The organism is Methylobacterium sp. NPDC097929 (assembly GCF_049543375.1).
In the GTDB taxonomy this organism is placed as follows: domain Bacteria; phylum Pseudomonadota; class Alphaproteobacteria; order Rhizobiales; family Beijerinckiaceae; genus Methylobacterium.
This window is the reverse complement of the sequence record NZ_JBMVEP010000011.1, coordinates 1-110,185: the sequence shown is the minus strand read 5'-3', so window position 1 is coordinate 110,185 and position 110,185 is coordinate 1. Positions and strand designations below refer to the sequence as shown.

The 110,185-nt window shown below is 68.7% G+C and carries 106 protein-coding genes and 5 pseudogenes; 56 read left to right on the top strand and 55 right to left on the bottom strand.

Features of this window, described 5'->3' with window-relative positions:
- Positions 1-191: 191 nt before the first annotated feature.
- The 4 genes and pseudogenes from thrS to ACPCJR_RS21110 form a co-directional block, all read right to left on the bottom strand.
- A complete protein-coding gene (gene thrS, locus ACPCJR_RS21125; RefSeq protein WP_391514793.1) occupies positions 192-2,219 on the bottom strand; it encodes a threonine--tRNA ligase in 2,028 nt (675 codons plus the stop codon).
- Between the two features lie 332 nt (positions 2,220-2,551).
- Positions 2,552-3,313 carry a hypothetical protein gene (locus ACPCJR_RS21120; RefSeq protein ID WP_391514792.1) on the bottom strand — a complete coding sequence of 254 codons (762 nt, stop codon included), beginning with the start codon at positions 3,311-3,313 and terminating at the stop codon, positions 2,552-2,554.
- Positions 3,310-4,226: pseudogene (locus tag ACPCJR_RS21115) on the bottom strand (ROK family protein). The gene ACPCJR_RS21120 and the pseudogene ACPCJR_RS21115 overlap by 4 nt, the downstream one beginning before the upstream one ends.
- A gap of 7 nt (positions 4,227-4,233) precedes the next feature.
- Positions 4,234-5,622 (bottom strand): dicarboxylate/amino acid:cation symporter, encoded by a 1,389-nt coding sequence (locus ACPCJR_RS21110; protein WP_391514791.1) that lies wholly within the window; start codon positions 5,620-5,622, stop codon positions 4,234-4,236.
- A gap of 527 nt (positions 5,623-6,149) precedes the next feature.
- Between ACPCJR_RS21110 and ileS the strand changes: the two genes are divergently transcribed.
- The 5 genes from ileS (at position 6,150) to ACPCJR_RS21085 (ending at position 13,389) form a co-directional block, all read left to right on the top strand.
- Positions 6,150-9,131: an isoleucine--tRNA ligase gene (gene ileS / locus ACPCJR_RS21105; RefSeq protein ID WP_391514790.1), complete on the top strand. Its 2,982-nt coding sequence runs from the start codon at positions 6,150-6,152 to the stop codon at positions 9,129-9,131.
- Positions 9,128-9,643: a signal peptidase II gene (gene lspA, locus ACPCJR_RS21100; protein WP_391514788.1), complete on the top strand. Its 516-nt coding sequence runs from the start codon at positions 9,128-9,130 to the stop codon at positions 9,641-9,643. Before ileS ends, lspA begins: the two co-directional genes overlap by 4 nt.
- A gap of 140 nt (positions 9,644-9,783) precedes the next feature.
- On the top strand, positions 9,784-10,473 hold the full coding sequence (locus tag ACPCJR_RS21095; RefSeq protein ID WP_391514786.1) for a hypothetical protein: 690 nt from the start codon (positions 9,784-9,786) through the stop codon (positions 10,471-10,473).
- A 194-nt stretch (positions 10,474-10,667) separates the two neighbouring features.
- The gene (locus tag ACPCJR_RS21090; RefSeq protein WP_391514785.1) at positions 10,668-12,047 is read left to right on the top strand and encodes a M16 family metallopeptidase; all 1,380 of its coding nucleotides are present in this window, start codon (positions 10,668-10,670) and stop codon (positions 12,045-12,047) included.
- Between the two features lie 64 nt (positions 12,048-12,111).
- A complete protein-coding gene (locus tag ACPCJR_RS21085; protein ID WP_391514783.1) occupies positions 12,112-13,389 on the top strand; it encodes a M16 family metallopeptidase in 1,278 nt (425 codons plus the stop codon).
- A gap of 276 nt (positions 13,390-13,665) precedes the next feature.
- On the opposite strand, the gene ACPCJR_RS21080 is transcribed toward ACPCJR_RS21085, so the two are convergent.
- The 3 genes from ACPCJR_RS21080 to ACPCJR_RS21070 form a co-directional block, all read right to left on the bottom strand.
- Positions 13,666-14,433: a Bax inhibitor-1/YccA family protein gene (locus ACPCJR_RS21080; RefSeq protein ID WP_110351355.1), complete on the bottom strand. Its 768-nt coding sequence runs from the start codon at positions 14,431-14,433 to the stop codon at positions 13,666-13,668.
- A 217-nt stretch (positions 14,434-14,650) separates the two neighbouring features.
- Positions 14,651-17,239, bottom strand: a complete 2,589-nt coding sequence (locus ACPCJR_RS21075) for an ABC transporter permease (RefSeq protein ID WP_391514780.1) — start codon at positions 17,237-17,239, stop codon at positions 14,651-14,653.
- 173 nt (positions 17,240-17,412) lie between these two features.
- Positions 17,413-17,724, bottom strand: coding sequence for a metalloregulator ArsR/SmtB family transcription factor (locus ACPCJR_RS21070; RefSeq protein WP_110351357.1), 312 nt, complete (start codon positions 17,722-17,724; stop codon positions 17,413-17,415).
- Positions 17,725-17,820: 96 nt separating this feature from the next.
- On the opposite strand from ACPCJR_RS21070, the gene ACPCJR_RS21065 reads away from it, so the two are divergent.
- On the top strand, positions 17,821-18,729 hold the full coding sequence (locus ACPCJR_RS21065; protein WP_391514778.1) for an acyl-CoA desaturase: 909 nt from the start codon (positions 17,821-17,823) through the stop codon (positions 18,727-18,729).
- A 95-nt stretch (positions 18,730-18,824) separates the two neighbouring features.
- On the opposite strand, the gene ACPCJR_RS21060 is transcribed toward ACPCJR_RS21065, so the two are convergent.
- The gene (locus tag ACPCJR_RS21060; protein WP_391514776.1) at positions 18,825-20,282 is read right to left on the bottom strand and encodes a sensor histidine kinase; all 1,458 of its coding nucleotides are present in this window, start codon (positions 20,280-20,282) and stop codon (positions 18,825-18,827) included.
- Between the two features lie 199 nt (positions 20,283-20,481).
- Between ACPCJR_RS21060 and ACPCJR_RS21055 the strand changes: the two genes are divergently transcribed.
- The 7 genes from ACPCJR_RS21055 (at position 20,482) to ACPCJR_RS21025 (ending at position 26,204) form a co-directional block, all read left to right on the top strand.
- Positions 20,482-21,231 (top strand): pyridoxine 5'-phosphate synthase, encoded by a 750-nt coding sequence (locus tag ACPCJR_RS21055; RefSeq protein ID WP_391514774.1) that lies wholly within the window; start codon positions 20,482-20,484, stop codon positions 21,229-21,231.
- Positions 21,228-21,638: a holo-ACP synthase gene (gene acpS / locus ACPCJR_RS21050; RefSeq protein WP_391514772.1), complete on the top strand. Its 411-nt coding sequence runs from the start codon at positions 21,228-21,230 to the stop codon at positions 21,636-21,638. Before ACPCJR_RS21055 ends, acpS begins: the two co-directional genes overlap by 4 nt.
- Before the next feature lie 128 nt (positions 21,639-21,766).
- A complete protein-coding gene (lepB, locus tag ACPCJR_RS21045; protein WP_391514770.1) occupies positions 21,767-22,573 on the top strand; it encodes a signal peptidase I in 807 nt (268 codons plus the stop codon).
- A 61-nt stretch (positions 22,574-22,634) separates the two neighbouring features.
- Positions 22,635-23,405, top strand: a complete 771-nt coding sequence (rnc, locus tag ACPCJR_RS21040; RefSeq protein WP_391514769.1) for a ribonuclease III — start codon at positions 22,635-22,637, stop codon at positions 23,403-23,405.
- Positions 23,406-23,410: 5 nt separating this feature from the next.
- Entirely contained in the window at positions 23,411-24,355 is a 945-nt protein-coding gene (gene era, locus ACPCJR_RS21035) for a GTPase Era (RefSeq protein ID WP_391514767.1), read from the top strand.
- Between the two features lie 194 nt (positions 24,356-24,549).
- On the top strand, positions 24,550-25,476 hold the full coding sequence (locus ACPCJR_RS21030) for a class I SAM-dependent methyltransferase (protein WP_391514765.1): 927 nt from the start codon (positions 24,550-24,552) through the stop codon (positions 25,474-25,476).
- Positions 25,473-26,204 (top strand): pseudouridine synthase, encoded by a 732-nt coding sequence (locus ACPCJR_RS21025; protein ID WP_391514763.1) that lies wholly within the window; start codon positions 25,473-25,475, stop codon positions 26,202-26,204. The genes ACPCJR_RS21030 and ACPCJR_RS21025 overlap by 4 nt, the downstream gene beginning before the upstream one ends.
- Here the strand turns inward: ACPCJR_RS21025 and ACPCJR_RS21020 are convergent, their stop codons facing one another.
- On the bottom strand, positions 26,205-26,792 hold the full coding sequence (locus ACPCJR_RS21020) for a hypothetical protein (protein ID WP_391514762.1): 588 nt from the start codon (positions 26,790-26,792) through the stop codon (positions 26,205-26,207).
- A gap of 67 nt (positions 26,793-26,859) precedes the next feature.
- Between ACPCJR_RS21020 and ACPCJR_RS21015 the strand changes: the two genes are divergently transcribed.
- On the top strand, positions 26,860-27,222 hold the full coding sequence (locus ACPCJR_RS21015; protein WP_391514760.1) for a hypothetical protein: 363 nt from the start codon (positions 26,860-26,862) through the stop codon (positions 27,220-27,222).
- 121 nt (positions 27,223-27,343) lie between these two features.
- On the opposite strand, the gene ACPCJR_RS21010 is transcribed toward ACPCJR_RS21015, so the two are convergent.
- Positions 27,344-28,057 carry a Pr6Pr family membrane protein gene (locus ACPCJR_RS21010; protein ID WP_391514759.1) on the bottom strand — a complete coding sequence of 238 codons (714 nt, stop codon included), beginning with the start codon at positions 28,055-28,057 and terminating at the stop codon, positions 27,344-27,346.
- Positions 28,058-28,080: 23 nt separating this feature from the next.
- Between ACPCJR_RS21010 and ACPCJR_RS21005 the strand changes: the two genes are divergently transcribed.
- Positions 28,081-28,872 carry a hypothetical protein gene (locus tag ACPCJR_RS21005; RefSeq protein ID WP_391514757.1) on the top strand — a complete coding sequence of 264 codons (792 nt, stop codon included), beginning with the start codon at positions 28,081-28,083 and terminating at the stop codon, positions 28,870-28,872.
- A gap of 186 nt (positions 28,873-29,058) precedes the next feature.
- Entirely contained in the window at positions 29,059-29,358 is a 300-nt protein-coding gene (locus ACPCJR_RS21000) for a hypothetical protein (RefSeq protein ID WP_391514756.1), read from the top strand.
- A 12-nt stretch (positions 29,359-29,370) separates the two neighbouring features.
- Here ACPCJR_RS21000 and ACPCJR_RS20995 read toward each other — a convergent pair whose 3' ends face one another.
- From ACPCJR_RS20995 to ACPCJR_RS20980, 4 genes are all read right to left on the bottom strand, one after another.
- A complete protein-coding gene (locus ACPCJR_RS20995) occupies positions 29,371-30,945 on the bottom strand; it encodes a UdgX family uracil-DNA binding protein (protein WP_391514754.1) in 1,575 nt (524 codons plus the stop codon).
- Positions 30,945-32,156: a putative DNA modification/repair radical SAM protein gene (locus ACPCJR_RS20990; RefSeq protein WP_391514878.1), complete on the bottom strand. Its 1,212-nt coding sequence runs from the start codon at positions 32,154-32,156 to the stop codon at positions 30,945-30,947. The genes ACPCJR_RS20995 and ACPCJR_RS20990 overlap by 1 nt, the downstream gene beginning before the upstream one ends.
- A gap of 232 nt (positions 32,157-32,388) precedes the next feature.
- A complete protein-coding gene (locus ACPCJR_RS20985) occupies positions 32,389-32,820 on the bottom strand; it encodes an OsmC family protein (protein WP_391514752.1) in 432 nt (143 codons plus the stop codon).
- 84 nt (positions 32,821-32,904) lie between these two features.
- Positions 32,905-33,507 (bottom strand): RecX family transcriptional regulator, encoded by a 603-nt coding sequence (locus ACPCJR_RS20980; RefSeq protein WP_391514750.1) that lies wholly within the window; start codon positions 33,505-33,507, stop codon positions 32,905-32,907.
- 95 nt (positions 33,508-33,602) lie between these two features.
- On the opposite strand from ACPCJR_RS20980, the gene ACPCJR_RS20975 reads away from it, so the two are divergent.
- Positions 33,603-35,012, top strand: coding sequence for a TAXI family TRAP transporter solute-binding subunit (locus tag ACPCJR_RS20975; RefSeq protein WP_391514749.1), 1,410 nt, complete (start codon positions 33,603-33,605; stop codon positions 35,010-35,012).
- 1 nt (position 35,013) lies between these two features.
- On the opposite strand, the gene gorA is transcribed toward ACPCJR_RS20975, so the two are convergent.
- The 5 genes from gorA to ACPCJR_RS20950 form a co-directional block, all read right to left on the bottom strand.
- Positions 35,014-36,414 (bottom strand): glutathione-disulfide reductase, encoded by a 1,401-nt coding sequence (gene gorA / locus ACPCJR_RS20970; RefSeq protein WP_391514747.1) that lies wholly within the window; start codon positions 36,412-36,414, stop codon positions 35,014-35,016.
- Positions 36,411-37,559 carry an O-antigen ligase family protein gene (locus tag ACPCJR_RS20965; protein ID WP_391514877.1) on the bottom strand — a complete coding sequence of 383 codons (1,149 nt, stop codon included), beginning with the start codon at positions 37,557-37,559 and terminating at the stop codon, positions 36,411-36,413. The genes gorA and ACPCJR_RS20965 overlap by 4 nt, the downstream gene beginning before the upstream one ends.
- 71 nt (positions 37,560-37,630) lie before the next feature.
- A complete protein-coding gene (locus ACPCJR_RS20960) occupies positions 37,631-38,209 on the bottom strand; it encodes a DUF2059 domain-containing protein (protein WP_391514746.1) in 579 nt (192 codons plus the stop codon).
- A gap of 41 nt (positions 38,210-38,250) precedes the next feature.
- Positions 38,251-38,961: a ribose-5-phosphate isomerase RpiA gene (rpiA, locus tag ACPCJR_RS20955; RefSeq protein WP_391514745.1), complete on the bottom strand. Its 711-nt coding sequence runs from the start codon at positions 38,959-38,961 to the stop codon at positions 38,251-38,253.
- Positions 38,962-39,123: 162 nt separating this feature from the next.
- A complete protein-coding gene (locus ACPCJR_RS20950) occupies positions 39,124-39,630 on the bottom strand; it encodes a hypothetical protein (RefSeq protein WP_391514743.1) in 507 nt (168 codons plus the stop codon).
- A 216-nt stretch (positions 39,631-39,846) separates the two neighbouring features.
- Between ACPCJR_RS20950 and gph the strand changes: the two genes are divergently transcribed.
- The 3 genes from gph to ACPCJR_RS20935 all read left to right on the top strand — a co-directional run bounded on the left by gph (position 39,847) and on the right by ACPCJR_RS20935 (position 42,355).
- Positions 39,847-40,575, top strand: coding sequence for a phosphoglycolate phosphatase (gph, locus tag ACPCJR_RS20945; RefSeq protein ID WP_391514741.1), 729 nt, complete (start codon positions 39,847-39,849; stop codon positions 40,573-40,575).
- A gap of 103 nt (positions 40,576-40,678) precedes the next feature.
- Positions 40,679-41,344 carry a hypothetical protein gene (locus ACPCJR_RS20940; RefSeq protein WP_391514739.1) on the top strand — a complete coding sequence of 222 codons (666 nt, stop codon included), beginning with the start codon at positions 40,679-40,681 and terminating at the stop codon, positions 41,342-41,344.
- Between the two features lie 18 nt (positions 41,345-41,362).
- Positions 41,363-42,355, top strand: coding sequence for a DUF4424 family protein (locus ACPCJR_RS20935; protein WP_391514737.1), 993 nt, complete (start codon positions 41,363-41,365; stop codon positions 42,353-42,355).
- 39 nt (positions 42,356-42,394) lie between these two features.
- Here ACPCJR_RS20935 and ACPCJR_RS20930 read toward each other — a convergent pair whose 3' ends face one another.
- Positions 42,395-43,648: an argininosuccinate synthase gene (locus ACPCJR_RS20930; RefSeq protein WP_391514735.1), complete on the bottom strand. Its 1,254-nt coding sequence runs from the start codon at positions 43,646-43,648 to the stop codon at positions 42,395-42,397.
- A gap of 198 nt (positions 43,649-43,846) precedes the next feature.
- Between ACPCJR_RS20930 and ACPCJR_RS20925 the strand changes: the two genes are divergently transcribed.
- Positions 43,847-44,473 carry a 2-hydroxychromene-2-carboxylate isomerase gene (locus ACPCJR_RS20925; RefSeq protein ID WP_391514733.1) on the top strand — a complete coding sequence of 209 codons (627 nt, stop codon included), beginning with the start codon at positions 43,847-43,849 and terminating at the stop codon, positions 44,471-44,473.
- 82 nt (positions 44,474-44,555) lie between these two features.
- On the opposite strand, the gene ACPCJR_RS20920 is transcribed toward ACPCJR_RS20925, so the two are convergent.
- Positions 44,556-46,505 carry a putative bifunctional diguanylate cyclase/phosphodiesterase gene (locus ACPCJR_RS20920; protein ID WP_391514731.1) on the bottom strand — a complete coding sequence of 650 codons (1,950 nt, stop codon included), beginning with the start codon at positions 46,503-46,505 and terminating at the stop codon, positions 44,556-44,558.
- Positions 46,506-46,757: 252 nt separating this feature from the next.
- Positions 46,758-48,089 (bottom strand): MFS transporter, encoded by a 1,332-nt coding sequence (locus tag ACPCJR_RS20915; protein WP_391514730.1) that lies wholly within the window; start codon positions 48,087-48,089, stop codon positions 46,758-46,760.
- 281 nt (positions 48,090-48,370) lie between these two features.
- Here ACPCJR_RS20915 and ACPCJR_RS20910 point away from each other — a divergent pair, with 281 nt between their 5' ends.
- Positions 48,371-49,129, top strand: coding sequence for a hypothetical protein (locus ACPCJR_RS20910; RefSeq protein ID WP_391514728.1), 759 nt, complete (start codon positions 48,371-48,373; stop codon positions 49,127-49,129).
- A gap of 396 nt (positions 49,130-49,525) precedes the next feature.
- Here the strand turns inward: ACPCJR_RS20910 and ACPCJR_RS20905 are convergent, their stop codons facing one another.
- Positions 49,526-49,783: a helix-turn-helix domain-containing protein gene (locus ACPCJR_RS20905; protein WP_183434856.1), complete on the bottom strand. Its 258-nt coding sequence runs from the start codon at positions 49,781-49,783 to the stop codon at positions 49,526-49,528.
- A 113-nt stretch (positions 49,784-49,896) separates the two neighbouring features.
- On the opposite strand from ACPCJR_RS20905, the gene ACPCJR_RS20900 reads away from it, so the two are divergent.
- Both ACPCJR_RS20900 and ACPCJR_RS20895 read left to right on the top strand, forming a co-directional pair.
- Positions 49,897-50,874 carry an IS1595 family transposase gene (locus ACPCJR_RS20900; protein ID WP_391514724.1) on the top strand — a complete coding sequence of 326 codons (978 nt, stop codon included), beginning with the start codon at positions 49,897-49,899 and terminating at the stop codon, positions 50,872-50,874.
- Positions 50,874-51,308, top strand: coding sequence for a hypothetical protein (locus tag ACPCJR_RS20895; protein WP_391514723.1), 435 nt, complete (start codon positions 50,874-50,876; stop codon positions 51,306-51,308). The genes ACPCJR_RS20900 and ACPCJR_RS20895 overlap by 1 nt, the downstream gene beginning before the upstream one ends.
- Here ACPCJR_RS20895 and ACPCJR_RS20890 read toward each other — a convergent pair.
- Together ACPCJR_RS20890 and ACPCJR_RS20885 are read right to left on the bottom strand one after the other, a co-directional pair.
- On the bottom strand, positions 51,283-51,759 hold the full coding sequence (locus tag ACPCJR_RS20890) for a DUF6941 family protein (RefSeq protein WP_391514721.1): 477 nt from the start codon (positions 51,757-51,759) through the stop codon (positions 51,283-51,285). The genes ACPCJR_RS20895 and ACPCJR_RS20890 overlap by 26 nt on opposite strands.
- A gap of 2 nt (positions 51,760-51,761) precedes the next feature.
- Positions 51,762-52,175 (bottom strand): hypothetical protein, encoded by a 414-nt coding sequence (locus ACPCJR_RS20885; RefSeq protein ID WP_391514720.1) that lies wholly within the window; start codon positions 52,173-52,175, stop codon positions 51,762-51,764.
- 769 nt (positions 52,176-52,944) lie between these two features.
- Between ACPCJR_RS20885 and rlmH the strand changes: the two genes are divergently transcribed.
- From rlmH to ACPCJR_RS20845, 8 genes are all read left to right on the top strand, one after another.
- Positions 52,945-53,442 (top strand): 23S rRNA (pseudouridine(1915)-N(3))-methyltransferase RlmH, encoded by a 498-nt coding sequence (gene rlmH, locus ACPCJR_RS20880; RefSeq protein ID WP_391514718.1) that lies wholly within the window; start codon positions 52,945-52,947, stop codon positions 53,440-53,442.
- Complete coding sequence (locus ACPCJR_RS20875) at positions 53,439-54,839, top strand: murein hydrolase activator EnvC family protein (protein WP_391514716.1); 1,401 nt, start codon at positions 53,439-53,441, stop codon at positions 54,837-54,839. Before rlmH ends, ACPCJR_RS20875 begins: the two co-directional genes overlap by 4 nt.
- A complete protein-coding gene (locus ACPCJR_RS20870; RefSeq protein ID WP_110351382.1) occupies positions 54,839-56,161 on the top strand; it encodes a S41 family peptidase in 1,323 nt (440 codons plus the stop codon). Before ACPCJR_RS20875 ends, ACPCJR_RS20870 begins: the two co-directional genes overlap by 1 nt.
- A gap of 154 nt (positions 56,162-56,315) precedes the next feature.
- Entirely contained in the window at positions 56,316-57,509 is a 1,194-nt protein-coding gene (locus tag ACPCJR_RS20865; protein ID WP_391514714.1) for a divergent polysaccharide deacetylase family protein, read from the top strand.
- A gap of 164 nt (positions 57,510-57,673) precedes the next feature.
- Positions 57,674-59,362: a methyl-accepting chemotaxis protein gene (locus ACPCJR_RS20860; RefSeq protein ID WP_391514712.1), complete on the top strand. Its 1,689-nt coding sequence runs from the start codon at positions 57,674-57,676 to the stop codon at positions 59,360-59,362.
- A 140-nt stretch (positions 59,363-59,502) separates the two neighbouring features.
- On the top strand, positions 59,503-60,090 hold the full coding sequence (locus ACPCJR_RS20855) for an RNA pyrophosphohydrolase (RefSeq protein WP_391514711.1): 588 nt from the start codon (positions 59,503-59,505) through the stop codon (positions 60,088-60,090).
- Between the two features lie 27 nt (positions 60,091-60,117).
- Positions 60,118-60,750: a DUF2939 domain-containing protein gene (locus tag ACPCJR_RS20850; RefSeq protein ID WP_391514709.1), complete on the top strand. Its 633-nt coding sequence runs from the start codon at positions 60,118-60,120 to the stop codon at positions 60,748-60,750.
- Between the two features lie 95 nt (positions 60,751-60,845).
- Positions 60,846-62,759 carry a potassium transporter Kup gene (locus tag ACPCJR_RS20845; RefSeq protein WP_391514707.1) on the top strand — a complete coding sequence of 638 codons (1,914 nt, stop codon included), beginning with the start codon at positions 60,846-60,848 and terminating at the stop codon, positions 62,757-62,759.
- 192 nt (positions 62,760-62,951) lie between these two features.
- Here ACPCJR_RS20845 and ACPCJR_RS20840 read toward each other — a convergent pair whose 3' ends face one another.
- Both ACPCJR_RS20840 and ACPCJR_RS20835 read right to left on the bottom strand, forming a co-directional pair.
- A complete protein-coding gene (locus ACPCJR_RS20840) occupies positions 62,952-64,565 on the bottom strand; it encodes a DUF2336 domain-containing protein (RefSeq protein WP_391514705.1) in 1,614 nt (537 codons plus the stop codon).
- The gene (locus ACPCJR_RS20835) at positions 64,562-65,704 is read right to left on the bottom strand and encodes a transglycosylase SLT domain-containing protein (RefSeq protein WP_391514703.1); all 1,143 of its coding nucleotides are present in this window, start codon (positions 65,702-65,704) and stop codon (positions 64,562-64,564) included. The genes ACPCJR_RS20840 and ACPCJR_RS20835 overlap by 4 nt, the downstream gene beginning before the upstream one ends.
- 74 nt (positions 65,705-65,778) lie before the next feature.
- On the opposite strand from ACPCJR_RS20835, the gene ACPCJR_RS20830 reads away from it, so the two are divergent.
- Positions 65,779-66,390, top strand: a complete 612-nt coding sequence (locus ACPCJR_RS20830; protein WP_391514702.1) for an aldolase — start codon at positions 65,779-65,781, stop codon at positions 66,388-66,390.
- Between the two features lie 9 nt (positions 66,391-66,399).
- Here the strand turns inward: ACPCJR_RS20830 and ACPCJR_RS20825 are convergent, their stop codons facing one another.
- A complete protein-coding gene (locus tag ACPCJR_RS20825) occupies positions 66,400-67,194 on the bottom strand; it encodes an MOSC domain-containing protein (RefSeq protein WP_391514700.1) in 795 nt (264 codons plus the stop codon).
- A gap of 133 nt (positions 67,195-67,327) precedes the next feature.
- On the opposite strand from ACPCJR_RS20825, the gene ACPCJR_RS20820 reads away from it, so the two are divergent.
- Positions 67,328-68,107, top strand: coding sequence for an MOSC domain-containing protein (locus ACPCJR_RS20820; RefSeq protein ID WP_391514698.1), 780 nt, complete (start codon positions 67,328-67,330; stop codon positions 68,105-68,107).
- Between the two features lie 7 nt (positions 68,108-68,114).
- Here the strand turns inward: ACPCJR_RS20820 and ACPCJR_RS20815 are convergent, their stop codons facing one another.
- On the bottom strand, positions 68,115-68,339 hold the full coding sequence (locus ACPCJR_RS20815; protein ID WP_391514697.1) for a hypothetical protein: 225 nt from the start codon (positions 68,337-68,339) through the stop codon (positions 68,115-68,117).
- Positions 68,340-68,705: 366 nt separating this feature from the next.
- Here ACPCJR_RS20815 and argB point away from each other — a divergent pair, with 366 nt between their 5' ends.
- The 3 genes from argB (at position 68,706) to ACPCJR_RS20800 (ending at position 70,920) form a co-directional block, all read left to right on the top strand.
- Positions 68,706-69,602 carry an acetylglutamate kinase gene (gene argB, locus ACPCJR_RS20810; RefSeq protein ID WP_110351393.1) on the top strand — a complete coding sequence of 299 codons (897 nt, stop codon included), beginning with the start codon at positions 68,706-68,708 and terminating at the stop codon, positions 69,600-69,602.
- 89 nt (positions 69,603-69,691) lie between these two features.
- Positions 69,692-70,438, top strand: coding sequence for a pyrimidine 5'-nucleotidase (locus tag ACPCJR_RS20805; protein ID WP_391514695.1), 747 nt, complete (start codon positions 69,692-69,694; stop codon positions 70,436-70,438).
- A gap of 98 nt (positions 70,439-70,536) precedes the next feature.
- Entirely contained in the window at positions 70,537-70,920 is a 384-nt protein-coding gene (locus ACPCJR_RS20800) for a metallopeptidase family protein (RefSeq protein WP_391514875.1), read from the top strand.
- A gap of 77 nt (positions 70,921-70,997) precedes the next feature.
- On the opposite strand, the gene ACPCJR_RS20795 is transcribed toward ACPCJR_RS20800, so the two are convergent.
- The 6 genes from ACPCJR_RS20795 to ACPCJR_RS20770 all read right to left on the bottom strand — a co-directional run bounded on the left by ACPCJR_RS20795 (position 70,998) and on the right by ACPCJR_RS20770 (position 75,648).
- Complete coding sequence (locus ACPCJR_RS20795) at positions 70,998-71,159, bottom strand: hypothetical protein (RefSeq protein WP_391514693.1); 162 nt, start codon at positions 71,157-71,159, stop codon at positions 70,998-71,000.
- Between the two features lie 564 nt (positions 71,160-71,723).
- Complete coding sequence (locus tag ACPCJR_RS20790; RefSeq protein WP_391514692.1) at positions 71,724-72,956, bottom strand: peptide ABC transporter permease; 1,233 nt, start codon at positions 72,954-72,956, stop codon at positions 71,724-71,726.
- A 128-nt stretch (positions 72,957-73,084) separates the two neighbouring features.
- Positions 73,085-73,615, bottom strand: a complete 531-nt coding sequence (locus tag ACPCJR_RS20785) for a DUF2937 family protein (RefSeq protein WP_391514690.1) — start codon at positions 73,613-73,615, stop codon at positions 73,085-73,087.
- Between the two features lie 68 nt (positions 73,616-73,683).
- A complete protein-coding gene (locus ACPCJR_RS20780) occupies positions 73,684-73,944 on the bottom strand; it encodes a hypothetical protein (protein ID WP_391514689.1) in 261 nt (86 codons plus the stop codon).
- A 5-nt stretch (positions 73,945-73,949) separates the two neighbouring features.
- Positions 73,950-74,957, bottom strand: a complete 1,008-nt coding sequence (locus ACPCJR_RS20775) for a WD40 repeat domain-containing protein (RefSeq protein ID WP_391514687.1) — start codon at positions 74,955-74,957, stop codon at positions 73,950-73,952.
- Between the two features lie 16 nt (positions 74,958-74,973).
- The gene (locus tag ACPCJR_RS20770; RefSeq protein WP_391514685.1) at positions 74,974-75,648 is read right to left on the bottom strand and encodes a YoaK family protein; all 675 of its coding nucleotides are present in this window, start codon (positions 75,646-75,648) and stop codon (positions 74,974-74,976) included.
- 180 nt (positions 75,649-75,828) lie between these two features.
- Here ACPCJR_RS20770 and ACPCJR_RS20765 point away from each other — a divergent pair, with 180 nt between their 5' ends.
- Both ACPCJR_RS20765 and ACPCJR_RS20760 read left to right on the top strand, forming a co-directional pair.
- Positions 75,829-76,248 (top strand): response regulator, encoded by a 420-nt coding sequence (locus ACPCJR_RS20765; protein WP_110351400.1) that lies wholly within the window; start codon positions 75,829-75,831, stop codon positions 76,246-76,248.
- A gap of 34 nt (positions 76,249-76,282) precedes the next feature.
- Positions 76,283-76,642, top strand: coding sequence for a photosystem reaction center subunit H (locus ACPCJR_RS20760; RefSeq protein WP_110351401.1), 360 nt, complete (start codon positions 76,283-76,285; stop codon positions 76,640-76,642).
- 213 nt (positions 76,643-76,855) lie between these two features.
- On the opposite strand, the gene bioD is transcribed toward ACPCJR_RS20760, so the two are convergent.
- The 6 genes from bioD to ACPCJR_RS20730 all read right to left on the bottom strand — a co-directional run bounded on the left by bioD (position 76,856) and on the right by ACPCJR_RS20730 (position 80,792).
- Positions 76,856-77,536: a dethiobiotin synthase gene (gene bioD, locus ACPCJR_RS20755; RefSeq protein WP_391514683.1), complete on the bottom strand. Its 681-nt coding sequence runs from the start codon at positions 77,534-77,536 to the stop codon at positions 76,856-76,858.
- 160 nt (positions 77,537-77,696) lie between these two features.
- The gene (locus tag ACPCJR_RS20750; protein WP_391514682.1) at positions 77,697-78,470 is read right to left on the bottom strand and encodes a ferredoxin--NADP reductase; all 774 of its coding nucleotides are present in this window, start codon (positions 78,468-78,470) and stop codon (positions 77,697-77,699) included.
- A gap of 184 nt (positions 78,471-78,654) precedes the next feature.
- Positions 78,655-79,587, bottom strand: coding sequence for a ring-cleaving dioxygenase (locus ACPCJR_RS20745; RefSeq protein ID WP_391514680.1), 933 nt, complete (start codon positions 79,585-79,587; stop codon positions 78,655-78,657).
- 110 nt (positions 79,588-79,697) lie between these two features.
- Positions 79,698-80,024 (bottom strand): membrane protein insertion efficiency factor YidD, encoded by a 327-nt coding sequence (yidD, locus tag ACPCJR_RS20740; RefSeq protein WP_391514678.1) that lies wholly within the window; start codon positions 80,022-80,024, stop codon positions 79,698-79,700.
- A gap of 6 nt (positions 80,025-80,030) precedes the next feature.
- The gene (locus tag ACPCJR_RS20735; RefSeq protein ID WP_391514676.1) at positions 80,031-80,507 is read right to left on the bottom strand and encodes an iron-sulfur cluster assembly scaffold protein; all 477 of its coding nucleotides are present in this window, start codon (positions 80,505-80,507) and stop codon (positions 80,031-80,033) included.
- A 12-nt stretch (positions 80,508-80,519) separates the two neighbouring features.
- Positions 80,520-80,792, bottom strand: coding sequence for a hypothetical protein (locus tag ACPCJR_RS20730; protein WP_391514884.1), 273 nt, complete (start codon positions 80,790-80,792; stop codon positions 80,520-80,522).
- On the opposite strand from ACPCJR_RS20730, the gene folE reads away from it, so the two are divergent.
- The 3 genes from folE to ACPCJR_RS20715 are packed head-to-tail and all read left to right on the top strand — an operon-like array spanning position 80,731 to position 83,049.
- Complete coding sequence (gene folE, locus ACPCJR_RS20725) at positions 80,731-81,552, top strand: GTP cyclohydrolase I FolE (RefSeq protein ID WP_391514674.1); 822 nt, start codon at positions 80,731-80,733, stop codon at positions 81,550-81,552. The genes ACPCJR_RS20730 and folE overlap by 62 nt on opposite strands.
- Positions 81,553-81,571: 19 nt before the next feature.
- The gene (gene hisI / locus ACPCJR_RS20720) at positions 81,572-81,994 is read left to right on the top strand and encodes a phosphoribosyl-AMP cyclohydrolase (RefSeq protein ID WP_391514672.1); all 423 of its coding nucleotides are present in this window, start codon (positions 81,572-81,574) and stop codon (positions 81,992-81,994) included.
- Complete coding sequence (locus ACPCJR_RS20715; RefSeq protein WP_391514670.1) at positions 81,991-83,049, top strand: patatin-like phospholipase family protein; 1,059 nt, start codon at positions 81,991-81,993, stop codon at positions 83,047-83,049. The genes hisI and ACPCJR_RS20715 overlap by 4 nt, the downstream gene beginning before the upstream one ends.
- A 27-nt stretch (positions 83,050-83,076) precedes the next feature.
- On the opposite strand, the gene ACPCJR_RS20710 is transcribed toward ACPCJR_RS20715, so the two are convergent.
- From ACPCJR_RS20710 to ACPCJR_RS20700, 3 genes are all read right to left on the bottom strand, one after another.
- A complete protein-coding gene (locus tag ACPCJR_RS20710) occupies positions 83,077-83,508 on the bottom strand; it encodes a CBS domain-containing protein (RefSeq protein WP_110351411.1) in 432 nt (143 codons plus the stop codon).
- Between the two features lie 232 nt (positions 83,509-83,740).
- Positions 83,741-84,625, bottom strand: coding sequence for a transporter (locus ACPCJR_RS20705; protein WP_391514668.1), 885 nt, complete (start codon positions 84,623-84,625; stop codon positions 83,741-83,743).
- Positions 84,626-84,784: 159 nt separating this feature from the next.
- Positions 84,785-85,609 carry a rhomboid family intramembrane serine protease gene (locus ACPCJR_RS20700; protein ID WP_391514666.1) on the bottom strand — a complete coding sequence of 275 codons (825 nt, stop codon included), beginning with the start codon at positions 85,607-85,609 and terminating at the stop codon, positions 84,785-84,787.
- Positions 85,610-85,857: 248 nt separating this feature from the next.
- On the opposite strand from ACPCJR_RS20700, the gene ACPCJR_RS20695 reads away from it, so the two are divergent.
- The 6 genes from ACPCJR_RS20695 (at position 85,858) to ACPCJR_RS20670 (ending at position 91,998) form a co-directional block, all read left to right on the top strand.
- Entirely contained in the window at positions 85,858-86,481 is a 624-nt protein-coding gene (locus tag ACPCJR_RS20695; protein WP_391514665.1) for a PAS domain-containing protein, read from the top strand.
- Between the two features lie 126 nt (positions 86,482-86,607).
- A complete protein-coding gene (locus tag ACPCJR_RS20690) occupies positions 86,608-87,234 on the top strand; it encodes a PilZ domain-containing protein (protein WP_391514664.1) in 627 nt (208 codons plus the stop codon).
- A 651-nt stretch (positions 87,235-87,885) separates the two neighbouring features.
- Positions 87,886-88,527 (top strand): transglutaminase-like cysteine peptidase, encoded by a 642-nt coding sequence (locus tag ACPCJR_RS20685; RefSeq protein ID WP_391514662.1) that lies wholly within the window; start codon positions 87,886-87,888, stop codon positions 88,525-88,527.
- 305 nt (positions 88,528-88,832) lie between these two features.
- Positions 88,833-89,534, top strand: coding sequence for a transglutaminase-like cysteine peptidase (locus tag ACPCJR_RS20680; RefSeq protein WP_391514660.1), 702 nt, complete (start codon positions 88,833-88,835; stop codon positions 89,532-89,534).
- Positions 89,535-89,691: 157 nt separating this feature from the next.
- Positions 89,692-90,801, top strand: coding sequence for an ATP-binding protein (locus ACPCJR_RS20675; RefSeq protein ID WP_391514658.1), 1,110 nt, complete (start codon positions 89,692-89,694; stop codon positions 90,799-90,801).
- Between the two features lie 216 nt (positions 90,802-91,017).
- Positions 91,018-91,998: a Tim44 domain-containing protein gene (locus ACPCJR_RS20670; protein WP_391514656.1), complete on the top strand. Its 981-nt coding sequence runs from the start codon at positions 91,018-91,020 to the stop codon at positions 91,996-91,998.
- A 216-nt stretch (positions 91,999-92,214) separates the two neighbouring features.
- Here ACPCJR_RS20670 and ACPCJR_RS20665 read toward each other — a convergent pair whose 3' ends face one another.
- The 5 genes from ACPCJR_RS20665 to ACPCJR_RS20645 all read right to left on the bottom strand — a co-directional run bounded on the left by ACPCJR_RS20665 (position 92,215) and on the right by ACPCJR_RS20645 (position 95,837).
- Positions 92,215-92,421, bottom strand: coding sequence for a Trm112 family protein (locus tag ACPCJR_RS20665; protein WP_391514654.1), 207 nt, complete (start codon positions 92,419-92,421; stop codon positions 92,215-92,217).
- A 58-nt stretch (positions 92,422-92,479) separates the two neighbouring features.
- The gene (locus tag ACPCJR_RS20660) at positions 92,480-93,148 is read right to left on the bottom strand and encodes an LON peptidase substrate-binding domain-containing protein (RefSeq protein ID WP_391514652.1); all 669 of its coding nucleotides are present in this window, start codon (positions 93,146-93,148) and stop codon (positions 92,480-92,482) included.
- Between the two features lie 79 nt (positions 93,149-93,227).
- The gene (locus tag ACPCJR_RS20655) at positions 93,228-94,139 is read right to left on the bottom strand and encodes a tetratricopeptide repeat protein (RefSeq protein WP_391514650.1); all 912 of its coding nucleotides are present in this window, start codon (positions 94,137-94,139) and stop codon (positions 93,228-93,230) included.
- Positions 94,140-94,257: 118 nt separating this feature from the next.
- A complete protein-coding gene (locus ACPCJR_RS20650) occupies positions 94,258-94,773 on the bottom strand; it encodes a hypothetical protein (RefSeq protein WP_391514648.1) in 516 nt (171 codons plus the stop codon).
- Between the two features lie 71 nt (positions 94,774-94,844).
- Positions 94,845-95,837: a glutathione S-transferase family protein gene (locus ACPCJR_RS20645; RefSeq protein ID WP_391514647.1), complete on the bottom strand. Its 993-nt coding sequence runs from the start codon at positions 95,835-95,837 to the stop codon at positions 94,845-94,847.
- 180 nt (positions 95,838-96,017) lie between these two features.
- Here ACPCJR_RS20645 and ACPCJR_RS20640 point away from each other — a divergent pair, with 180 nt between their 5' ends.
- Positions 96,018-97,136, top strand: coding sequence for an NADH:flavin oxidoreductase/NADH oxidase (locus ACPCJR_RS20640; RefSeq protein ID WP_391514645.1), 1,119 nt, complete (start codon positions 96,018-96,020; stop codon positions 97,134-97,136).
- 3 nt (positions 97,137-97,139) lie between these two features.
- On the opposite strand, the gene ACPCJR_RS20635 is transcribed toward ACPCJR_RS20640, so the two are convergent.
- Positions 97,140-97,901 carry a phosphodiester glycosidase family protein gene (locus tag ACPCJR_RS20635; RefSeq protein ID WP_391514643.1) on the bottom strand — a complete coding sequence of 254 codons (762 nt, stop codon included), beginning with the start codon at positions 97,899-97,901 and terminating at the stop codon, positions 97,140-97,142.
- Positions 97,902-98,131: 230 nt separating this feature from the next.
- Between ACPCJR_RS20635 and ACPCJR_RS20630 the strand changes: the two genes are divergently transcribed.
- A complete protein-coding gene (locus ACPCJR_RS20630; RefSeq protein ID WP_391514641.1) occupies positions 98,132-98,668 on the top strand; it encodes a hypothetical protein in 537 nt (178 codons plus the stop codon).
- Between the two features lie 186 nt (positions 98,669-98,854).
- On the opposite strand, the gene ACPCJR_RS20625 is transcribed toward ACPCJR_RS20630, so the two are convergent.
- The gene (locus tag ACPCJR_RS20625) at positions 98,855-99,259 is read right to left on the bottom strand and encodes a DUF4174 domain-containing protein (protein ID WP_391514639.1); all 405 of its coding nucleotides are present in this window, start codon (positions 99,257-99,259) and stop codon (positions 98,855-98,857) included.
- Positions 99,260-99,349: 90 nt separating this feature from the next.
- On the opposite strand from ACPCJR_RS20625, the gene ACPCJR_RS20620 reads away from it, so the two are divergent.
- Positions 99,350-100,366 (top strand): NADP-dependent oxidoreductase, encoded by a 1,017-nt coding sequence (locus ACPCJR_RS20620; protein ID WP_391514637.1) that lies wholly within the window; start codon positions 99,350-99,352, stop codon positions 100,364-100,366.
- Positions 100,367-100,567: 201 nt separating this feature from the next.
- Entirely contained in the window at positions 100,568-101,125 is a 558-nt protein-coding gene (ssb, locus tag ACPCJR_RS20615; protein ID WP_391514635.1) for a single-stranded DNA-binding protein, read from the top strand.
- A gap of 348 nt (positions 101,126-101,473) precedes the next feature.
- On the opposite strand, the gene ACPCJR_RS20610 is transcribed toward ssb, so the two are convergent.
- The 3 genes from ACPCJR_RS20610 to ACPCJR_RS20600 form a co-directional block, all read right to left on the bottom strand.
- Positions 101,474-101,845 (bottom strand): hypothetical protein, encoded by a 372-nt coding sequence (locus ACPCJR_RS20610; RefSeq protein ID WP_423452011.1) that lies wholly within the window; start codon positions 101,843-101,845, stop codon positions 101,474-101,476.
- A gap of 147 nt (positions 101,846-101,992) precedes the next feature.
- Positions 101,993-106,591: a glycosyltransferase 61 family protein gene (locus tag ACPCJR_RS20605; protein ID WP_391514631.1), complete on the bottom strand. Its 4,599-nt coding sequence runs from the start codon at positions 106,589-106,591 to the stop codon at positions 101,993-101,995.
- Between the two features lie 49 nt (positions 106,592-106,640).
- The gene (locus tag ACPCJR_RS20600; RefSeq protein ID WP_391514630.1) at positions 106,641-107,780 is read right to left on the bottom strand and encodes a DegT/DnrJ/EryC1/StrS family aminotransferase; all 1,140 of its coding nucleotides are present in this window, start codon (positions 107,778-107,780) and stop codon (positions 106,641-106,643) included.
- Between the two features lie 188 nt (positions 107,781-107,968).
- Here ACPCJR_RS20600 and ACPCJR_RS20595 point away from each other — a divergent pair.
- From ACPCJR_RS20595 to ACPCJR_RS20580, 4 genes and pseudogenes are all read left to right on the top strand, one after another.
- Positions 107,969-108,167: pseudogene (locus ACPCJR_RS20595) on the top strand (IS3 family transposase); the annotation flags it as partial.
- An 89-nt stretch (positions 108,168-108,256) separates the two neighbouring features.
- A pseudogene (locus ACPCJR_RS20590) lies at positions 108,257-108,555 on the top strand (transposase); the annotation flags it as partial.
- A 48-nt stretch (positions 108,556-108,603) separates the two neighbouring features.
- On the top strand, positions 108,604-108,765 hold the full coding sequence (gene tnpB / locus ACPCJR_RS20585; protein WP_391514874.1) for an IS66 family insertion sequence element accessory protein TnpB: 162 nt from the start codon (positions 108,604-108,606) through the stop codon (positions 108,763-108,765).
- A gap of 174 nt (positions 108,766-108,939) precedes the next feature.
- Positions 108,940-109,176, top strand: a pseudogene (locus tag ACPCJR_RS20580) (IS66 family transposase); the annotation flags it as partial.
- 3 nt (positions 109,177-109,179) lie between these two features.
- Here the strand turns inward: ACPCJR_RS20580 and ACPCJR_RS20575 are convergent.
- Positions 109,180-110,102 (bottom strand): annotated as a pseudogene (locus ACPCJR_RS20575) (transposase); the annotation flags it as partial.
- Positions 110,103-110,185: the final 83 nt, after the last annotated feature.

Below are 110,185 nucleotides of genomic sequence, written 5' to 3'. Positions count from 1 at the left end.
GTCTCTTCCGTCGTCCTTGCGAGGCTCAGCGAAAGCAATCGGGGGCTCCGCGCTGTCCGGACAGGTCGCGCTCTGGGTCGCTTCGGCTCCGCCTCGCGATGACGCCGCGGGGCGAGGACCGAGGCGATCAAACGGAGACGATATCAGTCTGCGGCGAGGGGGGCCACCGAAGCGGCGGCCGCCGCAGCGCCCTACGGCGCCGGAACCTCGACGTGATGCCCGTCGAGCACCGCGTCGGTGCTCGGGAGGCTCTCGGCCGCGGCCTCCGCCCTGCGGCGGTCCGGGGAGGTCGCCTCTTCGACGAAGGCCGCGAGCGCCGCATCGAGCGTCATCGTGGTGGTCTTCTGGCTTCCCATGCGGCGCACCGAGACCGTGCGCTCCTCCGCCTCGCGGCGACCGAGCGCCAGCAGCACCGGCACCTTGGCCAGCGCGTGCTCGCGGACCTTGTAGTTGATCTTTTCGTTGCGCAGGTCGGCCTCGACCCGGAGCCCGGCGCGCTCCAGGACGCGGACGACCTCGCGGGCGTAAGGGTCGGCGTCGCTGGTGATCGTCGCCACCACCACCTGCACCGGCGCGATCCAGAGCGGGAAGCGGCCGGCGAAATGCTCGATCAGGATGCCGGTGAAGCGCTCCATCGAGCCGCAGATGGCGCGGTGGATCATCACCGGCGGCTTCTTCTGGCTGTCGGCGTCGACGTAGCTCGCGTCGAACCGCTCCGGCAGGTTGAAGTCCACCTGCGTCGTGCCGCACTGCCAGTCGCGGCCGATGGCGTCGCGCAGCACGTACTCGAACTTCGGCCCGTAGAACGCGCCCTCCCCGGGATTGACCGCGGTCTTGATCCGGCCCGCCGACTGCTCCTCGATCTGGGCCAGCACCCGCGTCATCACCGCTTCGGCGTGATCCCAGAGAGCGTCGGAGCCGACGCGCTTCTCGGGCCGCGTCGAGAGCTTCACCAGGATCTGGTCGAAGCCGAAATCCGCGTAGGTCGAGAGGATCAGGTCGTTGATCTTCAGGCACTCGGCGGCGAGCTGGTCCTCGGTGCAGAAGATGTGCGCGTCGTCCTGGGTGAAGCCGCGCACCCGCATCAGGCCGTGCATCGCCCCGGACGGCTCGTAGCGGTGGACGACGCCGAACTCGGCCATGCGCAGGGGCAGGTCGCGATACGACTTCAGCCCGTGCTTGAAGATCTGCACGTGGCCGGGGCAGTTCATCGGCTTCAGGGCGAACCAGCGCTTGTCCTCGGCCTCCTCGCCGGCGGATTGGGCCGCGAACATGTTCTCGCGGTACCAGCCCCAGTGGCCGGAGGTCTCCCACAGCGACTTGTCGAGGATCTGCGGCGCGTTCACCTCGGCGTAGTCGCCCTTCAGGCGGCGGCGCATGTAGGCGATCAGCTCCTGGAAGATCGTCCAGCCCTTGGCGTGCCAGAACACGACGCCCGGCCCCTCCTCCTGGAAGTGGAAGAGGTCCATCTCCTTGCCCAGGCGCCGGTGATCGCGGCGCTCGGCCTCCTCCAGCCGGTGCAGGTAGGCGTCGAGGTCTCCTTGAGAGGCCCAGGCCGTGCCGTAGATGCGCGTCAGCATCGGGTTGTTGGAATCGCCCCGCCAATAGGCACCTGCAACCTTCATCAGCTTGAAGGCCGCGCCGACCTTGCCCGTCGAGGTCATGTGCGGGCCGCGGCAGAGGTCGAACCAGTCGCCCTGGCGGTAGATCTTCAGATCCTCGCCGGCGGGAATCGCATCGACCAGCTCGACCTTGTAGCGCTCGCCCTTCTCGGCGTAGAGCGCCTTCACGTCGTCGCGCTTCCAGACTTCCTTGGTGAAGGGCGCGTCGCGCGCGATGATCTCGCGCATCTTCGCCTCGATCTTCGGGAAGTCCTCGGGCGTGAACGGCTCGGCTCGAGCGAAGTCGTAGTAGAAGCCGTTCTCGATGACGGGCCCGATCGTCACCTGCGTGCCGGGCCAGAGCGCCTGCACGGCTTCCGCCAGTACGTGGGCGCAGTCGTGGCGGATCAGTTCGAGGGCGCGCGGATCGTCGCGCGCGATGAACTCGATGGCGGCGTCCCGTTCGATCGTGTCGTCGAGGTCGCAGACCGTGCCGTCGAGCGCCATGGCGACCGTGCGCTTGGCGAGCGACTTGGCGATGCCCTCCACCACGGTCCGGCCGGTCACCGCGGCGTCGAACGCGCGGGTGTTGCCGTCGGGGAAGGTCAGGATGGGCATGATGGGACCGTGTTTTTCGTAGGCTGCGCCCCGCGAAAGGGGGACGGCGGGTTTTCGGGAGGCGGGCGGGTGAAGTCAATGAGTCAATGCTGACTTACTTGCCGAGCGAAGCGGCAGCCCTCGAAGCCTGTTTGCTCGCGTGCATTTGGCATCCGCACCGCTCCTCATGCTGAGGTGCCGCGGAAGCGGCCTCGAAGCACGCCGCAACGCCTGTCCCGGCAGACGTGTCCGATGGGATCGACCGTTCCGGGGTGCTTCGAGGCCGAGCTTGCGCTCGGCGCCTCAGCATGAGGAGCGGAACGCTTGCAAAACCGCCGACCCGAACGGAGCCGTCACAGATCGTCCGGCCCCCAGCCGAGGCACGACGCGATCGCCCGCGCCTCGGCGTCGTCGAGGAACAGCACCAGCCCCGCCCCGCCATCGGCGGCGCCTCGGAACCGGCGCGTCTCGCCCGCCGGCCGGCTCGCGTCGAGCCGTTCGAGCAGGCTCCAGTCGAAGTTCTTGTCGGCGGGGAAGGTCAGCGGCGGAATCGGCGGCTCGGTGTCGAACGCGACGCGGAAGCCGTGCCCGTAGGGCCCGAGTCCCGGCACGCGGGCGACGGTGACGCCGCGGCCGGTCCAGACCCCGGCGAGAGCGATCAGCCGGGCGAACAGCGCGCGATAGGCCTCCTCGTCGGCGCCGTCGTAGCAGTGATCCTCGAAGATCGCTGCGTTGGCGAATTCGTCCTCGATCGCGTCGGCGAGGGCGCGATAGCTCCACAGGATGTCGATCGACAGCGCGTCCGAGCCGTGCTCGGTCAGCGGCAGGGTCTCGTTGCCGTCGCCGACCGCGAATTCGGGATGCTCCGCCATCGCTCGCGCGACCGCGCGCCGGTCCATCCCTTCGTAATTCCCCCCAAGCCGGAGGCCGGCCGCGATCAAGCCGTTCAGGGCCGCCTCGACGGCATCGATCTCCGCCTCGCTGCGCCGTCGCGGCGGCTGCGGTTCCGGCTCCCAGGCCGGCATGGGCGGCTGCGGCGGGCTCGGCTCCCAGGTCGGCGAGGCTGGCGGGGACGGGCGTTCCTGCCCGAACAGGCGGCGGAGCCAGCCGATCATTCCGTGTTCCCCCAGAGCCACGCCGCCCCGCGCACGCCGGAGGCGTCGCCGTGCCGGCTTGCCCGCACCGGCGTGTCGAAGGCGTCGGAGAAGACGTGAGGCGCGATCGCCTCCGGCAGGGCGGCGACGAGGCTCTCGACGCGCGAGAGGCCGCCGCCGAGCACGATCACGTCGGGGTCGAGGATGTTGACCACGTGGGCGATGCTCCGCCCCAGACGGTCGAGGTAGCGCGCGAGGCTGGCGCGCGCGCCTCGCCCGAGAGCGCGGCGGCGACGATCGCCTCACCCGTCCGGGTCTCGCCGGTGCTGCGACGGAAATCGGCGGCGAGGCCGGGGCCGGAGAGCCAGGTCTCGATGCAGCCGTGGCGTCCGCAATAGCAGGCCGGGCCCGGGCGCTCGTCGTCCTGCGGCCAGGGAAGCGGATTGTGCCCCCATTCCCCGGCGATGGCGTTGCGCCCCGCGAGCGCGCGGCCCTCGACCGCGATGCCGGAGCCGACGCCGGTGCCCAGGATCACCGCCCAGACGATCCCGGCGCCCGCCCCCGCCCCGTCGACGGCCTCGGAGACGGCGAGGCAGTTGGCGTCGTTCTCGACCCGGACCGGCCGGTTCAGGCGGGCCGCGAGATCCCGCGCGAAGGGCTTGCCGTTGAGCCAGACGGAGTTGGCGTTCTTGATCAGGCCTGTGGTGCGGGAGACCGCCCCCGGCATGCCGACGCCGACGCTCGCGCCGCCCGTGCCGGCCTCCGCCTCCAGGGCGGCGACCAGATCGGCGACCGCAGCGAGCGTGCCGCCGTAATCGCCCCGCGGCGTCGGGACACGCCCTTCCGCGCGGGTCGCCCCTTCCGAATCGAGCGCGACCCCGGCGATCTTGGTGCCGCCGAGGTCGATCCCGATCCGCAGTCTTTCGAGAGCCAAGGCGGGCTTACTGCGCCGCCACGGCCTTCGGAGCGGTGGGGGGCACGTCTTCGCCCGGAGCTTCCGGCGCCTCGTCCGAGATCTCGGTGCCGATCGAGACCGGATGCGCCATCACCTCGGCGAGCTTCTTCTTGTCGAGTTCGCCCTCCCAGCGGGACACGACGATCGTGGCGACGCCGTTGCCGATGAGGTTGGTGAGCGCGCGGCACTCCGACATGAACTTGTCGACGCCGAGCACCAGGGTCATCGCCGCCACCGGGACAGGGTTGCCGGGGATGGCGGCCAGCGTCGCGGCCAGCGTGATGAAGCCGGCGCCGGTGACGCCCGAGGCGCCCTTCGAGGTCAGCATCGCGACGATGAAGATCGTCGCGTACTGGCTGATCGAGAGGTCCGCCCCCACCGCCTGCGCCAGGAACAGGGTGGTGAGCGTCATGTAGATGTTGGTGCCGTCGAGGTTGAACGAGTAGCCCGTCGGGATCACGAGGCCGACGACCGAATCCGAGGCGCCGAGGCGCTTCATCTTGGTCATCATGTGCGGCAGCACGGTCTCGGAGGAGGAGGTGCCGAGCACGATCAGCAGCTCGTCCTTGATGTAGGCGAGGAACTTGATGATCGAGAAGCCGGCGAAGGCCGCGATACCGCCGAGCACGACGAAGATGAACAGCAGCGAGGTGGTGTAGAAGGTGCCGACGAGCCAGGCGAGGTCGATGACTTTGCCGATGCCGTACTGGCCCACCGTGAAGGCCATGGCGCCGAAGGCGCCGAGGGGGGCGAGCTTCACCACGAGGCCGATGATGCGGAAGAACACCTGCCCGGCGGCGTCGATACCGTGGGTGATGCTCTCGCCCTTCTTACCCATGCCGGTGAGCACGACGCCGGTCAGGATCGAGATCAGCAGGACTTGCAGCAGGTCGCCGGTGGCGAAGGCGTCGAAGAAGCTCTTGGGGATGATCGCCAGGAGGTGCGCGACCGTCGAATCCGCCGCCGCCTTGCTGGCATAGCCCTCGACCGCCTTGGCATCGAGCTTCGACACGTCGGCGCCGAAGCCCGCGCCCGGCTGGACCACCTCGCCGACAATGATGCCGATGAGGAGCGCGAGGGAGGAGACGACTTCGAAATAGATCAGGGCCTTGAGGCCGACGCGGCCGACCTTCTTCAGGTCGCCGATCGAGGCGATGCCGTGCACGATCGTGCAGAAGATGATCGGCGCGATCAGCATCTTGATCAGCGCAATGAAGGCGTCGCCCATCCATTTGAACGACTTGCCCCATTCCGGGCTGAGCCAGCCGAGCAGGACGCCCAGCACGATGGCGATCAGAACCTGGATGTAGAGCACCCGGTACCATGGGACGTGCGCGCCGTGCGCGCCCGCATCGTGCGTTGCGGAATGGGCCATGTTTCCTCACCGATACCGTGTCGCGCGGCCTCGCCCGGGCGGCTTTGGGCGGACGCTAGTCTCTTTGATTTCTGTGCTCAATCGCACACCGGTAGTCAGCGCGGCGTTTGTAACCAATGACGCCTTTGCGGCACCGCCCGACCCTGCTGCCCATCGCGGGCGTCGTGTCGGCCGGGCTGATGGCAAGGACGCGGGGCCGGCGCAAGCCTCCAGCGGTCCAATGCCACAGGCCTTGTTGAGGATTAAATGTTTGAATCGGACGTGCGGGCGTGCGCGCAGGCGATTGCGGACGTCCCAGGCTGCCCTGGCTCCACACGCCTTCCGGCCCTTCGCGTGAGGCCTTCCCCTTGGCCGGAGAGCGCTCTAGAAGCACGGCATGTTCGGCTACATCCTCAGCGCGACGCGAATTACGGGCCCGGCTTCCGCGTAAGGCGCCGCCACTGCGGCCGCCCCGGATGCCGGGTGACGATCCTCCGCCCGTCCCTTCCGCCCGCCTCCGCGCGACGAGAATCCTGCCGAACCCCGCCATGAGCGACCAGACCAACGCCGCGCCCGCGGCCGCCCGCGACTATTCGCGAACCCTCTTCCTGCCGAAAACCGACTTCCCCATGCGGGCGGGGCTGCCGACCCGCGAGCCGCTGCTGTTGGAGCGCTGGGCGGGGATCGACCTCTACGGAAGGATCCGCGCCGCCGCGAAGGGCCGCCCGCGCTTCGTGCTGCATGACGGCCCGCCCTACGCCAACGGCAACATCCATATCGGCCACGCGCTCAACAAGATCCTGAAGGACGTGGTGGTGCGCTCGCAGGGCGCCCTCGGCCGCGACGCGAATTACGTGCCGGGCTGGGATTGTCACGGCCTGCCGATCGAGTGGAAGATCGAGGAGCAGTACCGCGCCAAGGGCAAGAACAAGGACGAGGTGCCGGTGCTGGAATTCCGCCAGCAATGCCGCGCCTTCGCCGCGGACTGGCTGACCATCCAGCGCGAGGAGTTCAAGCGCCTCGGCGTCACCGGCGACTGGGACCATCCCTACTCGACCATGGCCTACCCGGCCGAGGCGCGCATCGCTTCCGAGTTGATGAAGTTCGCCGCCTCCGGCCAGCTCTACCGGGGCTCCAAGCCGGTGATGTGGTCGGTGGTGGAGAAGACCGCGCTGGCCGAGGCCGAGGTCGAGTACGAGGAGCATGTCAGCGACACGGTGTTCGTGGCGTTCCCGATCCGCGAAGGGGCTCCGGCCGAACTGGCGGATGCCCGCGTCGTGATCTGGACGACCACGCCCTGGACGCTGCCGGCCAACCGCGCCGTCGCCTACTCGAAGCGCGTCGCCTACGGGCTCTACCGCGTCACGGAAGCGGCCGAGGACAACTGGGCAAAGGTAGGCGACGCCTATCTGCTGGCCGACGCGCTCGCCGAGGGCGTGTTCAAGGCCGCCCGCGTCGAAGCGTTCGAGCGCGTGGCCGATGTGCCGGCGGCGTCCTTGGCCGGGCTCACCCTGTCGCATCCGCTCAGCACCTTCGATCCCGGCTACGGCTTTGCGGTGCCGATGCTGGAGGGCGAGCACGTCACCGACGAGGCCGGCACCGGCTTCGTCCACACCGCGCCGAGCCACGGCCGCGAAGACTTCGAGGTCTGGATGGCCAATGGCCGCCGCCTCGGGCAAGCCGGGATCGACACCCGCATCCCCTACACCGTGGATGCCGACGGCCGGCTGACGGGTGAGGCGCCGGGCTTCACCGGACGCTTCGTCTTCACCGCCAAGGGCGAGAAGGGCGACGCCAACAAGGCGGTCATCGCCGCGCTGACCGAGGTTGGCGCGCTGGTCGCCCGCGGGGTGTTGCGCCACCAGTACCCGCATTCCTGGCGCTCGAAGAAGCCGGTCCTGTTCCGCAACACGCCGCAATGGTTCATCGCCATGGACCGGCCGGTGGATTCGCTCGGAAACCGGACCCTTCGCGAGACGGCGCTCCACGCCATCGAAGAAACGCAGTGGGTTCCGCCGCAGGGCAAGAACCGCATCAACGGCATGGTGGCGGGCCGGCCCGACTGGGTGGTCTCGCGCCAGCGCGCCTGGGGCGTGCCGATCACCGTCTTCGTCGAGCGCGAGACCGGCAAGGTCCTGCGCGACGAAGCGGTCAACGCCCGCATCGCCGAAGCCTTCGCCCAAGAGGGCGCCGATGCGTGGTTCGCCGATGGTGCGAACGAACGCTTCCTCGCCCCCGAACACGATCCGGCGCAGTACGAAAGAGTGACGGACGTGCTCGACGTGTGGTTCGATTCCGGATCGACCCACGCCTTCGTGCTCGACGATCCTGAGGCCTTCCCCGGTCTCGCCGGCATCCGCCGCGCGGTCGATGGCGGACCGGACACGGTGATGTATCTGGAGGGCTCCGACCAGCATCGCGGCTGGTTCCAGTCCTCGCTGCTCGAATCCTGCGGCACGCGCGGTCACGCGCCCTACGACGTGGTGCTCACCCACGGCTTCGTCCTCGACGCCAAGGGCGAGAAGATGTCGAAGTCGCGCGGCAACGTCGTCGCGCCGCAGAACGTCATCAAGGAATCGGGTGCCGACATCCTCCGCCTCTGGGTCGCGGCGGCCGATTATTCCGACGATCTGCGCATCGGGCCGGAGATCGTGAAGACCTTCGCCGAGACCTACCGCAAGCTGCGCAATTCGCTCCGCTGGATGCTGGGCTCGCTTGCCCACCGGGTTCCAGGCGACGACGTGCCGTTCACCGAGATGCCGGAGCTGGAGCGCTTCATCCTGCACCGTCTGGCGCAGCTCGACGGCGAGATCCGCGAGGCCTACGCGGCCTTCGACACCAAGCGGATCGTGGCCCTGCTCAACGGCTTCATGACCGGCGACCTCTCGGCCTTCTACTTCGACGTGCGAAAGGACGCGCTCTACTGCGATCCGATCTCCTCGGTGACGCGCCGCGCCGCCCTGCAGGTGATCGACGAGGCTTTCCGCCGGGTGGTGATCTGGCTCGCCCCCGTGCTGGCCTTCACGGCCGAGGAGGCTTGGCTCGACCGCTACCCCTCGGAGGACGGTTCGGTGCATCTCCAGACCCTGCCGGAGACGCCCGCCGCGTGGCGCGACGATGCGCTCGCGGCCCGCTGGCAGAAGATCCGCAAGGTCCGCCGGGTCGTGACCGGCGCCCTGGAGATCGAGCGCGCGGCCAAGCGCATCGGCGCCAGCCTGGAGGCGGCCCCGACCGTCTACGTGTCGGATGCCGACCTGCTCGGCGCCCTCGACGGCGTGGACTTTGCCGACATCTGCATCACCTCGGCCATCACCGTGCGCGCCGGCGAAGGGCCGGCCGAGGCCTTCCGTCTCGACGACGTGAAGGGCGTGGCCGTGGTGCCGGAGCGCGCCGCGGGCAGCAAATGCGCCCGCTCCTGGCGGGTGACGCCCGAGGTCGGCAGCGATCCGGACTATCCCGAGGTGACGCCGCGCGACGCGCGGGCCCTGCGGGAATGGGATGCGGCGCATCCGGGTGCGGGGACGGCGTGAGCCCCGCCCGCTCCGGCCTCCTCGCCGCGCTCACCACCCTGCTGCTCGACCAAGCCTCCAAGCTCTGGCTCTATTTCGGCACCGATCTCGTGATGACGCAGCCCTGGCGGCTGGCGCCCTTCGCGGATTTCGTCGTCGTCTGGAACCGGGGTGTGTCCTACGGCCTGTTCCAGCAGGAGGGCGGGCTCGGGCGCTGGATCCTCGTCGCCGTCTCCCTCGTCGCCGCGGTCGGGCTGTCCGTCTGGATGGTCCGGGCCGGCTCGCGGCTGCTGGCCGTGGCGCTCGGGCTCATCGTCGGCGGCGCTTTGGGCAACGCCATCGACCGGGCGGCCTACGGCGCGGTGTTCGACTTCGTCCACCTGCATGCCGGGCGCTGGTCCTGGTACGTGTTCAACGTGGCGGATGCGGCCATCGTCGCCGGCGTCGTCGGCCTGATCCTCGACAGCCTGCGCCCGGCCGGGCGCCCGCCGCAGACGCAAGCCCCCGGCGACGAGGGCCGTCCCCAGGCTTGAGCGCGCGAGCGGCGCGCCCCGCGTCAAGGCGCCATACCTTCGCCCGAAACCCGGCTCACCTCGGTATCAAAGGGCTCGTCACGCGACTCACACCCGGATCACCGGGGTAAGGGCTGGCCCGAAGCCTTGGGGATATCGGCATGAGCGGGCGACGCAGCTTCACTCGGGCTCTCGGATCGATCCGGGGGGCGGCCCTGTGTGCCGCCCTCCTCGCGGGCTCCGCCGGAGCGGCCCGGGCCGAGGGCGAGTTCATGCGCGACACGCTGAGCAATCTCGGCCTGATCGAGCCGGACCGTCCCGCCATCACCTATCGCGAGCGCGCGCCGCTCGCCATGCCGCCCAAGCTCGGCGGCAAGGAAGACCTCACCGCCGGCCTGCCCGTGCCCCGCAGCCGGCAGGCCGATCCGGCTTGGCCGAAGGATCCCGAAGTGGTGCAGCGCGAGCGCGCCGCCATCGAGGCGAAGAAGCCGATCGTGCGCGGCGCCCAGGGGCGCATGAACGACAACAACGAGACCCTCTCGGTCTACGAGATGGATGCCGGCCGCCGCGCCGGCGCGGGCGCCCTCAGCGGGCCGGCCAACGCCCCCGGCGAGGGCGATACCCGCACCTCGACCTGGTTGAACCCGTTCGAACTGCTCAAGGGCAAGTCGGAGACGGTCGAGCCGACCCTGGTCGAGCCGGACCGCGATGCGCTCACCGATCCGCCCACCGGCTACCGCAAGGCGCCCGTCAAGGTGGCCAAGCCCCAGGGCGGTCCGGTCGGCGGACCGATCAGCGATCGGGACGAAGCCGATCCGCGTGCCTATATGAGGAATCCGTCGGGCCGCTGAGAGCGTCGATCCCGCCGGGTCCCAGATCCTCCCGACGGGGCCGACGATGGGATGAAGCGTCGGGACGGTCCGCGACCGTGCGGACAGGTCGCGCGGTACGGGATTTGCGCCCGGCACGGTTTCCCGGAACAATGCCGGGACTTTTGGGACGGACAGCGCGGTGGGCGGAAGAGCCCCCGCATAAGGACAGCAGGATGCACCTCTACCGGAAGGCCATCGCGCCCGTGGGACCGCAGCGAGGCCTCAATCACGCCGGCCGCGTGGATGCCGCCCCGTTCGGGCGCTCCGAGGCCGGCGGCCCGGAGGTCTCCGCCTTCGTGCTCGACAACGGCCTCGACGTGGTGGTGGTGCCCGATCATCGCGCGCCCGTGGCCACCCACATGATCTGGTATCGCAACGGCTCCGCCGACGATCCGATCGGTCAGTCCGGCATCGCCCACTTCCTCGAGCACCTGATGTTCAAGGGGACGGAGCGGCACCCGGCCGGCGCCTTCTCGAAGGCGGTCTCGTCGCTGGGCGGCCAGGAGAACGCCTTCACGAGCTTCGACTACACCGCCTATTTCCAGCGGGTCGCCCGCGACCACCTCTCGACGATGATGTCCTTCGAGGCGGACCGCATGAGCGGCCTCGTCCTCGACGACGCCGTGGTGGCGCCCGAGCGCGACGTGGTGCTGGAGGAGCGCCGCATGCGGGTCGAGACCGACCCCTCGGCGCAGCTCTCCGAGGCCATGGCCGCCTCGCTCTTCGTGCACCATCCCTACGGCATCCCGATCATCGGCTGGATGCACGAGATCGAGGAGCTGAACCGCACCCACGCCATCGACTATTACAAGCGCTTCTACACCCCCGAGAACGCGATCCTCGTGGTGGCCGGCGACGTGACGCCCGACGAGGTGCGCCGGCTCGCCGAGGACACCTACGGGAAGGTCGCGCCGCAGGGCGCCCGGCCGCTGCGGGTGCGCCCGCGCGAGCCGGAGCCGCGGGCGATGCGCCGCATCGCGGTGGCCGACCCGAAGGTCGAGCAGCCGACCCTGCAGCGCCTCTACCTCACCCCCTCCTGCATGACCGCCCGCGACGGCGAGAGCCACGCGCTCGAACTGCTCGCCGAGGTGATCGGCGGCGGCGCCACCTCGTTCCTCTACCGCAAGCTGGTGCTGGAGATGGGCGTCGCGGTGAATGCCGGCGCCTGGTACATGGGCTCGGCCATCGACGACACGCGGTTCGCCGTCTACGCCGTGCCGGCCGAGGGCGTGCCCCTGGAAGCCCTGGAGGAGCACGTCGATCGCGTGCTGCGCCGCGCCCCCGAGGCGCTCGACCCGGAGGCGATCGAGCGGGCCAAGACCCGACTCGTGGCCGAGACGGTCTACTCCTCCGACTCGCAATCGTCGCTCGCCCGCATCTACGGTTCGGCGCTCGCCATCGGCGAGACGGTCGAGGAGGTCACCCGCTGGCCGATCGAGATCGAGGCGGTGACCCGCGACCGGCTCGTCGCGGTCGCCGCCCGCTACCTCGTGCCGGCCCGCTCCGTCACCGGCTACCTGACCAAGCCGCGGGACGCCGACGTCGCCGCCTGACACTCGATTCTTCGCGCCGCCCGAAGCGGCGCCGTTTGCGAAAAGTCGCTTTGAGGAACTTCCGATGAATCTCGCCGAGACCGGCACCACGAGCTCGCCGACCCAGGCGCTGCCGCTCGCGGCCGCCCCCGGTATCGAGGCTTGGCACGTCGCCTCGCCGGTGGTGCCGATGATCGCGCTCTCGTTCGCCTTCGAGGGCGGCGCGGCGCAGGACGCGGAGGGCAAGGCGGGCACCGCGCAGATGATGGCGCGCCTGCTCGACGAAGGCGCGGGCGCGCTCGATTCCGACGCCTTCCAGGAGGCGCTCGCCGCCCGCGCGATCGAGCTGAGCTTCCACACCAGCCCCGATTCCATCGGCGGCTCGCTCAAGACCCTGACGAAGCACGCCGACGAGGCGATCCGCCTGCTCGGCCTCGCGCTGGCCGAGCCGCGCTTCGACCCGCCGGCCATCGAGCGCGTGCGCGCGCAGATGATCGCGAGCCTGCGCTACCAGCAGAACGATCCCGGGGTGATGGCCTCCCGCCGCTACTTCCGCGAAGCCTTCCCCGGCCACGCCTACGGGCGTCCCTCGGCGGGCACGATCGAGACGGTGTCGGCGATCACCCGCGACGACCTCGTGGCGATGCATCGCGCCCTGATCGGCCGCGGCGGCCTGAAGGTGGCGGCCGTGGGTGCCTTCGAAGAGGAGGCGATCACCGGGATGATCGCGCGGGCCTTCGGCGGCCTGCCCGAGGCGGGGCCGCTGAAGCCGGTGCCGCCGACCGCCATCAAGGAGCTCGGCCAGCGCATCGTCGTCGATCTCGACGTGCCGCAATCGGTGATCCGCTTCGGCATGCCGGGCGTGGCCTGGCGCGACCCGGACTTCATCCCGGCCTACGTCCTGAACCACATCCTCGGCGGCGGCGCCTTCACCTCGCGCCTGTTCCAGGAAGTGCGCGAGAAGCGCGGGCTGGCCTATTCGGTCGGCACCTCGCTGACCTCGCACCGCGCCGTGGCGATGACCTGGGGCTACACCGCCACCAAGAACGAGCGCGTGGTCGAGGCCCTCGACGTGATCGGCGAGGAGATCCACCGCCTCATCACCGACGGTCCCTCCGACGAGGAGCTGCAGAAGGCCAAGGACTACCTCACCGGCTCCTACGCGCTCGGCTTCGACACCTCGACCAAGATCGCCAACCAGCTGGTGCAGATCGCCTTCGAGGGCCTCGGCATGGACTACATCGCCCGCCGCAACGATCTCGTGGCGAGCGTGTCCCAGGCCGATATCCGGCGGGCCGGAGCGCGGACGCTCGGCGACGGCCGGATGCTGGTCGTCGCCGCGGGGCGCCCGACGGGGCTCTGATCGGACTTTTTCCCACCGCGCTTCGTACGGATACGATGTCCGTTCGTTAGCCCTGGTGTCCCATCGTCATCGCGAACGTGAGCGCAGTGATGACGGGGGTTGGTCGACTTCGATGCGATCAAACGGGGACGCGATGAACGAGCCGGCCTGCAGGAATGCAGTGCCGGCTTTTTCGTGCCTCGCTTTGATCGTTGGAGCCGAATGCCATCCGGACACGAAAAAGCCCCGGCCTTTCGGCCGGGGCTCCTCGGTTTCAGGCCCTGTCGACTGGGCTGCTTAGCGGCGGTCGCCCAGCAGCTGCATCAGGAACTGGAACATGTTGATGAAGTCCAGGTACAGCGTCAGGGCGCCGTTGATGGACATCTTGGCAGCACCCTCGGCGTCGAGGCCGCTGTAGAGGAACATCTCCTTGAGCTTCTGCGTGTCGTAGGCGGTCAGGCCGGCGAAGATCAGCACGCCGAGCACCGAGATCGCGAACTGCAGCGCGGAGGAAGCCAGGAAGAGGTTCACCAGCGACGCGATGATGATGCCGATCAGGCCCATGATCAGGAACGAGCCCATGCCCGACAGGCTACGCTTGGTCGTGTAGCCGTAGAGGCTCAGCGCTCCGAAGGTCGCCGCCGTGATGAAGAACACCCGCACCACGCTGGCACCCGTGAACACGAGCATCAGCGAGGACATCGAGGCGCCCATCACCGCCGCGAAGGCCCAGAACATCGTGCGCGCGGACGAGGCCGACATGCGGTCCATCCGGAACGAGAACACGAAGATGAAGGCCAGCGGCGCCAGCATCAGCACCCACTTGAACGGGCTGGCGTACAGGAACTGACCGGTCGGCGTCAGGAGCGGCCTGGAGCCCTGATAGCCGGCGACGGCGATCGCGTTGAGGCCGAGCGCGACGAGACCCGAGATCCCGAGGCCGACCACCATGTTGTTGTAGACGCCCAGCATGAAGCTGCGCAGGCCCTGGTCGACTTCGACCTGAGAGCCGGCGTACCCCTGCGGCTGGGCGCCGTAGCGGAACGGGCTGTTGTCGAATGCCATGAAAGTTTCCCTTGGAACCTCTCGGCGTGGGCTTGTGTCGAGGTCCACGCATGCCCCTGGCGCGTCAAACGCGCCTCACGGCCGAATATGTTCGCTGAAACTGCCATAAACAAGTGGGCCTTGACCTAAGGGCCACGTTTTCAAGCCACCCGGATGCCGAAGATTTTGATGATTTTTTGGGGATGAAAATCGACCTCAAAACGTGAAGAGCATTCTGTCAGAACTGGCGCAGATAGGAAGCCGGCTTCTGTCCGAGGATGCGCCAGGTGCCGGCGAGGCCGACCACCACCGCGAACACGACCGCGAAGGCCGCCACCGCCAGCGCTCCGGCAGGATCGGGTGAGAAATCGAGGCGCATGACCCGGGAGACGATCACCCAGGCCGCGAGCGAGCCGGCGACGATGCCGAACAAGGCGGTGGCGAATCCGAGCGCGCCGTATTCGAGGGCGTAGGCCGCCAGCAGCCGCGCCCGCGTGGCGCCGAGCACCTTCAGCACCACCGCGTCGTAGAGCCGGGCCCGGTGGCCGGCGGCGAGCGCCCCGGCGAGCACGAGCAGGCTCGCGACCACCGCCACGACGCTGGCGCCGCGGATCGCCAGGACGAGCTTGTGGACGAGGTCGTTGACCGCCTCCAGCGCGTCCTTCACCCGCACGCTGGTGACCGAGGGGAAGGCCTTGGCCGCGTCGCGCACCACTTCGGCCTCCAGCTTCGGATCGGGTCCGTTGGGCAGCGTCAGCGTGGCCAGATCTGCGTGCGGCGCGCCGCGGAAGGTGCCCGGCGAGAACACCATGACGAAGTTGATGCCGAGCGAGCGCCACTCGATCTTGCGCAGGTTGGCGATGCGGGCCGAGATCGAGCGCCCGAGCACGTTGACGGTGACCGTGCTGCCGACCTTGAGGCCGAGCCCGCGCGCCAGCTCGACATCGAACGAGACCAGCGGCTGGCGGCCCTCCTCCGCGCTCCACCACGCGCCCTCGACGATCTTCGATCCGTCCGGCGGCGTCTCGGCGTAGGTGATGCCCCGGTCGCCGTCGAGCACCCAGGCGGCGTCCTCCGGCGGCTTGATCTGCCCGGCCGGCACGCCGTCCAGCGCGGTGATGCGGCCGCGCATCATCGGCACGCGCTCGATCTTGGCGTCGGGGGCGTGCGCGCCGAGGAAGGCCGAGAAGGCGTCGGCGTCCCGCGAGGGCACGTCGAGGAAGAACAGGCTCGGGGCGCGATCGGGCAGGGAGCTTTCCAGGGCGCGGGTGATGTTGGCGTCGATCGCGCTCAGGGTCACCAGCAGCGTGGTGCCGAGGCCGAGCGAGAGCACCACCGCGGGCGTCAGCGCGCCCGGACGGTGGAGGTTGGCCAGCGCCATGCGCGGCACCATCGCCTTCGGCCGCTTGAGGCGGGCGGCCAGCGCCATCAGCCCCGACGCGATGAGCCGCAGGCCGCCGAAGGCCAGGGCGGCGGCGGCCATGAAGATCAGCGCCACCTTCCGGTCGAAGGCGGTGAAGAGGGCGAGGCCCGCCAGCGCCAGCAGCGCCCCGGCGAGCACGGCGAGGTAGCGCCAGCGCGGCCGGCGCCCGGAGGGATCGACCGTGTCGCGGAACAGACCCGCCACCGGCACGTCGTGGGCGCGGCCGAGCGGCAGGATCGCGAAGGCCAGCGCCGTCAGCAGGCCGTAGGCGGCGGCGAGCGCGAGCCGGGCCGGCGCGATCTCGGGATTGAGCGGCAGGGGAAGCTGGTCGCGCAGCACGGCATCGAGCAGGAACGGCAGGCCCGCGCCGACGGCGAGGCCGAGCACGGTGCTGAGGGCCGCGATCAGCATGACCTGGATCAGGTAGAGCACGACCACCTGCGAGCCCGGCGCGCCGACGCTCTTGAGGGTGGCGATGGAATCCTGCTTGCCGTCCACGAAGGCGCGCACGGCGTTGGCGACGCCGACGCCGCCGACGATGAGCGCGGTGAGCCCCACCAGCGTCAGGAACTGGGTGAAGCGCTCGATGCCCTTGGCGAAGCGCGGGTCGGCGTTGTCGCGCGAGCGCATCTCGAAGCCGGCCTCGGGCAGGGCCTTCTGGACCGCCGCGGTGACGGCGGCGAGACGCGCGTCGTCGGCGCCGGGCAGTTGCAGGCGGTAGCTGAAGCGGTTCAGGCTTCCCGGCTGGATCAGCCCGGTGGCGCGCAGGGCGTCCAGCGAGACGAGCAGGCGCGGCCCGAAGCCGATGCCGGAGCCGATCCGGTCGGGCTCGGAGACGAGAGCCGCACGGATCTCGACGGGAAAGCCGCCCAGCGTCACCCGGTCGCCGGGCTTCAGCCCGAGCCGGGTCAGCAGGGCCGGGTCCGCCACCGCGCCGAAGATCCCGCCCCGCTCGGCGATCAGGTCCTGCACCGGGGCTTGCGGCTCGGTCTCGGCCGCGCCGACCGCGGGGTAGGAGCCGTCGACGGCCTTCAGCTCGACGAGCGCCGCTCCGCCGTCGCCCGCCACCGCCATGGCGCGCAGGCTCGCGACCTCGGAGACGGGCGCCTGCCCGTCGAGCACGGCCCGCTCGGCCGGCGTCGCCTCGCGGTTGATCAGGCTGTAGGTGATGTCGCCGCCGAGAATCCGCCGCCCCTCGCGCCCGAGCCCGCCGGAGAGCGAGGCGGCGATGGAGGTGACGCCGCTGATCGCCGCGACCCCGAGCGCGATGCAGGCGATGAACACCCGGAAGCCCGAGAGCCCCCCGCGCAATTCGCGAAAGGCAAGCCGGAGCGTGAGCGGCAGACGGGAGGCCGGGACCGGCCGGGAGGGCGGGGAATCCGCCCCGGGGAGCGTGCCGTGCATGTGCGCTCGTTCTTCTCGTCGCCGACCGGGTCGGCCCGGCTCAATCTGGGCATTGGCGCCCCTACCGCAACGGTCCGCACCGCCGCACGAGGCTTCAGCCGTCGCATCCCCGGGCGTTCGGCGCGAAATCGCCACCGGACTCCGTGCGGGACCGGCGGCCGCCGCGGCACGGTTCAGGTCTTGGAGCGGCGGGCGCGGGCGGCGCTCTCGCGCCGGAGCGGGCGGCCGATGGGGCAGGCTTCCTGCACGAAGCCGTTGAGGGTGTTCACGAGGCTCTCCGGCACCTGCCGGTAGAACACGAACTGGCCGCGCTTCTCGCTGGTGACGAGCCCGGCGGCCTCCAGCACCGAGAGGTGCTGCGAGATGGAGGCGCGGGTCATGTCGAAGCGCGCGGCGATATCCCCCGCGCTCATCTCGCCGTGGGCGAGGATGGCGAGGATGCGCCGCCGGGCGGCGGAGGCGAGAGCTTCGAAGATGCGCTGCATGATGGGCCGAACGAGATGTAGCGAAGGCGCGGGCGCTTGACCATCCGGCGTTTCGGTATTTAGGTTATTGCCTAAATACCGAAACGGAGGCGTCCCGTGACCAACCCAGTGAGCTGCCTATCGACGGAACGGGTGATCGCGGGGCCGGCCGTCTCGGCGACCGAGGGGCGCGTGAGGTGGGCGCCGGCCCGCTCTCTCTGGATCGGCGGGATGACGCTGGCGGCCCTCGGCCTGGGACCGGTCTTCGTCACGCCGGGCGCGGTGCTCCTGTTCCTCGCCACCAGCGCGGTGACGCTCTGCCTCGGCCACTCGATCGGCCTGCACCGGCTCCTGATCCACCGCAGCTTCGAAGCGCCGCTCTGGCTCGAACGGCTGCTGGTCTGGCTCGGCACCCTGGTCGGGATGGCGGGGCCGCTCGGAATGGTCCGGCTGCACGACATGCGCGACTGGGCACAGCGGCAGGCGGCCTGCCACGATCTGCATGCGCACCGGGCCCCGCCCCTGAAGGATGCGTGGTGGCAGATGCATTGCCGGCTGGAACTGGACCGCCCGCCGCGCTTCCTCCCCGAGGCGCGGCTGCGGGACGATCCCTTCCTGCGCTGGCTGGAGGCGACCTGGATGCTGCAGCAGGTGCCGCTCGGCGTCGCGTTCTTCCTCGTCGGCGGGATGCCGTGGCTGGTCTGGGGCGTCGCGGTGCGGGTCGCGGTCTCGGTGACGGGGCACTGGCTGGTCGGGCACGTCACGCATCGCAGCGGTCCCCAGGGCTGGGCGATCGACGGGGTCGCGGTGCAGGGGCACGACCTGCCGGCGGCGGCGCTCATCACCTTCGGCGAGGCGTGGCACGGCAACCATCACGCTTGGCCGGGCTCGGCACGGCTCGGCGTCGAGCCGGGGCAGGCCGATCCGGGTTGGTGGGTGCTGACAGGCCTGCGGCGGCTGGGATGGGTCTGGAACCTGCGCGAGCCGGAGGATCTGGCCCCGCGCGCGGGGCTGCGGCGGGTGTGAGCCCGCGCGCCGCCTGAGCGAAGCCCGAATCCGCCATTCCGAAACGACCGATCGGATTCGCTATGAAACGGCGACCGTCGGCGGGAGCCCGTCGATCAGGTGCCCGGCAAGAGCACGCCGTTCCCGTGCGGTGCGGGTGCCGGCAGGGTCAGGGGAAGCTCGATCGTCACCCGCGTGCCGACATCCTCCTCGCTCTCGAGGGCGATCTGTCCGCCCAGCGTCGAGACCACGAGATTGTAGACGATGTGCAGGCCGAGCCCGGTGCTACCCTTGTCCCGTCCGGTGGTGAAGAACGGGTCGAAGATGCGCGGGAGGTTCTCCCGCGGCACGCCCGTCCCGTCGTCCTGGACGACGATCCTGACCCCCGCCTCGCCGAGTTGCGTCACGTCGATGGCGAGCCGCCCCGCGCGTCCCTCGGGAAAGGCGTGGATCATGGCGTTGAGCGCGAGGTTGCTGACGACCTGCGCCAGAGCCCCCGGATGCGAGTCGAGGACGATGCCGTCGGCGCAAGCGAGCCGGACCTCGTGCCCCTTGCGCCGCATGACCGGCTCGAGCGTGCTCAGCAATTCGGCGAACCACGGCCGGAGTTCGAAGCGGCGGCGGTCCTCCGTCGCCTGATCGACCGCGACCTGTTTGAAGTTGTGAACGAGGTCGGCGGCGCGCTGCAAGTTGGCGACGATCAGGGTCGCGCCCTCGCCGAGCCGATCGACGCTCTGCGTCAGTTGCGAACGGCGGATCTGCCCCGAGGCGGCGCTGCGGCGCAGCTGCGCGAGGGTGTGGTCGAACGCGGTCGAGGTCGTCAGCGCCAGTCCGATGGGGGTGTTGATCTCGTGCGCGACGCCCGCCACGAGCTGGCCCAGGGCGGCGACCTTCTCGGCCTGGACCAGATGCGCCTGGGCGGAGCGCAGGTCCGACAAGGCCTTCTCCGAGCGCTCCTTCTCCGCCTGCAGCGCCTGGGCCGTCCGGAATTGCCGCCGCGCGCGGAATTCGCGCGCGGCCACCCCGTAGAGCGAGAGCGCGTAGGCCGCGCCGATCTCGGCATTGTTCACCAGGGCCAAGCCGGGATTCTCGTGCGTCGCGATCGTCTCGAACAGGGCAAAGCAGGTCCAGGTCAGGACGGCGAACACGGCGAACGAGGTCACCCGCAGGGGCAGGAGCGTCGAGACGAACAGGATCACGATGATCAGGCCCGCAGCGCCGTGATCGAAGCTCGGCCTCAGGAAGACGTAGATCAGGCTGAGCACGCAGCCCGGGACGACGCAGTAGACGAGATAGATCTGCTCCGCGAAAGGCCGGGCGCCCGGCCGCGTGAGCAGGAGGGTCGCCGGCAGCAGGACCAGGAGGGCGACCGCGAGCCGGAGCGCGGTGGCCACGGCCCAGGCGTCCGGGCTCAGAATCCAGTCCATGGCCGAGAAGGAGCAGTAGACGAAGGCGCCCAGCACCATCGCGGCCTGCGTGCGGCCGAGATCGTGAAGCGTGAAGCTCCGGACGAAGGAGCGTTCCTCGTCCGGGTCGTCGAAGCGAAGGCCGAGCTGAATCAGCAGCTTGTGCATCGCGCGAACGCTACACGCCGAGACGGATTCGGGCGATGTGAAACGCGCGCTTCCACCCCGCTCTCCACGCCTCTCGCGCTCCGGCCGGCCCGGACCCGTCTCCGGACCCGTCTCAGGACCCGTCTCAGGACCCTTCCAAGCTCCCGCGACAGCCGCTACACCGTCGGCCCTCCACTCGGCGAAGGATCGGAAGCAAGCCGTGTCGTCCATGCGCCTGGGCGTGAACATCGATCACGTCGCCACCGTCCGCAACGCCCGCGGCGGGCTCTCGCCCGATCCCGTGCGCGCCGCCCGCGAGGCCGTGGCGGCGGGCGCCGACGGCATCACCGCGCACCTGCGCGAGGACCGCCGCCACATCCGCGACGCCGACATCGCGGCGCTCCGGGAGCTGCCGGTGCCGCTCAATCTGGAGATGGCGGCGACCGACGAGATGGTCGCCATCGCGCTCGCCACCCGGCCGCATGCCGCCTGCCTCGTGCCGGAGAAGCGCGAGGAGCGCACCACCGAGGGCGGCCTCGACATCGTCACGGGCCGCGCGCATCTGGCGCCGCGCATCGCCACCCTGGCGGAGGCCGGCATCCGCGTCTCGCTGTTCGTCGAGCCCGACGAGGCGGTGATGGAGGCAGCAAAGGCCCTCGGCGCGCCCGTGGTGGAGCTGCACACCGGCTCCTATTGCGAGGCGGTGATCGAGGGCGATCCGGCCCGGGTCGCGCACGAGCTCGACCGGATCGTGCGCGCGGCTGCCCACGGGGCCGGGCTCGGCCTGGAGATCCATGCCGGTCACGGCCTCACCGTCGAGAGCGTCGGGCCGGTGGCGGCGCTGCCGCAGATCCGCGAACTCAATATCGGCCACGCTCTGATCGCCGAGGCGATCTTCGTCGGCCTGCGGCAGGCGGTGCACGACATGCGCGCGGCCATGGACCGGGCCCGGCGGCAGGCCGAACCATGATCCTCGGGATCGGCACCGACCTCTGCGACATCCGCCGCATCGAGTCCTCGCTGGAGCGATTCGGCGAGCGCTTCACCCACCGCGTCTTCACGGACGGGGAACGGGCCAAATGCGACCGGCGCGCCGCCCGGGCCCCGTCCTACGCCCGGCGATTCGCCGCCAAGGAGGCCTGCGCCAAGGCACTCGGCACCGGCATCGGCCAGGGCGTGTTCTGGCGGGACATGGAGGTGGTCAACCTGCCCGGCGGCCGACCCACCCTACAGCTGAGCGGAGGTGCGCGGGAGCACCTGGCACGCATGGTCCCGGCGGGACACGAGGCCCGCCTCCACATCACGCTGACGGACGAACCCCCTCTGGCGCAGGCCTTCGTGATCATCGAGGCCGTGCCGGTTTCAAAGGCAGCATAGGTTTAAGCCGGCTCATCCTCCGCGTTGCGGGCGGGCCCGGCTTAGTCTAGACCCGCCGCCCAGCAGGACAGCCCACCAGCCAACAGGAAGCGGCTGCCGAGACGGCGGGGCCGGAGGCTGCATCACTCATGGATACGGGGCACGCGCGCGTGGATCGCGAGGGCAAGACGGAGATCCGGCCAGTCGAGCCCGGGACCTGGGCCAGCATCCGGGAAACCGTGAAGGTCGGCGTCCAGGCGCTGCTGATCGCACTGGTGGTGCGCACGCTGCTGTTTCAGCCGTTCAACATTCCGTCGGGATCGCTGATCCCCACCCTGCTGATCGGCGACTACCTGTTCGTCTCGAAATACACCTACGGCTACTCGAAATATTCGCTGCCCCTCTCCGAGTACCTGCCCTTCCAAGCGAAGGGCCGGGTCTGGGCCGCCGAGCCGAAGCGCGGCGACATCGCCGTGTTCAAGCTGCCGAAGGACAACGCGACCGATTACATCAAGCGCGTGATCGGCTTGCCCGGCGACAAGATCCAGGTGGTCGAGGGCGTGCTCAACATCAACGGCAAGCCGGTCAAGCGCGAGCGCATCGCCGATTACGAGACCCTGGACGCCTTCGACCAGACCGTGAAGGTCGCGCAGTACAACGAGACCTTGCCGGGCGGCGTCACGCACCGGGTGATCGAGCGCGACGGCGACCGCGGCTTCTGGGACAACACCGAGGTCTACACGGTGCCCGCGGGCCACTACTTCATGATGGGCGACAACCGCGACAACTCAACCGATTCGCGCGATCTGGCCAGCGTCGGCTACGTGCCCTTCGAGAACTTCGTCGGCCGCGCCGAGATGATCTTCTTCTCGATCGACGAGCGCACCCCCGCCTGGCAGATCTGGCGCTGGCCGGCGGATGTTCGCTGGAGCCGCATCTTCTCGACGATCCACTGATCCTGACGACGGACGTGTCGGCGACAGGACGATCCGCCGCCGCCCCGTGGGGCGGTCGGCGATGAGCGAGGACGGCGAAGGCGCCGGGCGCTCCAGCCGTGCCCGGCGCGCGCACCGTCCCCGGCCGAGCCTCGACGTACTGGAGGCGCGCATCGGCCACAGCTTTGCCGATCCGGCCCTTCTGCCCCTGGCGCTGACCCATGTGAGCAAGGCCGGCGCCTCGGGCCGCGTCGGCAGCTACCAGCGGCTGGAATTCCTGGGCGACCGCGTGCTCGGGCTCGCGGTCGCCGAGACGCTCTACCGGGCCATGCCGGGCGCGGAAGAGGGTGAGCTCTCCCGCCGGCTCGCCGGCCTCGTGCGGCGCGAGACCTGCGCGGCGGTGGCCGAGAGCTGGGAGGTCGGGCCCCATCTCAATCTCGGCCCCGGCGAGATCCAGACCGGCGGGCGGCGCAACCAGACCATCCTGGCCGATGTCTGCGAGGCGATCCTCGGCGCGGTCTTCCTCGATGCCGGCTACGAGGCGACGCGCGCGATCGTGCAGCGCGCCTTCCGCCCCGGCGAGGAAACCGCCGCGCCGCGCGGGCGCGACGCGAAATCGGCCTTGCAGGAATGGGCGATGGCGCGCAGCCTCGCGATCCCGCTCTACGAGGTGGTGGAGCGCTCGGGCCCCGATCACGCCCCGGTCTTCCGGATCGCGGTGCGGGTCGAGGGCATCGAGCCGGGCTACGGCGAGGGTGCCTCGAAGCGGGTGGCCGAGCAGGAAGCGGCGCGCGCCGTGCTGGCCCGCGAGGGCATCGGCGGAACGCAGGGACAGGATGGATCGATTGGTTGAGTCACATGGCTGAACACGAGGACGGCGAGGGCGGCGCCCCACAGGAAGCACGCGAGGAGACGCGCGCGGGCTTCGTCGCGCTCATCGGCGTGCCGAATGCGGGCAAGTCGACCCTCCTGAACGCGCTCGTCGGCGCCAAGGTCTCGATCGTCTCGCGCAAGGTGCAGACGACCCGGGCGCTGGTGCGCGGCATCGTCATGGAGGACGCGGCGCAGGTGGTGCTGGTGGACACGCCCGGCATCTTCGCCCCCAAGCGCCGCCTCGACCGGGCGATGGTGCATTCCGCCTGGAGCGGCGCCTCGGATGCCGACGCGGTCTGCCTGCTGGTCGATGCCCGAAAAGGGGCCGACGAGGAAGTCGAGACGATCCTGCGCCGCCTGCCGGACGTGAAGCGGCCCAAGATCCTGATCCTCAACAAGATCGACCTCATCGCCCGCGAGCGCCTGCTCGAACTCGTGGCCAAGCTCAACGCCGCGGTGCCGTTCGAGGACACCTTCCTGATCTCGGCCTTGAAGGGCGATGGCATCGCCGACCTGCGCAAGGCGCTGGCCCGGCGGATGCCGCCCGGCCCCTGGCTCTACCCGGAGGATCAGATCTCCGATGCGCCGCTGCGGATGCTGGCCGCCGAGATCACCCGGGAGAAGATCTACGACCGGCTGCACGAGGAGCTGCCCTACCGCTCCACCGTCGAGACCGATCAGTGGCAGGTGCGGCCCGACGGCTCCGTGCGCATCGAGCAGACGATCTTCGTCGAGCGCGAGAGCCAGCGCTCGATCGTGCTGGGCAAGGGCGGCCAGACCATCAAGGCGATCGGCCAGGCGGCCCGCATCGAGATCGCTGAAGCCGCCGAGTCCAAGGTGCACCTGTTCCTGCACGTGAAGGTGCGCGAGAACTGGGCCGACGATCCCGCCCGCTACCGCGAGATGGGCCTCGAATTCCCGACCGGCTGACCTCTCTTTCTCGCCATCCAATCCCCGACCTCATCCTGAGGTGCCGACGCGAAGCGACGGCCTCGAAGGGTCCTCCAGATCCCGCGCGGTTGCTGGAACACCCTTCGAGGCCCGCTCACGCGGGCGCCTCAGGATGAGGATCAGGATGGGATGAACCCCTTGCGGCGACGGCCACAGCCTGAACACCTAGCCCCATGCCCCACACCGTTCCCGATCTGCGGGCCGTCCTCTACGGCCTTCCGCCGGCCGATCTCGCCGCTGTGCCCGAGGGCGCCGCCCAGGTCTCGCCGCTGATCCCCGGCTCGGCGCGGCTGGAGGATGCGGCCGAGGCGAGCCTGGAGGCCGCCGTGCTGCTGGCGCCGCCGGGCACGATGGAGCGGCGCTACGCCCTGGCCCTGGCGATCCGCGCCCTGCGGCCCGGGGCTCGGCTCGTAGCCCTGGCCCCGAAGGACAAGGGCGGCTCGCGGCTCGCCAAGGAACTGCGCGGCTTCGGCCTCGCGGTGAGCGACGAGGCGCGCCGCCACCACCGCATCTGCACGGCCACGCGGCCCGAAGCGCCCCAGGGCATCGAGCCCGCGATCTCGGGGGGCGCGCCGCGCCACATCGACAACCTCGCCCTCTGCACCCAGCCCGGCATCTTCTCCTGGGACCGGCTCGATCCGGGCAGCGCCCTGCTGCTGCGCCACCTGCCGACCCTGTCGGGACGCGGGGCCGATCTCGGCTGCGGCCTCGGCATCCTGGCGCGCGCGGTGCTGAAATCCGAGAAGGTCGCGGCGCTGGCGCTGGTCGACATCGACCGCCGCGCCATCGAGATGGCCCGGCGCAATGTCGACGAGGCGCGGGCCAGCGTCCACTGGGCCGACCTGCGCGGGTCAGAGCCGGCCCTGTCGGGCCTCGACTTCGTCGTCACCAACCCGCCCTTCCACGACGGCGGCGCGGAGGATCAGGCCCTGGGCCGCACCTTCATCGCCCGCGCGGCCGCCGCCCTGCGGCCGGGCGGGACGCTGCTCCTCGTGGCCAACGCCCATCTGCCCTACGAGGCGCCCCTGCGCGCGGCCTTCCGCACCGTCACGCCGACCGCCGCGGAAGGGGGCTACAAGCTGTTCGAGGCGCGCAAGTGAAGGCGCTCCGTCTCGACCGGCTTCTGGCCAATCTCGGCTACGGCTCGCGCCGCGAGGTCGAGGGGCTGGCCCGGGCCGGCCTCGTGCGCCTCGACGGGCAGAGCCTGCGCGACGCCTCGCAGCGCATCCCCCTCGATCCCGATCTGCCGGGGCGGATGACGGTGCAGGGAGAGGCGCTCGACCCGCTGCCGGGCGTCTGCCTGATGCTGCACAAGCCGCTCGGCGTCACCTGCTCCCACAAGGAGGCGGGACCGCTGGTCTACGGGCTGCTGCCCGAGCGCTGGCGGCGGCGCGATCCGGCGCTCTCGACCGTCGGACGCCTCGACAAGGAGACCTCGGGCCTCCTGCTCATGACCGACGACGGCGCCCTGCTGCACCGGATCATCTCGCCCAAGGCCAAGGTGTCCAAGCGCTACCGGGTGACCCTGGCCCGCCCGCTCCAGGGCGACGAGGCGGCGATCCTGGCCTCCGGCGAGCTGATGCTGGAGGGCGAGGACCGGCCGCTCCTGCCCGTCGGGATGGAGACCGAGGACGCGACCCGCTGCACGGTGACGCTGCACGAGGGCCGCTACCATCAGGTCCGGCGCATGTTCGCCGCCCTGGGCAACCACGTCGACGCGCTCCACCGCGACCGGGTCGGCGGCCTTGCTCTGCCGGCGGATCTGGAGGCGGGCGGTGTTCGGGTGCTCGGGCCGGGCGAGATCGCGACGGTGTTCGCCGCCGGCTGATCAGGGCGCGCGGCATTCCATGGCGGCCGTCGCCTCGACCACGCTGAGGGCTCGGCGCCGAACCTCCAGGGAGACTTTCGGACTGTCGGCGACGGCCGCCGCCTCGCGTCTCAGCCTCGCGTCGCAGGCGCAGGAGCTGTATCCGCTCGTCTCGTAACAGGCATCGTGGCGCATGCAGGCCGCGTCGAGAGCATCGGTCGCGGGCAGCCCCTCCCCGCGCTGGCCCTTCCCGCAATAATTCCCGTGGAACAGATCCCGGCCGGCGAGGACGTTGCCGAGGTCGCCGCGCGGCGGTGCCGGCGCCTCGGCCTGCCCGCTCGGGTTGAGATCGTTGGCGGGGCCTCCCGCTCTCGATCCCGACCCGCGCAGGGCCTTCGGGATGCCGGAGCTTCCCCCGGGCTCGTTCAGCGCTTCGCCCGCACGGGTGTTCGGCTCGGACAGGTCCGGCAGCGGGGGCGGCGGCCCCGGACGCGGCTCATCCGCCTCGCTCGTCGCGGCCGGCGGCTCCTCCACGACGCTCTGCGCCGACAGAGCCTGCGGATGGGCCAGAAAGATCAACCCGAGCAGCAGGGCGGGCAAGGGTTTCATCGTGTCCCCTCTGAAATGCGGACCGATCAACCTTGAGCTTGGACTTTTCGTTCCCGAAGCGCCGCCCGTGACGACGCCTCCGGCGGCGGGCTTCACCGCGGCACGCAGATCGGATGCAACGGTTGAAGACCGGACGACGTTCTGGCCTTCGACCCGGATCGACCGGGCCTTTTGGGAGCAGATCATGCTGGTACGTTTTGGGCTGGGCGCCGTGCTGACCGTGATGGCCGGGAGTGCCGCGTTCGCCGCTCCCATGTCGGACGAGGACAAGGCGGTCCTCCAGCAGCAATGCGCCGGTGATTTCACGACCTTCTGCGCCGGCCTTCCGCCGGAGGACGGGCCCGAGACGCAGGCCTGCTTCCAGAAGAACATGTCGCAGCTGTCTCCCGGCTGCCAGAGCGCGATCAAGGCCTACAAGAAGAAGGGCTGACGACAGGGGCGAGAGGCGGCTCCCGACGCGCGTCCGATCGACGGTCGGCGGGATCCGATCCCTGCCGACCGGGCCTGCCGGTCCCTCCGCTCAGCGCGTGCGGCGCGCCGCCGATCGCCCGCTACGAGCGGGCCGCGCGGCGGCGGGCTCCCACGGCCAGCAGGCGATCGAGAGCCACCATCGCCCAGCCGACCGCGAGGAAGGCCACCGCGATCGCGCCGGCATAGGCCGCGACGGGTCCCCAGCCGATCTTGCCCACGTCGAGGAACGGGTAGGGATAGCGCGCATCGTAGGCGCCCCGGATCAGGGTGTAGCCGAGATAGGCGAGCGGGTAGGCGGCGAAGAGCAGCGGGTCGCGCGGCGAGAGGCGGCCCTTCGGCACTAGGGCGAGCCAGAACAGCGGCACCAGCACCGGCAGCGCCTGATGCAGGAGGATGTCGCCGACGAGGTCGCCGCCGCGCAGTTCCCGCACCCGGTAGAGGAGCAGCCGCTGGACGAGGCCGACCAGCAGCGTCGCCAGGGCCGCCCCGGCGACGAGCCGGGGGCGGGCCAGCGCCGGCAGGCCCAGCGCGATCCCGCCGAACAGGACCGCGACGACGAGCCCGGTCAGGTTCGTGAAGTAGGCGACCATGATCCAGATCGCGAGCGGCGCCGAACCGGTGCGGCCGAACACGCCGGTGAAGCCGGCACCGACGCCGATGGCGGCGCAGAGCGCGATCAGGGCGGCGGCGAGGCGGACGGATCGAGCGTTCATCGCGAAGGGGCAGGTCTCGGCAGCGGAGCGCTCGGTTTGGCGCGAGATCGCGACCATGGCGTGACGCGCCTTGACAGGCATCGGCCCGTGCCGGAGGCCGGGCCGTGCTGATCGACCTCCTCCATCTCCTGACCACGCCCGCGCCGCGCCCCCAACGCCGGCTCGGCTACCTGCGCGACAGCATCTGGCTGCTGTCGCGGGCGCGCCGCTGCCGAGCCGCCTGGGCGCCGCATCTCGAAGCGAGCCGGGCGACCATGCGCGCGGCCATCGCGGCGACGGCGGTGCGCGACACCGCCGTGGTTCTGGGCTCGGGCAACCTCGACGACGTGCCCCTCGATTGTCTCGCGAAAGCCTTCCGGCGGGTGGTGCTGGTCGATGCCGTACATCTGCGGCCCGCCCTGCGCCGGATGCGGATCTACGCCAATGTCGAGCCGCTGACGGCGGATCTGAGCGGCGCGATGGCCCTGCTGACGGGACAGGCGCCCGACCTCGACCCGCGGCTGCCCCCCGTCTGCGCCGCGCCCGAGACCGGCCTCGTGATCTCGGCCAACCTCCTGTCGCAATTGCCGATCCGGCCGGTCGAACGCCTCGAGGCGTCGCGGCGGCCGGTCGGTCCGTGGACGCGAGAGGACGGCGACGCCTTCGGCCGGCGGATCGTCGAGGGGCATCTCGCGGCGCTCGCCGGGCTCTCGGCCCGGATCTGCCTCGTCACCGATCTCGACGAGACCGAGGAGGACCGGCAGGGCCGGGTGCATGCGCATCACGACCTGCTCTACGGCGTCCGGCTGCGGACGCCCGAGCGGGCCTGGAGCTGGGAACTCGCCCCCTTCGGCGAGACGGCGCGCCAGCGCCGCCTGATCCACCGCGTCGCCGGCTTTTCGCACTGGCGGCCGTAAGCGGGTCGGCACGTCGAGCGCGCGACAAATCTCAGCGGAAAATAAGAAGTCGCTCCCCGGAGCCCGCCTGTTCCGCAGAACAGGGAGGTTTATCTGACGACATCATTCCACTCATCACGATCATTCGTGACGATCGCGAATGACTTACGGTACAATCAGAAAACAAACTCGGGAGGTTTTTGCACGATGCGCCGCTTCTTCGCCCCGCTTCTCGCCTTGCTGCTCCTGTCGGGCGCCGCGCAGGCCCTGTCGATGACGGATACGCTGGAGGCGTGGCGGCAGAGTGCGGCCATGGACCGGCTCCAGCTGGCGAGCCGCTTCGGCAAGTCCTTCGTCTCGGTCAACGAGAGCTTCACCGCGGGCTACTTCGTCAAATGCATCGACGAGGTGGCCGGCTACCCGAACGCGCAGAAGGCCAAGATCGAGGATGCGGTCCGCGAATGCGTCGCCTCGCAGCTGCGCGCGAGCGGGCAATCGGCGGAATAGCGTCCCGCCGCCTCACGCCGCCAGGGCGTTCGCCCGCCGCAGATCCTCGACGAAGGCTTGGTAGGCCATCGCCTTGGCCTCCTCGTCGGGAAGGCGCAGCAGGTAGGAGGGATGGACCGTGATGAAGCCCTCGAAACCCTTGTGAAAGTCGGCCGGGCCGCGGGCGCGGGTGATCGGGATCTGCTTGCCCGTGAGCGCCAGAACCGCGGTCGCGCCGAGCGCCACCACGAGCCGCGGGCCGACGAAGTCGAGTTCCCGGTCGAGCCACCAGCGGTAATGGCTCACCTCGCCCGCCGTCGGCTTCTCGTGGATGCGGCGCTTGCCGCGAAGCGTGAACTTGAAATGCTTGACCGCATTCGTGAGGTAGGCCTCGCGCCGGTCGATGCCCGCCTCTTCCAGCGCCCGGGAGAGCAACTGTCCCGCCGGCCCGACGAAGGGGCGGCCCTGCCGGTCCTCCTGATCGCCCGGCTGCTCGCCGACGAAGGCGATGCGCGCGCCGACCGGCCCCTCGCCGAGCACCGCCTGGGTCGCCCCCGGCACCAGCGGCTCAGAGCGGGCGATGACCGCGTTCAGGGCCTCGAGCGAGTCCGGCTCGTCCTGGGCCATCCTTGCCACGGCGCGGACGGGATCGCGCTTCACCGGCATGGTCGGTTCCTTCTCGATCATCGCCTGCGCGCGGGCGCTCGCGGCCCGCACCAGGGCGGGAATCGCCGCCGTCTCGGGCATGTTCCGCCAGTACTTGCGGGGCATCTCGGCGCGCATGGCGTCGAGGTTGAGCCGGGCCGGGTTGAAGGTGCTCTCGTAATAGTCGCGCCAGCCCGCCTCGAAGCCGTCGCCCTCCGGCACGTCCTCGCGCCGGCCCGGCGGGCCGAAGGTGAGCGCGCCGTCCCAATGCGCCGAGCCCTCCGGCGTGAGGATCGACCACGTCAGCGCGCGGAAGCGGTCCACGAAGAACGGCGCGGCCGCCCCCAGGATGTGATGGTCGGGCTCGAACCACGCCACGAAGCGCTCAGGCCCCTCCCCCGGCACCCGGCGGAAGCGCAGGAAGGCGTGCATCTTGTGCAGGTCGCGTCCGATCGCCTTGCGCATCCGGTGAAGGCGGTGGACGAGGGGGTCGCTGGCAACCTCCATCAGGGCGCGCTCGCCCTGCATGACGCGCCAGAGGAGGGCGTAGAGCAGGCCGTAGCGCTCGGGATCGCGGTGGGGCACCACCATCGGGATCATCTCGGTCACCGCGCGGGGCAGCGCCAGCGGCGGGGCCTCCGCGAGAGCCGTATCGGTCCCGAACAGGCTCGGGGCTTCCGTCTGCCAGACGATGGTTTCTGGGGGCGCGTTCGCGGCGATGAGACGGCGGGCCGCCGCGCGGAAACCGGCGAGGTCCGCGCCCGGAGCGAGGCTGACGACGTGGATGCCACCACCGCCGAAATCCCCTCCCCCTTCTGCGGGAGAGGGTGGCCCCTGCGTCAGCAGGGGGCGGGAGCGGGGAGCGCCGGTTCCGGAGCGTGCGGAGCCGGCCCCTCTCCCGCCCGCTCCGCGGGCCCCCTCCCCCGCGGAGGGGGGAGGGTCGAGGTGCGCGAGCGCCTTCATCAGAACAGGCTCAACTGTTCCGCCGGCTCGGCGAGCTTCGCCCGCAGGTCGAGCCGGTCGGTCAGGGTGGTCGGCCGGAAATCCTCGGCGATCAGGAAGGGGCGGGCGCGCTTGAGCCCGGAGGTCAGCCGGGCCACGTCGTCGAGGCGCAGGCGCCCGTGGCGGCGCGCCTTGACGATCGCATCGACCGCCCGCGCCCCCAACCCCGGCACCCGCAACAGCATTTCCCGCTCGGCGCGGTTCACGTCGACGGGGAAGCGGTGGCGGTTCTTCAGGGCCCAGGCGAGCTTGGGGTCGATGTCGAGGGAGAACATGCCGTCCTCGGCCGCCCCGGCCACGTCGTCGGGCGAGAACTCGTAGTACCGGATCAGCCAGTCGGCCTGATAGAGCCGGTGCTCCCGGCGCAGGGGCGGCGCCTGCGGCGGCAGGCTGGCGGAGGCGTCGGGGATCGGGCTGAAGCCGGAGTAGTAGACCCGCTTGAGGCCGTAGCTGCCGTAGAGCAGCGCAGACTTGCGGATCAGCGCCTCGTCGGTGGTGGCGTCCGCCCCCACGATCACCTGCGTCGATTGCCCCGCGGGTGAGAAGCGGCGGCGCTCCTCCTTGGCCTGGACGATGCGCTCGCCGATCTGGCCCATCGCGCTCTCGATGGCCGCGCCGTCCTTCTCCGGCGCGAGATGGGCGAGGCTCGCCTCGGTCGGCAACTCGATGTTGATGGAGAGCCGGTCGGCGTAGAGGCCCGCTTCCTCGATCAGCCAGGGGCTCGCCTCGGGGATCGACTTGAGATGGATATAACCGCGAAAGCCGTGCTCGCGCCGGAGCTTCTTGGCCACGCGGGTCAGCATCTCCATCGTGTAATCGGGCGAGCGGATGATGCCCGAGGAGAGGAACAATCCCTCGATGTAATTGCGCTTGTAGAACTCGACCGTGAGCGTCACGACCTCTTCGACGGAGAAGCGCGCCCGGGCCACGTTCGAGGAGCGCCGGTTCACGCAATAGGCGCAGTCGAACAGGCAGTAGTTGGTCAGCAGGATCTTCAGCAGCGAGACGCAGCGCCCGTCCGGCGTGTAGGCGTGGCAGATTCCCGCCCCCGTGGTCGAGCCGAGCCCATCCGCGCCGGCCTTGCGCTTGGGCGCACCGGAGGACGCGCAGGAGGCGTCGTATTTGGCGGCATCCGCGAGGATGCGCAGCTTGCGCGCGAGCTTCTCGTCCATCGAACGGAAGATGAACACACGCGCGCCGGGATCAATGCGGCGCGTTGGCTTGCGCACCGGGAAAGCGACAGGTCGGATGGCGCCTCTCCGCCCTCACGAGGCGGAGCCGAGGCAATCCGGCGCACCGTCCTCTCCGGACCGGGCGCGGCTTCTGGAACGCTTCGCTTGCGCTCGCAGCGACGGAGGAGACCGGCCTGCAAGCCGGTCTCCGCCGAAACGAGGCGGCTCGGCCTCAGCCCTGGGCGAGCGTCTTGTCGAGCGTGATCTCGGCGTTGAGCACCTTCGAGATCGGGCAACCCTTCTCGGCGTTGCCGGCCAGCTCGTCGAACTTGGCCTGGTCGATCCCCGGGATCACGGCCTTCAGGGTGAGGGCCGACTTGGTGACCTTGAAGCCGTCGTCGTCCTGAACCAGCGTGACGACCGCCTTGGTGTCGAGGGAGGTCGCGGTGAGCCCGGCGGACTGGAGCTGGAAGGCCAGCGCCATGGTGAAACAGCTGGCATGGGCCGCCGCGATCAGCTCTTCCGGGTTGGTGCCCGGCTCGTTCTCGAAGCGGGTGTTGAAGCCGTAGGGGTTGTTCGAGAGCACGCCCGACTGGGTCGTGATCTGGCCCTTGCCGGTCTTGCCGTCGCCTTCCCAGTGGGCGCTCGCGTGGCGGTCGGTCATGCCTGTCGTCCTCGTCATCGGCGGAGGATGCTCCGCGTCGGGCGCGAGGTGGGGCGACGGGCGAGCAAGTCGAGGGGGTTACCCTCAACTTTCGTCAAAGGATGTCTCGTCCGCGTCCCCGTCACGGTCGATCACATTTCTGGCAAGGGCGTAGGAGAAGCCCGCCCGCGCCATGGCGGCGAGATCGCGCTCGCGGTGGAGGGGGCGGGCCTCGGGACGGCGGTAGGGCCCCAGCCGACGGCGACGGGCATAGGCCCAGGCCGCCTTGGCCTCGGTGTCGGCCGCGCCGTCCTCCGTCCCGGTCGCCTCCCCTTCCTCGTCGGCGAGCGCCGCCGCGATCGTGCCGGCGTCGATCCCCTTGGCGGCGAGCCGGGCCTGGGCCTGCCGGGTCGAGGTGCCGCGCCGCCTCAGGCCCCGCAAGCGAGCGGCGGCGAAGCGGGCATCGTCCACGAGGCCGGCGCGCTGGGTGCGGGCGACCGTCTCCTCGATCAGCCCGGCATGCTCGGCCGGATCCTCCTCGCGCGAGCGGCAGCGGCGCTGGACGCGGCGGGCGAGCACCCGGCGCAGCATCTCGGACGAGGCGCCGTAGCGGTCGAGATAATGCACGGCCACCCGCTCCAGCCATGCGGCGGTGACCGGCGGTTCGGGCCTTGCTTCGCGGGTGGGTGAACCGGTGCGCACGATCATCCGTTCTTCACGATCCGGACAGGTTTTCAATTCATGAATCTTGGATGGAGCACACGCGATTTCGAGGTCTTCGTCGCCGTCTGGCGACCGTCCTCATGAGGCGCGAATGGCTGTACGTGCTGATGGCCCTCGGCTTTGCGGCCGTGGCCGGTCTCGTCGTCGCCCTGTCGCGCCCCTCTCTGCTGACCGTGGCTGTGGGTCCGCGCGACGGCGTGGAAGCGGCCCTGATCGAGACCTATGCCCGGGCACTGAACCGCAATCACGAGGATGTGCGGCTCCAGGTCGTGCCGTTCGACGACGTGCGCGACAGCGCCGCCGCGCTCGAACAGGGCCGCGCCGACCTGGCCGTGGTGCGGCCCGACGTGAAGCTGCCGGATAACGGCCTGACGCTCGCCATCCTCCACGACGAGGCTTTGATCGTCGCGACGCCCGAGAGCACCGAGATCGAGAGCTTCTCCGATCTCTCGACCCGGCGCCTCGGCATCGTGGCGCGGCACGACGCCGACCTGCCGGTGCTGACGAGCCTGCTCGATTTCTACGACTTCAAGGCGGCCCCTGAGGCGGAGGCGCTCGGCAGCGGCGCCCTCGCGGCCGGCCGCATCGGCCTCGTGCCGCTCAAGGCCAGCGAGATCACCGCGGCGCTGGAGGCCAAGCGGGTCGATGCGGTGGCGATCATCGCCTCGCCCACCGCCAAGCCGGCGCAAGGCATGCTGCGGGCGGTCGAGGCCGCCTCGCCGGAGCGGAAGGTGACCCTCGTCAGCGTGCCGGACGGCAAGGCGATCGTGCAGCGCGTGCCGACGCTGCAGCCGGTCACGCTCGCGGCCGGCACCTTCGGCGGGCGGCCGAAGCGCCCGGAGGAGGATGTCGAGACGGTGGGCGTCTCCTACCGGCTGATGGCCCGGGGCGCGGTGAGCCGGGTCGCCGTGGCCTCGGTGGTGCAGCACCTGTTTGAGTGGCGCTCGCGGCTCGCCGCCGCCGCGCCCGTGGCGCATCAGATGAAGCCGCCGGACTACGACACCACCGTCACCGCCACGAGCGCACAGCTGCCCAACCATCCCGGCGCGGTGGACTATTTCGAGCGCGAGCAGCAGACCTTCCTCGACCGCTACGAGGACTGGATCTACCTGTTCGCCTTCTTCGGCGGCACGCTCGGCTCCGGCGTCGCGTGGCTCGGCCAGCGGCTCGCCCGCAAGCGGCGCGAGCGCATCGACGTCATCCTCGACCGCCTGCTCGACATCCTGGCCGAGGCCCGCGAGGCGCCCTCGGCCGCCGCCCTCGACGCGCTCACCCGCGAGACCGACGCGCTGATCGCCGACGTGGTGCGCCACGCGCGCGAGCGCAGCATCGATTCGCGCATGATCAGCGCGCTGATCCTCGCCATCGACGCGGTGAACGGCGCGCTGGACGACGGCCGACGGGCCTTCGAGCCGGGGGCCGACCCGGGCGCGGGCGGCCGGACCCGCACGGCGCGGCTGCTCTCGCTGAGCCTGCCCGCGGCGGAATAGACTACCCCACCCCGACCGGATGCTTCACCACGTGCGGCGTGCGCAGGGTGACCAGTTCCTCGCCGAGCGTCGGATGCACGGCGATGGTGCGGTCGAAATCGGCCTTCGTCGCGCCCATGGTGACGGCGATGCCGACCGCCTGGATGATCTCGCCCGCATCCGCCCCGAGCACGTGGACGCCGACCACCCGGTCGCTGGCGCGGTCCACCAGCAGCTTCATGATGACCCGCTCGTCGCGGCCCGAGAGCGTGGCCTTCATCGGGCGGAAGCTCGCCTTGTAGACGTCGATGGCCTCGTAGCAGCGCCGGGCCACGTCCTCGTTGTGGCCGATCACGCCGATCTCCGGCGTCGAGAACACGGCGGTGGCGATCAGACGGTGATCGACGCACCAGCGCTTGTTCCCGAACACCGTGTCGGCGAAGGCGTGGCCCTCGCGGATCGCGATGGGGGTGAGCGCCGCCCGGCCGTTCACGTCGCCGACCGCGTAGATCGAGGGCACCTTGGTGCGGGAATCCGCCTCGACGGGAATCGCCCCCCGGTCGTCGAGCGCGATGCCGACCCGCTCCAGTCCGAGCCCGGCGACGTTGGGGCGCCGGCCGGTCGCCACCAGCACGCAATCGACGACGAGGCTCTCGCCGTCGTTCAAGGTCGCGCGGATGGCGCCGCCCTCGCGCTCCAGGCGCTCGACGGTGCGCTCCAGGCGCAGGTCCATGCGCTTGGCGTAGGCCTCGCCCAGGGCCTCGGCGATCTCGGCGTCGAAGCCGCGCAGGAGGCTCTTTCCACGGTGGAGCAGCGTCGTCTTCGAGCCGAGGCCAGCGAAGACGCCCGCGAATTCCACGGCGATGTAGCCGCCGCCGACCACGAGGATGCGCTCGGGCTGGCGCTCCAGCTCGAACACACCGTTCGAATCGATGGCGAGTTCCGCGCCGGGGATCAGCGGCTCGCGCACCGGCGTCGCGCCGGTGGCGATCAGGATGGTGCGCGCACGGACCGTGCGGTCGGCCCTCACGAGGCGAACCGTGTGCGGGTCCTCGATCACCGCGCGGTCGGCCACGACCTCGACGCCGGCTCCCGCGAGGTTGCGGCCGTAGATGCCTTCGAGCCGGGTCACCTCGGCGTCGCGGGCGCGCTTCAGGGCCGCCCAGTCGAAGCGCGGGGGCTCCACGTGCCAGCCGAAGCCTTCGGCGTCCTCGAACTCGTCCCGGAAGCGGCCGGCATAGACCATCAGCTTCTTCGGCACGCAGCCGCGGATCACGCAGGTGCCGCCGACCCGGTACTCCTCGGCGAGCATCACCCGCGCGCCGTGGCCGGCGGCGATGCGCGCCGCCCGGACCCCGCCCGAGCCGCCGCCGATCACGAACAGGTCGACGTCGAAGGGCTCGCTCATCGGTGTCTCGCTCATGTCTTGTCGCCGTGCGTCGGCGGGCGCGCGAAGGAGCCCGCGCGCAGCCATGTGATGGCGGCTCCGCAGCCCGCCGTCCACCATCCCTGCCACGCCCCGTGCTCGACGAACATCACCGCCACCGCCGCCCCGCCGAGCCCGAGGGACGCGGCGAACAGGAGCCGCGGCAGGCCCGCCGCGGCCCGCAGGGCGAGGAAGGCGACGAGGGCCGCCAGCACCGCGCCGACGAGGCCGAGTTCGACCCAGATCTGGAGGAAGCTGTTGTGCGGGTGGCCGACGGCGAGCATCGCCCGCATCTCCGGCTCCAGCACCCGCGCCGCCGGCACCTCGGCGAAGCGCGCCGAGACGCCGTAGCCGGAGCCGATCCAGGGCGCCTGGGCCACCGCCGCCCCGAAGCTCTGGGCGATGGCGACGCGGGCCCGCGACGAACTCTGCGTCAGCCGGGCATGGGCGGCTTCCGGCATGAACCGGTCGAGCACGTCGCCCTCGACCGGTGCCAGGGCGAAGGCGAGGCCGAGGACGAGGGCCATCAGCCCCACGGCGGCCCGCCGTGGCAGCAGGCGCGCCGCGCCGAAGGCGGCGAGACCCGCGAGAAGCCCGAGGGCCGCCGCGCCGCTGATCGAACGCAGGATCGCGAAGGCCGCGACCGCGAGAAGGGCGAGGGCCGCGAGCCGGTGCCCCCGCAGCGCCAGGAGGGCGGCGAGCGGGCCGGCCAGCAGCAGCACGGTCAGCAGCGGGCGGTTGAACATGAACAGCGCCGCGCGCTGCCCGAGCCAGAGCTGCGGCGCGAGGCCGAGGGCGAGGCTCGCCGCCATGAAGAGGCAGGCCATCGCGAGCAGGATCGCGGCGAGCGGCAGGGCCCAGGGCGGGAGCCGCGACGGGGCGAGCCGGGCGAGGAGGGCGGCGGCAACGAGCGTCGGCAGAAATTCGCCCAGAACGCGCCCGCCCAGGGCCGGGTACGGGCTCCAGGCGAGCGAGAGGGCACACCAGCCGAGGAAGGCCAGAGCCGCGAGGCCGAGCGGCGTGCGCAGCGGAGCGAGCACTTCGCGCAAGAGGCGCTCGCGATGCCCGGCCCAGGCGCCGGCCAGGAACAGCAGGGCCGCGATGCCGACGAGGAGCGGGCTCGAGCGGTTGGCCAGCGCCATCGCCGGCGCCACCAGGGCGAGGGCGACGGCGCCGGCGGCGTTGAGGCGCGCCGCGGCGGCGCGGCCGGCGATCACTGGAGCTGGTGGCCGCGCTTGCCCATCTCGGCGCGGGTGCGGACCATGACGTATTCCGAGACCTCCTGGGTCCAGTCCTGCATCGCGCCGACCATCTCGTCGAGCATCTGCGGCTGGGTCTCGACGTAGCGCTTGCCCGCGGGCGAGCGGAAGAAGGCGACGATGTCCTTCAGCTCGGCCTCGGTCAGGCGCTTGGCGTAGATCCGCGCGGCGCTGTCGATGAGCCGCTGCTTCTGCAGGGCCATCTCCGGGTCGAGGCTCTTGAGCACCTCGTCCAGATCCTTGGCGAGGTCGGGGCGCGTCACCGCGTTCTTGCGGATCTGCTCGGCCATGGTCGGAATGATCGAGTCGAAGGAACGGGCGATGCCCGAACTCAGCATCACCTCCCGGGCGAGCGCGAGGTGGGAGGGGGTGACGTCCGGCTCGGGCGACGGGGCGGGCGGGGGAGCCGTGCCGGGCTTGGCGGTGGGCTTGGCGCCGGACGGCTGCTGGGCGGAGGCCGTCGGCACGAGGACGGCCTGGGACAACAGCGCCGCGAGAACGGGACCGCCCAGGGCGGCGAGACGGGGAAACATGCGGGAGAGGCTCCGGGGGATGAGGGGGCCGGGGGGAAGGTTCAGAGATTGCCGAGGACGCTGACCACGGCCTCGTCGCCCGAGGCTTCGGCGAGGATGGCCGCGCTGGCGATGCCGAGGAACAGGCCGTGCTCGACCACGCCCGGCACCGCCCAGAGCCGGGCCGACAGCCCTTCCGGATCGGGGATGCGGCCGAGCCGCAGGTCGAGGATGGCGTGGCCGCCATCGGTGCGCAGCGTCCCGCCGGAGGCGTCGCGTCGCAGCACGACCTCGCCCGCGCAGCCCGCCCGAGAAACGGCCGCCTCGACGGCCAGCGTGGTGGCGCGCAGGCCGAACAGGTTCACCTCGACTGGCAGCGGGAAGGCGCCCAGCGTTTCCACCCGCTTGGCGGCGTCGGCGATCACCACCATGCGGCGGCTCGCCATGGCCACGATCTTCTCGCGCAGCAGCGCGGCACCGCCGCCCTTGATCAGGCGCAGGCTGCCGTCGACCTCGTCCGCCCCGTCGATGGTGAGGTCGAGTTCGGGCATCGCGTCGAGGGTCGCGAGCCGGATGCCCTCGCGCTCGCAGGCGATGCGGGTCGCCTCGGAAGTCGGCACGCCGACCACGTCGAGCCCCGCGCGCACGCGCTCGCCCAGCAGGGTGATGAAGGCCGCCGCGGTGCTGCCCGTGCCGATGCCCAGACGCATTCCCGGCTCGACCAGGGTGAGCGCGCGTGAGGCCGCCGCCCGTCTCAGATCCGGCCCACTCACGAAACGACCTCACGAATCGGGTTCATCGGCTGCATCGCACCGTCGGATCTCTCTCGATGGGGGTGGGCAGGCCCTAGCACGGCTCCCCGCCGCGGCAAAAGCCGGCGGCGTGACGCCGCGACCGCGACCGCACCGTCGCCGCCCTTCGCGCCGGCCTCCGCCTCAGGGGCGGGTCCCCTGCGGCGGCGTGGCACTCGGTCCGGCGCGGCCCGGCGCCGGGCCGGTGGCGGCCGCCCCCGCCCCGCTGGCGGTGCCGGCCGGGGGCGGCCCGGCCTGCTCGGTGCAGACCACGAGTTCCTGGCGGATCTGCACGTAGCAGGCGCTGGTCTCGCCGGTGCGGTAATTGACCCGGTAGATCCCCGATTCGCGGGCATGGCGCGAGGCAATCAGCCCGTACTCCCCGGCCGGCTGCGGCCCGGCGCCCTCTCCGGCGGCAAAGCAGAGGGTGACGCCGACGCTGTCGTCCCGCAGGCCGTACTGGCAGGAGGTGACCTCGCCCGTGGCGCGGTCGATCCGGTAGATCCGGTTCAGGTCGACCGCGGGCGCCGCCACGAATTCGTAGGAGCCGGCGGCACGGGCCGCCTGCGGCAGGCCGGCCAATGCCGCGAGCGCCGCGCAGGCGGACAGCCGCAGGAGGGAGGAAACCGGAAGGCGCGCGTTGAGGCTCATGGGGCGGCGTTTCGTCTCTTGCGGGGGGAGCAGGGCGCGAGGCGGGGTTCGAGCGACGATGGAGCACCCGCTCCGTGGCGGAGCTTGGGCGAGGAAGCAATCCGGGTAACCGGGCAACAGGTGGTGCCCGACGCTAACCTGGAGTCAACCGCCGGGGTTGATCGTGGGGGAGACGAACGCTAGCCAGCTTGACAGTGGAACGCAGCCGGGATGCCGATGAACGCCCATAGCCCCCTTCCGCCCGGCGCTCCGTCCTCCGGCCCCATCGTCGTGTTCGATCTCGACGGGACGCTCGCCGAGACGGCGGGCGACCTGATCGGCACCCTCAACGTCATCCTCGCCCGCGAGGGCCACGCCGCCCTTCCGCTGGAGCAGGCCCGCGACCTCCTCGGCGCGGGCGCGCGCGCGCTGATCCAGCGCGGCTTCGCCGTGGCCGGCGCGAGCCTGACGCCGGAGCGGCTGGAGACGCTGTTCCAGGACTTCCTGGCCTATTACGGCGACCATCTCACCGACAATTCCACGCTCTTCCCCGGCGTGGTCGAGGCTCTCGACCGGTTGGAGGCGGAGGGCTTCCGCCTCGCGATCTGCACAAACAAGGTGGAGTCCCACGCGGTCGCCCTGCTCGAAGCGCTCGGCATCGGCCACCGCTTCCGCACCATCGTCGGCAAGGACACCTTCGCCTTCTCGAAGCCCGACCCGCGCCACATCACCGCGACCGTCGCGCGCGCCGGGGGCGATCCGGACCGGGCCGTGATGGTGGGCGATTCGAAGGCCGACGTGGCCGCGGCCCAGGCGGCGGGCATTCCCGTGGTCGGCGTCACCTTCGGCTATACGCCCGTGCCGATGCGCGATCTCGCGCCCGATTGGGTGATCGAGCATTTCGATGAATTGCCCGGGGCGGTGGCCGCCCTCGTCCCGCTCGCGGCGGTGAAGCCCGCCGCCTGAGCACCGGCCAGGCTTGCACGAAGATCCGTGTCGCGCCACTGAGCGTGGCACGCGGGGGCCACGGCGTTCCCGGACCAAGCGGCGCGAGAGACAGACCGGCGACATGAGCGATACGGGGACCTTCGACCTCACGCTGGAGCGCATCGCGCTGATCCGGCGGATGGCGGTGGCGTGGAACGGCACCGAGGCCGGCGCGCCGATGATCCATCCGGACGCGCCCTACGGCAGCACCGACCGCGACGGCGACATCTTCAACGTCACCGGCGACGACGAGGGCGCGGACGAGGAGCACCGGGCCATGGGCGACGCGCTCGCGGTCTTCCTGCAGAACGCCGTGCTGAAGCCGGGCCGCTACCAGTACCACAACCCGCTGGCCAAGCTCGATTCGGCCGATGTCTTCGACGTGTTCCGCGACGAGGACACGGGCGAGACGCCCGAGCACATCACCTTCGAGGTGACCGACGAGCACCTGCGGCTGCTGCCGCATCTCAGCCTCGAATGGGACGACGAGGCCGACGTGCCGGCCGTCGATCCGAAGCGGCCCTACGGCGCCATGACTTGGTACACCGTCGAGATGGCGGTCCATCTCGGCGAGCCACCCGAGAAGGACGCCGACGGCCGGGCGATCCTCTCGGACGAGCAGGAGAGCCGCCTGGAGCGGCTGCACCGGGAGATGCAGCCGGCGATGCAGATCTTCCTGCGCTACGGCGATCTCGGGCCGGGGCCGTTCCGCCGGCCCGAGGGCACGATCGGCTGGGAGCCGGCCTGACGCCCGGGAGGAACAGGGATGGGATCGAAGCGCCGGCTGACGGCAACCCTGGGCCTCCTCGCCCTCACGGCGGCCGGGGCCCTGCCGGCCCGGGGCAACGACAGCGCCGCGGCGCTCGATGCCGGCGGCCTCGTGCTGGTGCGTGATCCCGAGATCGCCCTGGAGAGCGAGGATCTGCGCATCGGCCTCCGGCGCATCGACGTCGATTACGTCTTCCGCAACACCGGGCCGTCGGCGCGCACCGTGCGCGTCGCCTTCCCGCTGCCGCCCATCGACGGCGAGGAACTCTCGCTCAGCGCGCTCTCGCTGCCCTTCCCCGACCGGGCGAACTTCGTCGGCTTCACCGTGAGCGTGGACGGCCGCGCGATCGAGCCGGCGCTGGAGGAGCGCGCCTTCCTCGGCGCGCGCGAGGTGAGCCACACGCTCAAGCGCGACGGCCTGCCGCTCAACCCGCTGCGGCGGGACGACCTCGAAAAGGGTCTGAAGCGGCTCGCACCCGCCGCGCTCGCGGCTCTGCACGGGGCCGGCCTGCTCTCCGAGGCGAGCGCGGACGCCGCCGCCCAGTGGCGCGGCGAGGCCAAGTTCCACTGGGAGCAGACCTTTCCCGCCGGGCAGGCGGTGCGCGTGTCCCACGGCTACGCGCCCGTGAAGGGCAACCACCTCGTCTCGGCCAAGGAAGCGGGCGAGCGGGGCTACCGCGAGCGCTACTGCCTGGACGACGCGGGGCTGGCCGGCATTCGGCGCCTCGGTGCGCGCAAGCCCGACGGCTACACCCGGGCGGTCGAGGTGCCCTACATCGTCACCACCGCCAGGAACTGGGCCGGCCGCATCGGCCGCTTCACCCTGACGGTGGACAAGGGCCGGCCCGACGCCCTCGTCAGCTTCTGCCGCACGGGCGTGCGCAAGACCGGGCCGACCACCTTCGTCTGGGAAGCGCGGGACTATCTGCCGGACGCCGACCTGCGGGTGCTCGTCGTCTCGAACGACGACGAGGCCCTCGACATCCGCTGAGCGGGACCGCGTCGGCGACCCCGCTCAGCGGATCGGGCTTCAGCCCTCGCGCTTCTTGCGCTGCGCCAGGGTGCGCAGCCGCAGCGCGTTGAGCTTGATGAAGCCCGCCGCATCCCGGTGATCGTAGGCGACCGCGCCCTCCTCGAAGGTGACGAGGTCCTGGTCGTAGAGCGAGTGGGGGCTTGTCCGGCCGATGACGTGGACGCCGCCCTTGTAGAGCTTGAGCCGCACGCTGCCGGTGACCTTCTCCTGGCTCTTGTCGATCAGCGCCTGGAGCATCTCGCGCTCCGGCGAGAACCAGAAGCCGTTATAGATCAGCTCCGCGTATTGCGGCATGAGCTGGTCCTTGAGGTGCGCCGCGCCGCGATCGAGCGTGATCGACTCGATGGCACGGTGGGCCGGCAGCAGGATGGTGCCGCCGGGCGTCTCGTACATGCCGCGGCTCTTCATGCCGACGAAGCGGTTCTCGACGAGGTCGAGCCGGCCGATGCCGTTGGCCCGGCCGAGGTCGTTCAACCGCGCGAGCAGGGTCGCCGGCGAGAGCTTCTCCCCGTCGATCGAGACCGCGTCGCCCCGCTCGAAGCCGATGGTGATGACGGTCGGCTGGTCCGGCGCCTCCTCGGGCGAGAGGGTGCGGGAATAGACGTAGTCCGGCACTTCCACGGCCGGATCCTCCAGCACCTTGCCCTCCGAGGAGGCGTGCAGGAGGTTGGCGTCGACCGAGAACGGGCTCTCGCCGCGCTTGTCCTTGGCGATCGGGATCTGATGCTGCTCGGCGAAGGCGATGAGCTGCTCGCGCGAGCGCAGGTCCCACTCGCGCCAGGGCGCGATCACCGTCACGTCGGGCTTGAGGGCGTAGTAGCCGAGTTCGAACCGGACCTGATCGTTGCCCTTGCCGGTGGCGCCGTGACAGACCGCGTCGGCCCCGACCCGTTCGGCGATCTCGATCTGCTTCTTGGCGATGAGCGGCCGGGCGATCGAGGTGCCGAGCAGGTAGACGCCCTCGTAGACGGCGTTGGCGCGGAACATCGGGAAAACGTAGTCGCGCACGAATTCCTCGCGCAGGTCCTCGATGTAGATGTTCTCCGGCCGGATGCCGAGCAGCTCGGCCTTCTTCCGGGCCGGCTCCAGCTCCTCGCCCTGGCCGAGATCGGCGGTGAACGTCACCACCTCGCAGCCGTAGGTGGTCTGGAGCCACTTCAGGATGATCGAGGTGTCGAGGCCGCCGGAATAGGCGAGGACGACCTTCTTGACGGGCTTGTTCGGGCTGGCGTCGGATTTCGCGTCGGACATGGCTTCGGGCCTGGGAAACGGGTGGGCGGGCCGGGCGGCCGGGCTGAGGCGGCTTAACAGCGAGGCCGCGCGCCGCGCAACCGCGACGCCACACGGAGGTTAGGAACCGCAGGCATGTCATCACGCGGCGCGGGGACGCCTTGCGACGGCGGCCGGCGCGACCCACGATGACCACACACCACGCCGGAGAGTCGACGGATGCAGCGGCAGCCGACCCTGGAATTCTGGTACGAGTTCGCCTCGACCTATTCCTACCTTGCCGCGATGCGGATCGAGGCGCTGGCAGCGGAGGCCGGCGTGGCCCTGCGCTGGCGGCCCTTCCTGCTCGGACCGATCTTCGCCGCGCAGGGCTGGACCAACTCTCCCTTCAACCTCTACCCGGCCAAGGGCCGCAACATGTGGCGCGACCTCGCGCGCGAGGCCGCCCGGCTCGGCCTTCCGGCGGTGACGCCCCCCAAGCCCTTTCCGCAGAACTCGCTGAGTGCTGCCCGCGTCGCGACCTACGGCGCCGACCAGGATTGGCTGATCCCCTTCACCAAGGCGGTGTTCGCGACGAGTTTCGCGAAGGGCGGCTCCATCGCCGAGCCCGCCGCAATCGGCCGCATTCTCGATTCGCTCGGGCTCGACGGCACGCAGATCCTCAAGGCGGCGGCCTCCGAGACCAACAAGGGCCGCCTGAAGGTGGCCGGCGAGGAGGCGCGCTCCCGGGGCATCTACGGTGCGCCGAGCTTCCTCACCGAGGACGGGGAGCTGTTCTGGGGCAACGACCGCCTGGAGCAGGCGCTGGCCTGGGCCGCCGGGGACCGGCCGGGCGGGGTACGGTGAGAGGCTGACGCCGCGAGCCCGGGCGCTGTCCCAGCGATGCCGAACCCTCATCGGCTCGAGCCGGATGGGGGCCCGGCCTGTCTCAGCCCGCGATCCGCTCGAGCACGGGCCCCGTCCCGAGGACGTCGAGCAGTTCCGTCATGGGCTGCGGCAGGCCGATCAGGTAGCCCTGCACGTAGCGGCAGCCGTGGCGGCGCACGGCGTTCAGCTGCTCCGTGGTCTCGATGCCCTCGGCGATGCCGTCGAGCCCGAGATTCTGGCAGAGATCGAGGATGGTGCTGACGACGCTGCGTCCGAGATCGGATTCGACGTCGGCCATGAAGCCGCGGTCGATCTTGATCCGGTCGAGCGGCAGGCGGTGGACGTAGTTGAGGCTCGAATAGCCCGTCCCGAAATCGTCCAGCGCGATCTTGATGCCGAGTGCACGAAGGAGCGTGATCGCCTGCCGCGCCCCTTCGAAGTCGCGCATCAGCGCCGTCTCCGTCAGTTCCAGCGTGATCCGCCGGGGATCGAGACGGCTCTGCCGCACGGCGGCGAGGATCGCGACGACGGTCTCGGACGAGGCGAGGTCGTGCGAGGAGAGGTTGAACGACAGGCCGATCCCGGACGGCAGCCGGGCCGCGTCGGCGAGCGCCTTGCGCAGGAGCAGCAAGGTCAAGGAGTGGATCATGCCGCAGCGCTCCGCCACGGCGATGAAGCGGTCGGGCGGGACGTGCCCGAGCTTCGGGCTCGTCCAGCGCGCCAGCGCCTCGACCGTCGTGATCCGATCCGTCACCGTGTCGAGGATCGGCTGGTAGTGCATCTCCATCTCGGCGGCGAGGTCCGCACTCTGCAGCGCCGTCTCCACGGCGCGCTCGGCGCGGATCGCATCCTCGTGTTCCTGCGAGAACAGCGTCGTCGCCCCGCGCTTGCGCTCCTTCGAATGGTAGAGCGCGTAGTCGGCCCGGTCGAACAGCGCGTCCGCGGCGCGGCCCGCACTGGGATAGAGCGCGAGGCCGCCCGAGCATCCCGGCACGACCTGCGTCTCGCCGAGCTGGATCGGCGCGTGCAGCGCCGAGCAGATCCGGCCGCAGAGCGCGGCCGCCTCGTCCGGAGAGGCGGCGGCATGGATCAGCACGCCGAATTCGTCGCCGCCCAAGCGCGCGACCGTCACGCGGTCCGAGGCGAAGGCTCCGAGACGGCGCCCGGTCTCCTCCAGCACCCGGTCTCCGGCGGTGTGGCCGAAGGTGTCGTTGATCGGCTTGAAGCGGTCGAGATCGAAGATCGCGAGAGCGAAGGCCGCGTCGGAGCCGGCCGAGGCGGCGATCAGCGCATCGAGGCGCTGGAAGAAGTAGCGCCGGTTGGGCAGTCCGGTCAGGCTATCGGTATGCGCCAGTCGCTGGTTCTCCTCGCCGAGCCGCTGCGCTTCGGCCTTCGACGCCACGAGCTGGAGAAAGGCCAGGAAGTTGTTGGTGAGGATGCGCACCATCACCACCGTGACGAAGGCCGTGTTGAGCGCGATCGCGATGAAGACGCTGTTTCCGCTGGTGAAGCAGTGGGTCAGGAAGACGCCGATGACGATGACGGTCACGAGAAGGGCCGCGACCGGCAGGTGCATCAGGCAGAAGATGCAGGCGACGACGGTGATCGCGACGAAGATCGCGACATGACCCTGCTCGAACGGACCGCCGAACGCGTTGAGGCTCAGCGCCCAGCCCACGAAGAGGACCGAGAACAGGATGGTGAGAAGGCTGGTCGCACGCAGGCGGTTGAAGGCCTCCGCTGCGGACATCGTCTGGGGCCGCAGGTGCCACCAATGGACGGCGCGCACCGCACACAGACCGACCATCGCGGCCGGAAATCCGACCGTCAGCCAGGCCGGTGCGAGCCGGAAATGGGTGAACGCGAGGGCCAGGGCATTGACGGAAAGCAGCGCGTAGAGCGACGGGATCTGCTTCTGCAACTCAGCGAACTGACGGATGCACGCTTCGGGATCCGTGCAACTCGGCACAATCCCGCTCAGGAGTTCTCGGCGCACGTGAAAGGCTGTCATTTCCGTCTTACCAAGCGCCGAGGCGCCAGCACGTCGTGCGTGCGCCCCTCTCCGGCGCGATACTGAAGGGTGGTTTGTCCTAAGGATTCATTGCCTCATAACAATTCACCCCGGAAAGGGAGATGCCGTCGACCCGTCAACCGATGCCGCGAAGTCGATCGAACTCTTCCGCGCACGCGCAATCTCTCGCCCCTTTTCGCGCGGCGTCTTGAATGATGCATTCCCATCGTCGCGCCGGGGCGCGCGATCACGTCACCGTTGCTCGGGACGCCACGCGGACGGAGCCTCCTCCGCGTGGAGGTTGCGCCCCCGCGTCTCCGGCAGCAACAGGGCGGCGAGCGTGCCGACCAGGCTGAAGGCGGCCAGATAATAGGCCGGGGCCATCCGGTCGCCGGTGGTCGCGATCAGCCAGTTCACCACGTAGTTCGTGCTGCCGCCGAAGATCGAGACCGAGAGCGCGTAGACGATCGACAGCCCGGCGCTGCGCACCGCCCGCGGCAGGGATTCGGGAATGCCGACGATGATGGCCGCCGCGTTGATCGAGGAGAGCGCCGAGAGCAGGAAGGTGACGGCGTAGACGCTCAGCGCCCCCGGCGCGTGCAGGAGCCAGAGGAAGGCCGGCACCGCGAGAACGAGGATCAGGGCGCGCGGCCAGATCATCACCGGGCGCCGACCGAAGCGGTCGGCGAGCCAGCCGCCGAGCAGCGGGAACCCGATCGAGGCCAGACCCAGCGCGATCGGCACGGCGTTGGCCGCCATTTCCGAGAGCCCGAGGGTGGCCCCGGCATAGACCGACATGTTGGTTCCGACCGCGTTCGAGACCGTCGAGGCGGCAATGACGAGGAAGGTCAGTCCGAGCATCCGGCCGTGCTCGCGCAGCAGCCGGCTCAGCACCGCCCCGGTCGAGGCGGCGGCGAAGGGATCGTGCCCCGCGCCCCCCGTCTCGGGCAGGTGGCTGCGGATCACGAGGCCGACGGGCACGACGAGGAGGCCGAGGCCGAACATCAGCCGCCATCCCCAATCGGCCATGGCCGTCTCGCCGAGAATCAGCGTGAGCCCGGTGGCGAACAGACCCGCGAACAGGGCGGCGCAGCCCTGGCTCGCGATCTGCCAGCTCGCGACGAAGCCGCGCCGCGGGCCGGGCGCCGCCTCGATCAGGTAGGCGGTGGAGGGGCCAACCTCGCCGCCGAGCGCCAGCCCCTGGATCAGCCGCCCGACGATCACGATGACCTGCGCCCAGCCCCCGATCGCCGCGGTGCCGGGACAGGCCGCCAGCATCAGCATGCCGACGGCCATCAGCGCGATGGTGACCAGCATGGCGGGCTTGCGGCCCGCCCGATCGGCGAAGGCGCCGATCACGATGCCGCCCACCGGGCGCATGACGTAGCCGATCCCGAACAGGGCGAGCGAGGCCAGCAGGCTGTCGGTCGGGCTGTCCGAGGGGAAGAAGGTCGCGCCGATGGACTTGGCGAAGAAGGCGTAGATCGTGAAGTCGTAGAATTCGAGGGCGTTGCCGAGCACGACCGCGCCCACGGCCTTGCGGTCGAGACGCTGCGGCGCGGCGGCGTTTTGCGGGTCGGCCATCGTGGTCCTTGTCATGAGATCCCGCAGGGCGCGCGGCGACGGGGCCGGCTCCGGGCAAGGGCCGAGGTAGGTCGCGGGACCAAGCCCGCAACCGGGCGGATGGGCGCGGTATTGTGCAGCAACCTCACCCAAAAGCGTTGAGGTGATATAATATTTGTGAACCTTATGAGGATATGCTCTCATATCCCTATATCCTCATATCCCTTCATCCCGCATCCATCTCGCGAAGGGGGTTGATGATAGGTGAGATATCCGCCACTCTGCCGATGTTGGAGGGGTGCGTGTCTGATTCGTCGTGGAGCTTCAGCCTAAACCGCGAAGAGATCCTTCGCCGTAAGGCCGGTCGCGACCGTATGGTCGAGCAGATAACCGAGCTTCAGCGCCAGCTTGAGGCTGAGGACAAATGGTTTGAGGCAATCTCGATCATCCTTCCCCCAGCGTTAAGGGCCACCCTTGGGCTCAATTTAGCGCCATCCGAAGCGAACGAGACAAGGTCTGAGTGGAGGCGAGCAATCGAGCCGGTCATAATGGCCGCAACGCGAGGATTGCTTCCCCGTGAGATCGCACAGGGCATTCGCGACGGAACAGATGAGTCGGCCAAGGAGCGCTTAGCTAGGAACCCCAATGGGATTTACGCGGCCTTAGATCGCATGATCGATGACGGGCAAGTAGTTCGTCATAACGACAAAATCTACTCGTCGGCCTTGTACGAGGCGCTCTCAAGTGATGGTGAGATCGAAGACGATTTAGATGAGTCCGGCCTATCGGGCGTCAACGGGTTTATCGTTGAGATTGTTAAGGATTACGGCCCCTGCGCCCCAAGGAACATTATGCAGGCGCTACGGGAAGACCCAAATTACAAACCGAAGATTGAGAAGAACCCTCAGTACGGGTACAGCGCGCTTGCTCGCCTTGCTCGGCAGGGGCACCTGATTAAGGACGGAAGCCTTTATGCGCTTCCGTCCAAAAAGAATGAGCCGAACGACGCGGGGGCGTCGAACGGCTCAGATGCCAGCGCAAGTGAACTCAAGTTCACCTGAGCTATCCGTCCCACCCCGCGTCCTAGCCGGCGCTAACGAAGGAGAACGTCATGGTCGGCAACCATGGGCTCAGAAGAGCCTAGCGGATCAGGCCGGTGTTAGCGCACCGGCCTGATCCGGAACCAAAGACCAAATCACTACCCGGCTTGGACAGCGACCAAGGACGATGGCCCAACAACCATAGAGTCGCATCTTTGGTCGCCTCGTTCAAGCCGGTCCCTTCAATTCGCCTGTGCGGCGATAAGGAACCATCATGGCCGAGTTTCCCTGCGACCACCTCACCGCCTGTCACATCCTTCATGCCGTCATGGTGAAGGGATGGAGCCAGTCGCGGACTGCCTTCTACTTCTGCGTCAACGGCGGCACGGTCTCTAAGATCGTGCGCGGCCTCTCGCATCACGGGGCTTCGCCGCTCCCGTTCTGATCCTTAGCGCCGGGGTTGCCTACGAAGGCGATCCCGGCCGGATCATCATTCAAAACGATCCCGGCTTCCTCAAAAGCACGCCGCATGGCCAGCAGGTTGTTTGTGATCGGCGTGCGCAAGCCGTTCTCAAACTGCCGGATCGTACTCAGGCCGATGTTGGCACGCTGAGACAGGTCGCCCTGCGACCAGTCCAACCAAGCTCTAGCTGCGCGGCAGTGCTGAGGTGTCATTGCACCGAAGAGATAGCGCGTGAGGCTTTTTACGTCAAGGCGACTAAAAGCGTTGACGTGTCACTAAAAGCGCCATAACAATCACCTCAACGCAAAACGTTCGGGTGGCCGTTATGGCTCAGCACTTCCTTCTCTCTCGCGCCGCCCGCTCCCTCAGCCTCGCTCAAGTCGCGCGGATGACAGATGAGGCAGCTTGGGAGACGTTCAAGGCGATCCGGTGGGCCGTGACGGACGGCGCCCCCTTCTGCCCGCGCTGCGGCTGCCTCAAGCACTCTTTCATTGCCACCCGCAAGCTGTTCAAGTGCGCCGGTTGCCGGCACCAGTACAGCGTCACAAGCGGGACCATCTTCGCCAGCCGCAAGCTCCCGATCCGCGACCATCTGCTTGCCATCGCGATCTTCGCCAACGGCGCCAAGGGCCATTCCGCGCTCCAACTGAGCCGCGACCTCGACTGCCAGTATCGCACGGCCTTCGTGATGGCTCACGAGTTCCGCGAAGCCGTGGCGGCTGAGACGGCCGACGCTACCGTGTCGGGCACCGTGGAAGTGGACGGCGCCTATTTCGGCGGCCACGTCCGGCCGGAGAACATGAAGGAGGATCGGCGGGACCGTCGCCTTGCCGAGAACCAGACCGGCAAGCGTCGTGTCGTCGTGGTGATCCGCGAGCGCAACGGCAAGGCCCTTACCTTCGCCTTCCGCTCCGAGGCCGAGAGCGTGGACACGATTGAGGCCCGCGTGCTTCCCGGCACCGTTGTCCACGCTGACGAGGCCAAGGGGTGGGATCGTCTCCACAAGACGTTCAAGACCCACCGCATCAACCACCAGGCGGCCTACAGCGCCGACGACGCCTGCACCAATCAGGCCGAGAGCTACTTTGCCCGCCTTCGTCACTCGGAGATGGGTGTGCATCACCACATCGCTGGCCCCTACCTCGCGGCCTACGCCGCTGAGATGGCGTGGCGCGAGAACTACCGCCGCGTCAGCAACGGCGGCCAGTACCAGATGATCGCGGGCGCCTCGCTCCGTCACCCGCCGTCCCAGGTGTGGAAGGGTTACTGGCAGCGCCACCACCTGCCGAAGGGAGCCGCCTGATGGCTCTCCCTCAGATCGTCACCACGCTCCAAGCGAAGCGTAATGAGATCGAGGCGCACATTGCCGAGTTGCGCCGGCAGATCGAGAAGGCAGAGCTCGACCTGTCCAGCGTCACTGCCGTTCTCGCGCTATACGTGGTGTCACCCGAGACGCAAACGCGCTTCCCGGCTTACGCCCACCTCAACCGGCTGTTCGCCTATGGGGAGATGTTCAAGCTCTGCAAGCGGGCGCTGGAAGAGGCAGGCGAGCCCCTCAATACTCGGGAGGTCGCTCTAGCCGTGGTTCGCATGAAGGGGTGGGACGAAGGCGACATGCAGCTTCGAAAGGCCGTTGCTTACAGACTGATTCAGTCGCTCGGGACGGCCGCAAAACAGGGCCGGATTTTGAGTGCAGGGAAGATAAAAAATGTTAGGTGCTGGGCTCTTCCTCGATAGACCTATCATTCTCCTCAATTTTGGAAACACGTAGATCTCCAACTCTAACATACTCATCATCTAAAATTGCCCTAACTCTTATGAACCCTTCAATTTCAATATCAATCTTTTCAAGTTCGATCTGAAACGACATCTGAAAACGCGGCTCAAATCTATCCTCAGCACGAGGAATTAGAGCTAGTTTTTCCACCGACAATTGCTCGGGCATGTTAAGCTCGCTCTCAAAGTCAGGTGCTTCCTTTGACTGTGGGTAATATACTAAAAACTTCGCCTGCTTTGGGATATTGGCAGCCGGAATATATAATCTACAAGCCAGCACAAGCCTGTCTATTGTAAAAGGCAAATCCCCGCTTGTTCTAAGAGTCGCGCCGTAGGCCCCGACTAATATCGCCTTCCCTGTGATTTCGTGTCGTATGTCATCGCAGAAAATTACATCGCCTTGGATAGGCATTATCAGGCCGCCACCACTGTCATCTTAGATACGTTTTTTGACGAAGACGTAGATATTACCGCGCCATTTTGTGAGAACAACATAATCTCAGAGCTGCTAGCCATCCTCGGGCGAACGACCTCGTAATCCGAACGAATGTGTTCAGCTGCCACCTCGCGGTGCCGAAGCTCAAAAAATGGCTCTTTATCGAAAGCCCAAGAAAGCTCGGCAACTGTCCGTAATGTAAGATTTCCTTCGCCATTAAGCTGCCTATGAATTGTAGATTTATCTCCATCTATCTTGTCGGCTATAACTTGTAGGGAAATTTTCTTTTCCAGCTTTTCTGAGCGGTAGGCGCGCAGCAGCTCATCCCTCACACGAGAGATGAAGCTGACAACAGCTTCGCTCTTCTCATCGAGATCGAACAGAAAAGACATCGTGCTCTCCTAAGCGCCAAATACACTCAACGTCGTACTGTCTTCTGAAGAAATTTACAGCTTCTATATGCGTGGGGTACAAATTGCGATCTTTTATTTCTGTTTTAAAGCCTACGCTAACAACTATCATTGTATTGAACCTAGAGAAAAACCCGAACAATCTTATATCTGGAGTTTTTAATTCCCAAATCGCATCTTCTCCCGGTATAAGCAGGTGAAAATCAGTTTCGAAATTAAGTTGTCGCCTACTACGAACCTCTTTACGATAGAGTATGCCTGCTCCTTGGGTGTCAAATCTGCATCCCAAGTGGTCGGCGGGTCATCACGGTAGAGCGCAGCGAACCACTCCTCGACCTGTGGTGTGAGAAATAGGTCCCGCCATCTGACCTCTCCCGCCTTCAGCCGGAACGAAGCTGCGCGCACGAGCTTCCGTCCGGCGAGTTCTATCGCCGTTGTCATTTAAGTCAACGTCTCTGAAAATCCAAGCCTGGTCCGACCGCGAAGTTCCGCAGGCTGTGGTATAATTAGCAGGCTGGCCCACTTCTGGTAGGGGGCAATGAATTATTCTATCGATGACATCAACGCTTTTGGGTGAGGTTGCTGCATAATACCGGAAGGGCGCGGGCGCTCGCCCTCCCGCACTCCCGCCCCGGCACGGCTTTGCCGGCGCGGTTTTCTCGCGCTCCCGGCTCCCGGTCGCGGGGTCGGCCGTGCTATCGGGCGGTCGGTCCTTCGTCCGGGAACCGTCCACCCCTTCGGTACACGCTCCTTGCGCCTCCTCGTCGTCGCCGTCGGTCGCCTGAAGAACGGGCCGGAGCGGGATCTCGCCGCCCGCTACCGCGAGCGCGCCGCCGCGCTCGGGCGGGGGCTCGGCGTGATGGGCTGCGATCTCACCGAAATCGCAGAATCCCGCGCCCGCCGGGCCGCCGACCGCGTCGCGGAGGAGGCCGAGGCGATCCTGGCGCTCGTGCCGGCGGATGCGGCGCTGATGGCCTGCGACGAGCGCGGCCGCTCGGACTGGCCGAGCGAGCGCATCGCGGGCAAGGTCGGCGAGTGGCGCGACGCGGGACGCAGCGCCCTCGTTCTCGTCATCGGCGGGGCGGACGGACTTCACGAGCGCGTGCGGGCCCGCGCCGACCATATTCTCGCCTTCGGAGCGGCGACACTGCCGCACGGTCTGGTGCGCGTGCTCGCCCTCGAGCAAGCCTATCGGTCCCTGACGATCCTGGCAGGCCATCCCTATCACCGGGGCGATCCCGAGGCATGAGGCGACCGGTGACGAGACGACCGGTGACGGCACCTCCCCGGCCCGCGGCGATCCTGTCGGCCGCGCTCGCCCTGGCCGCCCTCGCGGGCGCCGTCGGCGTCGGCGCGCTCATGCCCGCCCGCGCGCAGGAAGCGACCGACCCGGAGACGACGCGCCGCACGCAGGAGGAGCGCGACCGGCGCGCCCAGAACCTGCGCCAGATCGAGGAGGCGCTCGCCGCCAGCGCCGGCAGCCGGGCGGCCCTGGAGGCCGAGATCGCCGCGATCGGCTCGGACCGGACCAAGCTCAGCGCCGCCCTGCTCGATGCCGGGCGCCAGGCCCAGGCGACCGAGGATCGGCTCAGCCGGCTGGAGGAGCGCCTGCGCGCGCTCACCGACAGCGACGCCGCCATCCGCAAATCCCTGGAGGCACGCCGCGCCGTCATCGCCGAGATCCTGGCCGCGCTCCAGCGCATGGGCCGGCGCCCGCCCCCCGCCGTGCTGGTGCGGCCCGAGGACGTGCTCTCCGCAATCCGCACCTCCATGCTGCTCGGCGCCGTGGTGCCGGAACTGCGCGGCGAGGCGGAGACGCTGGCGGGCGACCTCACGGAACTGGTGCGCGTGCGCGGCCTCATCGCCGCCGACCGGGAATCCCTGCGCAAGGATCTCGCCGGCTGGGCCTCCGAGCGGCAGCGCCTCGATGCGCTGATCGCCGCGCGCCGCAGCCGGCAGGCACAGATCGAATCCGACCTCACCGCCGAGCGCCAGAAGAGCGCCGAACTCGGCCATCAGGCCAAGAGCCTCAAGGATCTCGTGGACCGGATGGAGAGCGAGCTGTCGAGCGCGCGCCGGGCCGCCGACGCCGTTCGCGCCGCCGCCGAGCGGGAGCAGCGCGCCGTGCAGGAGAAGTTCGCGGCGGCCAGCGCCCGCGATCCGGCCAAGCTGGCGCCGAAGGTGAAGTTCGCCGAGGCCCGCGGCGATCTGCCCAGGCCCGTGAGCGGCCCCCTCCTGCGCGGCTTCAACCAGCCCGACGGCCAGGGCGGCACCACCCGCGGCATCTCGCTGCGGACAAGGGGCCGGGCGATCGTCTCGGCACCGGCGGACGGCTGGGTCTCCTTCGCCGGGCCGTTCCGCTCCTATGGCCGTCTCTTGATCATCAATGCGGGCGACGGCTACTATCTCTTGCTCGCGGGGATGGAACAGATCAACGTCGAGGTTGGCCAGTTCGTGCTGGCGGGTGAACCGGTGGCCGTGATGGGCGAGGGCAGCGGCCCCCCGGTGAACGCGCCGCAGGCTGCGTCACAGAGGGACGATGATCGCGTTGATCCCGTCCTGTACGTCGAGTTCAGAAAAGACGGCGGCTCCATCGATCCGGAGCCGTGGTGGGCGAAAAGTTCCAGCGAGAAGGTTCGCGGATAATGCGCAAAGTGTCCCTCGTGTTGCTCGGCGCCGCCCTCGGCATCGGTGCCTCGGCCCTGTCGACTCAAACCCAACTCCTCTCCGGCACCAGCGCCATCGCGGCCTCGGCGGAGACCTACCGGCAGCTGAGCCTGTTCGGCGACGTGTTCGAGAAGGTGCGCACCGACTACGTCGAGAAGCCCGAGGAATCGAAGCTGATCGAGTCGGCCGTCAACGGCATGCTGACCTCCCTCGACCCGCATTCGAGCTACATGGACGCGAAGGCCTTCCGCGACATGCAGACGACGACGCGGGGCGAGTTCGGCGGGCTCGGAATCGAGGTCACCATGGAGGACGGCCTGATCAAGGTCGTCTCGCCCATCGACGACACGCCCGCCTCGAAGGCCGGCCTGCTCGCCAACGACATCATCACCCAGATCGACGACGAGCAGGTCCAGGGCCTGACCCTGAACCAGGCCGTCGACAAGATGCGCGGGCCGGTCAACTCCGCGGTGAAGCTGAAGATCAGCCGCAAGGAGGCCAAGGACCCGATCGACGTCTCGCTGACCCGCGACATCATCAAGATCCGCCCCGTCCGCTCCAAGGTGGAGAGCGGCGATGTCGGCTACGTGCGCCTGACCCAGTTCAACGAGCAGACCTTCGACGGGCTCAAGACCGCGATCGACAAGCTCCAGACCGAGATCGGCGGAGACAAGCTCAAGGGCTACGTCCTCGACCTGCGCAACAACCCCGGCGGCCTGCTCGATCAGGCGGTGATGGTCTCCGACGCCTTCCTCGACCGCGGCGAGATCGTCTCGACCCGCGGCCGCAACCCGGACGAGACGCAGCGCTTCTCGGCCAAGGCCGGTGACCTGGCCAAGGGCAAGCCCATCGTCGTGCTGGTGAACGGCGGCGCGGCCTCGGCCTCGGAGATCGTGGCCGGCGCCCTGCAGGATCACAAGCGCGCGACCATCATGGGCACGCGCTCCTTCGGCAAGGGCTCGGTCCAGTCGATCATCCCGCTCGGCGGCCAGGGCGCCCTGCGGCTCACGACCGCCCGCTACTACACCCCGTCCGGCCGCTCGATCCAGGCGAAGGGCATCGAGCCGGATCAGGAGGTGCTGCAGGAGGTGCCCGACGACCTGAAGGGCAAGGACGAGACCAAGGGCGAGGCCGGGCTGAAGGGCCACCTGAAGCAGAAGGACACCGAGGAGCGCGGCGGTTCCTCGGCCTACATCCCGCCGGACCCGGCCAAGGACAAGCAGCTCATCGCCGCGGTCGACTTCCTGCACGGCATCCAGAAGGGTGCGGCCAACGTGACGAAGCCCGCCACGCAGAATTGATCTCCCACCGCCCCGCGGCCGCCCGGCAGCCGCGGGATTAGGGGAAGATTAACCATGACGGCCCGCAATGCCGGTTCAGACCGGAATGCGGGCCGTTTCTCGTTGACGCTCCCGCCGCCCGGTCATCCCATGCGCCAACGGGGCGGGACGGCGGGTGAGCGACGCGGCCGACGACATCCTGACGAAGCCTCTCGGAGTCGGGGGCAAGGCGGCGCGCCTGCGCGCCGGCCTGCGTCCGACCACTGCGATCGCGGGCGTATCGGTGCTGGCTCTGTGCCTTCTGGCCGGCACCGTCGCGCTCACCGGCGATCCTCGCGGCGGCGAACCGCGGGCGAGCGCCACGATCGAGATCCGCGAGGCGGTCGCGCCCGCGCCCCGCGTCGCGGAAGCCGCCCCCGCCGGGCCTTCCCGCTCCGCGCGGGAGGTCGAGCAGGCCTCGGGCGTCAGCGTGTTCCGCCCCGACGGCTCGACGGCGCCCGACGCGCCCGTCATCATCCGCGTGCCCAACGCCGCCCAGGTCAAGCTCGCCCCCGCGCCCGACCCGCGCCTGACCGAGCGCGGGCGCCACGGCCCCCTCCCCCGCATCGGCGAGGGACGCCTGCGGCCCCTCGACGTCTATGCCCGCCCGGAGGAGCCGGGCACGGGTCCGCGCATCGCGGTGCTCGTCTCGGGCCTCGGCATCGGCGAAGCGGCGACCCTCGGCGCCATCGCCCGGCTGCCCGCCGCGGTCAGCCTCGCGCTCTCGCCCTACGGCGGCGACCTCGAGAAGACCGCCACCCGCGCCCGCGAGGCCGGGCACGAGATCCTGCTCCAGTTGCCGATGGAGCCGTTCGACTATCCCGACAGCGATCCCGGGCCGCAGACGCTGCTGGCCTCCGGCCGTCCGGGCGAGAATCTCGACCGGGTCGCCTGGGCGATGAGCCGGTTTCCCGGATTCGTCGCGGCGGTGAACTTCATGGGCGCCAAGCTCATGAGCGAGTCGTCGGCCCTGGAGCCGATTCTGAAGGAGCTGTCCGCCCGCGGACTCGGCTTCGTGGAGGACGGCACCGCGCCCCGCTCGCTGGTGGCCGGGCTGGCGGGCAAGGCGAAGCTGGCGACCGCCCGCGCCGAGGTCGTGATCGACGCGGTGGCCCGGCCGGACGCGATCGACGCCGAACTCGCCCGCCTGGAGACGCTCGCCCGGCAGAAGGGGTTCGTGCTGGCCTCGGCCAGCGCCTCACCGCTGACGATCGACCGGCTCTCGCGCTGGTCGCGCGATCTGGAGGCCCGCGGCGTCCGGCTGGTGCCGGTCAGCGTCGCTCTGCGTCAGAATGCGGGCGTGGCGAAGATGTCGAGCGCCGCACCTTAACAATTGATAGTTCTACTGATATCGAAACGAACTCGAACTGCGTTTCATCCGCATTCCGCCAGGCAATTGGGAAGAAGCTAGGCGATCCGGTAACGATTGTTTGACCAGGATCCTCCGCCCCGCCCGAAAGCGGCCGGGTACGACGATTTCGTCCGGAGTCTCCCGTGTCGTTCCAGTCCATTCCCATTCGCAGCAAGCTGATCGCATCCTTCACGGTGCTGACGCTCTTCCTCGTCGGCCTCGGGCTTCTCGGGCTGATGGGTGCGCAGGCCATCCGCCAGCAGACGCTGGAGATCGAGGGCAATTGGCTGCCCAGCGTACGGCTGCTGGGCGAGATCGACACGGCGGCGGCGCGCAGCAACGGCGTGATGCTGCGCCACACCCAGGCCACCGAGCCGCAGGCGCTCGCGGCCATGGAGAAGGACTTCGAGCGCTTCGGCAAGCTGGTGAGCGACAAGCGGGCGGCCTACGAGGCGCTGATCACCTCGGCCGAGGAGCGCGCGCTCTACGACACCTACGTGCGGGAAGCCGGCGTCTTCGAGGCCGAGCGCCGGGGCGTGATGGACCTGTCGCGCCAGGGCCGGAAGGCGGAGGCCTTCACCACCTACGAGTCGAAGGGCCTCGCGCCGCGCCGGGCGATGTCGAGCGCCCTGGAAAAGCTCATCGCCTTCAACAACGAGGGCGCCGCCCGCGCCACGGCGCAGGGGGAACAGGTGTTCCAGTGGGTGCGGACGATGGCGCTCGCGGTGATCGCCGTCGGGCTGATCGTCTCGATCGTGCTCGCGGTGCTCATCATCCGCAGCGTGTCCGGCGGCATCGCCTCGGTGGTCGAGCCCATGCAGGCTTTGGCCGCCGGCGATCTCACGGTGGCGATCCCCCACCAGGGCCAGCGCACCGAGATCGGCCGCATCGCCGACGCGGTGCAGATCTTCAAGGACGGGCTGATCCGCGTGCGCACCCTCGAGGAGGAAACCGCCGCGGCCCGGGCCGGGGCGGAGGCGCAGCGCAAGTCCGCCATGCGCGAGATGGCCGAGCGGTTCGAGCGCGCCGTCGGCGGCGTCGTCAGCCTCGTCTCGTCCTCCGCGACGCAGCTGCAGGCCTCGGCGCAGGGCATGTCGGGTGCAGCGACCCGCACGGCCGGCCAGTCGATCAGCGTGGCCGCGGCGGCGGAAGAGGCCGCCACCAACGTCAACACCGTCGCCGCGGCGGCCGAGGAACTCGGCTCCTCCGTGCAGGAGATCGGCCGTCAGGTCAGCGGCTCGTCGATGCTGGCGCAGGCGGCCGTCGGCGAGGCGGCGCAGACCGCCGCCCATGTCCGCGAGCTGAGCGCGGCGGTCGCCAAGATCGGCGACGTGGTGACGATGATCACGACCATTGCCGGTCAGACCAACCTTCTGGCCTTGAACGCCACCATTGAGGCGGCGCGTGCCGGTGAGGCGGGCCGCGGCTTCGCCGTGGTTGCGGCGGAGGTCAAGGAACTCGCCAACCAGACCGCCCGGGCCACCGAGGAGATCTCGGGCCAGATCGGGCGCATCCAGCAGACCACGGGTCAGGCGGTCTCGTCGATCGGCAGCATCACCGGCCGCATCGAGGAGATCAGCGCCGTGGCCGCCTCGATCGCCGCGGCGGTCGAGCAGCAGGGCGCGGCGACGCAGGAGATCGTGCGCAACGTGGCCCAGGCCGCCATGGGTGCGGGCGAGGTGACGAGCAACATCGCCGGCGTGGCCCAGGCCGCGGAGGAAGCGGGCGACGCCGCCGCCCAGGTGCTCACCGCCGCCTCCGAGCTGTCGCGCCAGTCGGAGCACCTGAGCGGCGAAGTCGGGCGCTTCCTGACGAACGTGCGCGCGGCGTAACCGGGTTCGAGTTCGCGGGGAGACGCGGGCGCGGCCTCCGGCCGTCGCCCGCGTCTTCTGCAGGTCGAGATTGCGGGCCGTGCGGCGTTGCCCGTGCCGCGCCGGCCGTCCTATGGTCCCGCGGCCAGCACGAGCCCGCGATGACCCGCCCCGACGACGACCTCCTGCGCCTGCCCGAGGGCAGCGCGTTGCCCTACCGCCCCTGCGTGGGCGTGACCCTGTTCAACCGCGACGGCCGCGTCTTCATCGGGCGGCGCAAGCGCTCGGCCGGTCCCGAGCATGTCGACGGCGAGCGGGCGTGGCAGATGCCCCAGGGCGGGATCGACGCGGGCGAGGCGCCCCTCGACGCGGCCCTGCGCGAACTCCACGAGGAGACCAACGTGCCCGCCGACGCGGTCACGCTGCTCGGCGAGACCCGCGACTGGCTCGCCTACGACCTGCCGCCCGAGGTCATGAAGCAGGCCTGGAAGGGGCGCTACCGCGGCCAGCGGCAGAAGTGGTTCGCCTTCGGCCTGACCGGCAGCGAGGCGGTGATCGACGTGGACGCCCCCGGCGGCGGTGCTCACAAGGCCGAGTTCGAGGCGTGGCGCTGGGAGCGCCTGGAGGCGCTGCCGGACCTGATCATTCCCTTCAAGCGGCCGGTCTACGAGGGCGTCGTCGCCGCCTTCGCCGGGCTGAGCGGCTGGCACGGGGCCGATGGCGAGACGCAGGATCGGGACCCGGCATGAAGCCTGCGCACGGTCGCGGCTGATCCGATGCGGTGGTGGCTCCTTCCCCTTCTCGCCGTTCTGGCGTGGTTCGCCTACACGCTGACCCCGTTCTGGTCGCTCTACGGCTTCGCGGCGGCGGTCCAGGCCGGCGACACCGCCGCGGTGGAGCGGCGCGTCAACTTCCGCACCCTGCGCCTGTCGCTCGCCCGGCAGATCAGCGCGGCGGTCAAGGCCGACAGCACCTCGCTCGATCCGCGTGAGCGGCAGCGCATCGCCGATGCGGCGGCGGCCTTCGCCCTGCCGGTGATGGAATCGGCCCTCACGCCGAAGGCCGTGATCGACCTGCTCGACGACGGCTGGCCCCAGGACTCCGATCTCGGCGCCCCGACCAACCGGCACGAGCGGCGCGACGGCCTGCGCATCCCCGATCTCGGACGGCTCCTGCGCTACTATTTCGCCTCCGACATGCGCGGCTTCCGCTCGGTGGTGGTCGCCGTGCCGCCGGACCGGCCGCGCCGGGAGCAGTTCCGCCTGCGCCTGCGCCTGCGCGACTGGGGCTGGCGCCTCGTCGATATCGAACTCTCCGAGGATCTGCGCTCCCGCATCGCCGAGAAGGCCGCCGCCGGAGCCGCGCGCCTGCGCGACGGGCGCTCGGGCCCGGACAAGACGACGCCCTGAGGATGCGCGCCCGCGAGCCCGACAGGGCCCCTCTGGACAGGAGGGGCGCGCTCCATAGGTAGGCCGCCACGATCGGCCCCGTCCGGAGCGCAGCCTTGAGCCAGTCCGCCGCCCCTGATCCCGCTCCGGAGGCGGGGCGGCGCCTCGGCGCGGCGACCCTTCTGGGCACGCTCGGCATCGTCTACGGCGATATCGGCACGAGCCCGCTCTACGCCTTCAAGGAGGCGGTGCGGGCCGCGAGCCAGGGCGGCGCGCCGACCCCCGTCGCGGTCACCGGGGCGGTCTCCCTGATCCTGTGGTCGCTGATCCTCGTCGTCTCGCTGAAATACGCGGTGCTGATCCTGCGCGCCGACAATCGCGGCGAGGGTGGCATCGTGGCGATGCTGGCCCTGCTGGGCGCCCGCCACGCCCGGCCCGGCTCCCGGCAAGCGCTGCTGCTGGTGGTCGGCCTCGTCGGCGCCGCCCTGCTCTACGGCGACGGGACGATCACGCCCGCGATCTCCGTGCTGTCGGCCGTCGAGGGCCTGAAGGTGGACGCGCCGGCCCTCGACCGCTTCGTCGTGCCGATCGCCCTCGTGATCCTGGTCGGGCTGTTCTTCGTGCAGAGCCGGGGCGTGGCCTTCATCGGCCGGATCTTCGGGCCGGTGATGCTGCTCTGGTTCGTCGTGCTGGCCGCGCTCGGCATCGGCGGCATCGTGCAGGCGCCGCAGATCCTGACCGCGGTCAATCCGCTGCGGGCCGTCGAGTTCACCGCCCATGCGGGGCTCCACGTTGGCTTCGCCATGCTCGGCGCGGCCTTCCTGGCGGTGACGGGCGGCGAGGCGATGTACGCCGATCTCGGCCATTTCGGCGCGCGGGCGATCCGGATCGCGTGGTTCGCCGCGGTGCTGCCCGCGCTCGTGATCCACTATTTCGGGCAGGGCGCGATCCTGCTCGTCGATCCCGGCGCGGCCGAGAACCCGTTCTACCGCCTCGCGCCGGCCTGGGGCCATTATCCGCTGATCGGGCTCGCGACCCTGGCCGCGGTCATCGCCTCGCAGGCGGTGATCTCCGGCGTGTTCTCGCTGACGCGGCAATCGATCCAGCTCGGCTTCCTGCCGCCGCTGCGCATCGTCCACACGGCGCCCGACGAGCAGGGCCAGATCTACGTGCCCCTGGTGAACTGGCTGCTGGCGGCCGCCACGCTCTCGGCGGTGCTGGTCTTCCGCTCCTCCGACGCGCTCGCCGGCGCCTACGGCATCGCCGTGTCGCTGCTCATGGCGATCACGACCCTGCTGGCCGGCCTCGTCGCGCGCAAATGGGGCTACGCTCTGCCCCTCGTACTGGCGGTGAACGGCCTCTTCCTGACGGTCGATCTCACCTTCCTCGCCGCCAACAGCGTGAAGCTGTTCGAGGGCGGCTGGTTTCCCCTGGTGCTCGCAGGGTTCGTCGCCTTCCTGATGCTGACGTGGCGCAAGGGCAATGCCTGCCTGGAAGAGGCGCGCATCGCGATCCGGCCGCCGGAGGCCCGCTTCCTCGACGGCCTGCGCGAGGCGCCGCCGACGATGCTGCCGGGCAGCGCGGCGTTCCTGTCCTCGGCCACCGAGGGCATTCCGCTGCCGCTGATGCGCTTCGTGGAGCGGCTCGGGGCGCGGCACGCCCGCATCCTGATCGTCACCGCCCTGTTCGAGGATCGCCCGACCATCCCGGCGGAGACGCGCGCCGCGGTGAGCGAGATCGCCCCCGACATCCGCCGCGTCGTCCTGCGCTACGGCTTCATGCAATCGGCCTCCGTGCCCGAGGGCTTGGCCTGCGCCGTCCGGGCCGGGCTGCTGCCGGAGGCCTTCACGGAGGACCTCACCGTCTTCGTGGGCCACGAGACGATCATTCCCGTCTCGGACCGGCGCGGCATGTCGGACTGGCGCGAGGCCGTCTTCGCCGTGATGCAGAACAACGCCGAGCGCACCGGCGCCCATTTCTGCGTCCCCGCCCGGCAGGTGATCGAGATCGGCACCGAGATCGAGATCTGATCCCGGACGCGCCGAGACCATTGCCGTTTGATCGGTTCGCTCCCTCATCCGTCGTTGCGAGGCGGAGCCGAAGCAATCCAGGGCGCCGCCTCTTCCGGCAAGGTTGCGCCACTGGATCGCTTCGCCCAGGCTCGCGACGACGGAGGGCGGCACACCCGAGGCGGGCAGCCGGAAGCGGTCCGACGTCAGCCGTCAGGCCGCGAGGCGCAGGCGGTCGGCCCGGTAGCTGAGGACGAGTTCCTGCGGGATCATCCCGGCGGCGACCGCCACGGCGATCTCCCGCGGGCGGGCGGCGCGGCGCGGTTCGGGCCGGACCTCGATCTCCGGCGCGGCGACGGCGGGCGCCGCGGCGGCGCGGTCGGCGAGGAAGCTCGCCATCAGGTCGTCGGCGAGGCTGGCGAGCACCGTTTCCGCGAAGTCCGGCACGGCCGTCGGCGCGGCCTCCGACAGGGTGACGGCGGCGCCGATGCGCTCCTCGGCCCGCGGCGCCGTCGGCCATTCCAGCGGCGGAGCCGCGTCGGCGCGGGGCGTCTCCGAGGCGGCCGGCTCCGGCGGGAGCACGATGACCGCGGGAATGTCCGAAGAGGGGAGCGCGGCCGGTACGGCCTCGGGTGCGGCGAGCAGCGCCGCCTCGGCCTGAGCCTCCGATTGCGCCTGTGATTGCGCCTGTGATTGCGCCTGCGCGTGGGCGTGAATGCGGGCCTCGTCCCGGGCGGCCTCCGCCTCGAAGCGGGCGAGCAGCGCCATCAGGCCGCGCGCCTCGGCGAACGGCATCGTCTCGCAGGCGGTGAGCGCGGCCTCGATCATCGAGCGGGCGAGCCGCGGCCCGTCGAGACCGCTGCGGCCGTTGTTGGCCTCGCGCCACACAGCGAGCGCCGCCTGGATCGCCGGAAGCAGCAGGCCGGGCAGCCCCGCCCGGCGGTGAAGCGCAGAAAAGCCCGCCCCCTGCGCTTCGAGCATCAGGCCGGCGACGCGGGCACGGCTGAGGCCGCTGAGTTCGGCCAGGGCCACCTCGGCGAAGGGCAGGCGCAGGGACAGGATCGCGCGCAGGATCAGCCCGGCGGTGAGCTGTTCCTGCACCCGCAGATGAGCCACGAGGCGGGCGAGGCCGGCCTCCCCGGCCTCGTCGCTGAGGGCGAGCGCGGCGGCATCGCGCGCCTCGCGGGCCACCCGCGTGCCGCGCTCGGAGCTGATCCAGCCGGCATCCTGGCCGAAGCGCGAGAGCTGCTCGGCCACCAGGGCGACGACGGCGTGGCGCACCTCGATCGCGAGGTCGGCGCGCGCCAGCAGGGCCTGGCGCAGGGCCCCGTCGTCGCCGTGGCGCTCCACCATGCGCAGCAGGGCGGCGGTGCCGATGCTGGCGCGGGGGTTTTTGGCCAGTGCGATGAGCGAGGGCGCGCCGCCCACCTCCGCCAGCGCGGCGGCCACCGGCCGCGAGAGGTCGGCCCGGCCCGCCACCGCCGAGCGGGTCTCCTCGCAGCCCATGGCGACGCAATCGACGAGGTCGGCATCCATCAGGACGGGGGAGCGCGCGAGCACGAGGCAGGCGATGTCCGGCTGGTCGGAGGCGAGCGCCACGATGAGCGGGCGCGGAGCCTGATCCGAGGCGGCGCAGGCCTGAGCCAGCGCCCGCCGCACCGCGGCCGCGGGATCGTCGAGCAGGGCGAGCAGAGCCGTCTTGGCCTCCCAGGCCGCGTCGGGCCCGAGCGTGCCCTGGAGGTAGGTGCGCGTCAGCGCGCCCGCGGCCTCGGCCCGCCGCTCGGTGGAGGCGTTCTGGGTGAGGGTGAGGAACTGGCGGACGATCATGAGCCGTTCCGAAGCCGGTAGGAGGAGGAATCGAAGAGCGAGCTCTTGGCCTGACTCGCCGTCGCAGTCTGACGGTCCGGGGTCGGGCCGGCCGCGAGGCTCGGCGGCGGCGCGGCGACCGTCCCTCCCAGCCCGGCGGGCCGGCGCGGCGGCAGCGGCACCACGATCGCCGCCGCGGGGGCATTCAGGCCTGTCTGCACCGTCGTCGCGGGCGTCGCGGCGGGGGCCGGGACGGAGGCCGCGGCGGGCGCGTCGGCCTCGCCGTCCGCCTCGGAGCGCGGGAAGTAGGTCGGGGCGGACCGGGAAGCGGCGCTGGCGGCGGTGCGGTTCTGCCAGATCTTGGCCACGCCGTCGGAGATCGCCCCCTGGCGGCGGTCGGTCTGGAACAGCGAGCGGAGCCCGCCCTCCAGCGAGGCGTAGGCGGTCGGCGGTTCGGACGAGGAGGCCGCAGTGGCAATCGGGCTCGCGCCGCCGCCGGCCGCGGCAGGATCGGTGGCGCGGCTCAGGAGCGCGTAGAGTTCGGAGGTGCTGCGGGGCCGCCCGGCCCGGTCGTAGAACAGGTTGCGGTTGGCGGCGGCCGCCTCCGGCAGGTCGAGGGCGGCGGCGCGGGACGGGTTCGCCTGCGCCGAGGCGATCAGCGCGCTCGCGCCCTTCGCGCCGAGCACGTGGGCGGCGTAGAGGTCGCCCGCCGTCGGGTCGCGGCCGAGCGCCGTGCTCAGGGCCTCGCCGTTGCGCTGCGTCAGGGCGCCCGCCATCGTCGCCGCGATCTTCGGGTCGCGGCGCAGGTCGAGGATGGCCTGCCGGGCGGCCGGATCGGCCACGGTGTAGCTGCCGTCGGCACGGGTGGTGATGGCGTCGGCGTAGGAGGAGAGACCGAGCTTGGGACCGGTGCTCTTCATCACGCCGAGCCAGGTCTGCTCGATGAACTGGAACAGGCCGGTCGCGGTGGAGGTGCTCGCCTTAGCATCCGGGTTGAGGCTCGATTCCCGCTGGGCCGTGGCGAGCAGGTAATCGAAGCCGACGCCGCTGGTCTGCGCGCCCTCGCGGATCGCGTCGACCACCGGGCCGCCCGCCGCCGCGGCGCGCGCGGGCGCGGCGGTCTCGCGGGGGCTGGCCGGAGCATTGGTGAACAGGAACATGACGCGTCCCGCCGGGACCGTCACTCGGCCCCGTGAGGCCCGACCTTCCTGCAGCTATGGTAAAGGAAGTTTGAATGAGCGCCGCACCGTCCCGTCCCGAACCGGCCGCGCCGCGCCGCGCCCTCCTCGTGGCGGATGCCGAGGCGGCGCGGGCGGCCCTGGCCGGGGGCGCGCGGGCGCTGGTTCTCGGCGGAGCGTTTCCGCCGCATCTCGTCGCCCGCCTGCGGGCGGACCGCACCGACCTCGCGATCTACGCCGCCCTCGACGGTCTGGACGATCCCGCCCTCGACGCGCTCGTCGCGCTGGAGCCGGACGCGGTGCTGCTGCGCGATGCCCGCTCCGGCCGCGATGTCGCCGCCCTCGGGGCGCGGCTCGCCGTGTGCGAGGCGGAAGGGGATCGGCCCGACGGAAGCCTTTCGATCCTCGCCGCGATCCGCCATCCGCTCGGCCTGCTCGGCGCGGCCGGCTTCGTCGGCGCCAGCCCGCGGCTTCGCGGCCTCGGCCTCGACGCGCCGGCGCTGGCCGCTCTCCTGGGCGAGGGCGAAGCGCTCGCGCAGGCCCGCGGGATGATCCGCATCGCCGCGGCGGCGGCGGGCGTGCCGGCCTTCGCGTGGCTCGCGCCCGAGCGCCGGCCGCACGATGCCGCAACGGCGCAGTGGGACGGGTTCGGCTTTGTGGTGGTGTGAAGGGCGCCCTCAGCCGGTGCCTGCCGTCTCCTGAGCGAGCGCCAGCCGGTCACCGACCGCAATGGCGCCGTCGGAGAGCACTTCGAGATAGAGCCCCAGATCGACATGGCCGAAATGCCGCTTCAGGGCTTTGGGCAGGTTGGTGTCGCGCTCGGCCGTCTCGGGGTTCACGTCGACGGCGGCGCAGCGCGGCGTCCGCGCGAGGCCCCGCAGCCGCAGATCCCCGATGCTCACCTCGCGATCGACCCAGTCCAGTTCCTCCCAGGCCTCCAGCCCGTCGACGACGATGTTGGCGCGGAAGCGCAAGGGGTGGATCGCCTCCCCCGTCCGCGCTTCGAGGGCGCGCACCGAGGCGAGGTTGACGAGCGAGACCGCCCGCATGAAGGCCGGCGAGATCACGCTGCCATCGGTGAACTTGTGCCCCTCGGCCCGCACGAGGCGCGGCCGGCCCTTGGCCGCCGGGCCGACATACGCCTCGAAGAAGCGCTCGACGGCCTCCCGCCCCGCCGCGCTCGACAGATCCGCTTCGACCAGCGTCCGGCCGCCGCGTCCGATCGCGAGGCGTCCCGTCTCGGGATCGAACCGCGTCGTGAGGGCCGCCAGAACCGCGTTGCTGCGCAGCATCAGGAAGAAGCCCTTGTCGAGGGGCTTCGGCTGCTCCGGATCGAAGGCCGTGCTCCCGAGCGCCAGGGCGTATTCGCGATCGAAGGCCAGTCCGCTCCCGCGCCGCAGGCTCAGCGCCGGAAGCGATTCGGCCGAGAGCCCTTTGACGGGATAGCGGTAGAGTGCGGTGATCGCGGCCATGCGTCGTCATCCTCCTGCCGACGGCAGGCTAGGCCGAGCCCCGGCACGCAGACCATGCGCAATTCTTCGTAGGGACCGCGCGGCGCCGGGGTGCTCCGTTGCCAAGCAGGGGCACGCGCCGTAGCGAGGCGGGATGAGCCAGAGCCCTGACCTCCGCATCGCCGCCCTCTACCGCTACCCCGTGAAGGGGCTCTCGCCCGAAGCGGTGGAGTCGGCGGAGCTGAAGACCAGCGGCTACTTCCCGGGCGACCGGCTCTACGCCATCGAGAACGGACCCTCGGGCTTCAACGAGAGCGCCCCGCGCCACCTGCCCAAGGTCGCCTACCTGATGCTGATGCGCGACGAGGCGCTGGCGCGGCTGCGCACCCGCTTCGACGACGCCACGCATCGCCTCACGGTCGAGGAGAACGGGACGACGGCGCTGGACGCCGACCTGAGCACGACCGAGGGGCGCGCGGCGCTGGCCGCCTTCATGCAGGGTTTCGTGCCGGACGCGCTGCGCGGTCCGCCGCGGGTGCTCGCCGCACCGCCCGGCTACCGCTTCACCGATTCGCGCACGGGCTACGTCTCGCTCATCAACCGGGCGAGCGTGGCGGCGACCGAGGATCTCGTCGGCGCCCCCGTCGATCCCCTGCGCTTTCGCGGCAATCTCTATCTGGACGGGCTGGAGCCTTTCGCCGAACTCGACATGGTCGGCCGGGTGCTGGAGGCGGAGGACGGGCTGCGGCTGAAGATCACCAGCCGCACGGTGCGGTGCGCGGCCACCAACGTCGATCCGCAGACGGGTCTGCGCGACCTCGCGATCCCGAAGGCCCTGATGAACGGTCTCGGCCACGCCGATTGCGGCGTCTACGCCGAGGTTCTGGCCGGGGGCCGCCTGCGGGCGGGCGAGAGCCTGCGGGTGGTCGGCTGACCGGTCCTCAGCGGGCTCGGTTCCGGGCGCGGGCCGTGAGCCAGAGCGGCTCGGGCTCGGCGCAGGGCAGGAGGGCGGCGACCGCATCGAGATCGACCGCGTAGCTCTCGGTGAGCCGCCGCCAGATCTCGGCCGAGGAGCCCGCGCCCTGGCCGAAGCGCTCGACCACGCGGGCGATCAGGCCGGGATTCGTGAGGGACGGGCGCGGCGTCAGTGCATCGTCATTCAGCATTCTCGGCCCCCTGGCTCAACCAGGAGATGATTGAGAAACGCGGTTAACGGCCAGTTAAGCGGCCGGGAAACTCTGCATCGGCGCAGGATGTCCTCTCCGAAACGTGTCGTTCCGGTCGCGTCGAGCGGGATTGCACCGCATCGGCATCCGAGCGGCCGGTCTTTAAGCCCCGCCCCGGCCGCGAAAGCCTCGCGGCCGGGCGCGGACGGTCCGGCGGCCCTCACGACAATTCCTGAGGCGGCTCACTGTCGTGGTGGTGCGGGAGGCGGGTCCGATAACCTCCATTCGACCGCTTCGCGTCGCGGAAAGCCTGCGCTAGAAGCCCTGCCGAATCCGTCGCCAACCCAGCGAGACAGGACGACCGCGATGACCGATCCGCTGCCGAACGTGCATGTGCGCGCCGAGATCCTGACCCAGGCGCTGCCGCACATGCAGCGCTACGATCAGGAGATCGTCGTCATCAAGTATGGCGGCCACGCCATGGGCGACCCGGCGGCGGCGGAGGATTTCGCCGAGGACATCGTGCTGCTGGAGCAATCCGGCCTGAAGCCGATCGTCGTGCACGGCGGCGGGCCGCAGATCGGCCGGATGCTGGCGCGGCTCGGGATCGAATCGGAGTTCCGCGGCGGCCTGCGCGTCACGGACGAGGCCACCGTCGAGGTGGTCGAGATGGTTCTGGCCGGCTCGATCAACAAGCAGATCGTCGGCTGGATCGCCGCCGAGGGCGGCCGGGCGATCGGCCTGTGCGGCAAGGACGGCAACATGGTCCGCGCCAAGCGGGCGATGCGCACGGTCAAGGACCCCGACAGCAACATCGAGCAGGCGATCGATCTCGGCCTCGTCGGCGAGCCCGAGCATGTCGAGCGCGGCGTGCTCGACGCGGTGCTGAAGGCCGAGCTGATCCCGGTGCTCGCCCCCGTGGCCTACGGCGAGGACGGCAAGACCTACAACGTCAACGCCGACACCTTCGCGGGCGCCATCGCCGGCGCGCTGCGGGCCAAGCGCCTCCTGCTGCTCACCGACGTGCCCGGCGTGCTCGACAAGGACAAGAACCTGATCCAGGAACTCTCGGTCGAGGATTGCCGGCGGCTGATCGCCGACGGCACCATCACGGGCGGGATGATCCCCAAGGTCGAGACCTGCATCTACGCCATCGAGCAGGGCGTGGAGGCCGTGGTCATCCTCAACGGCAAGGTCGCGCACGCCGCCCTTCTGGAGCTGTTCACCGATTTCGGCGCGGGCACCCTGATCCGGCGCACCTGAGGCGGCGCTTCCCTGCGCGTCGCGCCTTCCTACATAGGGGAGACGGGGCAGTCCCGTCCCGTTTCCCCCTCACGAGCGTCACCCTTCCCTTGCTTCTTCCCGGCGAGAGCCATTTCACCACCCCCGACGCCCGCGGCTTTTCCCGCGTCGATACCTGGGTGTTCGATCTCGACAACACGCTCTACCCGAGCGACGCGCGGGTCTGGCCGCAGGTGGACGAGCGGATCACGCTCTACGTCATGCGCCTCTACGGGCTCGACGCGATCTCGGCCCGGGCCCTGCAGAAGCATTTCTACCACCATTACGGCACCACCCTGAAGGCGCTCATGGTGGAGGAAGGGGTCGATCCGCACGACTTCCTCGATTTCGCCCACGACATCGACCACTCGACGATCAAGCTCGACGAATCCCTGGGCGACGCGATCGAGCGGCTGCCGGGGCGCAAGCTGATCCTCACCAACGGCTCGCGCCGCCACGCCGAGCGGGTCGCGGAGAAGCTCGGCATCCTCGACCATTTCGAGGACGTGTTCGACATCGCGGCGGCCGACTTCATCCCGAAGCCCGACCGCGGCACCTACGAGCGCTTCCTCCTGCGCCACGGCGTCGATCCCAGGCGCTCGGCCCTGTTCGAGGACATCGCCCGCAACCTCGTGGTGCCGCACGATCTCGGCATGGCCACCGTGCTCGTGGTGCCGCCGACGCCCGATCCGTTCCGCGAGCTGTTCGAGCAGGAGGCGGTGCAGGAGCCGCATATCGACCACATCACCAGCGATCTGGCCGCCTTCCTGGCACGCTGCGTGCTGCCGGTCGTCCCGCAGGAGCCCGCCGCGCCGTGAGCCAGGACGCCGCGAGCCAGGACGCTGGGAGCCAGGACGCCTCGAGCGAGGACGCCGCGAGCGGCTGGGCCGGGACCAAGGCGCCGAGCCTCGCCGAGATCGAGGCGCTGGCCGACACCGCCTTCGCCGCTCTGCCGGAGGAATTCCGCCGTCTCTGCGCGGGCGTGCGCATCCACGTCGACGACTTTCCCGACGAGGAGACCCTGACCGAGATGGGCTGCGAGTCGGAGTTCGACCTCCTCGGCCTGTTCCGCGGCGTCGGGCTGGCCCAGGGCGGCGAATGGGCGACGGGGCAGATGCCCAACGCGGTCTGGCTCTACCGCCGGCCGCTGCTCGACTACTGGGCCGAGCACGACGAGACGCTGGGCCACCTCGTCACCCACGTCCTCGTTCACGAGATCGGCCACCATTTCGGCCTCTCCGACGACGACATGACCGCCCTCGAAGCGGCGGCCGACGCGATCGAGGCGCCCGGGCGCTGAGCCCGGTTTCGCTCGTCTTCCGCCATCCATCGATCGGCGCCGGCGGGGAACGGGCGTGGCGCGCGATCGGCGGCGCTTCAGAGAAAGCCGAGCCAGCCGACGAAGGCGAAGATCGTCAGCAGGCCGAGACCGAGCAGAAGCCCGGTCCGTACGCCCCGCGCGATTTCGATGACGGATGAGGGCGCCGCGTCCGGCGTCGTCCGCTCCCGCCGCCACTGATCGATCAAGTTCTCGCGCATGTCTGTTGCCCGCCCGCGCCAGGACTACAGATGTCGATAAGGGCTCGATTCACCTGCGCAGGATAGTGCCGACTCGACACACTGGCCGATGAAGTGCCCCTCCATGGACCAGACCTGATTGGCCTCTTGGCTGCCTCAATCGCAGCGGGGCTCGTGAGGTTTGAAGACAATGCGCCAAGCCGAGACGGTGGTGGTTGATTTTGGATCGACTTCGGACGTCGTCCTCTCATCAACCATCGTGGAGCGGATCATTTTAAGTGCGCTCACTCTGGCATCCGGAGCGGCGCTGGGCTGGACGGCCGATCTGACGTGGCGGATCTGTTGCTTCGTCAGCGGTTAGAGCATCGTCCCGAAAGGTGGCCGCCGGCCTTCGGAAAAAGACGATGCGAACCAAGAGGCTCGAACATCGGCCCGAGAACGGTCGCGTCCTGTTCGTCTCCGGCGGCGTCGCGGCTCATTTTTGCGCGGCGCCGCCGGGAGAAGCGCGCGACCCATCCCGTCCGTTGCGGACGGGATGGCCGGCGCTCCGCGATTGCTCGCTAACCCTGACCGGACGAGCCGGCGTCACCCCCGCGAGGGGAGCCGCGGGATCAGCCCGACCTTGGGACGGCTGGAGCGGAACTGGCCGCGCTCGATCGCCACGAAGGTGAGGATCGCCAGCGCCAGCGTGGTCAGCCACCACAGCGTGGTGAGCCCGACGCCGATGCCGCCGATGGCGAAGGCCGTGGCGAAGGCGGCCATGGCGCAGGGCACCAGCACCGTGGCGTCGCGGCCGGCGCGGTGGATCGCGCCGTAGAGGGCGAACGCCGCGGCGAAGGCGCCGACGATGCCGAGTTCGTACCAGAACTCGAACAGCATCGTCGTCGGCGCATTGAGCGGCAGGATGCCGAAGATCTTTCCGCGCAGGGCCGTCTCCAGGCCGTGGCCGGTCACGAGGCGCACCGGCTCCAGGGTCACCACCTTCTGCCACGCCTTGAGCGCCAGCACGCCCGGCGCCACGGGGCCGAACAGGGCCACGCCGATGGGGCGGGCGAGGAAGGGCAGCAGCGGCGCCACCACGAGCAGGCCGGCCGCCGCGAGCGCGGTGATCCGCACGCCGAGCGACAGGCGCCAATAGGTCAGAGCGAAGGCCAGCGCGCCGACGGCCAGGGCGAACAGGGCGGTCAGGCCCGGCGCCAGCAGCAGCGCGCCCGCGACGAGCAGCACCACCACGAGGGATTCGGTGTCGCGGCGGCGCGAGCGCAGCCACGCGACGGCGGGCCAGGCGAGCAGCGCCAGCAGCACGGCGCCGCGTTCGAGCGCGCTGTCGCCGTCCGGGTTGTCCTTGAGCATCGCGTCGCCGACGAGGTTGATCAGGATCGCGACGATCGCCGCCGCGCCGACGCCGAGCGGCAGCAGGTAGAGGTTGGCCGAGCGCATCCGCTCCGGCAGGGCGAGGTAGGCGAGCAGCGTCATCGCGACGATGGCGAGGAGATTCGCCAGCCGCTCGCTCGCCGGGCCGGGAAACGGCGTCCAGACCAGCGAGAGCGCCGACCAGAACACGACCAGCATGCCGGCCAGGAAGGCCGGCGCGGTCAGGAGCCGCCGCACGGACGGCCAGACGGCGCGCTGACGCTGGTCGATGGCGCTGGCCGTGATGAGCAGGACGACGGCGATGGGGGCGAGCACCACGGTGGCGCGGCGGGAGACCTGGGCGGCCACCGGCAGCACCACGAACAGGCCGAAGAAGCCGATGCGCCGCAGCAGGGCCGCTGCGTCGAGCGCGGGATCGACGGTCGTGGAGGGGGGACGCGGCATGGTCGAGGGGAAACCGGATCCGGTGCCTCGCCGGAGGGAGAAGCGGCCGCCTACACCTAGTGCAGGCGGGCGGACCCGGCTGTAGAGGCCGAGCAACACTTCCGCCGCGCGAAAGCGCCGGATTCGTCTCAAACCGGCGTGGTTTCGGACCGCGGGCGCCGGGTCCGGCGGGCCATGTGGCGGCCGAAATCGCTGGTGACGCGCCAGCCGCCCCAGGCGGCGAGAAAGCCGAGCAGCCCGGCCACCAGCCCGTCCGTGGTCGTCGGCACCGCCGGCTGGTAGTCGCGATAGGCCGCGCGGGCGATGCCCATGTCGGGGTCGCGCACGATGACGGAGAGGCGCCCGAGCGGGCTCGTGGCGGTGTCGAGGGCCTGCTTCTGCGCCTCCAGCCGCTTCAGCCGCTCGATGTCGGCGCGGGCCGATTCCCCGCGCCGGGCGGCGAAGGCGTCCGGGTTGGCGCGCAGGCGCTCCAGCGCCTCGTCCCGGCTGCGGCCGGTGGCCTGCGCGTCCGCGTCGAGGGAGGCGATGGCGCGGCGCAGTTCGTCCAGAGCCCCGCCGAGGCGCTGCGTGTATTGCTGAGCGAATTCCGGCCCCTGCGCGGCGATGATGGCGGCGAGCAGTCCGAAGGCGAGGCCGAGCGTGCGGATGACGCGGAACACGGGCGACGATCTCCTTCGGCGACCCTCAAGGTTCTAGGGCGGCGAGCGCCCGCGGGGAGGCCCGTCGCTCAGGCTCCGCTGAGCGCGGCGGCCACATCCGCCTCGCACAAGGCGTCGAGCGCACCCGCGACCTTGAGCGCCCGCGTCTTCTCACCGGGCGGAAAGAGCAGGATCACCGTCTCGGTGCCGGGGCAGGCCGGATCGGTGCAGACGATCTCGCTCACGGTCATCGCCGTGTCCGGCCCGTAGCCGCCCGCCGCCCGCACCCACGCCTCCACCCGGCGCCGGGCGGCGGCGTCGGGCTTCGGGGCGCGTCCGTAGAGGGCCATCGGCGTCAGGCCGGCAGGGTGAGCAATCCGGCCTGCCCGTCGGCGCAGCCGAAGGCGAGGCGGCTCCCGGTGCCGTCCCAGGCGAGCGCCGAGATCGCGCTGCCCTTCACCGCCGGGCGCACCAGCAACTCGGAGGCGTCGGTGAAGCGCACGAGCAGCACGCAGCCGTCCTCGTAGCCGATCGCCAGGACCGGCGCCTTGGGGTGGAAGGCGACCTGCGAGACCCGCGCCGGCCGCACGCCGCATTCCCGGGGCGCCTTGCCGGTGGGGCCTTCCTTCGAGTCGAACGGCCAGACGATGGCGGCCTCGGCGCCGCTGGTGGCGAGCCACTTGCCGTCGCTCGACCAGGACAGGGAGCGCACCTTGCCCGGATAGCCCGACATGCGCATGTGGCCGCGGTCGGGCTGGAGGCGCCAGCCGTGCAGCGCGTTCTCCTGCATGGTCGAGACGACGAAGCGCCCGTCGGGCGACCACGTCACGTCGATATGCGAGCCCTTCCACTCGATGAAGTCGGGCGGCGTCTCGAGGTTCGGGTACCACAGGCTCACGCCGTTGTAGTGGGCCACCGCGAGGCGGTAGCCCTTGGGCGCGAAGGCGAGCCCGCGCGGGGTAGAGGGGGCGGCGAAGGTCTTCTCGCGGCCCTTGGCGTCCCGGGCCACCACGGTGCGGCCCGAGGAGAAGGCGAGCGAGCCGTCGGGGTGGAGCGCCAGGGCATCGACCCAGCCGGCGCCCTTGGCCTGCGCCAGTTCCTGCGCGGTTCCCTTGGCGTCGGTGGCGACCACCCGGCCGTCGTCGCCGGCGCTGACCAGCCGCGCCCCGTCGCTCGCCGCCGAGAGAATGCCGCCCTCCGGATGGGCAGAAACCGTCTCGGTCGCGCCGTCGCGCAGGAGGAACACCCCGCCATCGGCCAGCGCCAGGGCCAGAGTGCCTTTGAGCCAGTGGGCGGCGGTGACGTGGGCACCGGCATCCAGGCCGGCGACGTGGTCGGTGAGGGAGGGAGCGGAGACGCTCATCCGGGTCGGCCTTCCTTCAGATCTTGATCGAGGACACCGGCGCGGACCGGTGCAGCAGGGTGAACAGGCTGGCGGCCAGACATAGACCGCCGGCGACGCAGGCGGGAACCGCCAGGGCAGCGATCCCGAAATGCCCGTGGGCATAGGTGCCCGCAACCGCTCCCGCCAGGAGCGCGAGCCAGACCGAGGCATCGCCGAGCCAGCCGAAGCGCGGGCCGCGCCCGGCCAGCGCCAGCGCCGCCTTCTGCCCGAAGGCGAACAGGGCGCCCGTGATGAAGGTGGTGCCGGCGCGAAAGCCCTGGACGTGGGCGAGCACCGCGTTCTGCGTCCCCATGGCCAGCGCCAGGAAGAGCGAGGCCACGCCGACATGGGCGTGCTCGACCGCCAGGGCCAGCGCGGCGGCGAGCGCGACGGCCTCGAAGCCCAGCACCGCGGGCGTGACCCAGCGCGGCGGGCACAGGGCCGAGATGGCCCCGCCCGAGACCGCGCCGACGAGGAAGACGGCGATCAGCAGCGCCGGCAGCACGGCGCCCAGCGGATCGCCATGGCCGAGCGAGACGGCGAGCTGCGTCGTGTTCCCGCTCATCAGCGAGGTGTAGAGGCCGCCGAGCCGGATGAAGCCGACCGCGTCCACGAAGCCGGCGAGCGCGGTCAGCACCACGCCGAAGCCGATCTGCCAGGGACGCGTCACGGCACGGCTCTCCACGGCAAGGCCTCAGCTCTTACCGGCCTGCCGTCAAGGTTAACCAACCGGTTACCAATTGCGCGCAAATCGAAGCAATCACGGTGAACGCGGCCCTTCACGGCCCCGTTGGTCCGGCGATCCGCAAGCTCGGCGGTTGTCCGAGCACGGGTGAGTTGGAGTTCTGCCATGATCCCCTTCGCTTGCGCCCCCGCCGTCCTGCCCCCGTTCCACTTCGCGCCGAACGCCGGCACCATCCTCGTGGTCGAGGACGAGGCCTTCGTCTGCGAACTGGCCGCCGAAGCGCTTCTCGATGAAGGTTACCGGGTGCTGACCGCCGCCGACGCCGAGGAGGCCGAGGCGATCCTGTCGAGCGAGCGGGTGGATCTGCTCTTCACCGATATCGATCTGGCCCGCAACACGAACGGCATCGCCCTGGCCCGCAGCGCCCGCCGCAGCCTGCCGCGCCTGCCCGTGGTCTATACGTCCGGCGGCCGCGACGGCCTCTCGCCCGCCGAGGCGGTGACCGAATCCGTGTTCGTGCCCAAGCCCTACCGCGCCGCGCAGCTCGTGGCCGTCACCAACGACCTGCTGCGCCACCGCGGCTGAGTCTCCCGCCCCTCCTCGACCCAAGAGACGGACGATGCGTCGCCTGATCGCCTGCGCCCTCCTGATGCTCGCCGCGATGCCGGCGGCCCGCGCCGACTGCAATGTCGAGGATACCGGGCTGGAACCGGCCATCGCGGCCAAGAGCGAGTTGCAGGAGGCCAAGAACGCGCAGATCGTGCGGGACCTGCGCAATCTGCGCGACGCGGCCATCGTGCTCGATTCCTACGGCTTCCCGGACGAGTGCAAGCGCCTCGTGACCATCGTGAAGGGGCTGGTGGCCAACCCCGACAGCACGATCAAGCGCAGCAGCGACACCGACGAGGAGAAGGCCGAGGAGATTCAGGAATCCCGCGAGCCGAAGGCGCCGAAGGAGCGCCGCGGCTCCGGCCGCTGAACGCTCATAGCCTGTTCGACCGGCAGATCCGATCACACCCCTCATCCTGAGGTGCTGCGACAGCAGCCTCGAAGGAGGGCTCCAGAAAGCGCGCGATCCCCGGAGCCCTCCATCGAGGCTCCGCTTCGCTCCGCACCTCAGGATGAGGGTGAGGACGGGAAAAATCGCGGCACCGCTTTGGCTCTGTGTCGAAGTGGTCAGTCAAACAGGCTCTCAGGCGAGCCCGGGCAGCCCCTCGGGGAAATCGCCGCCGCGGCCGAGAACCACGACCGCCTCCGGGACGTATCGCGCGATCTGCCCGGCCACCGTCTCGGGCGATGTCGGTGCGCCCTCGCTCTCGCTGACGACGATCCCTGCGAGCGGCACGCCGTGGGCGCGCAGGGTCTCGACCGCGGTGAGGGCGTGGCTGATCGCGCCGAGATAGCTGCCGGAGACGAGCAGCGCCGGAAGCCCCTGCGCCTTCAGCCAGTCGAGGCCGGTCGCCGTCTCGGTGATCGGGCTCATCAGTCCACCGACGCCCTCGATCAGCACGGTCTCGTCGGCTTCCGCCTCGGCGAGGCGCGCCCGGCACCAGCCGACGAGGTCGGCGAGCGCGAGGCTGCGGCCGTCGCGGACGGCGGCGAGATCCGGCGCGAGCGGGGCGGTAAACCGCCAGGGCGAGCAGGCCGCGACGGTCTCGGGGGTGATCGCAAGTCCCTGCGCGGCGAGCAGCCGGCCGGTGTCGCTCTGCGCGAAATCGGGATGGTCGAGCGGAGGAACGCCGCTGGCGAGCGGCTTCAGGGCGCGCACGCGCCGGCCCTCGGCGCGAAAGCGGCGGACGAGGACGGCGGTGACGTAGGTCTTGCCGATCTCGGTGCCGGCGCCGACGACGAACAGGGCGGACGTACGGGTCATGGCGGATTGCGGCGGCGCTTCGTCCGGCAGCGGGGCGGTTCCCTGGATTGCCTCGCTTCGCGCGCAATGACGGAGTGGAAGGGTCACACCGTCGTCGCGAGCGCCGGCGAAGCGATCCAGCGGCGGGACGCCGCCGGCCTTCACGGCAACCGTGGAGGCCTCACTTCTCGACGAAGGCTTTCTCGATGACGTAGTGGGCCGCCTCGCCGTGGTTGCCCTCCTCGTAGCCCAGTCCCGTCAGCATCTCGCGGGTGTCCTTGATCATCTCAGGGCTGCCGCAAAGCATGAAGCGGTCGTTCTCGATCGCCATGTTCGGCAGACCGATATCCTCGAACAGCTTGCCCGAGGTCATCAGGTCGGTGATCCGGCCGCGGTTGCGGAACGGCTCGCGGGTGACCGTCGGGTAGTAGATGAGCTGGTTGGCGATCATCTCGCCCAGAAACTCGTGGCGAGGCAGGGTCTCGGTGATGGTCTCGCCGTAGGCCAGCTCCTGCACCTGACGGCAGCCGTGGACGAGCACAACCTTCTCGAAGCGGTCGTAGGTCTCCGGGTCCTTGATGATCGACAGGAAGGGGGCGAGCCCTGTGCCGGTGCCGAGCAGGTAGAGGTGGCGGCCGGGCAGCAGGTTGTCGAGCACCAGCGTGCCGGTCGGCTTCTTGCCGATCATGATCGGATCGCCGACCTTGAGGTGCTGGAGCTTGCTCGTGAGCGGGCCGTTCGGCACCTTGATCGAGAAGAACTCCAGCTCCTCCTCGTAGTTGGCCGAGACCACCGAGTAGGCGCGCAGCAGCGGCCGGCCCTCGACCTCGATGCCGATCATCGTGAACTCGCCGTTGCGGAAGCGGAACGAGGGATCGCGCGTCGTGCGGAAGGAGAAGAGCGTGTCGGTCCAATGGTGGACGGAGAGGACGCGCTCCTCGTTGTACTTGCTCATCGGCCGCAGGTTTCCCGATTCTCAAAGCGTCGAACGCGGGCTCTTCTCGCAATCGCAGCATCCGCGTCAAGACGCTGCGCGGCCACAGCCCGCGAAATGCGACTTGAGCTGGAACTGTTCTTGATTGCCGCGCATGCCTGCCCCGGGCCGCACGCATCGGGCGCGAAGGTTTTAGGGACTGGGGTCAGAGGGGCTTCAGCCCCGCCTCGATCTCGGCCCGGCGCGGTTCGAGGAAGGGCGGCAGGGCGAGGCGCTCGCCCAAAGCCTCCATCGGCTCGTCGGTCGCGAAGCCCGGCCCGTCGGTGGCGATCTCGAACAGGATGCCGTTGGGCTCGCGGAAGTAGAGGCTGCGGAAGTAGTAGCGGTCGACCGGACCGCTGGAGGGCACCCGCCGCTGCTTGAGCCGGTCGGCCCAGGCCTCGTAATCGGCATCCGGGATACGGAAGGCGACGTGGTGGACGGCACCCGCCCCCTGGCGGGCCGGCGCACCGGCACCCTGGAGCAGTTGCACCTCCGCCGCCGGGCCGCCCGCGCCGGTCTCGAACACGCTCACCTCGCCCTCGGGCAATTCGAAGGTCCGGGCGCGGCGAAAGCCGAGAACCTGGGTCAGAACCGCCTCGGTGCGCTCGGGCCTCGCGACGGTGAGCCGGATCGGCCCCAGGCCGCGGATCTGGTGCTCGGCCGGCACGGGGCTCGCCGCCCAAGGGTGGGCCTCGCCCGCGCCGCCATCATCGACGAGGCCGAGGCGCTGACCCTCCCCATCCTCGAAGTCGAGGGTCAGGCGCCCGTCCCGCTCGATCGCCGGATGATGCGTCACGCCCTGGCGGGCGAAATGCTCGCGCCACCAGTCGAACGCCGCCGGCCCCGCGACCCGGAAGGTCGTGCGGCTGATGCTGTCGCTGCCGCGGCGCTCGGCCGGCGCCGGCCAGTCGAAGAAGGTCAGGTCGGTGCCCGGCGAGGCGCGCCCGTCGGCGTAGAACAGGTGGTAGGCCGAGACATCGTCCTGGTTGACGGTCTTCTTGACGAGCCGGAGCCCGAGCACGCGGGTGTAGAAGGCGAGGTTGTCGGCTGCCCGCGCCGTGATGGCGGTGACGTGGTGGAGTCCGGTGAGCTGCATCGCGTGGCCTCGCGCGGGAAGCGGGTTCGGGCTCCAGATAGGGATTTTGGCGGGAAGCCCAAGGGAACGGGGGGCCCGAGGGAAACCGAGAGAGCCCGAAGCCCGGCGCCTCACGGCCGGCCCGGCTCGTCCACCGCCTCGCAGATCAGCGGGGGCGGCGCCTCGACGCCGCGCCAGCGGCCGTAGGACCAGGGGCGGTGCCACGCGGCGCCCGCGGGCAGGCCTTCGGGCACGAGGTCGATGCCGTGGGTACCGAAGGGGCCGCAGCGGCAGATGCGGGCGAACCCCATCCAACCACCGGCCCAGAGCCCGTAGCGCTGGATCGCCTCGTCGGTATAGCTCGAGCAGCTCGGCCAGTGCCGGCACTGGCGCCCGACGAGCCCCGAGAGCGTGAGCTGGTAGGCGCGGATCACCCCGTGCGCCGCCTGCCGGATCACGGCGGCTCAGGCCGCCTCGGGGGCGTCAGGCGTGTCCGGCGCGGAGGACCGGCGGGCGGCGATCTGGTCGAGGGCGTCGACCACGGCGTCGAAGGTCAGCAGGGTCGAGGCGTGGCGGGCGCGGAACGCGCGCACCGGCTCCAGCACGGCGAGGTCGGCCCACTTTCCGTCGGGCGCCGGACCGTTCTCCTTGAGCATCGCCCGCATCCGGGCACGAACCTCGCGCAGTTCGTCCGCCCGGGCGCCGACGACGTGGCGGGCCATCAGCGAGGAGGAGGCCTGACCGAGCGCGCAGGCCTTCACGTCGTGGGCGAAATCGGCCACCGTGGTGCCGTCCGCGTCGAGGGCGAGATCGACCGTGACGGTCGAACCGCAGAGCTTGGAATGGGCGGTGGCGCTGGCCTCGGGTGCCTCCAGGCGTCCGAGGCGCGGAATGTCGGCGGCGAGTTCCAGGATACGGCGGTTGTAGATGTCGTCGATCATCGCGGACACGCCTCAGCGCTGCACGTTCGGGTGAGGCTCAAGCTTTCGTCGAGCCGGATGCGCATGCCACGCATTGCGCGGCGGCGCGATTGCGACGATATAGGCGCGATCATGCCGTTCCGCGAGAATGGCACCGTCGACCCCGGTCACGCCCTGGCCCAGGATTCGGATCGTTCGAGGGCGTCGGCACTTAAACCGTTTAAGACGCCGGGACGGATCGACGATGTACGCCAAGCCTGACAGCACGACCATGAAGGCGCGTGTGGCGAAGGCCGGAGATGCCATGGATGCCGCCCTCAAATCCCTGTCCTACGGCATGAGCGACGACGAGAGACGCATGAGCGCCGTCGACCTCGAAGGGATGCGCGGCGCCAACGATTCCGTCCGGCCCGGCGACGCGGCCGAGATCGCTCCCGAAATCGCTCCCTTGCCCGAATCGGCGCAGCGGGTTCCGAACGAGGTCGCCCTCGGCCGTCCGAGCCGGCAGGAGGCGGAGGCCGCCGTGCGCACGCTGCTGCGCTGGGCCGGCGACGACCCGACGCGCGAGGGCCTGCTCGACACGCCCGCCCGAGTCGTGAAGGCCTACGAGCAGATCTTCGGCGGCTACCGCATGGACGCCGACGCGCTCCTGGAGCGCGTGTTCGAGGAGGTCGAGGGATACTCGGACGCCGTGCTGGTGCGCGACATCCCGTTCTACTCCCATTGCGAGCACCACATGGTGCCGTTCATGGGGCTCGCCCACATCGCCTATTACCCGTCCAAGGGCGTGGTCGGCCTCTCCAAGCTCGCCCGCGTGGTCGATGCCTTCGCCCGCCGCCTGCAGACGCAGGAGACGATGACGGCCCAGATCGCCGACACCATCGAGAGCATCCTCCAGCCCCGCGGCTGCGCCGTCATGGTCGAGGCCGAGCACCTCTGCATGGCGATGCGCGGCGTGCAGAAGGCTGGCGTCTCCACGATCACCACGCAGTTCCGCGGCGTCTACCGGGCCGATCCCAGCGAGCAGGTCCGCTTCCTGACGCTCGTGCGGAACCAGAAGGCCTGAGACGGCCGGAATCTCCGCGATGCTTGATCGGTTCGCTTCCCCCGGCTCCCGGGCCGAGGTCGAGGAGGGCGCGTCCCTGACGCCGCGCTTCGGCCCCGACGGGCTGATTGCCTGCATCGCCGTCGATGCGGGGGACGGGCGCGTGCTGATGCTCGCCCACATGAACGCCGAGGCGCTGGCCCGCACCCTGGAGACCGGCGAGGCGTGGTACTGGTCGCGCTCGCGCGGCGAGCTCTGGCACAAGGGCGCCACCTCCGGGCAGATCCAGCGCGTCGTCGAGATGCGGGTGGATTGCGATCAGGACGCGATCCTGATCCGCGTGACGGTCGGCGGCGACGGCGGCTGCTGTCATACCGGCCGCCGCTCCTGCTTCTACCGCGCGGTCGAGCGCGACCCCGCGAGCGGCGCGCCCATCCTCGTTCCCGCCGATCCGGACCGATGAGGTTCGAGGCGCTGAACCCCGGTCCGCCCCGCTTTCCGGAAGGGGTGGTGGAGCCGGTGGTGCCGCGCCTGCCCGCTCCCCGCATCGGCCTGGCGCTCGGCGGCGGCTCGGCCCGGGGCTGGTCGCATCTCGGCGTGATCGAGGCGCTCGAAGAGGCCGGGATCTATCCCGACGTGGTGGCCGGCTGCTCCATCGGTGCCGTGGTGGGCGGGGCCTATGCGGCGGGCCGGATCGGCGCGCTCAAGGAGTTCGCCCTCTCGCTGACCCGGCGCCGGGTCGTCGGCATGCTCGATCCGCGCATCACCGGCTCCGGGCTGATCGCGGGCGAGCGCCTGCGCCGCCGCCTCTCCCGCGAACTCGAAGGCCTGCGCATCGAGGATCTGCGCCTACCCTTCGCCAGCGTGGCCACCGAACTCGGCACCGGCCACGAGGTCTGGCTCTCCCGCGGCCCCCTCGTCGAGGCGGTGCGGGCCTCTTACGCGATCCCCGGCATCTTCCCGCCGGTCGCCCTCGACGGGCGACTGCTGATGGACGGCACCCTGGTGAACCCGGTGCCCGTGCGCCTCGCCCGGGAACTCGGCGCCGACCTCGTTCTGTGCGTGAACCTCGCCTGCGAGACGCGCCCGCCCGGCACGGTGATCCGGCCCGAATGGGACGCGCCGCCCCTCGCCGAGCCGGAGGAGCCGGTGGAGCGGGCGATCGAACAGACGCTCGAGGCGACCATGCGGCGACGGGACCGCTGGGGGCTGCTGCGGGGGGCGGGCCGGCGCCTGATGGGGCGCCGACGGGCGGAGCCGCCGCGCGAACCCGCGGGCCCGCCGGTGCCGGGCGTCGCCCGGGTCATGCTCGACGCCTTCAACATCACTCAGGACCGGATCTCCCGGGCACGGCTCGCGGGCGATCCGCCGGACGTGTCGATCCGCCCCCGGCTCGCGGAGTTCGGGCAATTCGAATTCCACCGCGCCGCCGACGGGATCGAGCTCGGCCGTCAGGCGGTTCGCGCGGCGCTGCCGGAGATCCGGCGCATGATCGGGAGCGCGGCGGCCCGGAGCTGATCCGTCCGCCGCGCCGGCCGACGGGGCTCAGGCCATGGTGATGTAGTCGCGCATGGCTTGGTGCTCGGCCTCGACGGCCGCGATGCGGCGGGCGACCACGTCGCCGATCGAGACGACGCCGACGAGACGCCCCTCCTCGACCACCGGAAGGTGTCGGAAGCGGCCGTTCGTCATCGTCTCCATCACGTCCTCGATGGTGGTCCGCCGGGTGCAGGTGACGACCTTCTGGGTCATGTAGTGCGAGATCGGCCGGTCGAGGGCCGCCGCGCCCTCGGTCGCCAGCGCCCGCATCACGTCACGCTCGGACAGGACGCCGATCACGCGGCCCTCGGCATCGCCGACCACGAGCGCGCCGATCCGCTTCTCGGCGAGAAGGTGGATGGCCTCGTCGATGGTGCGGTGCGGAGGCAGCGTGACCACCGAGCCGCCTTTCTCTGCAAGGATTCGCGCAACGGTCATAATGATAGTTCCCCTCCCTGAGGATCGCGCCGTCAGCCCACGGCGCCGATAAGCCTGCCGGCCGGGTTGGGCCCCGGCTCTCTGCGGCGATTGTGTGGCGTCTTGGCCGTGCTGGCAAGCCGGCGAGGCCGGACCACCGCGAGCGCTCCTGCACAAAAATGCACACGGCCCGCCGGAGGAGAGGCCGGCGGGCCGCGGGAAGTTCCCGGAGATGAGACCGGATCGGTCCCGCTCAGCGGCCCTCGGCCTGGCGGCGGGTGATCAGGGTGCGGTTGGGCTGGGCCTCGCCCTTGTCCTGACCGAACGGCACGATCACGCGCAGCCAGCCGCGGGTCTCCTTGCCGCCGTAGTTGCGCTCGGCCACGTCGCGGGTGACGTAGCCCTGCACGTTCATGAAGCCGAAGTTGTAGCCGACGAGACCGCCCACCGCGAGCTGGCCCTGCTGACGGTAGCCGACGACGTTGGTCTTGAGATCGACCGAGCCGAAGGCGACGGGGCCGACCTGCCACTTGCCGAACTTCTTCGTCAGGGTGAGGTCGAGGTTGAGGTAGTCGGGATAGAGCACGCCGGTGGGCGAGCGCGTCTCGAGCATGTGGCCGTAGAGCAGGTTGGCCGTGACCGCCCAGTCGTTGGCGGCGTAGGTGATCGCGAAGCGGTGGCTTAGCGACGGCGACTGGGTCAGGAAGCGGGTATCCCAGGGGAGATAGCCGCCGAGGAGGTAGCTGACGCCGACGCCGTCGCCGAGATCCCAGGCGAGCTGGCCCGCGAGCAGGGGCTGGCCCCAGCCGCTGTTGTAGGGGGCGCCGCGCACGCTGGAGGCCGCGATCGGCGCGACGAAGATGAATTGCACCTGCCCGCCGAGCACGGTGAAGGGCGTCGCCCACAACAGGGTCGGAAGGTTGACGTTGCTCTCGGAGTCGAGCGGCGAGGTCTCGCGCACGCCGAAACTCGACAGGTTCACGGCGTAGAAGCCCTTGGGGAACGGCGCGCCGAACGGCACGCCGACAGTCTGGCCGGGCTGGGCAGCGGAGGCGGCCTGGGCGGCTGTGCCGCCGAGACCCCATGCGCACGATACGGCGAGCCCGAGACGGGCGATGACGGCTGCTCGATGTTTCACCGGTTCCACTCTCCATCAGGAACGGAGCGGACAAACATTTGATTGTTTATCTTTAATCCGCTGTCGTTCCTAAAATCGACGGCCGGCGTCTCTCATTTAATTCGTTTCGATCGGCAAAAGCCCACGGTGTGATGTCCAGGGCACATCACCGCCCGCGCTTTAGGGGCGATGGCGAAGGCTGCCTCGCTCCATCAGCGGTAGCAGGAAGAAGCCGGCCGCGAAGCCGCCGAGATGCGCGTCCCAGGCGATCGGTCCTTCCCCGCCGCCGAGCGGCAGGGCGAGAACACCGAAGAGAAGGTTGGTGACGAACCAGATCCCGAGAAACAGCACGGCCGTGCGGTTGCGCATCAGTTCGGGGATGGTCTGGAGCGGGGCTCGCGGCGGAAGCTGCCAGGGCGCACCGGCCTCGAAGGGCGGCGGGGGCTGGAACACGAAGCGGGCCGCCGCCGCCATCAGCGCGGAAATCCCGGCCGACGCCCCCACGAGCGGCATCAGGCTGTAGGGATCGATCAGGAGGTGGAGCACCGCCCCCGCGACGATGCCCGCGAGCGCCAGGATCGCGTAGCGCAGGGCGCCGTAGCGGCGCGCGACGGGGGCGCCGAAGGCCGCGAGCCAGACGACGTTGAAGATGAGGTGCATCCACGACCCGTGCAGCAGGGCGTAGCTCGCCCCCGTCCAGGGCATGGCGGAGGGATCGGTCACGAGGTAGCGGGCGAATTCCTGTCGCGCGGACGCGAGCGCCGGCCCGCCCGCCCCCTCCCCCGCCGCGCCGATGATCGCGGCCGCCGTCGAGGGATCGAAGGACGCGGTCCAGCGGGCCGGGATGAAGGCGAGGTTGAGGAGCACGGACAGGTCGATCTCGTCCGGCAGCACGGTGCGGACGAGATGGATCGCCGCGAGCACGGCGATCGAGATCGTCACGATTCCCGGCAGGTTGAAGACGGGCACGCGGCCCTGGCGCGGCAGATCGGGGGAGGCATCCATGCCGCACCATGTCGGCCAAGCCTGCGCCGCCGCAAGGGCCGCCGAGCCCAGGACCGCACGGAATCGGCAGGCGCGCGGACCGGCCGCAACCTTTCGTTAAGGTTAAGGAGGAGTTGCGCGAGCGCGCCCGGATCACTCGGCCTAGGGTGTGCGAGACATCACCGACCCCCGGCCGGGTACCCTCTCTTCGTCCCAGGCCGACCCAGATTGAAGCCCGTGTGAAACGGGCCGTACCGGTGCGGAACACCATGAAGCATCCCACGAGCCGTCAGCTACACGCCTACTGGGACCGGCTGCGAGGCGAGCGGGCCGCGCCGGAGCGCAGCGAGATCGAGCCCGGCGAGATCCGCAACCTGCTCGCGGACAGCTTCATCCTCGAAACCGATCCGGCCCGCCGGGTGAACACGGTGCGGCTTGCCGGCACGCGCCTCTGCGCCCTGTTCGGGCGGGAGTTGCGAGGCCACGCCTTCATCGATCTGTGGGGCGACACCCTGCCCCCGGCCCCCACCGATCCCTGGCGGCTCGTGGAGACGGTGGCGTGCGACACCGTCGGCATCGTGGCGGGCCTGACCGGCGTCACCGCGCGGGACGAATCCATTGACCTCGAATTGCTGCTGCTTCCCCTGCGCCACCGCGGCAAGACGCAGGCTCGAATCCTCGGCTCGCTCAGCCCGCACTGCATTCCGTCGTGGCTCGGCACCCGGCCGATCCTGCGGGTCGAGGCGGTCTCGCTGCGGGTGCTCGAAGTGGCGAGTGCCGAGCCCACGGCCGTGCGCAGCTTCGTGGAGGGCCTGCCCGAGCCGGCCAACGATCCCCGCCCCGTCCGGTTCGGGCATCTGCTCGTGCACGAGGGCGGGCGCGGCGGCGCCTGACGCGGGGGACACAACCCTGAAGGCGCCAAAAGGGAGAGCCGCAAGGGTGCGTCGGATCTGGGAAAGTCTTTCGTAACCCTGGAACGGCTAAGGATTCGGTCACGACATCCAGACTGCCGAGCCGCCATGACCGAGCTTTCCCGTCCAGGGACAGCCTCTCCCCCGCAACCGGCCAGTGCCGCCGACCAGCGCCGGCATCAGCGGGTGCGCGCGACGCTGCTCGGCCGCTACATGCTGGCGGACCGGCGCGAATATCCGTGCCAGACCGTGGACATGTCCCCGGGCGGCGTGCGCCTGACCTGCGCGGTGCTCGGCGGGGTCGGCGAGCGCGTCGTGCTCTACCTCGAACAGATCGGCCGGCTCGAGGGCGCGGTCGCGCGTCACACGCCGGGCGGCTTCGCGCTGCGCTTCACCGCGACGCCGCGCAAGCGCGACAAGATCGCCTCGCAGCTGATGTGGCTCGCCAACCGGGAGAGCCTCGGCCTGCCGGAGGGCCGCTTCCACGAACGCCTCGTGCCCAACGATCCCGGCGTCACTCTGCGCTTGGAGAGCGGCCGGCTCATTCCCGCCCGGATCATCGACATCTCGATGTCGGGCGTGGCGCTCGCCACCCCATCGACGCCGCCCATCGGCACCCACGTCCTCGTGGGCTCCACCCCGGGCCGCGTGGTGCGCTACTTCGAGGGCGGAATCGGTGCTCAGTTCATGCTGCCGATCTCCCCCGATCGCTTCCACGAGGGCATCACGCTCTGAGCCGCGGCTCGAAGCGCTGCGCCTTTCGCCTGATCTCGTCTCCGATCCATCGCCTCGGCCTTCGCCCCTCTCCGTCATCGCGAGGCGGAGCCGAAGCGACCCAGAGCGCGACCTGTCCGGACGATGCGGAGCCCCCGATTGCTTTCGCTGAGCCTCGCAAGCACGAGGGAAGAGGCCGAAGCGATCAACCGGAAATCGTATGAAGCTCTGATCGGCACCGCCGCGACGGCAGGCCTCGCCAACAGGGCCGCCCGATGCGGCCTGTTCGGACGCGGCTCCCGGCCCGATGCGCGCGCCCGTCCTCATGACACCGAGCCCCTGAACGCCCGATGCGGCCGACGGCCCGCCAGGCCGGGCGCCGGCGCACGCCGCCGGCTTCGGACATCCCGCCGATGGGCCGGATCTTCGCCCCGCCCACGTCCCGAAAACGGCAGGCAGCCCCTGCGAGCACGCGAAGGCGGGCGCCCGGGCGACAGGGTTACCCCTCCCCTAATGCGACCTCTCGCATTTCCCGCAACCCCGTGAGGGGCGGTTCGCCCTCGCACGGGCGAGGACCGGAGGGGGCGCGAATCGATAAAATTGCGCGGATCGGCTTCAGCGCGGCGGAGGGGGTGCGGCGACATCCTGGCCTCGTTCGAAGGAAACGCCGCGATGCACACCACCGATACGGGTCATCTCAAGACGGGGCTTCTCGCGGCCCTCGCCCTCTGCCTCGGCCTGCTCTGCGGCGGTGTTCAGGCTCAGACGCTGGCCGCCCTCCCCTCGGCGAGCGCGGGCCTCACCACCGGCGGGGAAGCCCGGCCGATCCTCGCCTGGACCGAGTTCTGCCAATCCTACCCGGCCGAGTGCGCCTTCGACCGCAGCGAGCCGGCCCGCATCACCCTGAGCCCCGCCCTCTGGTCGACGATCGTCTCGGTCAACCGCCGGGTGAACCGCGCGATCGAACCCGTGACCGACCAGGATCATTGGGGCCGCCCCGACCGCTGGGATCTGGCCGAGGACGGGCGCGGCGATTGCGAGGACTACCAGTTGCTTAAGCGCCGCCTGCTCGCGGAGGCGGGGCTGCCGCGCCGGGCCATGCGGATGACGGTCGTCATCGACGAGAAGGGCGAGGGCCACGCCGTGCTCACCCTGATCACCGACCGCGGCGACTACATCCTCGACAACAAGACTAACGCCGTCTCGCCCTGGCACCAGACCGGCTACGTCTTCATCAAGCGCGAGGGGCAGGACACCCTCGCCTGGGTCTCGCTGGGCGGGGCCACCTCCCCGGTCACCACGGCCAACCGCTAGACCATCGTGCCGGATATCGTATCCGGCACGATGGTCTCGCCTCTTGTTTCGCATCGTCTTTTCCGAAAGCCGGCGGCCACCTTTCGGGACGATGCTCTAACGGCCGGCCGCAGCCCGCGGCCCGCCTTTTGCTGGATCAGGGAAGGTCGGGCCCGGTGTGGCCCGTTTGCCAGCCTGCTCGGGGTTGTCTCGCCATGATACGGGAAAGCGATCGCGGGGCTTCACCCTTCCTTCACTTTCTCATTGAGCCGGGCGCCGGCCCGTGCAAGCTTTGCCGAGAAACTGGGGCGGCAGGACGGGCGGCCATGCGGTACGCGGTGTTTCGGAGCGTCGGCGACGGATCGGCGTTTCCCCGCGGGCACGTCACCCGGCGCCTTCTCCGGGCCGCCCACCTCTCCCTCGTCGGCGCCACGCTTCTGATCGGCGGCGCCGCGGCGCCGGTCCAGCCGAGCCAAGCCCGCAGCGCCGGGCTGCCCGAGGCCGGCACCGCCGCCGATCCCGGCGCGCCCGCCCGGCCCGTGGCGGCCTGGAACGACTTCTGCCTGCGCTATCCGACCGAATGCGCCGTCGATCCCGGTGAGCCCGCCCTCGTCGCCCTGACGCCTGCGCTGTGGCACACGCTGACCACGGTCAACCGCCGGGTCAACGCGCGCATCAAGCCGATCACCGACACGGCCCATTGGGGTGTGGTCGACCGCTGGGACTTCCCCGATGACGGGTTCGGCGATTGCGAGGACATCCAGCTCCTCAAGCGGCGCATGCTGATCGAGCGGCGCCTCCCCCGCCGGGCTCTGCGCATGACGGTGGTGATCGACGAGATCGGCGAGGGCCACGCCGTGCTGATGGTGCGCACCGATCGCGGCGATCTGATCCTCGACAACAAGACCAACGCGGTGCTGCCCTGGCAGCGCACCGGCTACAGCTTCGTGAAGCGCGAGGGGCAGGACGGCCGGGCCTGGGTCAGCCTCAACAACGGCGCCTCGCCGGTGACCACGGCCAACCGCTGATCCGCGGGCGCGCGACGCCGGGTGCCGCGATCCAAGCGGGGCTTGGCGCGTTGACGGTCATGCTTTTGGCGTATCCCGAAGACAGCCTGTATCGCTCGCGCAGCCGCCGGGCTCGCAGGAGTCCGGCCGGTTCCCGATTGCGGGAGGGCCGTGCCCGATGACGCCACCCGATGCGAACGCTCCGTCCGAGCAGCGGGAGGAGACCGATGGCGGCTTCCTCGCCGCCCTGCCCCTGCCCGCGCTCCTGCTGGATCGCTCGGAGACCGGGGCCGTCATCGCGGCGGCCAATGCCGGCTTGTGCGCGCTGACCGGCCGCGACGAGGAGGATCTGGTCGGGCGGGGCCTCGAGGCGCTCGAATGCCGCCACGGCGATCATGCCGGCTGGACCGCCCTGCGGGAGGGGCTGGCGCGCGGAGAACCGTCGAGCGCCGAACTCCTGTTCTCCCGCGGCAGCGGCTCGTTCTGGGGCGAGATCCACCTCGCGCCGCGGCCCGGCGACGCCGCGCGCTTCCTCGGCCAGATCGTGGACGTGACCCGGCGGCGCGATGCCGAGGACGCGCTGGCGCTGTCGCGGCAGCGGGAGGCGCTCGGGCTCCTCACCAACAGCGTGGCGCACGAGTTCAACAACTTCCTGCAGATCCTGATCGGCTACATCGACGGACTGAAGCGGCGCCTCGGCGACCGGCCCGAACCCTTCATCCAGCGGGCGATCATCCGCTCCACGGAAGCCTCCGAGCGGGCCGCCGTGCTCACGCGCCAGCTCCTGGCCCATTCCCGGCGGATCGCGCCGGACGTGCGCCCGGTCGATCTCGCCGCCGCGGTCCGCGCGGGCCTCGACCGCCTGCGCCCCAACCTGCCGGCCGGCATCCGGCTCGACCTCTCGATTCCCGACGACCTCCCCCCGGCCCTGTGCAACCCGATCCAACTCGAACTGGCGCTCGGCCACATCCTCGCCAATGCCTGCGAGGCCATGTCCGGCCAGGGCCGCATCCGCGTCACCCTGTTCGCGGTCGAGCCCGGCGACCGCTCGCTCCAGCGCCCGGAGGCCGGGGCGGTCGGGCTTTCGGTCTCGGATACCGGGCACGGCCTGTCGCCGGAGATGCTGTCGCGGGCGCTCGCCCCCTTCGCCACGACCCGCGAGTCCGGCCGGGGCGCCGGCCTCGCCATCGTGCACGGCCTGATGAAGCGCCAGAACGGCACGATCTCCATCGAGAGCCGGCCGGGCGAGGGCGCGACCGTGCGGCTCGTCTTCCCGGCCGCCCGCTGAGGGCAGCGCCCTCGGCCGACCGGAAAAAGCGTGGCCGCCCTCTAAAAAATTCGACACGGACGCAGCATCTTAGCTCGGGCTCTCGGCGCGGCCGGCCGGTGGCGCGAAAAAATCTCGCGAAATCTGGCCCTGGGCCGGGACTAAAATCGCGTCTCACCCGTCACCATCTAAAGAGAGCATTCTCGCTCTCCTCACGCTGACCTGAGGTTCCGTCTGATGGCTTCCCCTCCCGTGCGTCGCAAACGCGTCGTGACCCTCCTCGCGCTCGCGGCCTCGCTCGCCGTGGCGGCGCCCGTCGTCGAGGCGCGCCCGGGCGGCGGCGGCGGCATGGGCTCGCGCGGCTCGAAGACTTACAGCGCGCCTCCGTCCACCGCGACCTCCCCGGGCGCGATGGGGCCGATCCAGCGCTCGCAGACGAGCCCGAGCCCCGGCATGAACAATCCCGGCATGGCCGCGCAGAATCGGGGCTCGCGCTTCGGCGGCGGCTTCCTCGGCGGCATGCTGGGCGCGGGCCTGCTCGGCGCCCTGCTGGGTGCGGGCTTCTCCGGCGGGCTCGGCGGCATCGGCTCGTTCATCGGCCTGATCTTCCAGATCGGCCTGATCGCGCTTCTCGTGATGCTGGCGGTGCGCTTCTTCCGCCGCCGTCAGGAGGGCAACCAGCCCGCCATGGCCGCCAACGCGCCGCATGCCCGTTCCGGCCTCCCGCCGCAGGATGGCCCGAACGGCGGCGTCAATCCCGGAATGAATGCCGGCATGAACCCGATGGGCGGCGGCTATGGCGGCGGCGCCCGTCCGCAGCCGGTCCAGGTCCAGCCGGACGACTTCCAGGCCTTCGAGCGCTCGCTCAACGAGGTCCAGGGCGCCTTCGGCCGCGAGGACGTGGCGAGCCTGCGCCGTCTCGCGACGCCGGAGATGGTCGGCTATTTCGAGGAAGAGCTGCGCGCCAACGCCGCCCGCGGCGTCGTCAACCGCATCTCCGACGTGAAGCTCCTCCAGGGCGACCTGTCGGAAGCGTGGCGCGAGGGTCCGGTCGAGTTCGCCACCGTCGCCATGCGCTTCCAGCTGCGCGACGAGGTGTTCGAGCGCGCCACGAACCGGCACGTCGAGAACGGCCCGCAGGAGGCCAAGGAATTCTGGACCTTCGTGCGCGAGCCCGGCGGCCCCTGGCTGCTCTCGGCGATCCAGCAGGGCCGCTGAGCCATCGGCCAATCCGAAAAAAGGGCGTCCGGCGAGAGCCGGGCGCCCTTTTCGTTTTCAGCATCACGCGTCGGCCTTCGCCCCCTCCGTCATCGCGAGGCAGAGCCGAAGCGAGCCAGAGCGCGACCTGTCCGGACAATGCGGGGCCCTGGATTGCTTTCGCTGAGCCGCGCAAGGACGATGGAAGAGACCGAAAGCGATCAAACGGAAACCGTATCACTCCGTCAGCGAGCGGGCCTCTTCGGGCAGCATGATCGGGATGCCGTCGCGGATCGGGTAGGCGAGCTTGGCGGAGCGGCTGATCAGCTCCTCGCGCGCCGCGTCGTATTCCAGCGGCGCCTTGGTCAGCGGGCAGACCAGCAGTTCCAGCAGGCGGGGATCGACCCGGGTCGCTTCGACGGGCGGGGTGGGTGTGTCGGCCATGGCGTCTCGGTTCCGGTGAGCGGGGCCCCATAGCGCGGATGGCCGGGGGCCGGAAAGGTTATTGCAGCGTCGGTTCGGAGCCGCTGGCGCGCACCAGCTCCATCTCGGTCACCGCGATCAGCACCTCGGCCCGCGTCTTGAGGTCGGGCGCTTCCAGCATCGCCTGCTTCTCGCGCACCCCGAACGGGCTCATCATGCACAGCGCGTTGACGAGCGCCTCGTTCGGCGCTTCCTCGATGCCCGACCAATCGACCTGCAATTCGTTGGCGTCGACGAAGCTGCGCAGGGTGCGCAGCACGCCCTCGCGGTCGACCTCCGCCTCCCCCGCCCGCGCCTCGAAATCCTGGGCGAAGGACTCGAAGGAGACTTGGCAGCGCCGGTACTTCGTGGTGACGGCGAGTTCGCTCTCGACCCGGAAGCGGCTGACGCCGGTCAGCGAGATCAGGTAGCGCCCGTCGCCGGTCTCGGCGAACTGGCTGATCCGCCCGGCGCAGCCCACCCGGTAGAGCCGGGGCGCCAGCGGAGAACCGCCTCCCTCCGCGTCGGGCTGGATCATGCCGATCAGGCGCTCGGAGCGCAGGGCGTCGTCCACCATGGCGAGATAGCGCGGCTCGAAGATGTTGAGCGGCATCTGCCCCCGCGGCAGGAGCAAAGCCCCCGGCAGCGGGAAGACCGGGATGATGCCGGGGCAATCCGCCGGCGATTTGAAGCCCGAATGCGTGCTCATGCGCGGCGTCCCTGCTGGAGGACGGGGCGCTGCGGGCCCCTTCCGAGATGTCGTTCGAGAGGCCGAGCGCGCCCCGCGCTCACGAAAACAGAAGCGTCGAGAGCTGTCGGCGGCCGCGGATCGCGGCCGGGTCCATCAGGCCCCAGGCCTCGAAGAACTGAAGCAGCTGCTTGCGCGCCGCGTCCTCGTTCCAGTTCCGGTCGGCCCGGGCGATGGCCACGAGCTGATCGACCGCCTCGTCCCGCTTGCCCGCGGCGTTGAGGCCGAGCGCGAGATCGAAGCGGGCCTGATAGTCGCTCGGATCGGCCTCGATGCGCTTCTGCAGGCCGGCGAGGTCGCCCAGGCTCTCGGCTTGGTCAGCCAGTTCGAGCGCCGCGCGCACGCCCGCGAGCTGTGGGTCCTCCGCCTTGTCCGGGGGCACCATGGCGAGGACCTGCCGGGCATTCTCGGTCTCGCCGAGTTCGAGCTGGGTCTTGGCGAGGCCGGCGATCGCCTTCAGGTTCGCCGGCTCCTCGCGCAGCACCGCGGCGTAGAGCTCGGAGGCCGCGGCGAGATCCCCGGCCGAGGCGACCGCGGCGGCCTCCTCCAGCACCTGATCGATCTCGGAGGGGCCGGCGAGCCGATCGACGAAGGCGCGCACCTCCGATTCCGGCACCGCGCCCATGAAGGCATCGACCGGCCGGCCGCGATCGATCGCGATCACCGCGGGGATCGATTGCAGGCCGAGCTGCTGACCGATCTGCTGCCAGACGCCCGGATGCTCGTCGATGTTGAGCTTGGCGAGCTTCACCCGCCCGCCCGCCGCCCGCACCACCTTCTCGAGGACCGGCGTGAGCTGCTTGCAGGGGCCGCACCAGGGCGCCCAGAAATCGACGATCACCGGCTGGTTCATCGACTCGGCGATGACGTCCTGCCGGAATCCCGCCGTCGTGGTGTCCGTGATGAGACCGTCGGCGGCGGGTGCGCCGGCGGCGGGGTTGGCTTCGAGCATGGAGCCCTCGGGAATCGTTTGAGACACGCGCCGTCGCGTGCGTTGCACCGGGCCGTTACATGGGGCCTGACGCCGCCCCTGACCAGACGTTTTCGGGCGCCCCGGGGCCGTGGCCGGCTCAGGGCTTGGCCGCAGCCCCGGCCGGGCCGCCCGCGCCCTCCTTCGCCCCCTCCTTGGCGGCCTTGTTGTCGGTCACGAAGACGCCCGCATAGATCTTGCCCTGAGAGGTCGCCTCGCAGGTGATCATGGTCTTGCCGGGCTCGGGCGCCGAGAACTTGCAGGAGCCGACCGCGGGAGAGGGGCTGCGGGCGATGCCCTCCTTGTTCTTCATGCCCGGCACCACGAGGCTGATGGGCTGGAGCTGTTCGGTCTCCTCGGTGCGCTCGTGCTGCGCGCCCGCCCCGCTGAAGCTCAGGGTCTGGCCGTCCCAGGCGGCGAAGTCGAAGGTCGTGCGCCCGCGCGAGACGGTGTTCACGAGCTCCTCCTTGCAGTTCTGCGTGATGTCGAGGCCGCCGATCACCAGCCGCTCGCACCGGCCGGTCATCTTCACCTCGGCCGCCTGCTGGGCGAGCGCCGGACCGGCTGCAAGCAGGCCGAGGAGGGCAAGGAGCGGGGTGTGCGAGCGGGTCGTCATGGCGTCGTCTTCCTCCTGAGCGGCCTGTGCCGCCTTGTCGTGGATGGGTTTCCCCGGGGGCGATCCGGATCTCAACCGCCGAAGCGCAGGGCGCGGTCGTTGGGCGCGTCGGGATGAAGCTCGGGGCCCAGCGGCACGATCCCGGTCGGGTTGATGCCCGCGTGGCTGGCGTAATAGTGGCGCTTGATCTGCTCGAAATTCACCGTCTCCGCGACGCCCGGCAGGGCGTAGAGATCGCGCAGGTAGTTCGAGAGGTTCGGATAATCGGCGATGCGCTGCCGGTTGCACTTGAAGTGACCGACATAGACCGCGTCGAAGCGCACCAGGGTCGTGAACAGGCGGATATCGGCTTCGGTCAGGGCGCCGCCGCAGAGGTAGCGCTGCCGGTCGAGCCGGTCTTCCAGCGCATCGAGTTCGGCGAACAGGGCCGTGAACGCCTCCGCGTAGGCCTCCTGGCTCGTGGCGAAGCCGGCTTTGTAGACGCCGTTGTTGACCCGGTCGTAGACCCGGGCGTTCACCGCGTCGATCTCCTCGCGCAGGGGTTCGGGATAGAGGTCGGGGCCGTCCGCGCCGAAACCGGCATCGAGCATCCGCACGATCTCGGCGGATTCGTTCGAGACGATGGTCTCGCGCTGCTTGTCCCACAGCACCGGCACCGTGACGCGGCCCGAATAGTCGGGCTTGGCCCGCCGGTAGATCTCGTAGAGCCGCCGGGCGCCGAACAGCGGCTCGGCGGTCGAGCCCGGCACACCGCCCTCCTCCTCGGCCCGGAAGACCCAGCCCTCCTCGCGCATGTCGGGCGAGACCACGGAGACGCCGATCGCCGCCTCCAGGCCCTTGAGCCGGCGAACGATCAGGGTGCGGTGGGCCCAGGGGCAGGCGAGCGAGACGATGAGGTGGTAGCGCCCCGCCTCGCCCGCGAACCCGCCCTCGCCCGAGGGGCCGGGCGCGCCGTCCGGCGTCACCCAGTTGCGGAAGGCGGCGGCCGAACGCTCGAAGCGCCCGCCGGACTTGGCGGTGTCGTAGCCCTTGTCCACCCACTCGCCCTCGACCAGCATTCCCATCTCGAACGATCCTCGCGCGGCCGATCCGGCCATGCAGATGGAGGAGTTCGTCCCGGAGAGAAGCCCGCCGGGACGTGCCGCCGGCGTCGCAGGCCGCTTTCGACGCGCAGGCCCCGGAACTGGCCGCGGGGGGAAGCGGATCCCAGATAGGCCGCCAGCTGTCCCTGACGGAGCCCGCCGATGTCCGCACGCCTGTTCGCGCCCCTGCGCCTGGACGACCTGGAACTCGAGAACCGCATCATCGTCGCGCCGATGTGCCAGTACTCGGCCCGGGCCGGCGAGGCGACCGACTGGCATCTGATGCATCTGGCGCAGATGGCCCAATCGGGCGCCGGCCTGCTGACCCTGGAGGCGACGGCGGTCTCGCCCGAGGCGCGCATCTCGCCCGGCGATCTCGGGCTCTACGACGACGCCACCGAGCGGGCGCTCGGCCGCGTCCTCGACGCGGTGCGGGGTTATGCGCCGATCCCGGTGGCGATCCAGATCAACCATGCCGGGCGCAAGGCCTCGAGCCGCGCCCCCTGGGAGGGCGGCGCGCAGATCGCGCCCGAAGCCGTCGACGGCTGGCGCACCGAGGCGCCCTCGGCACTGGCCCACGGGCAGGACGAGGCGCCGCCGCACGCCCTCGACGCCGAGGGCTTGAAGCGGGTGCGCGACGGCTTCGTCGCGACCGCGCGGCGGGCGATGCGGCTCGGCATCGACGGCGTCGAGCTGCACGGCGCCCACGGCTACCTGTTGCACCAGTTCCTCTCGCCGCTCTCCAACCGCCGCGAGGACCGCTACGGCGGCAGTCTGGAGAACCGGATGCGCTTCCCGCTCGAATGCTTCGAGGCGGTGCGCGAGGCCGTGCCAGCGGGCAAGCCGGTCTGGATGCGCGTCTCGGCGACCGACTGGGTCGAGGAGGGCTGGGATCTCGACCAGACCCTCGAACTCGCCCGCGCCCTCAAGAGCCGCGGCGCGGCGGCGATCCACGTCTCCACCGGCGGCCTCTCGACGGCGCAGAAGATCCCGCTCGGTCCGAGCTATCAGGTGCCCTTCGCCGAGCGGATCAAGTCGGAGACGGGCCTGACCACCATCGCGGTCGGCCTCATCACCGAACCGGCCCAGGCCGAGGGCATCCTGGCCGAGGGCCGGGCCGACGCGGTCTCGCTCGCCCGCGCCCTGCTCTACGATCCCCGCTGGCCCTGGCACGCGGCGGCCGAACTCGGCGCCCGGGTGCGCGCGCCCAAGCAGTACTGGCGCAGCCAGCCGCGGGAGTACAAGGACCTGTTCAAGGACACGGCCCACGGACAGCGGTAGGCGTCACCGCGCCACCGCCCCCACCAAGGGCCCGAGCGGGCGGCTGAGGTCGGAGCGGCCGAGGCCCGGCGCGTAGAGGCTCGACACGCTGCCGTCGAGGAACAGTGCGTTGCGGCAGCCGAGCCCGTCCTTGAACAGGCGGGCGAAGGCGCCGAAGGTCACCGGCTGCTCCGAGATCGCGAAGACCGCCGTGCGGCCGCCGTCGCGCACGCCGACGCCGTTGCGGATCTTCTGGCTCGGGCCGTCCTCGGAGATCTTGGGGTGGATCTTGCCCTCGATCACCAGCATCGGGCCCGATTGCGTGGCGAAGTCCGGGGCCGGCTTGGCGCGCAGGTAGCGGGCCGTGTCGAGCACGCCCGCCCGGTCGCCCTTCACGTAGAAGACGCCGTTGGGCTTGAGGTGGAAATTGCCCGGACCGTTGGTGGTGGAGACGCCCTTCATCTCCCGGCCCTCCTCGACGTAGAGCCCGACCGGGGCCTGCCCCTTGTCGTACATGCCGGCATTCATCGCGAAGCTGAGGCGCGGTCCCTGTCGCGCGGCGAGGCTCGACAGCGAGGCGTAGGGCAGCCCGTCCGGCCCGAGCCAGAACAGGCGGACGCGCTCGCGGGTCAGGTCGACCGTGCAGACCGTATAGGGCTGCCCCTCGGATTCGACGGCCTTGCACGGCCCCTTGCCGGCGGGCGCCGGCTGCGCCCGGGCCGCCTCCGGCGCGAGGGTGAGGCAGGCGAGCAGGACGGGGACGAGGACGGCGAGACGGCGCTTCACGGGCGGTTCCTGTCTGGCGGCGGTCGCTTCGGAAGCAGGCGGGAGGGCCGGCTCGGCCGCGCCGGATCTCCTCACCCGAAAGCATGGCAGCATTCAAGCACGCCCTGCCCGGTACGCCGGCGCGAACACATCACGCATTTGGGACCCCCGGTCGCAGGGACCGATTCGACTCCCCGAACGTTCACAACGAGCTAGGGGGTTCATTCTCTCTCTCGGGTGGAGACGATCTGATGAAACGGGTTGTTCTGGCATCGGCGCTGATGACCGGCGCGCTGATGATGATCCCGGCCACGGCCGATGCCCGTCCGGGCTTCGGCGGCGGCGGATTTCACGGCGGCGGCTTCCGTGGCGGCGGCTTCGGCGGCGGGTTCGGTGGTTTCCGCGGCGGCGGCTTCGGTGGCCCCCGCTTCGGTGGCGGCTTCGGGGGGCCGCGTTTCGGCGGTGGTTTCGCCGGCCGGGGGTTTGGCTATCGCGGCGCCGGCTTCGGCGGATGGCGCGGCGGCTACGGCGGATGGCGCGGCGGGGGCTGGGGCTATCGCCGCGGCATCGGGCTCGGCGGCGTCGGCCTCGGACTCGGCCTGGGTCTCGCCGCGGGTGGGCTCTACGGCGGATACGGTGGCTGGGGCGGCTACGGCGGATGGGGCGGCCCCTACGGCTACTCGACCGTCGGCTACGATCCCTACTACGGCGGCGGCTGCTATACCGTTCCGCGCCTGACCTGGACGCCCTACGGCTACCGCCGCGTGCTGGTCGAGCGCTGCTACTGATCTTTTTCCGACAGACATGAACGAAGAAGGGGCCGCGTGCGGCCCCTTTCCTTTTGCGCCTCAGCGTCCCTTCGCTCGTCAGCGTCCCTTCGCTCGTCAGCGTCCCTTCGCTCGTCAGCGTCCCTTCGCCCCTCAGCGCCCCTTCGCCCCTCAGCGCCCCTTCGCCCCTCAGCGCCCCTTCGTCCCTCAGCGCCCCTTGGCCTCGTCCCGCCGCATCGGCATCGCATCGATGGTCGAGAACAGGCGCTGCGGCGGGATCGGGTCCGCCGCCGTGAGCTTGGCGCCGCCGTCCTTGCCGACGAGAACCGCCCGGAAGGCATCGTCCGGCAGGCCGAGATGCCGGCGCAGCCGCAGAGCCTGCGCGCCCGTGCCCACCGCCTCGACCGTGACGAGATCGCGCTCCGACGCCCCTGCGCGCGCCGAGGCTAGTGCTTGTCGCTGGGCCGCGAGCCGGGCGTCGCCCGGATCGGGGGCAGCCAGCACCAGCACCCGGGATTTCCAGCGATAGCCCGCCAGCGGGTCGCCGTCCGCCGCGCCCACCGGGCTGCTCGCCATCAGCGCCGCCGTCACCGCCGCCACCTTCCACGCCATCCTCACCTCCCCGCATGCCCTGCCCTGCATTGCCGGAACCAGCGCGCGACCCATCTGCCCGGTTCCGTTTCGCGAACAGCCGGAGGCCCCATGGCCATCGTCAACCGTCGGATCGTGCTGGCCGCGCGCCCGCACGGCGAGCCGCGCCCCGAGCATTTCCGCCTGGAGGAAGGGCGCATGCCGGCGCCGAAGCCGGGCGAGGTTCTGTTGCGGACCCGCTGGCTCTCGCTCGACCCGTACATGCGCGGGCGCATGAGCGCGGCGAAATCCTACGCCAAGCCCGTCGAGATCGGCGAGGTCATGGTCGGCCAGACGGTGAGCGAGGTGGTGGCCTCGGAAAACCCGGCCTTCGCCGAGGGCGATCTCGTGCTCAGCCAATCCGGCTGGCAGGACTACGCGGTCTCGGACGGCCAAGGCCTGCGCCGCCTCGACCCGGCCGAGGGGCCGCCGAGCCGCTTCCTCGGCCTCCTCGGCATGCCGGGCATGACCGCCTATGCCGGCCTGCTCGAGATCGGTCGGCCAAAGGCGGGAGAGACCGTGGCGGTGGCCGCGGCGACCGGGCCGGTCGGCTCCCTCGTCGGCCAGATCGCCCGGCTCAAGGGCGCGCGGGCGGTGGGCATCGCCGGCGGCCCCGAAAAGTGCGCCTACCTGACCGAGACGCTCGGCTTCGACGCGGCGGTCGATCACCGCACCGACGATTTTCCCGAGGCGCTGGCCCGGGCCTGCCCGGACGGGATCGATGTCTATTTCGAAAATGTCGGCGGGGCGGTGTTCGACGCGGTGCTGCCGCTGCTCAACGACTTCGCGCGCGTGCCGGTCTGCGGCCTCGTCTCGGGGTACAATCTGAGTGAATTGCCCCCCGGCCCCGACCGTTCCCCCCTGCTGATGCGTGCCGTGCTGACCAAGCGGCTGACCCTGCGCGGCTTCATCGTCTGGGACTTCGCCGCGCTGCAGGACGACTTCCTGCGCGATGTCGGCGGCTGGCTCCGGGCGGGCCGGGTCCAGGGCCGCGAGGACGTGGTCGAGGGCCTGGAGAACGCGCCGACCGCCTTTGCCGGCATGCTGCGCGGCGCCAATTTCGGCAAGCTCGTCGTCAAGGTGGCCTGAACCGGGCTCCCATTCGGGGCAGCACCGCGGCGCTTGTTCGAACTCGCGAACAAATGTAGAACATATACGGCGGCGGATCGGTGGGAATCGGGCACAAGCGGCACGGACCGCTTGCCGGGATCGGCCCGGACGCCCAGAGTCGCCGCCATCGCGGGCGTGGAAAAGAATGCCCTGTGAGATCGGACCGGATGGAGAGATGAGATGGCGGGCAGCGTCAACAAGGTGATTCTGGTCGGCAATCTCGGGCGCGATCCCGAGACCCGGCGCCTGTCCTCGGGCGACCCCGTGGTGAACCTGCGCATCGCGACCTCGGAGTCCTGGAAGGACAAGGCGTCGGGCGAGCGCAAGGAGAAGACCGAGTGGCACTCGGTCGTGATCTACAACGACAACCTCGCCCGGGTGGCCGAGCAATATCTGCGCAAGGGCTCGAAGGTCTACATCGAGGGCCAGCTCCAGACCCGCAAATGGACCGACCAGTCGGGTGTGGAGAAGTACACGACCGAGGTGGTGCTCCAGCGCTTCCGCGGCGAGATGACGATTCTCGACGGACGCGGCGGGGGCGGCGGCGACTTCGCGGGCGAAGACGAGGGCGGCGGCCAGATCAGCCGCGGCGGCGACAGAGGCGGGGATCGCGGCGGCGATCGCGGCGGACGCGAGGATTACGGCTCGAGCCGCTCCGGCGGCGGCGACCGCCGGCCCTCCTCGGGCGGCGGCGGCGCCAAGCCGAACTACGACCTCGACGACGACATCCCGTTCTGATGTGCGGTGACCTTCAAATCGTCCTCTAAACTCGTTAACCTGCGGCCTGGATTGAAAAATCCGGGCCGCAGTCGTTTTTGAAATTGCAACGAAATTCTTGTACAAAAATGCGGCAATGATTTTCCGCTCGATATTGCGCCTAAGGAACTGACGTGTATTAGAAAAAAGCTCCTTACTCTTTCAAAATGGTTAGGTTCGAGAACGGCGAGCGCTTCCCGGCCGTTGTCGATGCAGCCAGTGTGTCGGCGTACGATCCAAACGTCTGCGGCATGATCGCCCTCCGGCGCGTAACGGGGCGTCCAACTCCTTCGACGCTCGATTGCACACGGTGATCATCGTCCTGACCGGTTAAAGCGTGCGCGTTTCCGCGCCTCCTCCGAGAAACTTGGGGAGCGCGTCGAGCAGCGCGAACTGGGCATTGAGGCGCTGGAGACCGATCAGGCCGAACGTTAGCCCCCTACGCCGGCCATCACCGAGGCGATCGAGACTGCGCGTCTCAAGCCGGTCCGGCAGGCCATGTCCGAATGCCGCGCGAGCGCGGTCCATGCCAGTTCCTCCACCTGCCCGGCCTGCAGCGGGTCCCTGCGACGGATCGGCGAGGACGTGATCGAGAGCCTGGACGACGGGCCGGGCCGGTTCAAGGTTGTGCGCCATGTGCGCGAGGCCTTCGCCTGCCGCCTTCAGCGACGATAATAAGCTCTCCATCGCGACGCCGTTCAACACCTTGTCCGATCGACCCATCGAGCAAGTCACGCCATGCACAGCTTGAGCGCAACCTGCTGCACACACGTCTTCTGACCTCTATTTATCGGCAACTCCCCCGGTCCGGGCTGCTTTTCTCGATCAGCCCGGACCAAAGCCAGCCGGTCAATTCGCTGCGATTTTCGTAAGAAAAGCCAGCCGCGGGATTAACTGCTCTTCGATACTGAAAATCCTCAACAATGCATTTCGTCCCTGTAAGCCAAGCTCTGCAAGCGCAGGACGATCAGTGAGATACCGTTCGAGCAGCGAGCATATTTGCTCACTATCGCGAACAATTAATTCAAAATCGATCCCATTGCGGAGTACTTCAGTTCCATCGATGTTTTTGTTTAGATTAAGAGAGTCTACAAGAAACATGGCAACTCCGCGAACGCCAGCCTCAACGCATGCCGTCGTTGGAAACCCGTCGAACGAGCCCTGGTAGCCGTCCATTTCCAAACTTGATATTGCCGGAGATAGGACAACATCCATCGATTCATAAAAACTAGGAAAAAAGTCAGATCCTTGAACGCCATGATAAATTATTTTCGTCCCATATGGCAGTTCAATTACACTTGCATCAAACCCTCCAACAACATGAAACTCAATATCCTTGCGTCCTCTAAAGCGAGAGGCGACCTCGACAAATATGTCATATCCTTTTTCAATGCCGAACTGTGAATATCTTTGGGCTACGAAACACACCTTTAGAGCATCATCGAAATCTGAGCCGAAATTTTTTCTATTTAGGGGAAAGGGATTGAGACAACTAGGGACCAACCCTCCAAACTTATGCATAATCAGGGCAGGGTCCAGATACTGCTTAGACACGAGATAATCATACGTCAGTTTCTGAGTCGTAATAATACCCTTTAATCGGCCATCTCGGCAGACTCTTTCCAACAAGACATCAGATGCTTTATTGTTAACGTTAAATCCTCCGCCTGGATAAAGTGTGAAGGCGTACTTCTCAGTCTTGTAAAACAATTCACTTGCAACGACTGCAGCATTATTTAGGAAGACTGTGTATGTAAAATCCGCCTGAATTGGCCGCCTATGGTCGAATGCTTTGACTCTATGCCTCGACACGCCGCTCGAAGCACAATAGTCTAAAGCCGTCTTCGCAAAGTCACTTCCTGCACCAAACTGATAAAGATCCCATATTGATGACACAATAGTAGAACTTGGGATTTTTTCTAGATAATATGAAAATTCTCCAAATCTAAAACTCGAAATAGGATCCGGAAAACTTGTATCAAATAGAAGGAAAGGGACAGAACTCGGTAACGCAGAAACAGAATTCCTGTTTAAGGAGTTTTGCGCAGTCCAACAGGCAGCGTCTGCTCTCGATAAAAGATGATTAGCAATTCCGTCAGCTCCCTCGACCGACATACGTGTGGCCGATTCAATGTCCGCTTGAGCTCTAGAAAGATGATCTGACAATGCGCGATGGGCCGCGGCGATATAAGTCACCTCAGGCGCAATTTCAAAAGCTCTTTGAAGCCTACTCATAGCTAAATTCAGTCGCCCAGTCCTTCTAAGCAAGGTACCTAGTTTATAGTGAACTATCGCAAGGTCCGGACAAACTCTAGATAAAATCTGATACCCCATTATTGCGTCAGAGAATTGACCCTCCATTTCCAGCTGGTTACATCCAGCTAGAAACAAACCGGCTAAAGATGGGAATTTTTCCGGCGCCACCTCTTCAGACAGCTCAAAAAGATTCCGACTGAGAATGTGGAGAAGATAATTTATGGCGATCAATACAGAGTTTGATGGTTCTCTCTCGATAAGCGCGTTTATTGCTTTACGTCTTTCGAACGTATAGGTATCGAAAGGCAAGCGACCTTCAATGTACCCTATACGAAGAAAGTGGCTAAGCGGATTTTCACCGCTTTCAGCAACATCCTTGTACATCCTCAGATAAAAGCGAGTGTCGAAGAGCACAGATGGGCTCAAGCCATCTGCAGCTCCACTTCGCACATAGTGTTCCAATGACGTGCAAATACCGGATATATCAAAGGTAAGCTGCTGCCTATAATACTGAGTATCGAACAGTACGTTTGCATCAGCATCATGTGGGAGCTGGTTGTAAACATAAGATTTGACGACATCGTCTAAACTAGCGAATTCCAATCCTGTCTGTCGGCTGATATAGTCTCGATCAATAAGAGATGTCGCAGTGAATATGCGATCACTATTATTCCTTGGAGTTGCACGGATCAACTCTAAAAACTGGTTGCGCATCACAGTCGATATTGTCGACTTCAGATCCGACAGTCTGATAGAATAGTCCATATGAAACGGATGAATACTATCATCTGGAATGCCATTGCCTTGGATGAATGTCACATTGCAACCTCCAGCTTCAATAAAGCTGGCATATCCATTGAAGTTAAATGCAGGAAAATCGTGTATTAATGCTACAACTGGAGTTTCGGAATCACAGAATATAGCATTACTCAAAGCCGAACTGCAAGATCCTACAACAATAGAAGCTGATTGAAATGCTTTGACCTGCTGAGAAAATGTTAATTTTTCAGGAATGATGATGTCAAAACCGAGAGAGACTAAATAACTTTCAATCTCTGCAGCATTTTTCAACGCTCTTGAGTTGTAAGCTTCCCTCGAAATGAACAATCGTCTTTTGGCATGTACGCGCCCTGGGTTTTGTCCGTCGATTGCTCTGATGATTTTAGATTTAAGCTCTGAAAAGACGTCTGTTGGCCAGACTGTATCGATAACCGAGCAACTAGATCTGAAATCCAAAGGAAAGAAGTTCGAGGGAGCGCTGACGATGAGATTAGCGAATTTACATGGTCCTTCGTGCGGGAGTTCGACGATTCGGCGCCCATTCGAGTTGAGTAACCTCAAGGACTCAAGCAATGTAGACGGCAGATTTTTATCGACATATATTGGCGCATCTGGGAAATCTTGAATTTTATCAAACTCAAGCATTCTTGGAAGAAATTCAAGTAGCCAATGTCCATAGTTTTGTGATTGCACACCAAACATTGCAACACCATTACCCATTTGGATGATATTGCCGGTTGGATTCTCAATTAGGATCGCATTTTCGTTCGCTCCTAAAGTCAACATCTGACTATCGCATACGTTTACATCGCCAAGCCGGGCCGTTGGACCAATGGGGCTGGCAGCCAGATCATACAATGCGTGATCGGCGCAAACAATAAGATTGCTTCGGCTAAAGGCAATGCAATTTTCGATAACAGCAGCATACGTTGCGGGTGCAACGAGGTCTCCTCTAACCGCGGATAGCCGATCTGGCTGTTTGAAAAACTTCAAAACCGGCGGATCGATGTTCCGCTTAGGCCGCGAGATCGAATGCGTTAGATTGTTCAATTCAGTATAATCTAAAACGCCTATCAACTTATGTAAAGACGGTTTATTTATATACTGATTTGAATGGAGATCTTCAGCAAGATCAAGTGCGACATCTTGGCACCCCTCCTCCATGTATTGTTGAATCGCAATTCGCCCGATTATAGAGATTTTATTTCTTAATGCGTCGGTCGGTGCCGTAGAAATCAACTCTACGATCCGGTACAAATCCAGTGCAGATCGGACATAGCCTTTGACTTCACATCGATACGCAAGCTCAGACGTTCGGCGTTCTACGACAGCTCTGACGTTTTCTTCCTGCGATGATATTGTATTTAGAGTATATCGACTTGCTATATTGTAAAATTGTCTGCCCGGCAACGAACGTTCACTTTTATTTTCTTGCGAATTCATTATCAGCACAACCAATTCCCGCACGACTTCCGTCGGCAAAGAGTTGTTGAGTTCCCGACTTAGCTTTATCATCTGCTCCGCAAAATTATTGTTATCATTGAAAACTGCTGCCTCGGCAACTTCCAAAACAACATTGGCGACTTGATAGCCGGAGGCTGACTTAATATGATCACCGGAAAGTCTGAAAATTAAATAGTCGATTGCTTCTTCGACCAGGTTTTTCCCAAGAAAATCTCGAGTCTTGTAGACGACGAGATCATCAATATGGATCGCAATGGCATTTTTGTCTGAATGTCCTAATACTATAGCACGCGAATAGCCAGCAATTGCAAGGTCAACTTCCTGGCGTGCTTCAGCCTGATAAGCTATGGAACTAGATAAGCTGGAGTCTGCACCAATGTAATGATTTGTGCTCTTGCATTTCGACAAAAATTCCAGCTCTCTGAGCGTGATCTTGTCGTCAATATGCTCTTCAAAACATTGACACAGTTCCCAAGCTTTTTTGTATCGTAGCTTGTAAGCAAGCGTCTCGATCAACCTTTTGATTATAAGCAAGTGGTCCGAGTACCAATTCATACTTAACAATTTTTCTTCAAAATAATGGATCGCTTTTGATGTCGCTTCTTCCAATTTCGACAGCGCAATAAGAGATCGAAGTTCAATACTAATAGCCCTATTGCCAGCAAATTCGTCTGTATCCCTCACGATTGATAGCGAAAGACTTGGATTTCCCGTCTGAAGATATACTTCAGCTGCTGCAAACCGCACGTGTAGGGGATTACTAGGGTCTTGCGGCTTAAGATTTATTACTGAGTCTGCAACACTTGGATTCGAAAAATTTAAATAATTACGGCCTTCACGGAACCCCTCCGATTGGAAATGCTGCCAGAGATCTGCACCACTGAGTGGCAGATCTGGGTTCATGTCTTTATAGTAATCGGCGTCAAAAAATAATGCAAACTTATCCACGTGTTCACCTCAGACGGTCACCGCTGCAGCAGATTTTACTTTGAGTGTCTCAGCTCATCGTTGATATAATGTCACGCAGGTTCCAAGCGACGAAAGCGACTTCCTCATCGGACATGTTCTCGTACAACGGAAGTGATAATATTCTACTAGCTATTTCGTTAGTAATAGTTAGACGTTCTGCCACACAAGTTTCCATGAAGTACGATTGTTCTGCGATGTGAGGGCTAAAGTAGTTAGCCGTCATGATCCCACGTGACGCCATTTCCTCGACGATCGCCATACGTTTCGGAGCATGGTTCGCATCAAGGAGTATAGGCATAAACTGATACGCAGTTATTGACCCGGTTTGTTTTTGAAATTTGAAATCCGGGAGCTGATCTATATATAAATTCGCTTTTGTGAATCTTGACTCAACAATAGCTTTGAAACTATCTAATTTTTTGAGTGCTATCAGTGATCCTATCTCGGAAAGTTTCGAGTTCAGTCCAGGCAGCGAAGCAGTTCTCGGCTGTTCGAATCCGAAGTTACCCATTGCGCGCAAACGTTTTACCCGCTGGGCATCGTTAGAATAAATTAAACCCCCTTCATATGTCGAAAAAGTTTTAGTTACATGCATCGAATATACTATTGACTGGTTGAATCCTTTTCCAAATCCGTCCCCTGCTGCGTTTTTACTTCCCAATGATGCTGCGGCATCGACTACTGTTGGAATTCCTTTTTCGCAACAAATTGTTTCGTAGCGATCGAGATCTATATTTGTTCCGAATGTAGCATACGGTACGATGACGGCAATTTCATCACCATACTTCTCAATCAATTCGTTCTCGTGATCTGGATCAAGGCTCCACGTCAAAGCGTCAATATCACAAAGAAGCGGAGTTAATCCTGCCCAAATCGCCGCATGCGCTGTTGCTGCAAATGTAAATGAGGGCATAATCGCATAGCGACCCTTCCTTTTAGCAGATTGAGTAGCCTCCTTGATAGCTAGCATCAATCCAATTGTTGCATTACAATTCGTCACGCAAGATCCAATTCCTCCAAAAAGTTCTTCAATAGCTCTATTTTCAAATGATTGGTTGATCGGTCCATAGTTCGAATAGACTCCTGACCCCTCAATTGACTCGATTTCTTTCAAAAGCCCTGAGAGTTTAGCCGGGTTGGTATTGATGAAGTTGATTTTGCTGTTCATTTTAATCCTTGCCCAAATTGGTTACTGTATTTTTGCCCGGCGCGTCTATCGTCGCCTGTTAGCCACTCTGCCAAAGTGTTCTCATAACGGGGTTGGTACGCTAGGGCAAATTGGCGCTGAACCGCCAAACTGGTTCGCGCCGAGCGTAAGTTTTCCGGGCATCCTGTCCCCTGAAAGGGGTGGATGCCATGCCTCGCAAACGCTGCACGAACGAGCAGATCGCCGTTGCCCTGCGGCACCCGGAAAACGGTCCGGCACTGAACTTGATCTACCGAAAAATGGGCATGTCCGAGCCAACTTTCCAGTTTCGGAACAAACAGTTCGTCCGGATGGGCGTGCCGGAAATCCAGCGGCTGAAAGCAGATGCTGGACGGGAACAGCAGGCTTTGAGCGCCTAACAGAACCGTACGATACGGTTGGTAAGGCGTTGGTGGAGTATGGCACAACCTTTGTTTCCCGACGATCTCTGAACCGAGATCGCCCCGCTTCTGCCGCCGCCCCGTCCGCGCCCGAAGGGCGGACGGCTTCCGATCGAGAACCGTGCTGCGTTCACCGGCATCCTGTTCGTGCTGCGCTCGGGCCGGCCCTCGGAGATGCTGCCGTCTGAGATATGCTCCGGTTGCGGCATGAGTTGCTGGCGGGCCTCCGCGACTGGCAGGAGGCCGGCGTGTGGGCGGGGCTGCATCAGGTGCTGCTGGCGCGCCGGCACGCGGCCGGCGCGATCGACTGGCGGCGGACGAGCCTGGACAGCACCTCGGTCCCAGCCGAAAAGGGGGCGCGCCACCGGTTCGTTTTCCGCGGACGGCGTGGCGACCTGATCGAGGTGATTCGGCACGACGGCTACGGGGCGCGCCTCTATACGAAGCGGCTCGACCGCGGTCGTTTCCTGTGGCCGTCGGTGGCAGACGGAGCCGTGACGATCTCAACGGTGCAACTCGGCTACCTGCTCTCAGGCATCGACTGGCGGATGCCGCAGGAGACCTAGCGTCCGAGCGCTCTCAGTTGCGGATAACGCGTTGCGCAAGTTCTTCGAGTTGGCTGACCTGAAGTAGGCTCCGCTCGCCATCGAGAGGGTGACGCGGATCGACACGATCTTCCCGGTCGAGCGCACCATCAACGGCCTCGGACCGGACGAGCGCCGTGCGATCGAAATGCCCGCTCGGCCGCCCTCGTCGCCGAGTTGAAGGCGTGGCTGCGGGTCAAACGCGCCAAGCTCTCGGCCAAGGCTCCGGTGGCGCACGCGAACGACTACACGATCAAGCGCTGGAACGTCTTGATCCTCTTCCCCGACGAGGGGCGTGTCTGCCTATTGAACAACACCGCCGATCGGGCGATCCGGCCGACCGCGATCCGGTATGTTTCAACACCAACGATAGCCGTAACGCACTTTCGCTGATCGTCAAGGTGAGAGGCCGATCAGGCGAGCTTGGAGCTGGTCGATCTTGCCGCGGCCGTACATCTGGCGCTTCACGAGCTTGAGCTTGGTGAACTGTCCCCCCGTCCTGAACTGCGGCTCGGTCCTGGCCGACACCGCAGGCGAAGGAGGCAGCGAGACTCGCCTCAGCTCGCCTGAGCCATCCTTCGAATTGGTCAAGCTCGAGTCCTCGTACCATCGTCAGGAAGGCGCCGACCACCTCGCGCGCCTCGACCAGCACCGGCACCCTTTCCTCGACGGCGGCCGCGGTCAGCGTCCTGGATAGCCTGCGGCAGAGCGCGGGCAATGGCCTCACCATATCCTGCGCCGCGGTCGCGGGCGACGATCTCGATCGAGGCGCGCTCCTTCAGCCAGATCTGTGCGATGGCCTGTTCGCGGTCCGGTCGGAGCGCCACGATGCAGCCGCGTTCGAGATCGCAAACCAGGATGCCGTATCGGTGGTTGCGTCGCCAGGCGAAATCGTTGATGCAGATGACGCCGAGCGGATCGGATGGTGTCTTCGCCCGACGGCGGACGACGCGCAATAGCGTGTCGCGACTGACCGGCACCACGCGACTGACCGGAAGCATAAGACGCTGGGCGAGGCCCGCACCGGGCCGACCGCCAAGCGCGAGACCGCGGTGATGGACGATCTGCTCCAGCCGCGAGGTGCGTCGCGCGAAGGCGGACAGAACGCTGTCGGGAAAACACTCGGCGAAGATCTTCCGCCTGCAGGCAGCTGCATCGCACCAGAAGCGTCGTACGACAACATGGAGTTCGACGCGCCGGCCACCGAGCGTCAGGTCGGCGGCACGGCGCTGGTAGCGGCTTTGGATGCGACGTGACTGGGTCCGGCAGTCTGGGCGGATCGTCACTGCGGCTCCGGACCTCACGATTAGTACTACTTTGGCAGATTGCCTTCAAGGTGGCTGGTCGAGGGCGGCCTCACAGTACGGGCATCGCCGCGGTGGTGGCCGGCTGAGGTGATCCA

Excerpts from the sequence above, each read along its gene's own strand:
- thrS (WP_391514793.1), bottom strand. The coding sequence starts at position 2,219 with ATGCCCATCCTGACCTTCCCCGACGGCAACACCCGCGCGTTCGACGCC.
- ACPCJR_RS21120 (WP_391514792.1), bottom strand. The coding sequence starts at position 3,313 with ATGATCGGCTGGCTCCGCCGCCTGTTCGGGCAGGAACGCCCGTCCCCG.
- ACPCJR_RS21110 (WP_391514791.1), bottom strand. The coding sequence starts at position 5,622 with ATGGCCCATTCCGCAACGCACGATGCGGGCGCGCACGGCGCGCACGTC.
- ileS (WP_391514790.1), top strand. The coding sequence starts at position 6,150 with ATGAGCGACCAGACCAACGCCGCGCCCGCGGCCGCCCGCGACTATTCG.
- ACPCJR_RS21095 (WP_391514786.1), top strand. The coding sequence starts at position 9,784 with ATGAGCGGGCGACGCAGCTTCACTCGGGCTCTCGGATCGATCCGGGGG.
- ACPCJR_RS21090 (WP_391514785.1), top strand. The coding sequence starts at position 10,668 with ATGCACCTCTACCGGAAGGCCATCGCGCCCGTGGGACCGCAGCGAGGC.
- ACPCJR_RS21085 (WP_391514783.1), top strand. The coding sequence starts at position 12,112 with ATGAATCTCGCCGAGACCGGCACCACGAGCTCGCCGACCCAGGCGCTG.
- ACPCJR_RS21080 (WP_110351355.1), bottom strand. The coding sequence starts at position 14,433 with ATGGCATTCGACAACAGCCCGTTCCGCTACGGCGCCCAGCCGCAGGGG.
- ACPCJR_RS21075 (WP_391514780.1), bottom strand. The coding sequence starts at position 17,239 with ATGCACGGCACGCTCCCCGGGGCGGATTCCCCGCCCTCCCGGCCGGTC.
- ACPCJR_RS21070 (WP_110351357.1), bottom strand. The coding sequence starts at position 17,724 with ATGCAGCGCATCTTCGAAGCTCTCGCCTCCGCCGCCCGGCGGCGCATC.
- ACPCJR_RS21060 (WP_391514776.1), bottom strand. The coding sequence starts at position 20,282 with ATGCACAAGCTGCTGATTCAGCTCGGCCTTCGCTTCGACGACCCGGAC.
- acpS (WP_391514772.1), top strand. The coding sequence starts at position 21,228 with ATGATCCTCGGGATCGGCACCGACCTCTGCGACATCCGCCGCATCGAG.
- lepB (WP_391514770.1), top strand. The coding sequence starts at position 21,767 with ATGGATACGGGGCACGCGCGCGTGGATCGCGAGGGCAAGACGGAGATC.
- rnc (WP_391514769.1), top strand. The coding sequence starts at position 22,635 with ATGAGCGAGGACGGCGAAGGCGCCGGGCGCTCCAGCCGTGCCCGGCGC.
- era (WP_391514767.1), top strand. The coding sequence starts at position 23,411 with ATGGCTGAACACGAGGACGGCGAGGGCGGCGCCCCACAGGAAGCACGC.
- ACPCJR_RS21030 (WP_391514765.1), top strand. The coding sequence starts at position 24,550 with ATGCCCCACACCGTTCCCGATCTGCGGGCCGTCCTCTACGGCCTTCCG.
- ACPCJR_RS21020 (WP_391514762.1), bottom strand. The coding sequence starts at position 26,792 with ATGAAACCCTTGCCCGCCCTGCTGCTCGGGTTGATCTTTCTGGCCCAT.
- ACPCJR_RS21010 (WP_391514759.1), bottom strand. The coding sequence starts at position 28,057 with ATGCCTGTCAAGGCGCGTCACGCCATGGTCGCGATCTCGCGCCAAACC.
- ACPCJR_RS21000 (WP_391514756.1), top strand. The coding sequence starts at position 29,059 with ATGCGCCGCTTCTTCGCCCCGCTTCTCGCCTTGCTGCTCCTGTCGGGC.
- ACPCJR_RS20995 (WP_391514754.1), bottom strand. The coding sequence starts at position 30,945 with ATGAAGGCGCTCGCGCACCTCGACCCTCCCCCCTCCGCGGGGGAGGGG.
- ACPCJR_RS20990 (WP_391514878.1), bottom strand. The coding sequence starts at position 32,156 with ATGGACGAGAAGCTCGCGCGCAAGCTGCGCATCCTCGCGGATGCCGCC.
- ACPCJR_RS20985 (WP_391514752.1), bottom strand. The coding sequence starts at position 32,820 with ATGACCGACCGCCACGCGAGCGCCCACTGGGAAGGCGACGGCAAGACC.
- ACPCJR_RS20980 (WP_391514750.1), bottom strand. The coding sequence starts at position 33,507 with ATGATCGTGCGCACCGGTTCACCCACCCGCGAAGCAAGGCCCGAACCG.
- ACPCJR_RS20975 (WP_391514749.1), top strand. The coding sequence starts at position 33,603 with ATGAGGCGCGAATGGCTGTACGTGCTGATGGCCCTCGGCTTTGCGGCC.
- gorA (WP_391514747.1), bottom strand. The coding sequence starts at position 36,414 with ATGAGCGAGACACCGATGAGCGAGCCCTTCGACGTCGACCTGTTCGTG.
- ACPCJR_RS20965 (WP_391514877.1), bottom strand. The coding sequence starts at position 37,559 with ATGGCGCTGGCCAACCGCTCGAGCCCGCTCCTCGTCGGCATCGCGGCC.
- ACPCJR_RS20960 (WP_391514746.1), bottom strand. The coding sequence starts at position 38,209 with ATGTTTCCCCGTCTCGCCGCCCTGGGCGGTCCCGTTCTCGCGGCGCTG.
- ACPCJR_RS20950 (WP_391514743.1), bottom strand. The coding sequence starts at position 39,630 with ATGAGCCTCAACGCGCGCCTTCCGGTTTCCTCCCTCCTGCGGCTGTCC.
- gph (WP_391514741.1), top strand. The coding sequence starts at position 39,847 with ATGAACGCCCATAGCCCCCTTCCGCCCGGCGCTCCGTCCTCCGGCCCC.
- ACPCJR_RS20940 (WP_391514739.1), top strand. The coding sequence starts at position 40,679 with ATGAGCGATACGGGGACCTTCGACCTCACGCTGGAGCGCATCGCGCTG.
- ACPCJR_RS20935 (WP_391514737.1), top strand. The coding sequence starts at position 41,363 with ATGGGATCGAAGCGCCGGCTGACGGCAACCCTGGGCCTCCTCGCCCTC.
- ACPCJR_RS20930 (WP_391514735.1), bottom strand. The coding sequence starts at position 43,648 with ATGTCCGACGCGAAATCCGACGCCAGCCCGAACAAGCCCGTCAAGAAG.
- ACPCJR_RS20925 (WP_391514733.1), top strand. The coding sequence starts at position 43,847 with ATGCAGCGGCAGCCGACCCTGGAATTCTGGTACGAGTTCGCCTCGACC.
- ACPCJR_RS20920 (WP_391514731.1), bottom strand. The coding sequence starts at position 46,505 with ATGACAGCCTTTCACGTGCGCCGAGAACTCCTGAGCGGGATTGTGCCG.
- ACPCJR_RS20915 (WP_391514730.1), bottom strand. The coding sequence starts at position 48,089 with ATGGCCGACCCGCAAAACGCCGCCGCGCCGCAGCGTCTCGACCGCAAG.
- ACPCJR_RS20905 (WP_183434856.1), bottom strand. The coding sequence starts at position 49,783 with ATGACACCTCAGCACTGCCGCGCAGCTAGAGCTTGGTTGGACTGGTCG.
- ACPCJR_RS20900 (WP_391514724.1), top strand. The coding sequence starts at position 49,897 with ATGGCTCAGCACTTCCTTCTCTCTCGCGCCGCCCGCTCCCTCAGCCTC.
- ACPCJR_RS20895 (WP_391514723.1), top strand. The coding sequence starts at position 50,874 with ATGGCTCTCCCTCAGATCGTCACCACGCTCCAAGCGAAGCGTAATGAG.
- ACPCJR_RS20890 (WP_391514721.1), bottom strand. The coding sequence starts at position 51,759 with ATGCCTATCCAAGGCGATGTAATTTTCTGCGATGACATACGACACGAA.
- ACPCJR_RS20885 (WP_391514720.1), bottom strand. The coding sequence starts at position 52,175 with ATGTCTTTTCTGTTCGATCTCGATGAGAAGAGCGAAGCTGTTGTCAGC.
- ACPCJR_RS20875 (WP_391514716.1), top strand. The coding sequence starts at position 53,439 with ATGAGGCGACCGGTGACGAGACGACCGGTGACGGCACCTCCCCGGCCC.
- ACPCJR_RS20870 (WP_110351382.1), top strand. The coding sequence starts at position 54,839 with ATGCGCAAAGTGTCCCTCGTGTTGCTCGGCGCCGCCCTCGGCATCGGT.
- ACPCJR_RS20855 (WP_391514711.1), top strand. The coding sequence starts at position 59,503 with ATGACCCGCCCCGACGACGACCTCCTGCGCCTGCCCGAGGGCAGCGCG.
- ACPCJR_RS20850 (WP_391514709.1), top strand. The coding sequence starts at position 60,118 with ATGCGGTGGTGGCTCCTTCCCCTTCTCGCCGTTCTGGCGTGGTTCGCC.
- ACPCJR_RS20840 (WP_391514705.1), bottom strand. The coding sequence starts at position 64,565 with ATGATCGTCCGCCAGTTCCTCACCCTCACCCAGAACGCCTCCACCGAG.
- ACPCJR_RS20835 (WP_391514703.1), bottom strand. The coding sequence starts at position 65,704 with ATGTTCCTGTTCACCAATGCTCCGGCCAGCCCCCGCGAGACCGCCGCG.
- ACPCJR_RS20830 (WP_391514702.1), top strand. The coding sequence starts at position 65,779 with ATGAGCGCCGCACCGTCCCGTCCCGAACCGGCCGCGCCGCGCCGCGCC.
- ACPCJR_RS20825 (WP_391514700.1), bottom strand. The coding sequence starts at position 67,194 with ATGGCCGCGATCACCGCACTCTACCGCTATCCCGTCAAAGGGCTCTCG.
- ACPCJR_RS20820 (WP_391514698.1), top strand. The coding sequence starts at position 67,328 with ATGAGCCAGAGCCCTGACCTCCGCATCGCCGCCCTCTACCGCTACCCC.
- ACPCJR_RS20815 (WP_391514697.1), bottom strand. The coding sequence starts at position 68,339 with ATGCTGAATGACGATGCACTGACGCCGCGCCCGTCCCTCACGAATCCC.
- argB (WP_110351393.1), top strand. The coding sequence starts at position 68,706 with ATGACCGATCCGCTGCCGAACGTGCATGTGCGCGCCGAGATCCTGACC.
- ACPCJR_RS20795 (WP_391514693.1), bottom strand. The coding sequence starts at position 71,159 with ATGCGCGAGAACTTGATCGATCAGTGGCGGCGGGAGCGGACGACGCCG.
- ACPCJR_RS20790 (WP_391514692.1), bottom strand. The coding sequence starts at position 72,956 with ATGCCGCGTCCCCCCTCCACGACCGTCGATCCCGCGCTCGACGCAGCG.
- ACPCJR_RS20780 (WP_391514689.1), bottom strand. The coding sequence starts at position 73,944 with ATGGCCCTCTACGGACGCGCCCCGAAGCCCGACGCCGCCGCCCGGCGC.
- ACPCJR_RS20775 (WP_391514687.1), bottom strand. The coding sequence starts at position 74,957 with ATGAGCGTCTCCGCTCCCTCCCTCACCGACCACGTCGCCGGCCTGGAT.
- ACPCJR_RS20765 (WP_110351400.1), top strand. The coding sequence starts at position 75,829 with ATGATCCCCTTCGCTTGCGCCCCCGCCGTCCTGCCCCCGTTCCACTTC.
- ACPCJR_RS20760 (WP_110351401.1), top strand. The coding sequence starts at position 76,283 with ATGCGTCGCCTGATCGCCTGCGCCCTCCTGATGCTCGCCGCGATGCCG.
- bioD (WP_391514683.1), bottom strand. The coding sequence starts at position 77,536 with ATGACCCGTACGTCCGCCCTGTTCGTCGTCGGCGCCGGCACCGAGATC.
- ACPCJR_RS20750 (WP_391514682.1), bottom strand. The coding sequence starts at position 78,470 with ATGAGCAAGTACAACGAGGAGCGCGTCCTCTCCGTCCACCATTGGACC.
- ACPCJR_RS20745 (WP_391514680.1), bottom strand. The coding sequence starts at position 79,587 with ATGCAGCTCACCGGACTCCACCACGTCACCGCCATCACGGCGCGGGCA.
- ACPCJR_RS20735 (WP_391514676.1), bottom strand. The coding sequence starts at position 80,507 with ATGATCGACGACATCTACAACCGCCGTATCCTGGAACTCGCCGCCGAC.
- folE (WP_391514674.1), top strand. The coding sequence starts at position 80,731 with ATGTACGCCAAGCCTGACAGCACGACCATGAAGGCGCGTGTGGCGAAG.
- ACPCJR_RS20730 (WP_391514884.1), bottom strand. The coding sequence starts at position 80,792 with ATGGCATCTCCGGCCTTCGCCACACGCGCCTTCATGGTCGTGCTGTCA.
- hisI (WP_391514672.1), top strand. The coding sequence starts at position 81,572 with ATGCTTGATCGGTTCGCTTCCCCCGGCTCCCGGGCCGAGGTCGAGGAG.
- ACPCJR_RS20715 (WP_391514670.1), top strand. The coding sequence starts at position 81,991 with ATGAGGTTCGAGGCGCTGAACCCCGGTCCGCCCCGCTTTCCGGAAGGG.
- ACPCJR_RS20710 (WP_110351411.1), bottom strand. The coding sequence starts at position 83,508 with ATGACCGTTGCGCGAATCCTTGCAGAGAAAGGCGGCTCGGTGGTCACG.
- ACPCJR_RS20700 (WP_391514666.1), bottom strand. The coding sequence starts at position 85,609 with ATGGATGCCTCCCCCGATCTGCCGCGCCAGGGCCGCGTGCCCGTCTTC.
- ACPCJR_RS20695 (WP_391514665.1), top strand. The coding sequence starts at position 85,858 with ATGAAGCATCCCACGAGCCGTCAGCTACACGCCTACTGGGACCGGCTG.
- ACPCJR_RS20690 (WP_391514664.1), top strand. The coding sequence starts at position 86,608 with ATGACCGAGCTTTCCCGTCCAGGGACAGCCTCTCCCCCGCAACCGGCC.
- ACPCJR_RS20685 (WP_391514662.1), top strand. The coding sequence starts at position 87,886 with ATGCACACCACCGATACGGGTCATCTCAAGACGGGGCTTCTCGCGGCC.
- ACPCJR_RS20680 (WP_391514660.1), top strand. The coding sequence starts at position 88,833 with ATGCGGTACGCGGTGTTTCGGAGCGTCGGCGACGGATCGGCGTTTCCC.
- ACPCJR_RS20675 (WP_391514658.1), top strand. The coding sequence starts at position 89,692 with ATGACGCCACCCGATGCGAACGCTCCGTCCGAGCAGCGGGAGGAGACC.
- ACPCJR_RS20670 (WP_391514656.1), top strand. The coding sequence starts at position 91,018 with ATGGCTTCCCCTCCCGTGCGTCGCAAACGCGTCGTGACCCTCCTCGCG.
- ACPCJR_RS20665 (WP_391514654.1), bottom strand. The coding sequence starts at position 92,421 with ATGGCCGACACACCCACCCCGCCCGTCGAAGCGACCCGGGTCGATCCC.
- ACPCJR_RS20660 (WP_391514652.1), bottom strand. The coding sequence starts at position 93,148 with ATGAGCACGCATTCGGGCTTCAAATCGCCGGCGGATTGCCCCGGCATC.
- ACPCJR_RS20655 (WP_391514650.1), bottom strand. The coding sequence starts at position 94,139 with ATGCTCGAAGCCAACCCCGCCGCCGGCGCACCCGCCGCCGACGGTCTC.
- ACPCJR_RS20650 (WP_391514648.1), bottom strand. The coding sequence starts at position 94,773 with ATGACGACCCGCTCGCACACCCCGCTCCTTGCCCTCCTCGGCCTGCTT.
- ACPCJR_RS20645 (WP_391514647.1), bottom strand. The coding sequence starts at position 95,837 with ATGGGAATGCTGGTCGAGGGCGAGTGGGTGGACAAGGGCTACGACACC.
- ACPCJR_RS20640 (WP_391514645.1), top strand. The coding sequence starts at position 96,018 with ATGTCCGCACGCCTGTTCGCGCCCCTGCGCCTGGACGACCTGGAACTC.
- ACPCJR_RS20630 (WP_391514641.1), top strand. The coding sequence starts at position 98,132 with ATGAAACGGGTTGTTCTGGCATCGGCGCTGATGACCGGCGCGCTGATG.
- ACPCJR_RS20625 (WP_391514639.1), bottom strand. The coding sequence starts at position 99,259 with ATGGCGTGGAAGGTGGCGGCGGTGACGGCGGCGCTGATGGCGAGCAGC.
- ACPCJR_RS20620 (WP_391514637.1), top strand. The coding sequence starts at position 99,350 with ATGGCCATCGTCAACCGTCGGATCGTGCTGGCCGCGCGCCCGCACGGC.
- ssb (WP_391514635.1), top strand. The coding sequence starts at position 100,568 with ATGGCGGGCAGCGTCAACAAGGTGATTCTGGTCGGCAATCTCGGGCGC.
- ACPCJR_RS20600 (WP_391514630.1), bottom strand. The coding sequence starts at position 107,780 with ATGAACAGCAAAATCAACTTCATCAATACCAACCCGGCTAAACTCTCA.